Here is a 111724-nt window from a genome sequence, read left to right as displayed (position 1 = left end):
GCTGACGAACGCCATGTAGCGGATTAGTGCATGCGCCTTGGGGTCCTCCGCTTCGAGCAGCTGCACAAGACGTTGGAGCACCGTCAACAGATCTGCATCGTGTTGGGTAGAGATTCGTTGAGTGATACCGGCCGCATCCCACCTCAGATCTTGAGTGAACTGGGCCACCGAGAGATCTCGCTTAGCGATGAGAGTGCAGGCGTGGGTAAGGGCGAGTGGATAGTTACCCAAAGCCTCAGCCAGAGATCTGGTGTCTTCTTCGCTTAGCGTCGGGAGGCGCAAGGCAATGAGTGCCGCCGCTTCTTCATCGCTCATCGCGCCGACAGAGATAAACTCGCAATCCTCTGGTGGAGTGTCACCCCTTCGACGGCTAGTCGCTACGAGGCGCGATCTGAAAGTATTCGGAAGAAGCTGGCGCAGCTCATCAGTGCTATCCAAGTTGTCGAGCACAACAAGGTGTGGTGCATCTTCATGGCTTAGAAGCAAAGCCAGGTGGGCGCGGGGGTCACTGATTACTGGTCCACGTATCTCGATTTGTTGAGCGAGCAATGCAGCTTGAATATCTGGTTCGTGAGGCTTGCCAGACGTTATGAGTATTCTCGGGGCCGACTCGCCTGCTGAAGAAGCGGTGAGTTGTCGCGCAAGCCACGTCTTTCCCATACCAGGCAGACCGACGAGGATGATTACCTTAGCTTCAGAGTCCCAGGCTTCCCGAAATTGAGCCTGTAATTCAGGGCGGGGGACGTATTCGTGCCATGCGCCAACTTTGGCAGATCGCGAAGTAGGCAATGGTTGGCGCGATGCTTTTTGCTCCATCTTCAAGAGTTCGTCGGCGAGGTCTTCTCGGATTACACGCAGCATACGCTTTGCGGTGCTGTCGTCTGAGTTGGGATCAAATCCAGCAAGCTCCAGAACCGTAGAGTGATAATGCTCGTCGTACGTCGGCTGTGTGACATGGAGCCCACGCTTTTCGAACCGCTGCCGAATCTCGCCATCCCGAAAGCCGTACAAGATTTCTGCAAAATGGCGCTCTGGCTGACCTCGCCAAGAACTATTGCCGACCGTACCGGGTTCAGACTCTGGTCCCCGTCCAGTCATTTCCTCTGGAAGCTTGTCGATTGCCTGGCGCAGAGCGTCAATTAGGGCCTGATTTGAGCTTGCACGCCAACTGTCCGCACCCATCACCTTCTGGATGACCCGGGCAAGCGTGGGGTGCTTTAGTTCGTCATTGTCCTCAGCCTGCCTGTAGCAGTTGCGAAGGAGACGGCTCGCAGCCCAAGCAAGATCGCTTCGTAGTTCCGACCTGTCGCCAGCGATGCTCACAGCGACCAGTATGCCTCTACAGCGTGGAGTGCTCCAGTGGCTCAGTAGCCGCGTTGCTCCTTCAGGTGCGTACGCCTTGCTTTGAGATCAGAAGCTTGTTCGGCGGGAAGCTGTGTGGCGAGCCGATGTGTCACCATCGATGCCGCTTCGGCGGCTTCGGGCATCACTTCATCGAACTCCAGTACAAGTAGGATATCTCTTGCCAGCGGATAGTTGTATTTAGCCACCGTACCGGCAAGCCATGCGCCCATCTCACGTGCATAGTCATTCTTGTGTGTGGCAAGAGAGCTTAAGACTCGTTCAGCCTTGTCAGGCACAGTTTCAGCTAAATCAGTCAGATCGTTGACGAGCGGCCCATAAAGATTACCTCCTTTGCCGCTGTCATAGCTTGCCGTATTAACGATCTCGCACAGATCCACCACCTCATCGTCAGTCATCTCCGGAAAGTTAAATAAGCCACGCCTTGCAACCAGCTCTTTGGCCTCTCTTTGTTCCGGTTGTAATCCTTCATCTGTCATATACGGCCGTTATTAAGAAGCAAACGAGAGAGTTTGTCAACATCTTGTTGGCCGTCTAGCTAGGGCTACGGCCAGATGATGGCCGTCAACTTGGCCGCGTACGTACTCCTACGGCCAGGGGTCATTGGGCTGAAATCGACATCACAACCCCTACCAAGGGAGGTCGATTCAGTGTCCCTGATTGAAATCCTCGCCACCACCACAACCGCCCTGCTTGTGGGTTGGGTGCTCACTGGGGTGGTCAGTAGCGCGGTAACCAACATCCTCATCAGGCGACTGCGGCGGAAGCTGCATCGTCTTGAGGCGGAGCTGTTCCGTCTCCGTCGCGGCAACCACCCGAGCGATGAGGACGACTGATGCCACGTTCCTCGCTTTGGAGCATCCTGACGCGGGTGATTGGCGTCATCGCCGGCTTGGTGCTTGTGGGCATCGTGCTTCGGCTCATTGGGGCGATTCTGTCCCCAGTGTTGCCACCTCAATTCATGCAGAGTCTTCGGGATGGTTGGCAGCTGCTGTACGGCACTGTCGGGCCCGCGATTCCGGCGGCTATGGCCCTCCTGATTCTGGTCATCGTCTGCTATCTCGTCATCGGAAGGCGGTAGGAAGATGTTTACCAATCCGCTCGACGCCATGTTTCAGCAAGGCATGTGGGGCTGCGGCTTCATCGTCGTCGGCCTGGCGGTGTTGGCTGTCGTCGTCAAGCTCATTGTGGAGCTGCTGCCCTGGTTGGTGGTCGGGGTGGCGCTGTACGTGGCTTACCGCGTAGTGCGGTTCGTCCTCAAGCGGCGACAGCGGGAGGCGCGGTGACGGTGCCCAGAAAAACGCGCATTCAGCTGGTCGGCAGCACGGATGAACTCATTCGCCGCCAGACCGAAGAGAAGCTGCGGAAGATTCGCCGCCTAGTGGCGGCCGTTCAGCGCAACAGCGATCGACGCAAGGTCACTGGTTCCCAGTAGTTGCCTGGCTGCCCACTCGTCGACCACTGGCGGGTGGGCAGCCAGCCCTCAGCGTAAAACTTCTGACTTTTGGCTGGCACCTGCACAGAGGTCAGGACCAACTAATCGGTGTTGTCAGTTTGTAATTTTTACTTCATTTTCCCAGGTTCTGCCTTCATAGTTAGGGACAGGTAGTTGACTACCTCAACTAAAGCGCGGGTCGGGCGCACATGGGCCGGTTGGCTACCGACACTCTCACGGGTGGAAGCAGACCACAGAGATACGCCACCGATGACACTCGGTAGGTGTGTTTTGTGGTGCTCCGCATATGGAGAAATGTTACTAACTATGGAAGCAAAAGGAGGGCTTGCGTATGAATAGTAATGAGAAACACTCACCAATCAAGGTGACGGCCAAGGAGCGGCGGCACTTGGCATACAAGCTTTTGGCCCGCGCGGCTATCGCACTTGCACGCGTCGAGCTGGCGAGTAAGAAGCCAGCAAATCAGGCTGAACCGAAGGGTAACGAAGTCAAGGAGAAGAACCAATGAGCGAGTTCATATGGTACGACCTGCACCCGCCCCGCAATCTCACCCTTGCCTCCATCACGGGCCTTATGCGAGCGCTTGCGCAACGGTCGCCCCGGGGAATGATGCGGATCACCCCACCGATTGTAGTTGAATCCTGGTCGCACCAGGGAGAAATGCGGTGGCTGCTTGGGATTGCCTCGTCCCTTGGAAGCGGATTTGTGCAGCAGCTTCGGGGCCAGTTGCCTGAACTAGCGATTGTCCTGCGGGAAACGCCAAGGCGGCCGGTGATGGAACTCGCAGTAGATGTTCGGCTCAGCAATATGTCGTTTCCCTTGCGTCTGGATGTCGCACCGTCGGTTAGTACGGGGGTGTTGACTGCGTTAGGCGGGCTGGCTGCCAGAGAATCAGCCGTGGTGCAATGGGTTATTGGCCCGTCGCACACTCGCCACCGGGAGCCGAAAGAATTTAGTGTGCGCGAAGCGCTTGGCATCACCAACCCAACGCCGCCAGATGCCACCACCCGGCAAGCATGGCGGGCCAAGATAGCCGAACCGCTCTTTGGGGTGCGTTGCCGGATTGCTGCTACAGCGCCCGCCAGCGAGCGGATGCACGTCATCGCCAGATCCTTGGTGCACGCTCTAAGCGTCGCCAACAGCGCCAGCTGTCAGCTAAGGGCCAGTGCGGCCACAACTTGGCGGGCTCGCAGTGTCACGACGGCCTACCGGCTGGGCAGTCTCTGGAGTTCGGTAGTGAACGCCGCTGAGCTGGCGGAGCTGCTGGGATGGCCTCTGGAAGGCGTTGAGATACCCGGACAGCCGTTGCAGCTGGCCCCAGCACCCCGACGGCTACTCATCCCACCCGATGACCCAAGGCTTCAGCAGGGCACGCGGGTGCTAGGAGTCGGCCTCCATCCGGCTGACGGGCGTCAGCTGGTTGCCGTACCCCTGGCAAGTAGTCACCACAACCTGGTGGTGAACGGGCCGACCGGCTCCGGCAAGAGCGCACTGTTGGCGCAGCTCATCCTTAGCCATGCCAAAGCTGGCCACGCAATCGTGACGATTGAACCGCGTGGTGATTTGGTGGCGGATGTGCTGAGGCGGATGCCTACCGTTCGGCATGGTGACGTCATTGTGATTGATCCTGCCGACGCGAACCAAGTCGGCTTTAATCCACTGGCGGGGCCGCCACAGGACGCAGAACGCAGGGCCGACGAGTTGGGTGGGTTGTTCCGCCAAATATTTGGTGCCGCGATTGGGCCGCGAAGTAGTGATGTGTTGCTGCATACGCTGCTCACCGCCGCAAGAATGCCAGATGGCACCCTGGCAGATGTGCCCATACTTTTGAGCAACGCGGCATTCCGGCGTGAAGCGCTCAGCAAGATAAACGATCCGCTCACTCTCGGCCCCTGGTGGGCCTGGTTTGAGTCTGTGTCCGAAGCTGAACGGCAACAGATTGCCGCCCCAATAATGAACAAGCTTCGGGCGTTTCTATCACGCCAGTCGATTCGCCGGATGCTTGGGCAGTCTCAGCCCAAGTTTTCGTTTGATGAAGTATTCACACAGCGCCCGCGTATCGTGCTCGTCAACCTCAATCGCGGCGTGAATGGGCCAGAGGCAAGCCGCTTGCTCGGTAGTTTGCTGTTCACTTCTGGGTGGCAGGCCATGCAGCGGCGAGCCAAACTTGCACCAGCCAACCGATTTCCGGTCGCCTGGTTCGTGGATGAGTTTCAGGATTACGTCGGCGCGCTTGACTTCGGTGAAGTGCTGGCGCAGATTCGCGGGCTTGGCGGCTTTGTCGTTGCCGCTCATCAGCATCAGGCGCAGCTCAGTACTAAATTGCAAGCTGCAACGACTGCCAATGCGCGGTCACGTATTTCATTCAGGCCGTCGCCAGCTGATGCTAAGACGCTCGCCGCCATCTACGGCGACCCCGCTACGCCTGACGAGCTGGCTCGGCTTGGGGCATTTGAAGTGTGTGCGCAGCTCTACGTTGGTAACACGATGTCCCAGCCTTTCGCGGTAAAGACACTACCGCTTTTGCCGCCGAGCGCAGATATGTCGGTACTGCGACAGGACAGCCAACAACGATATGCGTCGTCAGGCTCAGCCGTAGATGCCGCCTTGCGCGAGCGTTGGTATGGCGGCAACACGCCGCCTGGAAGTCCGATTGGTTTGCGCAGGAGGAACCACAAATGATGTGCTTTCACCCCAAGCCAAGCCCTACCGCTCGGCCTACCGTCCGCGTTGAGGATGCTTACGCCCTGGCCAGTGAAGACAGCACGCAAACACCAGTGACTCTCTGCCAGTCGCAGAGGATTCCTGTATGAGCGGGCGCAATGCGGGCGGGCGAATCGCCCGGCTGAAGGCTCGGCTGAGTGATCGGGATATGGCTGTACTCGGAACGCTTTTCCACCTGCGGTTGCTTCGGGCTGAGCACATCCAGCGGTTGCATGTGGCGGATGGGTCAGCGGCAACGCAAGCGCGTCGCACACGCAGTCTGTTGCAGCGATTGTACGAATTGAAAGTAGTGGTGCGATTCGCTCGCCGAATCGGTGGGGTGCGGGCAGGATCGAGCGGATTCATTTATGGATTGTCCGGCCTTGGCCTCGCAATTCTAGAAACGAGCGGCCCGTTTGGTGGCCGTCGCCGTACGATTTGGGAAACCAAGCCAGCGTTTCAAGACCACATACTGGCTGTGGCTGAGCTCTATGTCGAATTGGTTGAAGCGCATAGAGCGGGAAAGGCTGAACTCCTCAGCTTCGATGGGGAACCCGCATGTTGGCGGCGATTTACGGGTATCGGCGGAGCCGCGCTTACTTTGAAGTCTGATGCCTATGTGCGCCTTGGAGTTGGTGACTTCGAGCGCCATACCTTTATCGAGATGGATATGGGAAGCGAGCGAGCGCCTGCAGTCAGACGCAAACTGCAGGCGTTTGGCGCTTACTGGCGAACTGGCATTGAACAACAAATGAGCGGCATTTTTCCGCTGGTGCTGTGGCTCGTACCGGACGAAGATCGACGAATCAAGATTGCGGAGGTGATTCATCAGATGGCCCACGAGACTCAGCAGCTCTTTGCAGTAATGCCGCTAAGGGATGGCGTCACTTGGCTGACAGCCCCAACCGGAGAGGGGGAATGAGGCCACTTTCGCGCGGACTACCGCGCAACGAAGTGCTCATTGGGGATGCTCGGGTAGTGCTCGCCGGCTTGCCCGCAAGCAGTGTCGATTGCGTTATTACCTCGCCACCCTATTTCGCTCTGCGAGATTACGGCCAGCCTGAGCAACTCGGGCTAGAAGCGGATATTGATGCGTGGGTGCAAAATCTACTCACGATTGCGGCAGAAGTTCGTCGGGTACTGAAGGCGGGCGGCAGCTTTTGGCTCAACCTCGGCGACAGTTACGCCCACCATCCGCGAGAAGGCGCGGCCAAAAAGAGCCTGCTAATGGGCCCTGAACGCTTGGCGCTGGCCATGCTCCGCGCGGGTTGGATACTCCGCAACCGGGTGGTGTGGGCCAAAACCAATCCCATGCCCAGCAATGTCACCGATCGTTTGAGTGTCACACACGAAAGCGTGTTCTTCTTTACCAAGTCGGCTCGCTACTTCTTTGATCTCAACGCTATCCGCGTGCCGCATAAGGATGATCGCGCCCATGCTGGCCGTCACACGAAAAGTGATCGGTCATACCCGCCGAAAGGTGTGCTGCCTCGGCGGACTGATCGCGGACACAACATCAACAGTGGGCTCACCAAACTGGGTGCGGATGATACGCCGGGCCATCCCCTTGGCAAGAATCCGGGTGATGTATGGCCTATAGGAACAGCCAGCTACCATGGCAACCACTTCGCCACTTTTCCAAGCAAGCTTGTCGAGCGGCCGTTGCTGGCAACGTGTCCAGCGCGAATTTGTGAGCAGTGCGGACAAGCCTGGCAGCGAAGCAAACAGCGCCTTCATGGAAGATTGCTGGCAACTGGGGCGTGGCGGCCCGCTTGCGCCTGTAATGCAGGATGGCATCCGGGCATCGTGCTTGACCCGTTCTTTGGCGCGGGAACAGTGGCACTTGCTGCTGAGATGCATGAACGGGATTGGCTCGGCGTGGAGTTGAATCCCACCTATGCAGAACTGGCCCTTGGACGATTGGCGGCATGGCGAGCTACTAGGGATGCAGATTCCTGACTTGGCAGCCTTACGTAACAGCGAGAGAATGAGGGGTGACTTACACATCAGAAGGAGGCCAGCAAATGAGTGATGAACCTCCAATCTATGACGAGCATGAGCAAGGCCTTAGTGGAGATCGCCGCGAATGGGCACCTGGTCACGATGAACGGCAAGTGCGTCTCGCACGCGATAAAGATGCTCGTCAAAGGCTCATTTCCAAGCTTAGTGATGGAGGTGCTATTGGCGAAGTCGTCGGTCGCACCCACATCGCGGAAGCGGCATTGAGTGCCGCGAGCGAATCCAGCCATATTTTTCGTGTGGTGATCTATCTGCGGGTCAGTACCGAGGAACAAGCAAGCGTCGGCGGCGAAGCCGAGGGCTATTCGATTCCGGCGCAACGAGATGCGTGCCTCGGAAAAGCTCAGGCTATGCACGCGATTGTGGTTGAGCAGTATATTGATGCAGGCGAATCGGCTAAATCTGCTCGTCGCCCAGATTTGCAGCGGATGCTACATGAATTGAAAGGGCGGCGCATCGACTATGTGATCGTCCACAAGATTGACCGATTGGCGCGTAACCGAGCCGACGACGTTGAGATTAACGCGGCGATCGCCAAAGCTGGAGCCAAGCTTGTTTCAGTGTCTGAGCCCGTTGACGACACGCCCGCTGGTCGGTTGCTCTATAACATGATGGCTGATGTTGCCCAGTACCACTCCGACAACCTCGGGGTTGAAGTATTGAAGGGCATGAACAAGAAGGCCGAAACAGGCGGCACGCCGTACCGCTCCCCGTTGGGATATCTCAATGTGCAGGAGGTGAAGAACGGGGAAATCATCCGGGATATCATTGTTGACCCGCAACGCGGATCGCTGATTCGCTGGATGCTTCTGGAGTATGCGACCGGCGAGTGGACAGTTATTCAGCTTGCGGACGCTCTGAATGCGCAGGGACTCAGGACTCGCGGTGGCAAGAAGACGGTAGGGAAGCCCATTTCTCCGCAGACCATTCACCGTCTACTCACCAATCCCTATTTCTTTGGGGTTGTGCCCTACCGGGGAGTGTTCCACGAAGGGAAGCACGAGGCGCTTATCTCCCCGGAAACTTGGCTGCGTATCCAAGAGGTCCTCCGCTCACACAACTACGTGGGCGAAAAGACGCGCCAGCATCCGCACTACCTTAAGTCGTCGATCTTCTGTGGCGAGTGCGGTAGCCGACTGGTTTACAGTCGCAACAAGGGGCGCAACGACTACTATGAATACTTCATTTGTATCAACCGTCGCACCAAGCGGAATCCCTGCAGCCGTACCAGTGTGCGACTTGAAAAGATCGAAGTGGGCATCGCTCGTTTCTACGCTGGCTTCCGTATCGCCCCACACCATGTGAAAGCCATTCAGGAAGCGGTTCGCCAAGAGTTAGCCTCTGAGCGCCAGGCGAGGGAATCGGCAGTCATCCGGGCGCGAAAGCAACTGGAGGGGCTTGGCCGCGAACGCGAGAAGTTGCTCCAAGCGCATTATGCCGATGCCGTCCCGCTTGACCTGATGAAGCGCGAAATGGTGCGTATCACCCGAGAGACCGTCGAAGCTGAGCAAGCCATCCAGGGAGCCACTCAAGCGCTGGGTGAGCTGGATGACACGTTGGCTAGGGCGTTGGTCGTGGCTGTTCACTGTGAACGGCAGTACGTGACTGCCCCGCCGAAGGTGAGACGGCAGATCAATCAGGGCTTGTTCCAGAAGCTGTACATCGGGCGGGACGGTGAGGTGGAGCGCTGTGACCTGACAGAGCCGTTCGTCCAGATGCTCGACCCGCCATCAGCGATGGCAGACGCCCAGATGCTCCCTGACGAGGCGGCAGCGTCAGGGGTAGGAGTGGACTCATCTGACGGCGTGAGGCCAGCCAGCCTGTTCAGGGCGCTGTACGGGGGTGGGGGCAACAACGAAGAAGATCGCCCAGGGGCGATCTTCAACGGTTTGCACAAGATTCATTTGGTACCCCCTACCGTATTCGAACCGGGGCGAGGGCCAAGACAGGATGAGACTTGACCCCATCGGGCTCTGGCAGCCCCGACCAATGACGGTGATGTTGAGCCCGGACGCAGGCCGCACGCATCGACGTGCGGGCAATTTAATCCGACGGGTTGACAGCAGACCACGCCCGGTATCCGGCAGGGAGCCAAACGCCAGGCGACGAATTGGCCGACCATGCGCTGGCCGGGTCTGTGTCGCCACCGACATGACCTGGCATCCGGCGATTTTTGCGGCCGTACGCCTGATCATGCGCACGGGTCCCGGAGAGCCAGCGGCCATGAGAGCGCCACTCTAGCCTGCGCCCGATTTCTGTGGCGGCGAACGATGTTGCGTTATAGCCGCCACTGACGGCAAGAATCACGTTCTTCCGGGTGGGAATCTCACGAACCGGTGGTCTCCTTCGCGTTTGATCAGGTGCATGGAGGACCGCTTAGTGCTCAGCGGCCCGCTCTGCTTGCCCCGGCACGCGCCGCGGCGTGTGCGGCTATCGCCTGACCTTGGCGATGTCACGGGACCGCCGACTCCGCCTACTAACTCCTGAAACCCGGGCCCGTAGCGGACCCGGCGGCGACACGAGTAGACCTCGAGAGGCGGAGCCGGATGGAACCGACGTGGCTCAGCGAAGCGGTGGTGATCGGCTGCTCGGCGGTCGGCCTCACAGGGCTGTGGCTTCGGCTGCGGGCACACGTCCAGCTTGACCGGACACGGCAAAGGACGAGATCGGAAATGTTGCGGACGCTCCCGCCTGGAAGCCGGATGAGCGACCATGGAGCGGACGGCTCTTTGGTCCAAGTCGACGTCGGCCCGACACCACGTGGAGAACGCGGATGAGTGATGCGGCACCCGAACGCGTAGCGACACGGGCAGCGCGGCCCCGACCGGGTGTCCAGGAGTTCAGCACGCTGTACGAGAATGAAATGGCCAAGCTCATGCGATTCGTCATGAAGCACGGGGCCTCGACGACGGAAGCCACCGACGCGGCGCAGTCGGCGTTCAGCTTGGCTTGGGGGTCATGGGACCGGATCCGCGAACCGAAGGCGTGGCTTCGTACGGTTGCGGTCCGCGAGTACTTGCGCCGCCCCCCGGTTGAAACACCGATCGACGCGGTGCCCGACCGAGCTGCGTTCCCGCTGCTCGACTCGGTGGAGCTCGGTGAGCAGGAACAACGGGTTATGGACGCGCTGCACACTCTGCCGATGAAGCAGCGGCAAGTGATGGCCTGGCACTACGACGGGTTCCCTAACGCCCAGATCGCGAAAGAGATGGGCATCAACGAGGCCGCCGTGCGGCAGAACCTGCATAGGGCGAGAGAGCGGCTTAAGGAACTGCTGCTCCGCACGGCTGGAGAGGCAGGCGACGAATGACCGGCCACCACGACGACACCCCAATCGATCCCCTGGACATGCTGCTCCAGGTGGCCGATGTCCGCACGGAACAGGCTCTGCAGGATTCGTTGGCCCTGCACGCCGGGCTGGCTGCCATTACGGCACAGCGGGACGAGGAGTTTGCGCCGACCGCCCCCTTGTGCGGCGATGATGTTGGCGGCAGTCTTGGCGTCGGTATGTTCACCGGTCCCAAGGACGCGGACCTCCTCTCGGCTACCAAGTCGGCCACACTGACCCTCACGCCTAGTAAGGGTGAGGAAGAGTTCGAGCTGACTGAAGCTGAGATCAGGCTTCTCGCGCTGATCGCCGCCGGGGTGACGGCTGACGTCGCTGCTCGCAAGTTGGAGTTGAGCGTCCGGACACTCCGCAGCCGACTCCGAACAATCTGCGATCGCTTGAAGGTCAACACGCCCATCGAAGCAGTGATCTGGGCCGCCCGAAGGCAATTGATCTGACGGACTACGCTTCCCCGGCCCCGGTCCCCATCCTGCCGATGGGGGCCGGGTTGGAGTCTACCGGTCCAACAACCCCCAGGAGCGGCTCAACAAGGAGATCCGGCAGCGCACCGACCCGGATCTGGGGCGTCATCCGAGCACTGCCGCTACCGGCCTGCTCGTGCTGGCCGACAGGGCTTACCACAGCGCCAGCGCGCACATCCTCACGCCCTTCAAGGGATGAGACAAGCCCGAACCGCAAAAGGACGCCAACCGGGCGCACGCCAAGCTCCGCGGACCCGGAGAACGCGCGAACGCCCAGCTCGAGTCATGGCAAACCCTGCGGAAGCTCCGCTGCTTCCCCCGCCACCGCGCCGAACGTCTCGCCAAGGGCATCCACATTGCAACTCCGCGAGACCGCATCACGCTAAGGGTCTCACCCTAGGAAGGCCGGAGCCCCTCATTCGGGACCTCAAAAGCGGACTTTCTATGGCGGGACTCTCGCTCCGCGGAGGCGCCGTCTCACCCGTCAGGGCACAGATCCCGGACCTTGGAGATCACGTCGCTGAGCCACGCCGGCGGATCCAAGACCGCCTCAACGGCGGCCTGCCGGTAGGTGGCCCAGTTCTTACCGTCCACTCCACGCCCGTCGGTGATGAGCGATCGCCGCGCGTCCTCCCAGTCGGACCATTCACTGCGCAGATACGTTTCCAGGTCCTCGTGGGCGACTGCATAGGCGTCGTGCACCTTCGTCACCGGAAAGTCCTCTGGCACCCCACCGAGGTAACCGATCAGCAAGCGGTTCTTGCGTTTGTTCTCCTCGACCTTATCCGCTCTGCAGTTGGCATCACCGTCGAAGACGGCGTAGCAGGGCACGCCCAACTCGGTGAGGACCGCATGCGCCAACGCGATGTTGTCCTTGCCCCCGACGTTGGCCACCACGACGCTGTGTCTCTTCAGCGGGTCCAAGCGTTGACCACAACCTTCCCAAACACCCTTATCGGTGCTGCCCTCCACCAGGAGTACGGCGTGACCGAAGAGCGCCTCGGGGAGGTTCAGGAGGTACACGTTGGTCAGCCGCCGGTCGATCTGGTCCCGGCCCAGCACTGTGCTGAGTCGGGCCGCGACGTGGTCGGCGGTTGTCGAATGGATCCGCACGGACGGTGCACCTTGAGCAAACTCGCGCGTCATCCGGCGGATCTGCGCGAAGCCCTCGGTCTCCAAGAAATACGGGCTGTGCGTCCCGTACGCGATCTGGACCCCGTGGCCGGTGTCGGCGGCCAGCTTGCGCAGGATGGCTGCGAATGCGCGGGCCTGCACCGGGTGCTGAAAAAGCTCCGGCTCCTCGATCGCGAGTAGGATCGTGCGATCGCTTGCCGTGACGGCGCTCTGCGCGAGGACACGCAGGGCGGTGACGAGCAGGGCGCGCTGGAAGCCGTGTCCCTGCTGGTCGATCCGGGTGCGCGCGGTGCCGTCTTGGATGGAGACTTGGAACTGCGCCTGCGGCAACAGCAGCTCGGGTACAAGCGAGTCGACCTGAACGCGCCGACCCATGGTCAGCTGCTCGATCTCCGTGGTCAGCTGATCCGAGAGAGATTCCAGCTGCTTGCCGAAGTGTTTACTCTGGATGCTCTCCCGGTTCGCGTTGACCAGTATTTGCAGCTCGGCCATCTCCTCCTCCGCCTCACTGCGGTCGATGGCCTGGTTCAGGATCCGCCCGATGACGGAGCCCTTAACATCCCGCCCCTCCTCGCCGGCCCGCAGATCGGCGCTGACGAATACGTAGTCGAACAGGCCAGTCATCTTGGCCTGGCCAGCGAACCCGAAGAAGTGAGTGTCGGAATCGAGCTCCGTCCCCTCAAGCAGCTCTGGGTGCTCGCGCTCCCACCTGGCCATCGCGTCGTCCAGCTCCTGAGCATTCTTGACAGGCGGCAGGCCCAGCCCGGGGCCTTCGTCGCTCAGCGTCTTGTACCGCTTGCGGCGATCCATCGCACCCTTGATGGCCCTGATCTCGTCGAAGGGCGGGTAGGTGAGAGCGCGTCCCGACAGCTTGTCGGAACCGTCCTCCCAACGGCGCCACAACCACACGGTCTGGACGTCACCGGCCGCGTACTTGCCCAGCGCGTGCCGGTCCGTGTCGGTGAGGTCGGAGAATTCCACCCCGACACTGATCTGCTTCCGCTCGGCCCCTGCCCACACGTCGTCTTCGGTAAGCCCACGGCCCCCCGGCGGGCCATTGAAGAACCACTCCAGGGCCCGCAGCACCGCGGACTTGCCCACCCCGTTCGGCCCGATGAAGGTCGTGATGTCGTCGAAGCGGATGTCCACGTCTCGCAGACACCGATAGTTCCTGATCGCCACCCGCTGTATCCGCACACACCAACCTCACTGCTCACAGGCGTCCCACCGCAACCCAATTCGGTGACTGACCGCAGTGCGCCGTTACGATAAGGCATGTAAACCGGAGGGAGTCGCCGGACGTCCGCATGGCCCGACTGATCAGAGATTCAACCTGCTCGCCAGGCCGATGCGGGCGTCGTCGGCGTGCTGGTGTGCCCGGGCGATCGAAGAATCCACGCCCACCTCCCGCTAGAGGCACCGGCTCGGACCCGCCGCCGGGCTCGGTCGATGAGTTGCCGCCTTGCCCACTCGGGCCGCCGATCCCGGCGACTACCGCGACCGCCATGCCGTGGAGTGCGGCATCGACCGGCTCAAACGCCAGCTGCATAAGTTGCTGGCGCGGGTGTCATGTTCGCTCGTTGTTTGCTCGTCTGTCGCGGAACGGGTCGGGCCTGAGCGGCACAAGACATTACTCAACAGCGCCGCCGGGCAGACGGAACGGTGCATAGTGACACAGCGCGGCGGCCTGCGCGTTCTAATCCGACGGTCGCGGGTTCGAATCCTGCCGCGCACGCCACCCCTGACCAGCCTAAACACCATGCTCCGGACGAGCCAGCTCTGGCGCGTGGGGCCGGCCTGAGGCCGACCTGGTGCCCCGGGGCACTTCCGCCCATAACAGCAAGGCCACGTACTTCGCTTCACAGTGTTCCGCGACGACAACCACCCGGTGGGGCAGCCCAGGGTCGCGGCCAAGCGTCGCAGGACGAACCGGGCGGTTCAGCGTGGGAGACTCCGAGTTCCTCGGACCCATCCCCCTTGAACGCGTCCCTGAACTCCTGCGCTCGCCGATACTTCGCCTGCGCGCCACACTACGAACCCTTCGGCACCGTCGTGCTCGAAGCCGCCGCCTGCGGCTCCCGTCATCGCGCCCGCGGTCGGCCGCCTTCAGCATCATGTCCAGGACGGAAAGACCGGGTCTGGAACCCCGATAAGGCGACGATCCCAGGTCTCGGGGGCCATCCGATCTGCGCGAACCGGAGCGACCCGCTCCGTCGGAGCGAGGCGCTGACCTGGGCGGATCGGCGTCGCTCTCATGGCCACTTCCGGCGAGGTGACTGGGTTTACCGAGAATTGTCATAGCCGACCGTCACACTTGTCCGCGGAGGGTGACGAGGAAAGGCGACCTTCGGGAGGTGGCGGGTGGAGCAGCCTCGACGGTGGTGGCAGTCGGTCCTCCCAGCCGACTGGCTCGTGTTCGCCCTGCCGGATGACCTGGTGAGAGAGCGATACACGGCCCTCCTGGCCGCGCTGGAGGAGCTGTCCACCCGGGGTCCGATGGCCGGCCTCGACGAGATCGTCGTGCAGGCGCGGAGTGTGGGCTTTCATGATCCGCTGCCAGAGCCGGAGCTGCGCGGCGCGCTCGACCAACTTGCGAAATGATGTACCCCGGCTTTTGTGGGGTCGTGTTACTGGGATCCTCGTGTCTTCGATCATGAGGAGTGCCCCCAGGTGCCCAGAAGTTATCCCCCTGAGTTCCGTCGCAAGGTGCTGGATCTGGTCAAGGCCGGCCGCCCCGTGAGGCAGGTTGCTGCGGACTTGCAGATGCCCAGCCAGACCATCTACGTCTGGCTGCGCCAAGACCGCATCGACTCTGGGCTGGAGCCGGGACTGACCTCGAACGACCACGCCGAGTTGGTCGCCGCCCGGCGCCGGATCGCCCAACTGGAGACCGAACTGGCCGTCACTCGCCGAGCGGTCGAGCTGGTGAAGCGGGCGGTGCCCCCAAAAGACGCTTCGAAGCCATCGCGGTGATGGCCGGCGAGGGGCTGCCCATCAAGGTCTGCTGCCGTGTCCTGGGCGTCTCTGAATCCGGATTCCACATGTGGCGCAAGCGGCCACCCTCGATGCGAGCGATCCGGCACGCCTGGCTGACCGAGCAGATCCTTCGGGTGCACGCCGAGTCCCGCGGTACCTACGGCGGTCAGCGCGTGCACGCCGAACTCACCCTCGGGCGGGGCATCGCGGTCGGACACGGTGCTGTGGAAATGCTGATGCGCCGCGCCGGCCTTCGTGGTCTACCCGGCTCCCGGCGGCGCCGTCCGATCCACCAGACCCCGACCGCGGCCGACCTGGTCGATCGCCAGTTCACCCGCAGCCGAACCGATCAGTTGTGGGTCACCGACATCGAGCGCCACGAGGCGCTGACGAACCGTGCGGTGGTGAAAGGACACCGTCCCTGGCCTGTCGCAGCGGGCCGGGTGAAGCAGAGGGCAGTCTGAACCGGGAGGTGCCGGGGAGGGCGGGAAGCAGCCCTGTCAACGACGAGGCGGGTCAGTACTGCCAGATGGCCCGTGCTCGGCAAGCGAGACGGAAGGGCGCACGTGAGGAACCAGCGGCTGAACGCTCCTCAAGAGAGCCACCAGCTCGAACCTGGCGGATCGGGGCTGGGTAGCAGCGCGCACCCGCACGGCAATGTGGTGCGGGCAACTTCTGGGCCGGTTGATGTCGCCGGTCGGGAGGCCGCGGTGAAGGTCTGCGGCGTAGCCGCGGCGATGCTGCAGGGGCATAGCTGGGCGCCGACCCCGTCGAACGGTTCGACAGTGAACGTGGGAACCATCCCGGTGGCCCCCGGCCTCGATCGCAGCCGGCGATCTGGTGGGAAGGCCCGCCGTCGGCTGATGCCGCCGGGGTGGGGCGGAGGACCCGTAGTAGTCCGGGACCGGGAAAGCCGGTCACATGGCCAAGGGGTCCAGCGTGTTCGCGGCATGGGTGCTGATCCCGGAGGCCGCTGGTGAATACCGGCGCGTCGTGGCCCGGCCTTGATGAGGCCGAGTGGCGAGTACGGGCGATGCAACGCAAGCTGCACCGATGGGCGAGGGCCGATCCTGGCCGTCGCTTCGATGATCTGCGCAACCTTGTCTATGACCCGGCGTTCCTGGCGGTGGCCTGGAGCCGGGTGCGGGGCAACAAGGGCGCACGAACGGCCGGAGTCGATGGCATCGCGCCCCGCGATATCGGCCCGGCCGCGGCGGACCTGCTGGGGGGCTGCGAGACGACCTCAAGGCCAACCGGTTCCTTCCGCATCCGGTGCGGGAGAAGGCGATCCCGAAAGGGTCGGGCAAGGTCCGGCGCCTGGGGATCCCCACAACCCGCGACCGGGTCGTGCAGGCCGCGTTGAAACTGGTGCTTGAGCCGATCTTCGAGGCGGACTTCCAGCCGTGTTCCTACGGCTTCCGCCCGAGACGCCGGGCCCAGGACGCGATCGCCGAGATCCATTACCTGGCCTCGCCCAATCGGAACTACGAGTGGGTGTTCGAGGGTGATATCACGGCGTGTTTCGATGAGATCTCGCACCCGGCCCTGATGGGGCGGGTGCGGGCACGCATTGCAGACAAACGTGTCCTGGCCTGGATCGCGGCGTTCTTGCGCGCGGGCGTCCTGTCCGAGGACGGCCTGAACCGCGAGACGATCACCGGCACACCCCAGGGCGGGATCCTGTCACCGCTGCTGGCCAATATCGCCCTGTCGGTTCTGGACGAGCACTTCGCCGCCAAATGGGAGGCGCTCGGCCCGGAATGGACACGCGCCAAGCACCGACGCGCCGGAGGCGCGGTCATGAAGCTCGTCCGCTATGCCGACGACTTCGTGGTCATGCTCGCCGGGCAACGCGCCGACGCCGAAGCGCTCTGGGACGAGGTCGGCACGGTCCTGGCACCGATGGGCCTGCGCCTGTCGGCCGAGAAGACCAGGATCTGCCACATCGACGAGGGCTTTGATTTCCTCGGCTGGCGCATCCAGCGCCGAGCCTGGCGAAACCGAAGCGGCAAACGAGCTGTCTACACCTACCCCTCGAAGAAGGCGCTGGCCTCGATCGTGGACAAGATACGGGCACTCACCCGCCGCCGGAGCCATCGAACACTGGGCGACCTGCTGCGCCGTCTCAACCCGGTGCTGCGGGGATGGTGCAACTACTTCCGTCACGGGGTCTCGTCCCGGACGTTCGGCTATATCGACCACTACGCCTTCTGGCGAGTGGTCGGCTGGCTCCGGAAACGTCACCTCGGGCTGAACATGCACACCCTCATCCGGCGCTTCGCGCCGGGCTGGCAGATCCAAGCCGAAGGGATCGAGATGTTCCGCCCCGCAACGGTGGTCATCGAACGCTACCGATACCGGGGCACTCGCATCCCCACCCCATGGTCGCCAGCCCAGACGCCAGGAACACCCGCACCAACGGCATGAACACGTGGAGAGCCGGATGCGGCGACGAGTCGCACGTCCGGTTCGGAGGGCGGGCCGCAGAAACCCACCGGCCGAAAGACCGGCAGGGCGCTGCGGTCCGACCCCTACACCGAACACCCCACCCGCGAGGGCAAGGTCTACTGCTGTGTGGTGCTGGACGCCTGCTCCCGCAAAGTGGTCGGCTGGTCCATCGATTCGGCACAGACCGCCACGCTGGTCACCAACGCACTCGGCATGGCCATCCAGAACCGCAAACCCCAGCCCGGCACCCTGATCCACTCCGACCACGGAGTGCAATTCACCTCCTGGGTCTTCACCCAGCGCGCCAAGGCATCCGGCCTGGTGGCCTCGATGGGCTCGGTCGGCGACTGCTTCGATAACGCGGTCATCGAGTCGTTCTGGGGCCGGATGCAGGTCGAACTACTCAACCGGCAACGCTGGCACACCCGCATCGAACTGGCCAACGCGATCTTCGAATACCTGGAGATCTTCCACAACCGCCGACGCCGCCACAGCGCGCTCGGGATGCTCAGCCCCATCGAGTACGAAAGACTCCACTCAGCCCAACTACTCGCATGAGATTCCAGTATCCCGACACCACGAAACTCGGGGTACATCAAGGACTTCACCAAACCCGGGGCATCTCATTCCCGCTGGCCGCCCGGGCGGCCATACCCGGACAGCCATGGGGACGCCACCTCATGGTGCGTCCCTCGCCCGGCGCCCATGTCGCCGTGCCCGGCTGGGTCGCGTCCTCGATCGTCCCTCTGGAACGTGGCCAGTACGTCCTCGTGGCCGTTGCCTCAAGCCTGCGGTGACGACCGGGCTAGCCCAGCAGATTGGGCGGCGACTCAAGGTCGGTTAGCTCGATCCCAGGGGCGGCGAGAACCACATCGCCCGCCAGGTGGACGGATTCGACTTCCCCTGTGGAGAGGTCCGTGACCTCGTACTGCGAGACCGGCAGCGGTTCCGTTCCGGTTTCGTGGACGGACGTTCCCGCTCGCCGCCAGCGCCAGAGGGTCGTGAGCGGCGAGAGGGACGGACCGCCCAACTGGACGAGACGGACGTCGGCCTCCGCGTTCTCCTCCAGACCCAACGAGCGGGCGACCGCGATGAGGAACCCGGGCGAGTCGGCTATGAAGCCGGCCGCCCGTTCGGCGTGTTCGGTGCCTGTCTCCTCCGCCGCGCGCACCCAGGCGACCTCCGGCCCCGTGACACCGCCCCGCACCCACCACGTAGGGGTGACGAGTTCGACGCGGATCTGGCGCCACCGTGCGTCCACGACCAGATCCGTACGGAGGCCGTCCGGCCGCTGGGACGTGTAACGCCAGCCTCCAGGGCCCGGCGCGGTCATTGCGGGCGGCGGTCGCGCAATAGGACACCGCGGTGAGGACCTCGTTGTCGGTTTGGGCGTCGCGGGCGAAGCCGTACACGGCCTCCGGAGCACGCTGGCGCAGCCGGTCTCGGTCCAGTACCCGTGCTAGTGTCGCGGCCCCGACGTGCCGGTGGTCCTTGGCCTTGTCGAGGTAGAACACCCCCTCTGCCGGCGACTGGTTCGCGCAACCACCCTGCACCTGACCGCCGCTGGGAGCACCGCTGGCCAGCGGAGAAGCCCAACGCCTCAGCGGGTGGCTGTTCAGCCGCGTCGAGCTCGTCTTTTCCGCCCCTAGAAGACCTCCGGTCGCCGTGCTCTGGCGGTCAGGGCAGCGGCGAGCGGACGCCAACGTTCATCTTCAGGTTGAGGTTGTCGTGCAGCCGCATCAGCACCTCAGACCCAGGCGCCCCTGGTGAGGACGACCCGTTCGCCGTCGCCGCCGGCGGCCGGCCGGGGACGTCGGCGGGGCCGGGCCCGTGGAGCCCGGGACGTCCCGCCGCGGCGCCACGGGGACGACGCTCCCGGTCGCTACGTCCCTTGGATGGGATTCTGTGCGAGGTCCTGGATGAGGGTAATGCGGCTCACGTCGTTGATCGCCGCAGCCGGCCCGGCAGGTCGAGGATCTGGGTCGCTGGCACGAGAAGTCACGGACACAACTCTCTGATCTTGGGGAACGCGGCGCCGCCAGGGACTGGAGCGGGTGCTACGCCCGACACGAACCCGGTTCGGGATCATGTGGAACAGAGGCGAGGTGAACAGCTCCGCCCACGCGCTCCGTTGCTCGCGCGCGTCGGCCCGCATGCCACTCCTGCAGGAGTGGCATGCGCCGCCCTCGTGTTCCTGTCCCGGTTCCTCTCCTCAAGGGTCCATGGCGGGTGCTCGTCCCGCTCGGCGGGTTCGTCCGGCGGTCAGCAGATGCGTGGGAGTTGCTCGCCCACGAGCATGTCGACGACGCGGACGCCGCCGAGCATGGTGCGCATGTGGACGCGGCCGGGATGCTCGTTGGTGAGGCTGCCGATCGCGCGGGCCTCGGCGCCCTCGGGGCGGGTGCGCATCGCTTCCAGGACGGCGTCGGCCGCGGCCGGTGCGACGAAGGCGACCAGGCAGCCTTCGTTGGCCACGTGCAGCGGGTCCAGCCCGAGCAGTTCGCAGGCGGCGGCCACGGGGCGCGGTACGGGGACGGCTTCCTCGGTGATGTCGACACCGACCGATGAGGTCTCCGCGAGTTCGTTGAGGGCGCTGGCGAGCCCGCCTCGGGTGGGGTCGCGGAGCGTGTGCACGTCCGGTCCGCCCGCGTCGAGCATGGCGGCCACCAACGCGTGGAGCGACCGGCTGTCCGAGGCGATCTCGGACTCGAAGCCGAGGCTCTCCCGGGCGCTGAGGATCGCGGTGCCGTGCAGCGCGATCGGTCCCGACAGCAGGACGAGGTCGCCCGGACGGCCCTGGGTAGCCGACGGCGCCGCGCGCAGATGGCGGACGCCCAGGCCGGTGGTGGTGACGTACACGCCGTCGGCGGCGCCGCGTTGGACGACCTTGGTGTCCCCGGTGACGATCGGGGCGCCGGCCGAGGCCGCGGCGCGCGCCGCCGACGCGGTGATCGCGCGGAGCTCGTCCAGCGGCAGGCCCTCCTCGATGATGTAGGCGAGGGTGAGCGCGATCGGCCGCGCTCCGCGCATGGCCAGGTCGTTGATGGTGCCGTGCACGGCCAGGGAGCCGATGTCGCCGCCGGGGAAGAACCGGGGCGTGACGACGAAGGAGTCGGTGCTGGTCACGACCTGCGCGGTGCCGGTGTCGACGACGGCGGCGTCCTCGGCGATCGGGCCGGTGCCCAGTTCGGCCGCGATCACCTCGCGCAGCAGCTCGGCCATCAGGCGGCCGCCGGAGCCGTGGCCGAGCAGGACCCGTTCGGTCTCGGCCGCCGGTGCGGGGCAGCTCAGGGTCGTCGGGTCGGTCATCGTGTCCTCCCGGCGTTGTGGAAGGCGGCGCAGGTGCCCTCGCTGGACACCATCGGCGCGCCCAGCGGGTGGCGGGGCGTGCACCGGGTGCCGTACGCGGCGCAGTCGGTGGGCAGGCTGATCCCCCGGAGGATCGCTCCGGCGATGCAGTCGGCGTTCTCGGCGGAGCCGGGCCCGTCCGCGCCGAGCCCGTCGATGCTGAAGCGGCGTTCGGCGTCGTATTCCGCGAACTCGGGGGCGAGCGTCAGGCCGCCGGCGGTGATGGGGCCGATGCCGCGCCATGTCCGGGTGGTCACCTGGAAGACGCGGCGCACCGCGTCCTGGGCGGCGGTGTTGCCGGAGCGGCGCACGGCGCGAGCGTACTGGTTCTCGACCTCGTGGCGGCCGTCCTCCAACTGCCGGACGGCCATCAGGATCCCTTCGAGCAGGTCGAGCGGCTCGAATCCGGTGACCACGATGGGGACCCGGTAGCGGGCGGCGATGGGCTCGTACTCGGTCCAGCCCATCACGGCGCAGACGTGTCCTGCGGCCAGGAACGCTTGGACCTGGTTGTCGGGCGAGTCGAGGATGGCGGTGATCGCGGGTGGCACCAGCACGTGGCTGACGAGCATGGAGAAGTTGTCCAGGCCCAGGGCGTGGGCGCGCAGCACGGCCATCGCGTTGGCCGGGGCGGTAGTCTCGAATCCGACCGCGAAGAAGACCACGTGCCGGTCACGGTCGGCGGCCGCCAGGCGGACGGCGTCGAGCGGCGAGTAGACCACGCGCACGTCCGCGCCTCTGGCCCGTAGTCCCAGCAGGTCGCCGCAGGTGCCGGGGACGCGGAGCATGTCGCCGAAGCTGGTGAAGGTCACCTCTGGGCGGGCGGCGATGGCCAGCGCGTGGTCGAGGGTCTCCAGCGGTGTGACGCAGACCGGGCAGCCCGGGCCGTGGATCATGCGCACGTTCTCGGGCAGCAGTTCGTCGATGCCCTGCCGGACGATGGTATGCGTCTGCCCACCGCACACCTCCATGATCGTCCAGGGGCGGGTGGCGGTGGCGTGGACGTCGGCGAGCAGCCGCCGGGCCAGGACCGGGTCCCGGTACTCGTCGAGGTACCTCATCGGGCGCTCCCGTCCCACACGGGGTCACCGCCGTCGGCCAACTCGGCGGCCAGGACGTCGGGGATGGCGGCGAGCACGGCGAGGGTGCGGGCGGCCTCCTCCTCGTCCACCGTGCTGATCGCGAAGCCGACATGGACGATGACGTAGTCGCCGACGGCCGCCTCCGGGGTGTAGGCGAGGCAGACCTCCCGGCGGACGCCGTCGAAGTCGATCACGCCCATGCGCGGTTCGGCGTCGTCGGTCTCGACGATCCGTCCGGGAATGCCCAGGCACATGCCGTTCAGCCCCTCTCCATGGCGCCCGCCAGCCGTGCTGACGCGATCGCTGCCTGCCCGTAGCTGATGCCCCCGTCGTTCACCGGTACCCGTTCGCCGAGGAAGGCCTCGAACCCCGCCTCGTCCAGCGCGCCCAGGACGGCGGTGGCGAGCGTGCGGTTCTGGAACACGCCTCCGGACAGGCAGACGGTGCCCACCCCGACGTCGGCGGCTACGCGGTTGCACAGTTCGGCGGTGACGGCGGCGAGGGTCTGGTGGAAGGCGGCGGCGATCCGTGCGGGCGGCTCGCCGTCGGCGCGGGCCGTGAGCGCGTCGCGCAGCGTGGCCGCGCCGTCGTACACCCACAGACCGCCGCGCCGTACCAGGCGCCAGAAGAGCGGATCCACGGTGTCTTGCTGCCGGGCGGCGGCTTCCAGTTGCATGGCGGCTTCGCCCTCGTAGCGGTTGTCGTCGCAGATGCCCAGCAGGGCGGCGAGGGCGTCGAAGAGCCGCCCCGCGCTGGATGAAAGGGGCGAGTTCACTCCTCGGTCGATCATGCGGCGGGCGACGGCGACCTCCCGTTCGGGGAGCCGTGCCAGCAGGTCCGCGGCCAGTTTGGTGTCCGGGCCGCGCTGGTCCAGGGGTTCGGCGCCGAAGAGGTAGCCGAGCGCCATGCGCGCCGGACGTCGCACTGCCGTGGCACCGCCGCACAGCGGCGCGTGGGAGAAGCGGCCGAGCCGGCGGTATCCCGTGTAGGTGGCCAGCAGGATCTCTCCACCCCAGAGGGTGCCGTCGTCGCCCAGCCCGAGCCCGTCGTAGGCGACGCCGAGGAACGGGCCGGTGACACCGTGTTCGGCGGCGGTGGCGGCGACGTGGGCGTGGTGATGCTGGACCGGGATCCGGCGGTCCGCGGGCCACCGGGCCGCGTGCTTGCTGGACAGGTACTCCGGATGCAGGTCGTGCGCCACGTACGCCGGTTCGACGTCCTCCACGCGCAGGCAGCGTTCCAGGGAATGCTCGAAGGCCGCTAACGTCTCGGCGTCCGCCAGGTCCCCGGTGTGCGGTCCGATGATCGCCCGCCGTCCGTTGGCGACGGTGAAGGTGTGCTTGAGCTGGCCGCCCAGCGCCAGGACCGGTTCCGGCGCGGCGGCCGGCAACGGCAGCGGAGCGGGGGCGAGGCCACGGGCCCGGCGCACGGTGGACGGCCGCCCCGCCACCACGCGGACGACCGAGTCGTCGTACCGGGCCAGGATCGGCCGATCATGGGACAGGACGCCGTCGACATCCGGGCCGAGCCGGCGGCGGACCGCGTCGTCCTCGATCATCATCGGCCCGCCGGCGTGGTTTCCACTGGTCACCACCAGCGGCCGGGCGAGGTCGCGCAGCAGCAGGTGGTGCAGCGGGCTGTAGGGCAGGAACACGCCCACGTCCGGCAGGCCGTCGCAGACCTGCGGGGCCAGCGAGCCTTGCGGCCGGCGTCCCCTCGGCGCCAGCACGATGGGACGAGCGGGCGAGGTCAGCGCGTCGAGGTCGGCGGTGGTCACGTCGGCGAGGGCGCACGCCGCCGCCTTGTCGGGCACCATGACGGCGAGGGGTTTGGCCGCCCTGCCCTTGGCGGCGCGGAGCCGCTCGACCGCTCGGGGATCGGTCCCGTCACAGATCAGCTGGTAGCCGCCGATGCCCTTGACCGCGACCACGCCACCTTCGCGGATCGCCGCCGCGGCGGCCGTCAGCGCTTCCTCGTCCCGCTGCCCGCCGGGATACCAGGCGAGCCGGGGCCCGCACTCCGGGCACGCGATCGGCTCGGCGTGGAAACGGCGGTCGGCCGGGTCGCGGTAGTCGGCCTCGCAGGCCGGGCACATCGCGAAGCCGCGCATCGTCGTGCGCGCTCGGTCGTAGGGCAGCGCCGCGATGATCGTCGCGCGCGGGCCGCACGCGGTGCAGTTCACGAACGGGTACCGGTACCTGCGGTCCCCCGGGTCGAACAACTCCCGCAGACATGGCTCACAGGTGGCCAGGTCGGGCGGTATGTCGCGGGTGGCCGCTCCCTCGGCGGCGCTGCGGAGGACCGCGAACCCCGCCGGGACAGGCGAGTCGCCCAGCCGCGTCGCCGTCACCCCGGTCACCGACGCCGCGGCCGGTGCCTCGACGACGAGACGAGCCGCGAAGTCGTCCAGCACCGGGCCCTCACCCACGGCGGTGATCACCACGACGCCGCCGCTGTTGCGCACGTCGCCGCGCACCCCGCAGGCCGAGGCCAGCCGGTACACGAACGGCCGGAACCCGACCCCTTGCACGGTTCCGTGGACCTCGAACCGCCACGCCTCCGTCTGCCCGCTCTTCTCTCGGGTCCGCGCACCGGTCATACGGCCAGCCTCCCCAGCCGGCCCCGCTCCAGTCATGGTCATTTGACCTTGAAGGCCAGGACGAAGGTCCCGATCCGGACCCGGGCCGACGACCGCGGTAGGTGATCATGCACTATTCGCGGCGCCATCAGTGCCCTGCTCGTCTGGCGTCGTTCACGGCGATCACGAGTTTCGCCAAGAGGAGCAGCACGGGCAGGGCGATCACGCCGAGCAGCACGAGGCGGGGCGTGACGCCGAGCCGTAAGGCGCCGGACGTCACCGCCACCGCGACCGCCACGAGCACGAGGTATTGAAGGCGCGGCGACCCGGTCGAGACGGCCGCCCGGCCCTGAGAACCGGAGCCGTCCCGGCCGGTGTTCACGCCGGACCCGCGAGCTGGGCGATGTCTTCACTGGCGGCGTGGTGGAGCCGGTCGGCGAGGTCGGCCAGCGCCCGGCTCGCCGCGAGCTCCTCGCCGATCTCCGGGACTTCGCGGTCGGCCGGGTTGCGCCGTGCGCGGCCGCGACCGGTGGTCTTCTTCTCGCTGCCGCTGAAGAGGACGGCGTGCGCGGCGGTGTCCGTGCCGTCTTCGGTGATGTAGAGCTCCACGCTCCATTCCTTGGCCTTCATGACGGACCTCCTTCGATCGGTGCCTCACTCGTAGGGTCTGATTCCTGCGAAGGCCTCGGTAGGGCCGGAGGTCCCGCGGCTGAAGAGCCGACGACCTGCGATGGACGTTCGTCCCACATGCCACTGCCGGTCGCACTCGGGACCTTCGGGCCTTTCCGCCGGGGACATCGGACCATTGCCGTGGGCGTCACCCGGAGAAACGCTGAATTCCAATGGCGTTCCGGTGACTTCCGAAGCCGTCCGGGACAGATCATGACGCGCAGTGGAAAGGCAGGGGGACGCGACCATGAAATCGCGCACAACGTGGTCACGAGTGAATCGCTGGCGCCGTCGCTCCGGTTTCGACCGCAATGACCTGCGCCGCCCCGTCGATCGGATCCAATGGCTTTCCGGGCTGTTCCTGCTCGTGGTCTTTCTGGTCGCCGCCCCGTTGATCTGCGTCCGCGCCGTCCAGCACGCGCATGACGTCGGGGTGCGGGCCGAACGGTACGAGGCCGTGACGCGGCACCGGGTCGACGCCACGGTGGTGAAAGTCAAGACGCGGCGCCACGGGCGCGAGATCACCGTGGTCTGGAACGACCGGGACGGAACGCCGCGAACCGGACGCTACATCGGCTGGCGCGGCGCCGAGGTCGGCGCTAACCCCGAGGTCTGGGCCGGGCCACGGAACCAGGTGAGCGACATGCCACCGCGCACGCACGCGCGGACCGTCGGCGACATGGCCGCGACCGGCGCAGCCGCGGGGTTCGCGACCGGGCTGGTGCCGCTAGGCCTGTACCTGCTGCTTCGCCGCCGACTGGACCGCGTCCGCCGCCTCAACTGGGACAAGGACTGGGCCGGCTTCGACCGCCTCCGCCACCGCCGCGCCTGACCCGAGCGTCATGAACGCGGTACGGAGAGCACAAGGGACGAAGGTCCATCACGGGGCGGACCTTCGGCGCGCCGCGCACCCGTGTTGACCTTTGGGTTCACCGCACGCTCGGAGGCCCGCCCCGAAGTGGGCGTCGCGCGGGCGTCGCGGACCGGGACCTTGGGCCATTCTGGAGCCGACCTCCGGCCCCTGCGGGGCGGGCCCCGGCGAGGCTGAACTGGTGGTGAAACCCCCGGACCACGGCGTGCCCGCCGGACGGCGGCGCGCAGGAGGTGCACCATGTTGACACTCGGTCCCCTGGCTCTCGCGCCCCTACTCGCGGCGACGCTGGGCTTCAGCCCCCTCGCACCGTCCCCGACCCCCACGACGACCGGCCCCACCACTCCGCCGCCCACGGCCAGCGTCACCGTCACGCCGCCGTCCGTCGCCGTCGGAGGCTCGACGGTGACCGTCGCCGCCGTCTGTAAGGACGGGACCGCCAAGTCCATCGTCAAGTCCGAGGCCTTCGCCGCCGACGGCGTGTTCAACGGCGCCACCAAGATCACGGTGAAGACCGCCGCCACCGCCAAGCCCGGAAAGTACACCGTCAACCTGCTGTGCGACGGCACCACAGTCAGCGCCTCGACCTCGCTGCAGATCACCCAGGGCGCGCCGACCACGCCCCCGGTGAGCCCGTCGCCGACCAACGCGATCCCGTCCGGTCCGCCGCAGACCGGTGAGGGCTCGACCTCGGGTCCCGGCCCGCTGCTGCTCGGCGGGGTGGTCCTGATCGCGGCGGGTGCCGCGGCCGGGGCGGTCACGCTGCGCCGGCGCCGCGAGGGCGGTGTCTGAAATGCGCCGACGGGACGGCGTGTGGCTGCCGATCGCGGCCGCCGCCGTCATCATCGGGGTCGTCCTGGTCGTCTTCGGGCTGCAACGCCGCGACGGACCACCGGACGTCCCCGGACAGGGCCGCAACGGCCCCTCCGCGACCACGCCGGGGGCCGCGGCCCCGATGAGCCGGTCGGCGCCCGTCCGGATCCGGATCCCGGCCATCGGCGTGGACGCGCCGGTGCTGTCCCTCGGGCTGAACGCCGACGGCACCGTCCGGGAACCCTCGCTGGCCCAGCCGTGGCTCACCAGCTGGTACAACGGCGGCGCCGCCCCCGGCGAGCGCGGCCCGGCCGCCTTCTACGGCCACGTCGACACCCGCGCCTCCGGCCCCGCGGTGTTCTACGACCTCGCACGCCTCAAGCCCGGCGCACACGTCAGGGTCCTGCGCGAGGACGGCCGCACCGCGATCTTCCAGATCACCTCGATCGAACAGGTCCCCAAGTCCCGGTTCCCCACCCAGAAGGTGTACGGCCCCACGTCCGAGCCGACCATCCGGGTCATGACCTGCGGTGGCGACTTCGACCCGGGCACCCGCCACTACAAGGACAACGTCATCGCCTACGGCGTCCTCATCCACGCCGTCGGCTGAGGTCCCGTTCAACGCGCGGCCGTCGCCCCGGCCCCGGCCGCCGCGGACGGACGCTTAGGACGGTCGAAGGCGGCTAGAAGGACTTTGGTCCCTTGGTGCCGATGGCGCAGCGGGTTCTCATGTGATTGCCGGCCGGTGCGGTCGCCGTTGGACCGCGTGCGCCGGGAGCAGACAGGCGAGCCCTTTCCGAGAGGAGATCAGGTCAGGTGAAGACAACCGACGGCGTCACGGCCGCCGATCTGGCGGAGCAGCGCTTCTTCTCCGGCGTGCCCGAGCCGCACCTGGCCGCGCTGGGGGCGGTCGCCGAAGCCGTGGACTTCCCGGCCGGCCATCGGTTCTTCGACGAGGGCGAACCCGCCCAGCGCTTCTGGCTGCTGCGGTCCGGAAAGGTGGCGCTCGACCTGCAGGTTCCCGGCCGGGGCGCGGTGGTGGTGGAGACCTTGCCCGCCTCGGCGGTGCTGGGCTGGTCGTGGCTGTTCCCGCCGCACCGGTGGAGGTTCGGCGCCGTCGCGCTGGAGCCGGTGACGGCCTTCGCGTTCGACGGGCCGGGTGTGCGCGAGTTGTGCGCCGCCGACCCCGGGCTCGGCCGGGATCTGGCCTTACGGTTCGGGGCGGTGATGGGTGACCGGCTCGAGGCCACCCGGGTGCGGATGCTGGACCTGTACGCGCATCCCGAGGAACTCCGATGACGGCGGACGCGGCCCCGGCGCCCATGGCGCCGGTCCCGTACCGGGTGACGGGGTGGCGTGCCGAGACGGCCGACACGGTCACGCTGACCTTGGAGCCGGTCGGGGCATCGATCGCCGAGCCGGTCCCGGGCCAGTTCACCATGATGTACGCGTTCGGCATCGGCGAGGTGCCGATCTCCGTCAGCCGCATCGGGCCGGGGCCGGTGCTGGAGCAGACCGTCCGGGCGGTCGGCGCCGTGACCCGGGCCGTGTGCGGGACGAAGCCGGGCCAGGTCATCGGGCTCCGCGGGCCGTTCGGCGCCGGCTGGGGACCGGAGACCGCACGCGGCCGCGACCTGGTCATCGCCGCCGGCGGGATCGGGCTGGCCCCGCTGCGGCCGGTGGTGCTGCGCGCGCTGTCCGAGCGGGACGCCTTCGGCCGGGTCACGGTCTTGATCGGCATCCGCACGCCCGCCGATCTCCTGTTCGCTGGCGAGCTGGACGCGTGGCGTTCCCGCGGCGCGCGGGTCGAGGTCACGGTGGACCGGCCGGCCCCGGGCTGGACCGGTCACGTCGGCCTGATCACCACGCTGGTCGGCTCCGTGGACGTCGATCCGGCGCGGGCGACGGCGTTCGTCTGCGGACCTGAGGTGATGATGCGCGTCACCGCCGAGGCGCTCATCGGGCTGGGGATGGGCGCCGCCGACGTCCGGGTGTCGCTGGAGCGCAACATGCGCTGCGGCCTCGGGTGGTGCGGGCACTGCCAGCTCGGGCCGCTGCTGATCTGCCGGGACGGGCCCGTCGTGCCGTACGGGCACGCCGTCCCCCTCATGACCGTCAGGGAGCTGTAGCGATGGGACGACCAACGCTGGCCGTGTGGAAGTTCGCCTCCTGCGACGGCTGCCAGCTGACCCTCCTCGACTGCGAGGATGAGCTGCTCGCCCTCACCGGGCGGATCGAGATCGCGCACTTCCTGGAGGCGACCAGCGCCGCCGGGGACGGCCCGTACGACGTGTCGCTGGTGGAGGGGTCGATCACGACGCCCGCCGACCTCGAGCGCATCCGGCACGTGCGGGCCGTGTCCCGGAAGCTGATCACGATCGGGGCGTGCGCGACGGCCGGGGGCGTCCAGGCGCTGCGGAACTTCGGCGACGTCGAGGAGTTCGCTTCCGTCGTCTACGCGCGTCCCGACTACATCGCCACCCTCGACCGGTCCACCCCCATCGCGGCGCACGTGCCAGTGGACTTCGAGCTGCGCGGCTGCCCGATCGACCGCCGCCAGCTCTTGGAGGTGCTGATGGCCCACCTCACCGGGCGCAGGCCGGACGTCCCCGGACACAGCGTGTGCTTCGAGTGCAAGTGCCGCGGAAACGTGTGCGTCATGGTCGCCCATGGCACGCCATGCCTGGGCCCGATCACCCACGCGGGCTGCGGCGCGATCTGCCCCGCCTACGGGCGGGGCTGCTACGGCTGCTTCGGCCCCTCCCCCAACTGGAGCGGCGCCCGGCCCAACACCCGCGGGCTGCTGCCGTGGCTCGATATGACCGAGGACGAGACGCACCGGGTGCTGTCCACATTCAACGTCTCCGCGTTCCGCGAGGAGCCACAGCCGGAGCCGACGGCGGAGGAGGCCCGCGATGACGCATCGCAATGACCGGACGCTGAAGGTCGGGGCGCTCGCCCGGGTCGAGGGCGAGGGCGCGATGTACGTCCGGGTGCGCGGCACCGACGTCGAGGAGGTGCGGCTCGACATCTACGAGCCGCCCCGGTTCTTCGAGGCCTTCCTGCGCGGCCGCGCCCACACCGAGCCGCCCGACATCACGGCCAGGATCTGCGGGATCTGCCCGGTCGCGTACCAGATGAGCGCGTGCCAGGCGATCGAGGCGGCCTGCCGCGTGACCGTGGACGGCGTCCTGCGCGACCTGCGGCGGCTGCTGTACTGCGGCGAGTGGATCGAGAGCCACGCGCTGCACATCTACCTGCTGCACGCGCCCGACTTCCTCGGCTACCCGGGGGCGGTCGAGCTCGCCCGCGACCACCGCGACCTCGTCGAGCGGGGCCTGCGGCTGAAGAAGGCGGGAAACACGCTGCTGGAGGTGCTCGGCGGCCGGGCGATCCATCCGGTGAACGTCCGGGTCGGCGGCTTCTACCGGACGCCGTCGCGCACCGAGCTGGCCCCGCTCGCCGAGACCCTGCGGGAGGCATTGGACGACGCGCTGGCCACCGTGGAATGGGCGGCGGGGTTTGAGTTCCCCGACTTCGTTCACCACCACGAATACCTCGCGCTGTCGGCCGACCGGTACCCGCTGGAGGAAGGCACCCTCCGCAGCAGCGCGGGACGCGCCTTCCCCGCCGCCGATTTCGAGGAGAACATCGTCGAGGAGCAGGTGCCCCACTCGACCGCGCTGCACGCCCGCTTCACCGACGGCGGCATGTATCTGGCCGGGCCGCTGGCGCGCTACTCCCTCAACCACGACCGGCTGTCGCCGCTGGCGCTGGAGGCCGCCGACCGGGCCGGGCTCGGCGCCGAATGCCGCAACCCGTTCCGCAGCATCCTGGTCCGCGCCGTCGAGATCGTCTACGCGGTGGACGAGGCGCTGCGGATCATCGACGGCTACGAGCCGCCGCCCCGCCCGTCGGTGCCCGTGCCGCCGCGGGAGGGCACCGGGCACGGCGTCACCGAAGCGCCGCGCGGCCTGCTGTACCACCGCTACGACCTCGGCCCGGACGGCCTGATCCGGGCGGCGCGGATCGTCCCGCCGACGTCGCAGAACCAGGCCGCCATCGAGGACGACCTGCGCCGCTTCGTCACGGCCCGCCTGCACCTGAACGACCACGCCCTGACCCACCACTGCGAGCAGGCGATCCGCAACTACGACCCCTGCATCTCCTGCTCCACCCACTTCCTCGACCTCACCGTGGACCGGTCATGACCATCGTCATCGGCGTCGGCAACGACTTCCGCCGCGACGACGGCGCGGGTCCGGCCGTGGTGGAGGCCCTGCGCGGCCGTGTCGCGGCGGTGCTCGCGGTGACCGACGGCGAACCGGCCCGGCTCATCGGGCTGTGGGCCGGGGCCGACCTGGCGATCGTCGTGGACGCGGTCCGCGCCGAGCCGCCCGCCCCCGGCCGGATCCACGACCTCGGCGCCGAGACCGCGGCGCTCGCCCGGCGGCCCGTCACCGGCCACGCCCTCGGGCTCGGCGAGGCCGTCGCGCTCGGGCTCGCCGTCGGGCAGATGCCCGCCCGGCTGCGCGTCCTGGCGATCGAAGGGCTCGACTTCAGCCTCGGCCGCGGGCTGACACCCGAGGTCGCCGCCGCCGTCACCGCCGTCACCGACCGGATCGCCGCCTCACTCACATCGAACATCTCACCGAATCCGCCGCCTGTGAGAGAAAGCCGACCGTCATGAACACCTTGGAACTGACCGGGCTCGGTCCCCTGTACGACGCGCTGCGCCGCGCCGGATACACCGTCATCGGCCCTACCGTCCGGGATGACGCCATCGTCCTGGCCGAGCTGGACTCGATCGATCACCTGCCGTACGGCTGGGGCGTGCGGCTCGCCCCAGGCGGGTACCGGCTGCGCCGCAGGGAGGACGGCGCGGCGTTCGCCCACGCGGCCGGGCCACAGTCCTGGAAACCCTTCCTGCACCGCCCACGCGTCAAGCTCTGGGAGGCCGACCGGACCGGCGACGGCTTCGAGGTCCAGGACCACACCCCCGCCCCCGCCCGGCTGGCGCTGCTCGGCGTCCGCCCGTGCGACCTGCGCGCCATCGCCATCCAGGACCGCGTGCTGACCGGCGGACGCCACATCGACCCGTCCTACGCGGCACGGCGCGACGGCGCCTTCATCGTCGCCGTCAACTGCACCGAGCCCGGGGAGACCTGCTTCTGCGTCTCCATGGGCACCGGCCCGCAGGCAGGCCCGGGATACGACCTCGCCCTCACCGAACTGACCGGCGACAACGGCCCCCGTTACGTCGTGGACGTGGGCACCGAGACGGGCGGTCTCGTCATGGACGACATCCAGGCCGGACTGGCCGAGCCCGCCGACGTGGACCGGGCCCGCGCCGAGGTGACGGCGGCGGCTGACCGGATGGGCCGCGAGATGCCCGCGCTCGACCTGCGCGACCTGATGGCGGGCAGCCTGGAGGCCGAACGCTGGGACGAAGTCGCCGAACGCTGCCTGAGCTGCGGCAACTGCACCATGGTGTGCCCGACCTGCTTCTGCACCCGGGTCACCGACACCACCGACCTCACCGGCGACCACGCCGAACGCTGGCAGCTCTGGGACTCCTGCTTCGACCTGGACCACTCCCACCTGCACGGCGGCGACGTCCGGTCCTCACCCAAGAGCCGGTACCGGCAATGGCTCACCCACAAGCTCGGCACCTGGCACGACCAGTTCGGCTCGTCCGGCTGCGTGGGCTGCGGCCGGTGCATCGTGTGGTGCCCCGTCGGCATCGACCTCACCGTCGAGGTCGCCGCCCTGAACGCCGAAACCGTCCAGGACGGCGCAGGCTGAGTCGTCCACGGCCGAAAGACCCGCCCGGATGGGGCTGATCGGCCCTGCTCCCGCACGGCGCGCCGCGTGAGCATGAAGGCAGGCGCGGGAGGTGCGCGATGAAGCAGACCTTCAAGCTCGGGACGATCCTCGGCATCCCCGTCGGGATGCACTGGTCGGTGCTGGTGATCATGGCTCTGATCACCGACATCCTCGCCAGGGCGGTACTGCCCGCGGCCGATCCGGCGGCGTCCGCCGGGACACGCTGGACGGCGGCCGTCATCGGCGCGGTGCTGTTCCTGGCGTCGCTGGCCGCGCACGAGTTCGCGCACGCGCTCGTCGCCCGCCGGCACGGCGTCCGGGTCGGCTCGGTCACGCTGTGGATGCTGGGCGGCATCGCGGAGCTGGATGGCGACCCGCCCGACGCCCGCGCCGACCTGCGCATCGCCGGTGCTGGCCCGCTCACCAGCGCGGCAGCCGCCGCCGTCTTCACCGGGACCGCGGCGGCCGGCACCGCGCTGGGCGTCGCGCCGGTCGCCACCGCGCCACTGGGCTGGCTGGGCGCGGCCAACGCGCTCATCGCCGTGTTCAACCTGCTGCCGGGCGCCCCACTGGACGGCGGCCGTATCCTGCGCGCGGTGCTGTGGCGCCGGCGCGGGGCCCGGTTGAGCGCGAGCCGCGCCGCCGACCGCGCCGGGGCGACGCTGGGCCACGCCATGATCGGCGGCGGGCTGGTCGTCATGCTGCTGGTGAGCTGGTTCGACGGACTCTGGCTCGCCCTCGTCGGCTGGTTCATCGCCGGTTCCGCGCGGGCCGAGGAACGCTGGACGGACCTGCGCGCCGCCGCCGACGGTCTGCGCGCCGCCGACATCATGACGCCGTACCCCGATCACGGCTGGTCCTGGCAACCTGCGGGAGTGTTCATCGAGAGCGTCGCTGTGCGGTCGCGGCAGTCGGTCTTCCCCGTCCTGGACGTGACCGGGGATCCGGTCGGCGCCGTCACGGCGGACCGGTTGTCCCGCGTCCCGTCCCGGGACGTCGGAGCCACCCTCGGTGACCTCGGCGTCCCGTTGCCTTCCGACCGCGTCGCCGGGCCCGGCATCCCCGCGGTCACACTGCTTCAGATGAAGCCGATCGCGGGCGACCTCCTCGCGGTCGTGGCCGCCGACCACCGGCTGCTCGGCATGGTCACCACCGCCGACGTCCAGCGGCTGCTCCGGCACCACCGGCTCCGGCAAAGCCGTCCCGCCACCGCCTGAACGGTGGCCCCCACTGCGAGGCTTCTACGATGCGCCCTGCGCATCCTTGGCCGAGGCCCGGACCGGCCTCGTGATGCGGCGCCGGCGGCGAAGCTCGTCGGCGGCCCAGACGATGACGGCGAACGTGGCGATGATGGCCAGGACGTCCCAGGGCAGCGCAGCGGTGCCGAACAGGTCCCGCAGGGGCGGCAGGTAGATCAGGCCGCGGAGAAGCTGGGCCGACAGCAGCCGGGACAGCGACCGCTTCTCCCGGCGCCGGACCTGGTTCGGCCCGTACACGGCCAGCCGCCGGGCAGCCTCGCGTCCCGACGGTCCCCCGGTCACCGGTGCGCGGCTCCTTGCGGAGCAGCGGCAACGGCTCGCGCGGGTCAGCGGCCGTCGTCCCCGCCCCCTCGACCGGCCCGGCGCCTGGACGATGTCGCACGATCACCCTCCCATCAGCGGAGGCGGCGCCCGCCGGTAGTGACGGCGTACCTGCCCGTTACCTCCAGCCCGGCCTGCCGAACCGCCCTCCTATGAGCGCATCGGTCCGCAGGCCGGAGGGCGGTGCTGCGGCGGTCACGTACGGTCATCCGGCAGAGGTGGGGACGATGGCGACCGTGCATGGTGCGTGCTTCAGCAGCGCGTCACTGGTGGCACCCACGGTCAGCATGTCGACGGCGCCGGCCCCACGAGCGCCGGCCACCGTCAGGGTCGCGTCCTCCGCCGCCTCCAGCAGCGCCTCCCGCGGCGATTTCAGCTCCAGCGACGTCGTGGCCTGGACGTACGGGTACTTCACCCGCCAGGGCGCCACCGCCCGCTCCAGCACGGCGCCGCACACCCGCCGCAGCTTGTCCTCGTCGTCGAACAGCGACAGGTCCCCTCCGGGCGCCGCGCCGGGCTCCCAGCAGCCGTACACCGCGCGCAGCCGCCAGCCGCGCAGCGCCGCCTCCTCGAACCCGAAGGCCAGCGCCGCGTCCGCACCCGCCGAACCGTCCACGCCGACGACCACCAGGCCGTCGCGGGGAGCCGCCGACCGCACGACCACGACCGGGCAGTCGGCGTGCGCCGGCACCCGCAGCGCCGTCGAGCCGACGGGCATCTCGCCCGGCTCGTGCGAGCCGATCACGATCAGTTCGGCGTCGTGGCCTTCGTGGACCAGCGCCGGACCGGCGCTGCCGTCGTGCAGCCGCTTGTGCACCTTCAGGTTCGGGCCGAGATCCCGCGCCAGCGTCACGCCGCCGTCGAGCAGGTGCTCGCCCATCCTGCGGATGATGGCCACACCCTCGTAGTCGATGTAGTCGATCGGATAGGGCCAGCGCCAGACATGGCAGACCGTCAGCGGCAGGTGCCGCAGCCGCGCCTCCCCCACCGCCCACCGCAGGGCCCGCTCGCTGTTGCTGGTTCCGTCGTAGCCGACGATCACGTGGCTCATGACGTCCTCCCTGTTTCGTCCACTTCCATCCCATCGCCGGGCCACCGGCGGTGACAGGGCTGAACGTCCCTGCCTGGCGGGACGTCCGGGTCAGGCCGCCGTGCGCCACGGGCGGGTGCGGGTGACGTCGGAGCTCATGGTTCCTGCGTGATGACCTCTTCGACGGGGCGGCGGACGGTGGTCAGTTCCTCCCCGTCCGGCACGCCGAGGCGCAGCAGCATCTGCGGATGCGCGTCATCGCAGAAATGAGCGCGGATGAACGCGCGCAGCTCCGGAACCTGAAGCGCCTGGGTGTGGTAGGCGGCGGCCAGGTCATGCTCGGCCGCACACAGCAGCACGCGCTGCAGCGCCTGTCCCGCCTCCAGCCAGGCGGCGGGCGTGTCGCTCCCGGTGACCAGCAGGAGCACGATTCCGGCGCGGACCGTCCCGTCGTCGGTGGACGGCTCGACACCCCAGCCCTGGCCGCGCGCGAAGTCGCGTGCCGGGAAGTGCGGCTCGGTCCGCGGGGTCTGCCTGGGATAGGCGGCCTGCTGCACGCCGTCCTTGCGGGCCGTGGCCGGCGCGGGCGCCCAGCGGGCGATCTCCGCCGCGTACGAGGGCGTGCGCTGCTGGATGTGCTCGGCGGCCTCGGTCAACGCGGCCAAGGCCCCGGTCACGTGCGCGTCGGCGGCCTGGATGAGCCGGGCTCCCTCCCGCTCGGCCGCGTGCCGCAGGGCGGTCAGCACCTCCGCAGCGACCGGGTCGGGCCGGAACGCGCCGCGATGGCTGTGGCGGCGCCGGATCTGCGCGTGTTCGCGCTCCACCTCATCGCCCGCCCGCACTCTCTCCGGCTCCATATCGACGTCGGCGAGCAGATGCGGGCGATCGGGATCGGGCAGCAGCCGCACCACCGGCTCGAACCTTTGGGCGCGCATCGACAGCCGCAGGTTGTACAGCGCGGCACCACAGCTGATCAGCATCTCCCGACCGTCCGGGTCGGCGACGTCCAGCCGGCGGTCCGAGTCGGCGCTCAGGCTGATCCGCGATCCGCGCACGGCGAACCGCCACGGCTGGGTGTTGTGCACCGACGGCGCCTGGACCGCGTCCTCGACAGCACGACGGACGGCTTCGGCCGTGACATCCCTGCTCGGTGAAGACATGTCCCCCCCTTTTGCCTCTTCCAGCCCACCATCCGCGACTGACCTGCGGGAGGACCGAACGTCCCCGATGGCGGTGCCGTCCGGTATGTACCCGCCCTGCCCGAGGTACGGGTCGTCCGTCCCTGTGCTCAGGCGGGCGCGGCTAGGGCGTTATGCGGCCTGCAGCGCCGCAGGGCGAGGCACCGGGACGACCGCGACCGTGCACGGGGCATGGTGCAGCATCGCCGAGCTGGTCGCACCCAGCAGCAGGGGATCCAGTCCCCCGGTACCGCGATCACCCACCACCAGCAGATCGGCACCCGCGGCCGCCTCCAGCAGCGCCTCACGCGGACGTTCCAACTGCAGCGACACCTGTACACGGACCTCCGGATAACGCCGCGTCCACGCATGGACGGCACCGTCCAGCATCTCCGCGCGCGTGCGGAACAATCTGTTCCGGTCGGTGAACAGCGCCAGCTCCGCCTCCGGCACCGCGCCAGGTTCCCATGCCGCGTGGACCACCCGCAGATCGCAGTCACGCAACGCGGCCTCCTCGATGGCGAACCCGAGCACCGCATCAGCCCCCGCCGACCCGTCGACCCCGGCCACCACGAGCCCCCGTGCCTCGCCGGCACGGCGGACGACGACCACCGGACGATGCGTGAACGCGGGCAGTTGCACCGCCGCCGAACCGGCCGGCAGCCGATACCGCTCAGGCGAACCCACCACGATCAGCTCCGCGTCATCGGACTCATGAACAAGCGTCTCCGTGACCGGCTCAGGCCGCAGCAACGTGCGCACCCTTCCCACGCGCCCCCAGCTCACGGGCCCGGCACGCGCCCTCGCGCAGCAGGTTCTCGCCCGCCCGCTGGAAGATCGCCTCGACGGCGGCGTCCACATGCCCCCGCGGATAGGGCCAGTGCCAGCAGTAACACATTTCCAGATCAAGACCCCGCAACCGGGCTTCCTCGACCGCCCACCGCAACGCGGGCTCGTTCTCATCGGTCCCGTCATAGCCGAGCAGGACGTTCGGCCTCTGGGCCCGGGTCAGCGCAGCCATCCGGTCCCCCTTCCACCGGCACAGGAGTCACTTTCAGTCTCTCCAGGCCACAGCACCCCTGACAGGGGCCGAAGGTCCCGGTCTGGCCGGGCCGTCCAGCACTGCCCGGCACTGGTGGCCGGTGAGACCGTGACGGTTCGGGGAAGGCCTCACGAACGGCCACGAACGGGTCCGGACGGCTGACCCCGGCGGCCTCCGGCAAGACCTGGCGACAGCGGCGGAAGGGAACACCATGAACCGGTGGATCCTGTCCTACGACGACTACGACCCAAGCGCCGAAAGGCTGCGCGAGGCTCTGTGCACCCTCGGCAACGGCCATTTCGCCACCCGGGGCGCCGCTCCCGAGTCGTCGGCCGACGGCGTCCACTATCCGGGGACCTACATCGCGGGCTGCTATGACCGGCTTTCGGCTGAGGTGGCCGGGCGGCAGGTCGACAACGCCGACCTGGTCAACATGCCGAACTGGCTCTCCCTGACGTTCCGCGCCGCCGGCGGTGAGTGGCTGGATCTCGACCGCGCACGGGCGGAAGGACGGCTGCTGTCCTACCGCCAGGAGCTGGATCTGCGGCGCGGCGTCCTGACCCGTCTCGTGCGCGTGCGCGACGCGGAGGGGCGGACGTCGCGGGTGGCCCAGCGCCGATTCGTGTCCATGCACGACCCGCACCTGGCCGCACTGGAGACCACGATCGTGGCCGAGGACTGGAGCGGCCCGGCGCAGATCGTGTCGGCATTGGACGGGCGCGTCGTCAACGCCGGAGTGGAGCGATATCGAGGCCTCCCGCAAAGGCACCTGAGCAGTGAGAAGACATCCGAGCAATCCGCCCCCGACACGCTCCTCCTGCGTACCCGGACGTCCTCGTCGAGGATCGGGATCGCGCTGGCAGCCCGCACCCGGGTGTCGATCCCGGCCGAGCGCACCCACCGCGGCGAGGGCGGATGGACGGGCCACGACCTGAGCCTCGACGTCCGCGAAGGCGCGCCGGTCACGATCGAGAAGGTCGCGGCCGTGTTCACCTCCCGCGACCGCGCCGTCGAGGAGTACGGAGGGGCCGCGCTGGACGCCGCCGCGACCGCCGCCGACTTCGACGCCTTGCTGGAGCGGCACACTCTCGCGTGGACGCGGTTGTGGCGGCGGTGCCAGCTCAGCGTCGACCACGTCGAGGTGCAGCGGATCCTGAACCTGCACATCTTCCACCTGCTGCAGACGGTGTCGGAGCACAGCGTCGACCTGGACGTCGGCGTCCCCGCCCGCGGCCTGCACGGCGAGGCCTACCGCGGCCACGTCTTCTGGGACGAGCTGTTCATCCTGCCGTTCCTGACCATGCGGTTCCCCGAGATCGCCCGCGCGCTGCTGCTGTACCGGTGGCGGCGGCTGCCCGCCGCCCGCCGCGCCGCGGCCGACGCCGGGCGCCGCGGGGCGATGTACCCGTGGCAAAGCGCGGCCGACGGGCGCGAGGAGACCCAGCGCGTGCACCTCAACCCGCGTTCGGGACGGTGGCTGCCCGACCACACGCACCTGCAGCGGCACGTCGGGCTCACGATCGCCCACAACGTGTGGCGCTTCTACGAGGCGACCGGCGATGTCGAGTTCCTCGCCGAGTACGGCGCCGAGATCATGCTGGAGGTCGCCCGGTTCTTCGCGGACCTGGCCGGCTACGAACGCTCCACCGACCGGTACCGGATCCGCGGCGTCATGGGCCCCGACGAGTACCACGACGCCTATCCGGGGCGGGACGAGCCGGGCCTGGACGACAACGCCTACACCAACGTCCTGGCCGTGTGGGTGCTGCGCCGGGCGCTGGACGCGCTCGCCGCGCTGCCCGAGGAGCGCCGCGCCGAACTGCGGGAACGGCTCGCGCTGACCCGCGAGGAGATCACCCGGTTCGAGGATGTGGCCCGCAAGATGTACGTCCCGTTCCACGACGGCGTGATCAGCCAGTTCGACGGCTACGCCGACCTGGAGGAGTTCGACTGGACCGGCTACCGGGCCCGCTACGGCGACATCCGCAGGCTGGACCGGATCCTGGAAGCCGAGGGCGATTCGCCCAACCGCTACAAGGCGTCCAAGCAGGCCGACGTGCTCATGCTCTTCTACGTACTGTCACCCGAAGAGCTCGACGATGTCCTGCGGCGCCTCGCCTACGAGCACGGCCCCGCACTGGCGGCCAGGACCATCGGCTATTACCTGCCGCGCACCTGCGACGGGTCGACGCTCAGCTCGCTGGTGCACGCCTGGATCCTCGCCCGGACAGACGGCGACGAGGCCTGGAATCTCTTTCTGGAGACGCTGTTCAGCGACTTCGCCGACGCCCAGCACGGCACCACGGCCGAGGGCGTCCATCTGGGCGCGATGGCAGGCACTGTCGACCTCGTCCAACGCTGCCATGCCGGCGTCAGCACCCGCGGCGGCGTCCTTCAACTCGATCCGCGGCTGCCCAGCGCGATCGGGGAGCTGCGCCTCGGGCTCCGCTACCGGGGCAACTGGGGCGTCGACGTGACCTGCCGCCGGAACCTGATCCGTATCGGGCTCCGCCCCGGCGCCACCTCCCCCATCCGTATCTCCTACCGGGCCGAGGAGATCCAGATCCAGCCCGGCACATCCTGGGAGAGCCCGCACGGCTGGACGTCTCCGCCCGCCGGCTGATCCCGCCCATACCCGTCGCGAAACACCATGCCCACCGCGCAACACGAAGGACGAGGCCCGGCGAGTGCCGGGCCTCTGGCGTGCGACCTTTCGCTCAACTCCCGGACCGTCCGGGAGCGGCCATGACGGGGACGACCGCGACGGGGCAGTGCGCGTGGTGCACGAGCCCGTGCGTCACGGCCCGGCTGCGCGGGGCGCTCAGCCCGTTGTGGGGATGTGAGCCCACGACCACCAGCTCGACGTCGCGGGACGCTTTGACCAGCGCGGCCGCAGGGTTGTCCTGGACGATGTCCTCCACGACGTCCACGCCGGGGAAGCGTTTGCGCAGCGGCGCGTGGGCCTTGATGACACGCCAGCGGGCCCGCTCTTCGATCCGCTGCAGATCGGCTCCCGCTCCGGGCCCGTCCAGTGCCTCAGGGAACGGCCAGGCGTGCACCACGCGGAGCCGGGCATGTCGTGCTTCCGCGGCGTTGAACGCGTATTCCAGAGTCGTGGAGTCGTCGTCCAGGCCCACTCCCACGGCGATTTCGCCGCGCTCGCCGGCAGGTCCGGCCGCCGGCTCGCCGCGTACCACCACGACCGGGCAGGTGGCGTGCCGGACGACGCCGAGCCCGACCGACCCCAGCAGGAGCCCAGCGAAACCGCCGAGCCCCCGGTGCCCGACCACCAGCTCGAACGCGCCCTCCGACGCCTCGGCCAGGACCCGGACGGTCCGCCCGGGTACGAGCTCCACGCTCACCGGCACCTCGGGACGGCGCCCGTGCGCGATGCGCTCGGCGCCCGCGATCACCTCACCGCCGACCCGGGACACCGGGCCCGCCTCTCCGGGCGCGACGTTCAGCGGGACGTCGTACGGCCATCGCTCCACCGCATGGACGATCTTCAGGGCACGCCGGCGCCGCGCGGCGTCATCGGCGGCCCAGGCCACGGCTCGTCCGGACGGGACCGAGCCGTCGGCCCCCACGATGATCGGATCGGACATGGTCGACTCCTTTCCTGGTCCTCCGGCTGCTGTCGCGCGGAGACCGGTTCAGTCGCCGGCGGGAACGATCACCACCGGCGCATGCGCATGGTGCAGAACCGCGTGGTTCACCCGGCCCAGCGCCATCCCGGCCGGCCCCCGCCTGCGGCGGGCACCGACCACGACAAGGGCGGCGTTCTCCGACGCCTCCACCAGCGCCTGCGCGGGCGACCGATCCGAGACCAGCCGTCCGACCGGGACATCCGGGAACGACTCCCGCATCCCCGCCAGCGCCTCCGCGAGTTCCATGTCCTCGATCACCCGCCGCCGCGGCGACCCGAACTCTCCGCCCACCGCATGCAGCGCCAAGATCCGGGCGCCCCGCGCAGCGGCCTCGGCAAATGCCCATTGGACGGCCGTGTCCTCACCGGGTGCGCCCTCGACACCGATCACGATCTCCGCCGGCGCATCGGCGGGGAACGGCGCCGAACGCGGCACCACCAGCACCGGACAGCGGGCACGCGCCGCCACGTGCAGCCCGACCGACCCGAACAGCAGGCCCTCGAAACCACCCAGCCCACGCGACCCCACCGCCACCAGGTCCGCGCGCTCGCTCTCCTCCACCAGCGCATGCCCCGGGTCCTCCGGCACCAGCCGCGTCTCGACCTCCAAGTCCGGATGGACCTTGAGCGCATATTGCCGGGCCTCGGCGAGCAGATCCTCCCGCTCCGCGATCAGCCGGCGCAGCGCGTCCGGCGCAATCGCCCCGTCGGGTACCAATGCACGGGACCCGTGGACGAGCAGCAACGACAGGCGATGGCGGACGGCACGATCGCTCGCCCAATCCAACGCCCGCCAGGCATGCGCGGAACCATCGATCCCCACCACGACCGAAGCCGACATCACTCCTCCTGGACTGTTCTTGGCGCTTTCACCTTCGACGCTAGGCCGCGGGACGCCTGCCATCCCGCGGCCGAAGGTCCCTCCTCATAGGGACGACGGTCACCGGCCTCGGCCCCCTGGCTGCGGCCTCCTACGTCTTCGACGCCCTGCTGACCCAGTGCAGCGGCGAGCCGGTGACTCCTGGCCGTCTCGACACCCAGCGGCTGGACACCGCATTTCCGCAGGCCACCCAAATAATGACCATTTTACGGCCGACAAAAAGCCGAATTTCAGGGCGACAATAATGCCTGTCATTTCTATCGCCCATCATCACGGACCGCGGATATCCTACGGCCGAAAGAAGCTAAACCAAGGACCTTTGCCCCTCTCGAATAATAGTTCTCGGAGCGAATATGGCCTGGGGTGATAAAGATAAATGAACCTGCAGAGATCAGCAATACCGAACGTCAGGTCCCACCGTGGCCTTTCAAGGCTCCCATACTCGCCGCCTGCGCGGCGGCGGGCCTTGCCGGGCTCACCGCCCCGGCGGCCGCCACTCCGTCCGACGCGCCGCCGAACCAAGCCGCGCGCTCGGCGGTCGGCCTCACCTTCGACCGGGAAGGTACCGGCTTCGCCTTCTACCGGGGTGAGGGCGACGCCGTCTACATGCGCACCTTCACCGGCTGGGGCACGTGGTCGGCGCAGACCGGTGTCGGCGGCGCCATCACCGGCGCCCCGTCCGCCGCCGCCGCGGGCACCAAGATCGTCACAGCCGCCCGCGGCAAGGATGGCGCACTGTGGCTGCGGACGATGGCCGGCGGCGCCTGGGGCCCCTGGACCACCTGGGGCGGCGCGCTGTCCTCCGCTCCTGCCGTCACCGGCGGCGGCGACGGGCGCGTCGACGCGTTCGCCCGCGGCACCGACGGCGCGCTGTGGACGCGCACCCTCCGCGCCGACGGAACCAAGTCGGCATGGCGAAGCCTCGGCGGCCGGCTGGCCACCGCGCCCGCGGCCGTGACGATCCAAAACGACTCCTTCGACCTCGCCGCAGCCGGAACCGACCACCGGGTCTGGCGAGCCACGACCGCCACCGGATGGAAGTGGACATCGATCGGCGGCCGCACCTACAGCGCACCCGCCATCGGATACATCCCGCAGAGCAACGGCCTGTTCGTCCTGGTCCGCGGGACCGATGACGCGCTGTGGGCCAACGGCCTGGGCGGTGGCGGCTCCACCGGATGGAGGAGCCTGAAGGGCAGGCTGATCGACGGCCCCACCGCCGCAGGCACCCGCCAGCCCGCGCCGCACATCACCGCCGCGATCCGCAGCGTCGACACGGCCGTGTGGACCACCATCTACCCCACCGCCGAGGGCTCCTGGTCCCCCTTCGCCCGCGCCTGGATCCCCGACGACGGCAGGTGAAACGGCGATCATCGGGGCGGACCGGCACCGGTACCGGTCCGCCCCGATGTGACGTCGCTGGGACGGCCCGCGTCCGCCAAGGGCCCCGTTCTGCGGGCACAACCAGGACGGGCCGCTCGGCGGCGCGCGCGCCACCGCGCCGTTCCAGGACTCATGCCGCGGCGACGAGAACACGGCCGCGACGCTGTTGGCCGTAATGGCGGTCTCCGCCGTGGTCTACGCGATCAGCTTCCTGCTCATCCGGGCGCTGTCGCGCTACCGCGTACTGGCCGGCGACCGTGCCGCGGCTCAGCTCACCGGCTGGCTGGCCGCCCTGGCCTCCACACTGGTCAAGATCACCCATGACGTCGCCGCATCCCGACACGGGACCCGCGCACCGCTCAGGCGTTCAACGTCTTCCTCTTCACCCCCGCCGCAGGCCCCGGCACCGCCCTGGCCAACCTGTTCTCCACCCCCACTCTGCGGCAGCGTCTGGACCAGATGACCGAGATCTCGGCAGACCTCACCGCCGACCATCCCTACCACGATCGGTGATCCGGCCTGAAACGGGCGGGGCGGCATCCGGGGCCGACCGGCCAGACGGCCTGAACCGCCGTGCTCAAGGGCACCGCTCCCCCGTGGTCTCTAGCCCTAACGGACGCGATCAAGATAGCCAGTGCGGTGACCACGAACGTTCAACGTGTTGGGTGACACGCCGGATCGGGTCCGGGATGTGGGAGTTGATCGGCTTCACCCTCGATGGCGACAGGTCGTTGTCGAGGAGGGTGGGCTGGTGACAGAACCGGTCAGAGCACGGCGGTTGACCGAAGACGAGGGCCGGCGGCTGCAGCAGATCGTGCGGCGGGGCAAGCACGAATCGATCCGGGTCCGCAGGGCGATGATCATCATGGCGTCGGCGTCAGGAATACCGGCCCCGGCGATCACCCGCCTGGTCGCCGCAGACCCCGACACCGTCCCGGAGGTGATCCATGCCTTCAACGAACGGGACTGGCCTGCCTGGACCCTAACTGGGCGGGCGGCCGTCCCCGCCTGATCAGCGATGAGGACATCGCGTTCATCATCGAGACGGCCCAAACGCGCCCGACCAAGCTCGGGCGGCCGTTCACCCGCTGGAGCGTCCGCAAACTCGCCAGCCACCTGGCCGACCACGCCGAGCGGAAGATCCGGATCGGACGGGAACGGCTGCGGCAGGTCCTGCACGCCCACCAGATCACCTTCCAGCGCGCCCGCACCTGGAAGACCTCCACCGACCCCGATTTCGACGCCGAACTGGACCGCATCGAGGAGGTCACGACCCGGTTCGCGGACCGATGTTGCAGTCGCCGCGCCCACCACCCGGCGTCCGGCCCGAGCAGGGTGAGCCGCTCGGCGAACGGCAGCATCGCGAGGGCGGGCTGAAGATCCCGATCCGACACGACGGCGATGCCGTGGTCGCGCGTCATGAACGGGTGGTCCGAGTCCTGGGCGTCCAGGCGGGCCTCCACCCTCTCGAACCAGGCGAAGGCCACCTGCGCCAGGCGGTCGGGCTGCCTCGCCGCCGCGGCGAGGCGGGAAGGACCGTCCGTCGCCGCCGGGCGCCGGCAACCCATGGTGGTCATCCAAGCGGCGTCGACCGGGCGAATACCCGGTTGTTCGATATGCCGGATCAAACCCTCCGAGGTGTCCTTGTGCGAACATCGCTGATTCGTTCACCCGCCCCCGCCGTGCTGGCGGCGGTGTGCATGCTGCTGGCCGCGCTGGTCGCGGCCGGGCCGCCGACCCGCGCGGCGACCGCCGATCCGCCCCCCGCCCCCCGCCCGGGGACGGGGCCGGTCCTGCTGGAGCCGACCCCCGGCGTGGGCGAGAAGGTGGCAACGTCGTCGCCGAAGTTGCTCGAGGCCGTCCAGCGGGACATGCGCCTGAGCCGCGCTCAGGCGATCACCCGGCTGGGCCGCCAGGACGCCGCCGGCGCCGTCGAGTCCCGGGCCCGCCGCGCGGCCGGCCGGTCCTTCGCGGGCGCCTGGCTGAACGGGGACGGCTCGTCGCTGATGGTCGCCGTCACCGACCAGCGTGTCGCGCCGGCCGTACGGGCGGCGGGCGGCAATCCCAAGCTGGTGGCTCACCGTCGCGGCGAGTTGGAGATCGCCCGGCTCAAGCTGCGCGCCCACAACGACAAGACCTCCGGCAAGACGTCCGGCAAGGCGACCGGCACCGTGGTACGCGGATGGCACATCGACCTCGCACGCAACCGTGTGGTGGTCCAGGCCGCGCCCGGCAAGCAGGCCGCGGCCGCCCGCTGGGTCGCCGCCGCCGGCGTACCCGCCGGCCTGGTGGCCTACGACACCGGCCAGGCACCGCTGAAGGCGGCCGCCGACGTACGCGGCGGCGACTCCTTCACCAACAGTTTCAGCAAGCGCAAGTGCACCGCGGGCTTCACCGTCAAACCGCTGCTGAACGTCGACGTGCTGGGCACCGACGGCTTCATCACCGCCGGGCACTGCGTCGACAAGGGGAACTTCGTCGACTTGGACGACAGCTTCATTCCCGGGGCCGGCCGCACCAACCAGTCCCCCTTCCCGCTGCCCGGCACGCCCCCGGTCAATTCGCAGACGCAACTCCGCGACCGGGCGTTCGTCCAGTTCAACCCCGGCCTGGGCACCCAGGCGCTGCCGACGGCGCGGTCCGGCCTGTTCTCCACCATCCCGATCGTGGGCTCCCAGGCGGCGGGCGTCGGTTCCGTGGTCTGCTCCTACGGCAGGTCCAGCGGATACCGCTGCGGGCCCCTGCTCTCCACCTTCCAGGACGTGATCGTGGACCTTAGAGACGACATCGACAACCGGGGCTCCCCGACGATCTTGGACGTCCACACGGCGCGCTTCTGCAGCAGCCCCGGCGACTCCGGCGGCCCGGTCATCACCCCCGAAGGTCAGGCACAGGGCACCGTGGTGGGCAGCAACTGCACGGGCGTCGGCCTCACCTCCGTCTACCAGCCCATCAACCGGTCCATGAACGACCTCCAGGTCCGGCTGAAGCTCGCCGGCGCGCGCCCGCCCACCCCGGGGCCGGTCATCACCTCCTTCAACTGTTACTCCGACGGCGACGCCGAGAACGCCCTCTTCACCTGCGAGCTGTACTGGACCGGCGGCACCGATCCCAAGCAGGTCCAGGTCAGCTCGAACGGACGATGGCTCAGGAAGATCGACAACTCCGACTACAACTACTACATCTTCGCCGGCAACTGCGCCCCCTTCGGCTCCACCTATGCGCGGGTCACGGTCATCGACGACGACGGACGTCGCGACGAGGACAGCAACCCCTCCATCTGCAATCTCAGCTGAGTCACCGGGCCCGCCACCGCGATCGGTGGCGGGCCCGTTCCCGGCGTTATCTCGGAGATTCCCTCCTCGACAACGACCTGCCGCCATCGAGGGTGAAGCCGATCAACTCCCACATCCCGGACCCGATCCGGCCTGTCACCCAACACGGTGAACGTTCGTGGTCACCGCACTAGGTCCGCGTCCGAGGGTTAGGAACGAAGGTTCCGTTGGCGAGACCGGGCTCGACCGGCCGCTGGGTATCGGCCGCAACGGCCACCTGCGGATGCCGGTACACCGCGAACAGCACCTTCCACATGGCCGTCGTCAGCACGCGGAACCGCACTACGCCGCGGTTCAGGGCAGCCGGATCGCAGGCCGCGGCCGCCTCCCTGATCTGGTCGGCGGCGATCGCCAGCCGTTCCAGCCGGCAGGCCAGAAATCGCGTCGCGGGCGTCTTCCGTCCGGTTCCATCCAGCGACCCGAGCACCAAGCGAGCCGCCTCCCGCGCCTGCACGAGCACTTCCCTGGCCGTCTCGCCGACGACCATCGGCCGTGGCGCCGCCGATCCCGTGTCGATCGCCGTGCTCAACCGCGCCAGCCCCACCGCGCACCGCCGGTACTGCGGCCTCAACGGCACGGGAACCTCGATCACTTCTCTCACGGCCTGTCCCCTCGCTCGGTGGATGTGCCGCTCGGATGAGGCCAGGATGTCGGCGAGCCCGCGCGCACCGGCAGGGGCGAAGGTCCCGAAGGGGCCTTCGCCCCTGCCGGCTGTTCCAGCGGTCGAGGGCCGGAGGCGACCGTGAGCGCGCCCGTTGTCGAGCGGAGACGCCGGTTCAGGCCGTCAGCACGGTCTGGACGACCGTCGCCGCCGTTCCGATGAGCGTGAGGGCGATCGTCAGCAGAGTGAGCGCCTGCTGCCTGCTTTCCACCGTTGCCGGAGGTGAGGCGGTGTCGTCCGGCTCCGTCGACGCACGTGGAGTCCGCGCATGCGATGCGGGCGCGGTGATCGGCCGTCCTCCTCGCTGGAAGCCGAGCAGCCGCAGGAAGGCGTCTCGCTTGTAGACGTCGTGCGACGGCTCGTTCTTGCACGCCATCAACCTGCCGTACGCGCGGTTCTTGCAGGGATGCCCCCTGGTCGTCTCCACTCCGCACAGCTTAGGTGCCGAGAACAACTGATAATAGGACCAGGCCAGAATCGGCAGGAGCACTAACTCCGGACTCTCCGACTGCCAGCCGAGAACGGCGAGCAGAATGATGAGGATCCACCACGTCAGGACCCTATTCCGGTCTCTCTCGGCTCGAGTCGATCGCCGCGCCATAACACCGCCCTTCGTCACGATTCGTCGTTAGGCTAGCCAGCCGCGCAGCCTCGGTCTGTGAAGTTATGCATACCGGCCCGGAGCTCGAAGATCGCAATTTCGGTCGCGTTGAGGAAGTGCGACGAACCAGCATCTATTGGATCTTCATTCGCTTGAGCTCTCACGCGAGAGTTCGCGATCACCGGTGACGCCGCGTTCCAATGGCCCGTCCTGTTCGGCCGAGTGGGCAAAGTGGCCCGGCGTGGGCGAGGCCATCGGTCGGCTTGTGGCTCTCCTTTTCCGCTGAAGGAGGGACGAAAGGCCCTTCCTGCCGTGGGCGCGCACCTCGGATAGTCGAGACCGGGAACGCCCTCCAGCCGGGACGGCGCCTTACGTCCGGCCATACCGCCGGGCGATCGGAGACGACCATGAGCGACATCGGTGAGCAGGTCCGTGACGGCGCGGTGCGGGACGTTCCCGCGGCGCGGGCGGTGGGGGTCAGCAAGGTCTACGGCCATGGGGACAATGCGGTGCGCGCCCTGGACGATGTCACGGTCGAGTTCGCTTCCGGGCAGTTCACCGCAGTAATGGGACCGAGCGGTTCGGGCAAGTCGACGCTGCTGCACTGCCTTGCGGGCCTGGACCGGGTGACCTCCGGCCAGATCTGGATCGCGGACACCGAGTTGAGCGAGCTGTCCGACCGGCGGCTCACGCTACTGCGGCGCGAGCGGGTCGGCTTCGTGTTCCAGGCGTTCAACCTGATACCGACCCTGACCGCCGCCGAGAACGTCGAGCTGCCGCTGGCCATCGCGGGCCGGCGGCCCGAGCGGGCCTGGTACGACCGGGTGATCGACGCGGTCGGGCTGCGGACCCGGCTGGGGCACCGTCCGGCACAGATGTCCGGCGGCGAGCAGCAGCGCGTCGCTGGCGCCCGCGCACTGGTCTCCAGGCCGACGATCATTTTCGCCGACGAGCCCACCGGCAACCTCGATTCCAGATCGAGCGCGGAGATGCTGCGCTTCATGCGCCGTTCCGTGGACGAGTTCGGACAGACGATCGTGATGGTGACCCACGACCCGAACGCCGCCGCCTACGCGGATCGGGTGCTGTTCCTCGCCGACGGCCGCGTCGTCGACGAGATGGCCGACCCGACCGCCGAGAAGGTGCTCGATCTGATGAAGCGGCTGGGTGGCTGATCCCGATGTGGAAACTGACGTTGCGGGGGCTGCTGTCCCACAAGCTGCGGCTCATGCTGACGGCGCTGGCGATCGTGCTCGGGGTGGGGTTCGTCACCGGCACCTACGTGCTCACCGACACGATCAACAAGACCTTCACCGAGCTGTTCACCCAGGTCACCAAGGGCGTCGACGTCGCCGTGCGCACCAAGGCATCCTTCACCGGCCAGGCCGGCGAGCAGCGGGCGCCGATGCCGGCGGCGCTGCGCGACCGGATCGCCGGGATACCGGGGGTCAAGGCCGCCGAGGGGTCGGTGAGCGGCTACGCCCAGTTCGTCGGCAAGGACGGCAAGCCGGTGACCACGGGCGGCGCGCCGACCTTCGGAACCTCGCTCGGCGCGGTCCCGGAGTTCCAGACCGCCGGGACGATCCGTGCGGGACACCGGCCGAACGGTCCAGGCGAGGTCGCCGTGGACGCGCGCACCGCCGAGAAGGAGGGCTTCCGCATCGGCGACCGCGTGACGATCCTCTTCCAGGGACGCCCGGGCGAGTTCACCGTGGCGGCGATCATCGGCTACGGCGAGGCCGACAATCTGGCCGGCGCCACCATGGCCGGTTTCGATCTGGCCACCGCGCAGAAGGTGCTCAACCGTCCGGGCGTCTACGACGAGATCGACGTGGTCGCCGCCCCGGGGATCAGCGACGAGGCGCTGCGCGACCGGATCCAGGCCGCGGTGGGCGGGACGTACCAGGTGCTCACCGGCGAGCAGCTCGCCGAGGAGTACAGCGCGCTCATCGCCCAGTTCACCAAGTTCATCAACTACGCCCTGCTGGCGTTCGCGTTCACGGCGCTGTTCGTCGGCTCGTTCATCATCGTCAACACCTTCTCCATCATTCTCGCCCAGCGGACACGGGAGCTGGCGCTGCTGCGCTGCCTCGGTGCCTCACGACGTCAGCTGCTGGCCTCTGTGCTCGGCGAGGCGTCCATCGTCGGGTTCCTGGCCTCGGTCGTCGGCCTGGGGGTCGGCGTGCTGATCGCCGTCGCGCTGAACGCCGCCTTCACGGCGCTCGGCGTCGACCTGCCCTCGACCACGCTGGAGGTCCGGCCGCGGACGATCCTGGTGTCGCTGCTTCTCGGCCTGGTCGTGACCGTGGCCGCGTCCGTGCTGCCGGCGGTCCGGGCCACGCGGGTGCCGCCGATGGCGGCCCTCCAGCAGCACATCGTGACGGCGCGCCCCCACAGCGTCCGTCGCCGCGCCCTCGCGGGCGGCCTGCTCACCGTGACCGGCGTGGCGCTGCTGCTGAGCGGGCTCTTCGCCGAGCAGGGCAATCGGCTGCTGAACGTCTCCATCGGCGCGCTGGTGGTGTTCCTCGGCATTGCGGTGCTCAGCCCGCTCATCGTCCGGCCGCTGGCCAGGCTGCTCGGCTGGCCGTTCGCCCGCTGGGCGGGCGAACCGGGCAGGCTCGCCCGCCAGAACGCGATACGCAGCCCGCGCCGGACCGCGTCCACCGCCGCCGCGCTGATGATCGGCCTCGCGCTGGTCAGCTTCGTCGCCATCTTCGCCTCGTCGATCAAGGCGTCGGTCAACGGCGCCCTGGACGAGTCGGTGAGCGCGGACTACATCCTCACCGCCCCGTCCGGCGGGCTCGGCTTCAGTCCTGAGGTGGTGAAGCGGCTGGAGGAGCAGCCCGAGATCGAGTCCGCCAGCGGCCTGCGCCTCGGCATGTTCAAACTCGACGGCCGCACGCAGCAGCTCGCGGGCGTGGATCCGATCGCCTACGGCAGGACCGTCCGGACCGAGACGACCTCCGGTGACCTCGCGGACATGGCCGGCGGCGGCATCGCGGTGCGCGAGAACACCGCCGACGAGCACGGCTGGAAAGTGGGCGACACCGTCGCGATGGAGTTCCCGGTCGGCGGCCTCCAGCGCAAGCAGATCAAGGCGATCTTCAAGGACAACCGGCTCAACGACGCCTACCTGCTGGCGATGACCGACTTCACCCGGCACTACGCCGACCAGCTCGACTTCCTGGCGTTCGTCAAGGCCAGGGAGGGCGTCCCGCCGGTCGCCTCCCGCGCCGCGGTCGAGCGCGCCGTCCGCGACTTCCCCGTCGTCCAGGTCAAGGACCAGGCCGAATACAAGCAGGATCAGGGACGGCAGGTGGACCAAATCCTGACGCTGTTCTACGTCCTGCTCACCCTGGCCGTGGTCATCGCCTTCATCGGGATCGTCAACACGCTGGCGCTGTCGGTGCTGGAGCGGATCCGCGAGCTGGGCCTGCTGCGCGCGGTCGGCATGACCAGGGGCCAGCTCCGCGCGATGGTCCGCTGGGAAGCCATGATCATCGCCGTGTTCGGCGCGGTCCTCGGGCTGGCCGTCGGCGTCGCCTTCGGCTGGACGCTGGTGCGCGCGTTGCACGGGCAGGGCATCACGGAGTTCGCTGTCCCGGTGGGGACGCTGCTCGGCTTCTTGGCCGCCGCTGCCCTGGCCAGCGTCTTGGCCGCGGTGTTCCCCGGTCGTCGCGCCGCCAGGATCGACATCCTCCGCGCCGTCGCCACCGAATGACCCGTCCGCGCGGCGCCGGTGGCATTAAGGCGTGACAGCGAGAGCATGGACACTGGCGTGGAGAACTCCACGGCAAGGCCCGTCCCCTATGGAGGTCCGGTGGTGGATCGGCGTGTGCGACCGCTCAAGCAGCGGCCCCTCTGGCCCGGAGAACCGGGACACGACGAGCAGATTGCCCCCGAGCACCTGATGCATCCCCACCCGGTGAAACCGTACTGGTCCGACACCGACGGCCCGGTCGACAGCGGCATCTACGTGGAGGGCGTCCGCCGCCGGTCCCCGGCGAGCCTGACCGACACCTACCGCGAACTGGCGGCGATGGGCGACGGGGCCATGGCCTGGATCGGGCTCGACCGCCCGTCACAGGCGCAGCTGTGGTCGCTGGCCGAGCGGTTCGGCCTCCACGGGCTGGCGATCGAGGACGCGATCGTGGCGCACCAGCGCCCCAAGCTGGAACGGTACGGCGACACCCTGTTCGTGGTGCTGCGCACCGCCCGCTACCTGGAGGAGACCGAGGAGGTCGACTTCGGGGAAGTGCACGCGTTCATCGGCGGGAACTTCGTGCTGACGGTGCGGCACAGCGAGTCGCCCGACCTGGTCGCGCTGCGCAGGGAGCTGGAAGGGGAGCCCCGACTGCTGGCCCTGGGCCCGCAGGCCGTGCTGTACGCGCTCCTCGACGCGGCCGTGGACGGCTACGCACCCGTCATCGCCGGGCTGCAGAACGCCATCGACGAGATCGAGACCCAGGTGTTCGACGGCGACCCCGCCGTGTCCTGGCGCATCTACGAGCTCTCCCGCGAGGTCATCGAGTTCCAGCGCGCCGCCCGGCCGCTGATCCCGATACTGGCCGAGGTGTCGGCCGAGTTCGACAAGCGCAGCATCGACCAGGAGATACACCGGTACCTGCGCGACGTCGACGACCACGCAAAGATCGTGGTGGAACGCGTGGACGGCTTCCGGCAGAACCTCCAGAACATCCTCACGGTCAACGCCACCCTCGTCGGCCAGGCGCAGAACGAGGAGATGAGGCGCCTGTCCGAGGCGGGCTACGCGCAGAACGAGCAGGTCAAGAGGATCTCGGCGTGGGCGGCCATCCTGTTCGCGCCGACTCTGGTCGGCACCATCTACGGGATGAACTTCCGCCACATGCCCGAACTGCACTGGCTGCTCGGCTACCCGCTCGCGCTGGCCCTCATGGCCGCCGTCTGCGGCGTCCTGTACGCGGTCTTCAAGCACCGCGACTGGCTCTGACGGCATCGACCGCCACCATCACCGCCCTGATCCGAGCGGCGCGGACGGCTTGGCTCACCGCGCACAGCGCCAACGTGCGCGGACCCTTCGTTCTGGCCGACCTCGACGTCCTGTCCATACGTGACCTTCAGCGCGCCGCGGGGGACCTTCGTCCGCTGCCCGGACGAGCGCGGCGGCGGACGCTGGAAGCCCGACGAAGGACGGTGAATCACGATGCGACGCATCACAGCGCTTTCGGCGGCGGTGCTCCTCCCGGCGACCCTGGTGACGGCACCCGCGCTGGCGGCTCCCCTCCCCGTGTCCGTGACCCGCGCGGCGGCCGCGGACGTCCCCACCTACACTCCCGGCGTGGCCGGGTGGCCCGACGGCAAGGGCTTCGACGTGGCCTACCGGGCCGGCGGCGGCCGGGCACCCTGACGGGCGTGTCGAGGTGTTCGCCCGCGACGCCGCCGACCGGCTTCACGGCAAGACCTACACCCCCGGATCCGGCTGGAACGCCTGGACGGCCCTGGACCTGACCGTCGACAGCGCACCCGCCGTGGCGGTGACCGGGCCCGACACCGTCCGCATCGCCGTCACCGGCCGCGACCACGCCGTCTGGACGCGGACTCGCACCGGCGGCACCTGGTCGGGCTGGACTTCCCTGGGCGGCACCACCTACAGCGCCCCCGGCATCGCCGCCGACGCCGCCACCGGCCGCACCTGGGTGTTCGCCCGCGACGCAGGCACCCACCGGCTGCACGTACGGGCCTACACCGGCGGCGCCTGGGGCGACTGGCAGATCATGGGCGGCCTGTACGTCGACGGGCCCGGCGCGTCCTTCGCCGGAGGCAAGACCGTCGCCGCCGGACGGGGCCGCGACGGCGCGCTGTGGAGCCGCACCACCACCGGTACGACGTGGACCACCGACCAGCGCGCCTGGGCCCCCGGCCCGCCTCCGGGGGTACCGTCCACGCTGCGCGGCAAGAACGTCACCCGGATCACGACCACCGCGAAGGTCGTCGCGCTGACCTTCGACGGCGCCTGGGACGCCTCCGGCGTCGCCTCGATCCGCGCGACCCTCCAGCGCGAGAACGTGCCCGCCACGTTCTTCCTGGTCGGCGACTTCACCCGGCGCTTCCCGATCTACTCGAACCTGCTGGCCGGGTCCGGCTTCCGGATCGGCAACCACAGCAACACCCACCCCGACTTCACCAAGATCAGCGACGCGACGGCCCGCACGCAGGTCACCGCCGCCCGCACCGCGATCGTCAACACCAACGGCGCCGAGCCGCGCGCGCTGTTCCGCTTCCCCTATGGCGCCTACACCGCCTCCGACGTCACCCTCCTGAACGGCCTGGGCTACGTCCCGGTCGGCTGGACGGTCGACTCCCTCGGCTGCCCCTGATCCTCCGGCCGTCCCCCTCCTATACCCCCGGGGGTAATATGGGAGCGAGTCCGCAGTGAACGGAGGCGACCATGGGTATGAGCGTGGACGAGGAATCGATGGGCGCGGTACTCAACCGTCTGCGCCGCGCCCAGGGCCAACTGGCCGGGGTCATCGCGATGATCGAGGCCGGACGGGACTGCAAGGACGTGGTGACCCAGCTCGCCGCGGTCTCCCGCGCCCTGGACCGCGCCGGGTTCAAGATCGTCGCCAGTGGCATGCGGCAGTGCATGTCCGCCGCCGACGGCGAGGCGCCCCCGATGACCGAGGAAGAACTGGAAAAGCTGTTCCTGGCGCTCGCCTGACCGGAGGCGGCGGCCACCGCACAGCCCTACCGAGGGACGACACTATGGATTACGCCTTCACCATCAGCCTGGACATGCCCTACGAGGACGCCGTGCTCCGAGTGAAGGAGGCGTTCAAGGCCCAGGGGTTCGGCACGCTGACCGAGATCGACGTCAAGGCGACCCTTAAGGAGAAGATCGGCGCCGAGATGGAGGAGTACGTCATCCTCGGCACCTGCAACCCCGTCCTCGCCCACACGGCCCTCGACGTCGAGCGCGAGATCGGCCTGCTGCTGCCGTGCAACGTCGTCGTCCGGGCCGCCGACGACGGCCGGACCCTGGTCCAGGCCCTCAACCCGCAGGTCATGGTCACCGTCCCGGAACGCGACGAACTCCGCAGCGTCGCCGAGGACGCGGGCACGCGCATCCAAACCGCACTGCACTCCCTCACCTCGCAACCCTTCTGATCCGACGGTCGCGGGTTCGAATCCCGCCGGGCGCACCACCCGTACCAGCCCGAACCCCACCCTGGACGAGCCACCCCGGGCACCGGGCCTTGACTTCAAAGCGATACCTCAATGAGGATTGACTCAATCATGGTTGAGGTGAATGAGCGGAAGCGGCGGGCCGCCGTCCACGCCGCGCTTGGTGAGCCCGCCCGGTTGGCGATCGTGGACGCACTGCTGCTGGGGGACGCCTCGCCCGGGGAACTGGGTGCCGAATTGGGCGCCCCGTCAAATCTCGTGGCGCACCATCTGCGGGTGCTGGCCGAGGCGGGGGTCGTGCGGCGGGTGCGCTCGGAGGCCGACCGGCGCCGCTGGTATGTGCGGCTGGTCCCGCAGGCGCTGGCGGCGTTGTCGCCCGCGGCGTGGACGCAGCCGGTGACGGCACCGCGGGTGGTGTTCGTGTGCACGCGCAATTCGGCGCGTTCGCAGCTGGCGGCCGTGTTGTGGGCGCATCGCAGCCGTATCCCGGCGGTGTCGGCGGGGACCCGTCCCGGCCCTGGGGTGCACCGGCGGGCGGTCGCGGTGGCGCGCCGTCACGGCCTCACCTTGAACAAGCGGCTGACCCGCCATGTCGGCGACGTGGTCGCCGACGACGACCTGATGGTGGCCGTCTGCGACAACGCCTACGAGGAACTCGGAACCGAACGCCGGCATCGGAGTGCTTCGATACTGCACTGGTCGGTGCCCGACCCGGTCCGCGTCGACACTGACGCCGCGTTCGAGGACGCCTTCACCGAGATCGCCGCCCGCGTCGACCGGCTCAGCGCGGCCGTCGACGTCCCAATCGGAGATTCGACCACGGAATCGTCCCGAACCGATCCCGCCGACTCGCCCGGCTGACCTTGGGTCGGACGACCGGCCCGCAAACCGCCTTGGAGCACCCGATGACCGAGACCTACCGTCGCGAGGACCTGAGCGTCGACCAGCAGCACGCGCTGTTCACCGCCGCCCGCAACCTGGCCGAGGAGTTCTCCGGCACCTTCGGCACCGAGACCATCGACCGGTACCTGCACACCAGCTACGACCAGTTCGCCGGACGCGCCAGCGTCCCGCACTTCCTGCCGCTGCTGGCCGAGCGGTTCGCCCGCCAGCGGCTGCAGGCCCTGGCCCGTGTCGAGGGCAAGGACGCGACCGGCACCCCGATCGTGCTGTTCATGTGCGTCCACAACGCCGGGCGGTCGCAGATGGCGCTGGGCTTCTTCACCCACCTGGCCGAGGACAGGGCCATCGGCTGGTCGGGCGGATCCGAGCCCGGCGACCAGATCAACCCCGCCGCGGTGGAGGCGATGCGCGAGCGCGGCATCGACATCACCGGAGAGTTCCCCAAACCCTGGACCACCGAGATCGCCCAGGCCGCCGACGTCATCGTCACCATGGGCTGCGGCGACGCCTGCCCGGTCTTCCCCGGCAAGCGCTACCTGGACTGGACCCTCGACGACCCCGCCGGCCAAGACCTGGCCGCCGTCCGGCCCATCCGCGACGAGATCGAACAGCGCGTCCGCGGCCTGCTCACCGACCTGGACGTCCCCCTTCGCGCCTGACCTGCCATGCGCCGTGGACCGCCCTGATGCTGTCCTCTGCTCGTCCACCAGCCCTTCTCACCAGCAAAGGCTGCCGTCCGTGACCGCTTCACCCGACCCGGCCACCTCACCGACGCCCCCGGCGTCACGCACCGCTTCCTCAGCCAAGACCACCTCCGTGACCGGCACCCAGTCCGCCGAAGAACCCGTCCTGCCACTCGCTGGGAGGAACGATTCGGTGTCGTTGCCGCGGCGGGCCCTGGCCGAGGCGGTGGGCACCGCGTTGCTGGTCACCGTGGTGGTCGGGTCGGGCATCATGGCCGCTCGGTTGTCCCCGGACGACGTCGGGATGCAGCTACTGGAGAACTCCACCGCCACCGCCTTCGGACTGGCCGCCCTGATCCTGATGTTCGGGTCGGTATCGGGGGCGCACTTCAACCCGGTCGTCACCGCCGTCGACTGCCTGCTCCAAGGCCGGCCCCTGCGGGACGCGGCTGCCTACGTCCCGGCGCAGGTGCTCGGCGCGATCGGCGGCGCGACGCTGGCGAACCTGATGTTCGACCTACCGGCCATTACCGCCTCCGAGCGGGACCGCTCCCAGCCCCATCTGTGGCTGGGCGAGACCGTCGCCACCCTCGGCCTGGTCCTGCTCATCTTCGCGCTTGTCCGAACCGAGCGGGCCGCGCTGGCCGCCGCCCCGGCCGTCGGTGCCTACATCGGCGCCGCCTACTGGTTCACCTCCTCGACCTCCTTCGCCAATCCCGCGGTCACCGTCGGCCGCGCATTCAGCGACACCTTCGCCGGGATCGCCCCATCCTCGGTGCCCGGCTTCGTCGCCGCTCAACTCCTCGGCGCCGCCATCGGCGCAGCCCTGATCGTGGCCTTCTATCCGCTGTCCGCTACCGGCGAGGCCACAAGTCCCGCAGCGGACGGCAGGGTAGGGCGATGATCCCGACCAGGTACTGGCCAGGAGAAGTGGCCCCCGACTCCGGTGCGGCGGAACTCAGGTACCGACGGTTGGGCTGCGGCGCTCTAGAAGGACGACGTCGCGCCACTGGCCGTGCAACTGGCCGAGATGTTGCCGGGTGCCGACGGTGCGAAATCCGGCCTTGGCGTGCAGCCGCAGGCTTGGGGTGTTCTCCGGAAGGACGCCGCCCTGGATGGTCCAGATACCGCCGGCCTCGGTGGCGGCGATGAAGGTGGTCAGCAGCAGGGCGCCGACTCCCCCGGCCACGGGCGTGCGAGCTGATGTAGATGCTGTGCTCGATGACGCCGGCATAACAGCAGCGGTCGGAGACCCGGGTGGCCGCGATCCAGCCCAGCACATCGGTGCCGGGGCCGCGGTGGGATCGGCGGCGACGCAGCGGTACCGGTCGAGCTTGGTGGCGGCCGGGCGAATCGAAGCCCACCCCAACTACAAGCGGCGCGGCCCACACCACAGCGAGGAGCGCCTGGATTTCGTGCTGCACGCCGGTGCCCCCGGGCCAGACAGTGTGCTATCGACGCGGCATCGACTCGCGCAACCGAGTCAGGACGTGCCGGGCGTCGGCACCGACGCCGCGCAGCGTTGCCGAGGCGAAGCAGCGCTGCCACTCCAGCCCCACGTATCCCAGCCCGGGGTGAGTGGTGGAAACGCCGCCGTGGTGCAGAGGCTGATCGCCTTCGGCCAGCGCCCCCAACTCCTCCAGAAATCCCACGCTCGGCCGGAACCCGGTGGCCAGCAGGACCACGTCGACGGGCTCTTGCGTGCCGTCCTGCCACACCACGCAGTCGCCGTCCAGGCGGGTGAACATCGGGCGCCGGTCGGGGTTGCCGGTGGCGATCTGAGCCCGGTAGGTGCCGGTGTCGAACACCGGCGTGCCCTTCCCGCCGGTGAGCAGCCGACGAGCCCACCCGGCGGTGTCCAGGCCGGTGCGCCGCAGCCACAGATGCATGTCGACGCCGAGCACCCGCTGCGGCATGAACCGCAAGCGATGCCGTGTGGCGAGCGTGACACGGGCGTGCCCGGCCAGCTCAATGCCGATCTGCACCGCCGAGTTCCCGCCGCCCACGATCACTACCCGCCGCCCGGCGAACTCCTCCGGGCGCCGAAAGTCCGAGGAATGCAGGACGGTGCCGGTGAACGAATCCAGGCCCGCGAGGTCGGGACGGTACGGGCGGCTGAACGCACCGGTCGCGGCGATCACGATCGGCGCGGTGAAACTCTCCCCGCTCTCGACGGCAACCTCGAATCGCCGTCCCGGCCTCGGGTTTGAGTCGGTGGCGACCTTCACCGCGCGATACCCGGTGCGGATGTCAGCGTCGAGGCCTCCGGCGTAGTCGGTCAGGTAGGCGACGACCTCGTCCCGTGTGGGGTAGCCGTCCGGATCGCCGGGAAACGGGGCCCCGGGCAGAGCGCTGCGACGTGCTGGGGAGAACAAGGTCAGGCTGTCGTAGTAGTACGGCCACGATCCGGCTGTGGACTGCGAGGCTTCCAGCAGCACCGGTGTGAAGCCGAGCCCGCGGGAGACGTGGGCGGTGGCCAGCCCGGCCTGACCGCCCCCAATGATTACGAGGTCGGAGTCCATGCACCCCAACATATTGTTATTTTGTTAAATGTCAATATGACTATGGGTGCTCTAGGATCCGATACGGACCGTGGAGGTGAGGTGAGCGAACCGATGGTCGACCATGCGGCGAGCACGCCACCCGAGCCTGCACCGGACGCCCCCGGCTGCGGCACTGGTGGGCCCGCCCAACTCGGCGGGCAGGCGCGAGAGTTCCTCCGGGCGCTGGCCAGCGAGCAGCGGCAGCAGATGCTGGAGCTGTTCACCGGCGGGATCGAGCTCACCGTCGGCACCGTCGCCGAACGTCTGGGCATTGCCCAGCCCACCGCGTCCCAGCAACTCGCGCTTTTGCGCCGCGGTGGCCTGCTCATCTCCCGCAAGCAGGGCAAGCAAGTGCACTACCGCATCGACACCGCCGCCGTGGAACGCTCGCTCACCGAACTGCAGACCTACCTGCGCACCTGCTGCCCACCAACCGACCAGCCCGATCCCTGACCCCCGCTGGCGCCACCTATCAGAAGCCGAAGAACCTCGAAACCGGCGGGCTGAGGCGTCCTGTACGCGGTGTTCAAGCACTGTGGCTGGCGCTGACGGCGTCGGTGGGTGTTAGCGGCTTTTGACGCCGTGGGCGCGGAATCGGGTGTGGACGTGTTCGAGGAGTTCCGCGGAGGGCGGCGCGGTGTCGGCGAGCGGGAAGGGGATACCGAGGCGTTCGTACTTGGGGGCGCCGAGGCGGTGGAAGGGCAGGACGTCGACGTGTTCGACGTTGGGCAGCGTGGCGACGAAGGCTGCGACGGCGTCGACTTCGTCGTCGCCATCGTTGTGGCCGGGGACGAGTACGTACCGCACCCAGGTGGGACGTCCCAGGTCGGCCAGGCGCCGGGCGAACCGCAGGGTCGGGGCCACGTCGCCGCCGGTCAGGGTGCGGTAGGTGCGGGGATGCCAGGCCTTGATGTCCAGGAGGACGAGGTCGGTGTCGGCGAGCAGGGCCTCGGTGGCACGGTCGCCGAGGTTCCCGGAGGTGTCGAGTGCGGTGTGCAGGCCGAGGCTGTGGCAGCGGCGCAGCAGCTCGCCGGTGAAGGCGGGCTGGAGCAGCGGCTCGCCGCCGCTGATCGTGACCCCACCGCCCGCGACTTCGATGAAGCGGCGGTACTTGCCGATCTCGGTCATCAGCTCTGCCACGGAGACGCGGCGGCTGTCGCGCATCCGCCAAGTTTCGGGGTTCTGGCAGTACAGGCAGCGGAGCGGGCAGCCGCCGGTGAAGACGACGAACCGGGTTCCAGGGCCGTCCACCCCGGTGGAGATGTCCCAGGAGTGCACTGAGCCGGTGCTGTTGTCCGTCTCGCAGGGACGGGCGTGGGTCTGTGCGGTCATCGGGGTCTCACAGTGCTGCGTGAAAGGTGCGGTTGACGACGTCGCGCTGCTGCTCGGGCGTCAGGCGGACGAAGTTCACCGCGTAGCCGGACACCCGGATGGTCAGCTGCGGGTACCGCTCGGGGTGCTCCATGGCGTCCAGGAGCGTGGCGCGGTCGAGGACGTTGACGTTCATGTGGTAGCCGCCGGCGTCCGTGTATCCGTCGAGGATCCCGGTGAGGTTGCCGATCCGCTCCTCGGGCGTGCGGCCGAGGCCCGCCGGGGTGATGGTCTCGGTGAGGGAGATGCCGTCGCGGGACTGGTCGTAGGGGATCTTCGCGACCGACAGTGCGGCGGCGACCATGCCGTGCTGGTCCCGGCCGTTCATGGGGTTGGCGCCGGGCGCGAACGGCTCGCCGGTCCGGCGGCCGTCCGGGGTGTTGCCGGTGTGCTTGCCGTACACGACATTGGAGGTGATGGTGAGCACCGAGAGCGTGTGCTCGGCGTCCCGGTAGGCCGGACGGGCGCGCACCTTGGCCATGAACGTGGTGACCAGGTCCACGGCGATGCTGTCGGCGCGGTCGTCGTTGTTGCCGTAGGCGGGGAAGTCGCCGTCGATGGCGTAGTCGGTCGCGAGCCCGGTCGCGTCCCGGATCACGCGGACCCGCGCGTACCTGATGGCCGACAGGCTGTCGGCGGCCACTGACAGGCCGGCGATCCCGCAGGCGAGCGTGCGCATGACCGGGTGGTCGTGCAGAGCCATCTCGACGCGCTCGTAGGCGTACTTGTCGTGCATGTAGTGGATGACGTTGAGCGCGTCGACGTAGGTGGCGGCCAGCCAGTCCAGCATCCGGTCGTAGGCCGCGCGCACCTGCTCGTAGTCGAGGACGTCGCCGTCCAGCGGCGGGAACGCGGGGGCGACCTGCTCGCCGGTGATCTCGTCGCGGCCGCCGTTGATCGCGTACAGCAGCGCCTTGGCGAGGTTGACGCGGGCGCCGAAGAACTGCATCTTCTTGCCGACCTCCATGGCCGACACGCAGCAGGCGATCGCGGCGTCGTCGCCGAGGCGCGGCCGGATCAGGTCGTCGCTCTCGTACTGCACCGAGCTGGTGTCGATGGAGACCTTGGCGCAGAACCGCTTGAACGGCTCCGGCAGGCGGGGCGACCACAGAACGGTCAGGTTCGGCTCCGGCGCGGGGCCGAGGTTGTAGAGGGTCTGGAGGAGACGGTAGGAGGTGCGGGTGACGAGCGTGCGCCCGTCGGTGCCCATGCCGCCGATGGCCTCGGTCACCCAGGTGGGGTCGCCGGAGAACAGCTCGTCGTACTCGGGTGTGCGCAGGAACCGGACGATCCGCAGTTTGACCACGAAGTCGTCGATCAGCTCCTGGGCGGCCGTCTCGTCCAGGCGGTCTTCGGCGAGGTCGCGCTGGAGGTAGATGTCGCAGAACGTGGACGTGCGGCCGAGCGACATGGCGGCGCCGTTCTGCTCCTTGATGGCGGCCAGGTAGCCGAAGTACAGCCATTGGAGCGCCTCGCGCCCGGTGCGGGCGGGGCCTGAGATGTCGTATCCGTAGGAGGCGGCCATGTGTTTGAGCTCGTCCAGCGCGCGGATCTGCTCGGCGAGCTCCTCGCGGTCGCGGATCACGTCGGCGCTGGAGGGCAGGTCGTCCAGGGTGCGCCGATCGGCGCGCTTGGCCTCGATCAGGCGGTCCACGCCGTAGAGCGCGACCCGGCGGTAGTCGCCGATGATGCGCCCGCGTCCGTAGGCGTCCGGCAGGCCGGTGATGATGTGCGAGCGCCGGGCCCGCATGATCTCGGGCGTGTAGGCGTCGAACACGCCGTCGTTGTGGGTCTTGCGGTAGGCGGTGAAGATCGTCCGCACGGACGGGTCCAGGTCGTAACCGTAGGCCTCCAGGCCCTTCTCCACCATGCGCAAGCCGCCGTTGGGCATGATGGCGCGCTTGAGCGGCGCGTCGGTCTGCAGGCCCACGATCAGCTCGCGGTCACGATCGATGTAGCCGGGCGCGTGCGAGGTGATCGAGGACGGTGTCGAGGCGTCCACGTCGAGGATGCCGCGGCGGAGCTCCTCCCCGAACATGGCGGCGATCCGTCCCCAGACCTCGCGCGTGCGCTCCGTGGAGCCTTGAAGGAATGAGGCGTCGCCTTCGTACGGCGTGTAGTTCGCTTGGACGAAATCGCGTACGTCGATGTGCTCCCGCCAAGTCCTACCGTGGAACCCGCGCCATGCGGATTGGTCGTGCTGGACGTCGTCTAGCCCGATCGCCGTCATCCCTGCCTCCGATGGTCTCGCTCACTTCGACTATCGCCGGGAGAGGTATAGACCACCCAGGGGCGGAGGTCCCTGATCGGGTGACCAACGGCCCTATGAAGGGACCGACGGCCGAAGGCCGGAGGGAGCGGCCTCCCGCGACGCGATCCCGTGTGCGCTCGGGCGGCGGTCGGCGGGCCGTTGACCGGTCAGTTCTGCTTGAGAGGTACCTGCCATGTCAGCGTGGTCCCGCCGCCAGGTCGTGGCTCGGTCGTACTCGTGCCGCCCAGTGTCTTGGCTCGCTCGTCGATGTTGCGGAGTCCGCTGCGGCGGCCGCCTTCGGGGATGCCGACGCCGTTGTCCTCGACTCGCACCGTGACATCGTCGCCGACGTCGATGTTCACCGCCGTCTCGGTGGCCTGGGCGTGCCGGGCCACGTTGGACAGCGCCTCCTGGACGACGGCCAGCAGATGCTCGCCGGTCTCCTCGTCGACCACCGTGTCCAGGAGCCCGTCCAGCCGCACCGACGGCGCGAACTGCAGTTGCTCGGCGGCCATGTCGACCAGCGCGTGGACGCGGCTGCGCAGCGACTCCTCCTCGTCGGCGACCTGCAAGGCGAAGATGGACGAGCGGATCTGGCGGATGGTGTCGTCCAGGTCGTCCACCGCGCGCTGCACCCGCACCGCCACTTCCTTCCGCTGCACCAGCTTCATCGTCGCCATCAACGCCATCGCGGTGGCGAACAGCCGCTGGATCACCGTGTCGTGCAGGTCCCGGGCGATCCGGTCGCGATCTTCCAGCAGGGTCAGCCGCTCGGCGTCGCGGCGCCGCTCGGCCAGTTCCAGCGCCACGGCCGCCTGCCCGGCGAACGCCTCCAGCAGCCGCTGCGTCCCGTCGGAGAACACCGTGCCGCCCGGCGGGTTGATCACCGAGATCACCCCGCGCGCCGAGGCGCCCACACCCAGCGGCACCACGATCAACGGCCCGATGGGCACCCGCTCCGGGACGTTCGCCTCACGCGCCGCCGCGTTCCCGTCGGCCAGCCGCAACGCCACACCGTCGGCGAAGACCGGACCGGCCACCGAATGGTCCAGGGGCACCCGCAGTCCTACGAGATCCTCGGCGCCCTCGCCGTGCGCGCACTCCACGACGAAATCGGTCTCTCCCTCTTCGACCAGTGCCACCGTCGCCAGATGGGCGTCGGCGATCTCCCGAGCGCGCTGGGCCACCAGCGTGGTCACCTCGTGCGGGTCCGTGCCCGACAGCAGCGCCGTGGAAATTTCCTGTGAAGCCTCCAGCCAGCGCTCCCGCCGCCGTGTCTCCTGGTACAGCCGGGCGTTCTCGATCGCGACCCCGGCTGCGGTGGCGAGCGCGGTAACGACGACCTCGTCCTCTTGATCGAACTCCTCGCCGCCCGCCTTCTCGGTCAGGTACAGGTTGCCGAACACCTCGTCGCGCACCCGGATCGGGACGCCCAGGAACGTCCGCATCGGCGGATGGTTCGCCGGGAAGCCGTAAGAGTCGGGATGTCCCCCGAGATCGGGCAGGCGAATCGAATGCGGCTCACGGATCAGCAGCCCCAAGATCCCATGACCGTGCGGCCAGTGCCCGATCGCCTCGATCTCCTTGTCACCGACACCGACCGTGACGAACTGGACCAGCCGTTCGCCCTCCTCGTCGATCACGCCGAGAGCGCCGTAGCGGGCGTCGACCAGGGTGGTGGCCGCCTCGGTGATCCGCCGCAGCACCGACTCAAGGTCCAGCTCGCTGCCGACCGACACCACGGCCTCCAGCAGCGCGTGCACACGATCCCGCGTCGACCGCGCCGCCTCCAGCCGCGCCTGGAGCTCGGTCAGCAGATCGTCCAGCTGCAGCTGCGGCAGGATCAGCCGCGCCCGGTTCCTGCCGACGTCAGACTCCTCAGACACATAGCCAGTATTCCCCACAAAGGCCACTGAATCGGTGCCGAGGGGGTGAATGATCGTCCCGATCGAAGGAACGAAGATCTGCCCCGTCTTCCCGGCCTGAACGGGTTGTGGTCAGGCGATGGTGACGGTGTCGTCGAGGTAGACGTCCTGGACGGCGTGCAGGAGCGCGACGCCCTCGCCCCGGGGGCGCTGGAACGACTTGCGTCCGACGATCAGGCCCATGCCCCCCGCGCGCTTGTTGATGACGGCGGTGCGGACGGCCTTGGCCAGGTCGCCGCCTCCGGCCGAGGCGCCGCCGGAGTTGATCAGCCCGACCCGTCCCATGTAGCAATTGGCGACCTGCCAGCGGGTGAGATCGATCGGATGCTCGGTGGTCAGCTCGCCGTACACCCGCTCATCCGTCCTGCCGAAGTCGAGCGCACGGAACCCGCCGTTGCTCTGCGGCTGCTTCTGCTTGACGATGTCGGCCTCGACGGTGGCCGCCAGGTGGTTGGCCTGCCCGGTCAGGTCGGCGCTGACGTGGTAGTCGACGCCGTCCTTGGTGAAGGCGCCATTGCGCAGGTAGGCCCACAGGACGGTGAACATCCCCAGCTCGTGCGCGTGGGCGAACGCCTCCCGCACCTCCTGCAGCTGCCGCATGCTCTCGGGGGCGCCGAAGTAGACCGTGGCTCCGACGGCGACGGCGCCCAGGTCGAACGCCTGCCGGACGGAGGCGAACATCACCTGGTCGTAGGTGTTGGGGTAGCTGAGCAGCTGGTTGTGGTTGAGCTTGGCGATGAACGGGATCCGGTGCGCGTACCGCCGGGAGGTCATGCCCAGCACGCCGACGGTGCTGGCGATGGCGTTGCATTCCGCCTCGACGGCCAGCTCGCACAGCGCGGCCGGGTCGAAGTAGGCCGGGTTCGGGGCGAACGACGCGGCCGCGGAATGCTCGACCCCTTGGTCGACGGGAAGGATCGACAGGTATCCGGTGCCGGCCAGCCGGCCGGTGTCGAACACGTGCTGCAGGTTGCGGAGCACGGCCGGCGGGCGGTCACCGGCCGCGAGCACCCGGTCGACGAAGTCGGGTCCCGGGAGCTGCAGCCGGTTGCGTGAGATCGTTTCGCATTCGTGGGTGAGGAGGGACTGTGCCTCGTCGCCCAGCATCTCCTTGAGTTCCATGTGTCCAGCCGTTTCCGTGTGTGTGGCTTTCCTCGGGGCGAGGTGCCGCTCTCTGTCGATGGCCGTCAGGCGGTGTACTCGGCCGCGCGTCCGATCAGGCGGGTGATGTCGGCCTCGGAGACCGGCCTGAAGTCCAGGTAGAAGTCGCTCGCCGTCGTGAAGAAGGCCGGGGCCAGAAGGCACACCACCTCATCGGCGACCATCCGCAGATGGTCGACGTCGGCCGGTGACGCGGCGGGCACGGCGACGACGACCCGTGCCGCGCCTTCCGCCCGGGCGTCGCGGCACGCCACGTCCAGGGCGGGCCGGGACGCCGCGCCGTCGTCGACGACGATGGCGGCGCGACCGGTCAGTGGACGGCGCGGGCGGCCCGAGCGGAGCCGGAGGCCGAGCGTTCGCGCGTCGGCGCGCACACGCCGCTCAAGCCCGCGGATCTCCTCGTCACCGGCCTTCGCCTGCCGGACGGCGTCCTCGTCCAGAACGCGTGCCCGGCCCTCCGAGATCGCGCCCACACGAGCACCGTCCGGGAGGGTGATCTCGCGCACGACGAGCGCGTCCAGCGGAGCGCCGAGCGACGCGGCCGTCTCGGCCGCCACGCCGAGCCCGCCCCCGGCGAGCCCGAGTACCAGCACGTTCGTGCCGCTGTATCGGTGCAGCCTGGCGGCGAGCCGCCGTCCCGCGTCCCGCCGATCGGAGAACATCGTCCCTCCCGCTCGTGGCCGTTTCCGGAGTGGCGCGCATCCCTCAGGTCGGCCGGCCGGTCGCCGGGTGCGCCTCGATGACGGCGTCCGCGGCCGGGAAGTAGGTGCTGATGTGCCCGTCGTCCCATTCCACGACGTAAGGAGGCGCGCCGTCGGTGCCGTGAATTTCACGGATCAGCGCCTTGCGGGCCGGTTCTCCCACCTGGTGGCCTCGCACGATCACCCAATCGCCGATGTTCGCCTTCATCGAATTCCTCCTGACATTTCGCGCCGTTTGCCGAACGATCGTGCGGCACTTCTCAAGCGCTGGGCCGAAGGCCCGCGCCCACCTCCGTCTCCGCTGACACGACGGCGGAGGTTGCGGAATTGCCGGTGCTGCATGATGAAATGCGCGGGCTCGCCGAACAGCCGGGCGACGAGGCGGTCGGCCATGGCGGGGCTCCCCCGCCCGCGCGTGCGGACGACCAGCCGTGTCCCGCCGTCGGGCAGCGGCCGTAGGTGGAACGCCCAGATCCCGTCGGTGTAGGCCTTGGGCCTGGGGCCGCGCGGGTCGAACGGCTTACCGGACGGCAATTCCAAGTCGGCCCGCAGTATCAGGGTCCGGGGCTTATCGAGCATCTCGACCAGGAAGTAGGATCCGCCGCCGGGCACCGTGGGCAGGTGGTCGCCGACCGCCGTTTCCTGCCATTCGAGGTGAATGCGGTCGGCGCTCGGCCGCCCGCCGTGGTCGAGCAGGTCCCAGCTGTACCATCCGCCTCGCCCGCAGCCCATCTGGACCAGCCACGGCCAGACCTCCTCCGGCGGCGCGGGCAACGAGACGGCCATGGTCGACTGTGCCGTCGCGTCCTGAACGAGGTCGTCGCCCGGATACACGGCCGCCGACTCTTCGGCGGTCGCGCCCCAGCGCAGCAGGCGAGGACGGACCAGAGCGGCGTAGGCGCCGGCGGCGAGAACGGGTAGCGCGGCTCTGCGGACGACGGTGCTCATCATCTTCTCCTTCGCGGAAGTTCAGGCGGGCGGGACGATGGCGACCGGGCACGGAGCGTGGTGGATGACGCCGTGGCAGACCGAACCGAGTTGCGGGGCGTTCCAGCGGCGGTCGTGGGCTCCGACCACCAGCAGGCGGGCGTTGCGCGAGGCGGTGGACAGCGCGGTCACCGGGTGCTTCAGGACGATCTCGTCCACGACGTCGACCTGCGGGTACTTGGCCCGGAAGGGTTCGTACGCGGCGATGACCGCGTTGCGCAGGTCCAGTTCGATCTGCTCGTAGTCGAAGGCGTAGCCGGCCTCGACGAGGGTCGCGAACGTCTGCCAGGCGTGGACCACCCGGAGACGGGCGCCGTGGACCCTCGCGGCGTCGAAGGCGTAGTCCAGCACCGCGTCGGCGTCGCGGATCAGGTCGATGCCCACGACGATCTCGCCGTGGTCGGTGGCGTCCCCGCGCACGATCACCACCGGGACGGCGGAATGCCCGGCCATCCGCAGGCTCACCGAGCCCAGCAGCAGGCTGGCGAACCCGCCCCGCCCGCGGCTGCCCAGCACGAGCTCGAACCCCTTCTCCGACTCCTCCTGCAGAGCTCGCGGTGCCTCTCCGGTGACCAGGGTGGTCGTCGTCACCAGGCCCGGCCACCGCTTCTGGACGCGTTCCCGGGCGGCGGCCAGGATCTCGTGCCCGGCACGGTTCAGGTACTCGGGGGTCTCGGGCGGCACGAACACGGGCGCCCTGTACTGCCGGATCTCCACGGCGTGCACGATGTGCAGCGGGCGGTCGCGCAGGACGGCTTCGCCGGCGGCCCAGTCGAGGGCGCGGCCGGCTTCGTCGGATCCGTCGGCGCCGACGACGATCGGCTCGGTCATCGGGTCCTCCTCTTCACGGCGGTGGGCCGCGGTTCCGTACGGCCCAGCAGGTCAGGTGCAGGGGCCGGTGAGCACGGCCATCGGTTCCACGCTTCATCGCGGGGGCGCCGCCGTCGTAGGGCCGAAAGTCCCCCCGGCGGGTGCCCACCGGCCCTCCCGGGACGGGCCGATCGGCACGCCCGCGGCCACCCGTCGGCCCCTGGGCGGCCTGGACCTTCACCGGCGAGCGTGGAGGCGACACCCGGAGGGCGGCGAGATGGACGCACGGAGCACGCTCATGCGGCACGGTCACGACGTGCTCTTCGCCGTGACCGGCGGAGGTCTGGCGACCGGTGCCTTGGTGCGCTGGGCCGCAGGCGCGGACGCCGGTGACATCGTCTGGCTGACGGTGACGGTGCTCGCGCTCGGTCCGGCGGTGTGGTGGGTCGTGGAGGGCCTGCTGCACCGCAGGTTCGGCAGCGACGTGATCGCGGTGCTGGCGCTGGCCGGGACCCTGGCCGTCGGCGAGGCGTTCGCGGGCGCCGTGATCGCCGTGATGCTCAGCGGCGGCCGGCTGCTGGAGGAACGTGCGGGGCGCCGCGCCCGCCGCGACCTCGGTGCCCTGCTGTCGCTCGCGCCCCGCGTCGCGCATCGCCGGACCGCCGCCGGTCTGGACACCGTCGGCGTCGGCGAGGTCAGGCCCGGCGACCGGCTGCTGGTCCGGGCCGGGGAGACCGTGCCGGTGGACGGGCAGGTGGAGTCCGGGACCGCCGTCCTGGACGAATCCACGCTGACCGGGGAGCCGCTGCCGGTGGAGCGTCCCGCAGGGGACGCGGTCCGCGCCGGGACGGTCAACGGCGGCCGGCCGTTCGCGCTGCGCGCCACCAGCGACGCCCGCTCCAGCACCTACGCGGGGATCGTCCGGCTGGCGGAGGAGGCCGCCGCCGAGAACGCGCCGTTCGTGCGGCTCGCCGACCGGTACTCGGCGGTCTTCCTGCCGCTCACGCTGCTGCTGGCCGGGGCGGCATGGCTCGCCTCCGGGGATCCGGTGCGGGCCGTCGCGGTGCTGGTGGTCGCCACCCCGTGCCCGCTGATCATCGCGGCACCGATCGCCTTCGTCTCCGGCCTGTCGCGCTGCGCGCGACGCGGTGTCGTGGTGAAGGGCGGCGGCACGCTGGAACGCCTCGCCCGCGCCCGGGTGCTGCTGTTCGACAAGACCGGGACCATCACCACCGGACGGCCCGCGCTCACCGAGATCATCCCCGCCCGGCACGCGACCGCCGCGGACCCGCTGCTGCTCGCCGCCTCCCTCGACCAGGTCTCCCCGCACGTGCTGGCCTCGGCGATCGTGCGCGCCGCCACCGAACGCGGGCTGCGGCTCGCCGAGCCGTCCGACGTCACCGAGACCCCCGGCCAGGGCGTGCGCGGCACCGTGAACGGGCACCGGGTCAGCGTCGGCAAGGCGGCCTGGGCCGGGCACGCCGACGCCGCCTGGCTGGACCGGGTGCGGAGCCGCGCCGCCGCCCGCGGCGCGATCACCGTGTTCGCCGGTGTGGACGGGCAGATCGCGGCCGCGCTGCTGCTGCGCGACCGCCTCCGTCCCGACGCGCCCCGCACCTTCCGGCTGCTCCGCCACGCCGGCATCGCCCGGACGGTCATGGTGACCGGCGACCGCGCGGACGTCGCCGGCCCGATCGCCGAACTGGTCGGCGCCGACAGCGTCCACTCCGGGCTGACACCCGCCGGGAAGGTCGGCGTCGCCCGTGCCGAGAGCGCCCGCGCGGCGACCGTGATGGTCGGCGACGGCGTCAACGACGCGCCCGCATTGGCCGCCGCCGGAGTCGGCGTCGCGCTCGGCGCCCGCGGCGCCACCGCCTCGTCGGAGGCGGCCGACGTCGTGATCACCGTGGACCGGCTGGAGCGGCTGGCCGAGACCCTGGCCATCGCACGGCGCACCCGGACGGTGGCGCGGCAGAGCGTCCTGACGGGCATGGGCCTGTCCCTGGCCGCGATGGTCGCGGCCGCGTTCGGGCTGCTGGCCCCGGCGGCGGGCGCGCTGCTCCAGGAGGGCATCGACGTCGCCGCGATCCTGTCCGCGCTGCGCGTCCTCGGCCCGGGACGCGACCGCGCCCCGCGCCTGCGCGGCGACGAGGCCGAACTCGTCCGCCGGCTGGACGAGGAGCATCGCGCACTGTGGCCCCGGATCGAACGGCTGCCCGCCCTGGCGGACGCGATCACCGCCTCCCCCGGCCGGGAACGCGACGCGGCGATCGACACCCTCACAGGGTTCCTGACCGACCTCGCCACCCACGAACGCAAGGACGAACGGCTGCTCTACCCCGCCGTCGCGCGGGCACTGGGCGGCTGCGACCCGACCGGCCCCATGAGCCGCGGGCACACCGAGATCGCCGAGCTGGCGCGGCGCATCGGCGCGCTCGTCACGGAGCTCCGAGCGAACCCCGCGGCACCGGAGACGGCGGGTGACCTGCGGCGGACCGTCCAGGAGCTGTACGCCGTCCTCCGGCTGCACTTCGCCCAGGAGGAGGAGAACTACTTCGTCCTGGCCGACGTCCACGCCCCGGCCACGCACTGACAGCCCTGAAGGAGACACCGGTGACGCGGATCGTCGAGCAGGACCACACCGGCTCACCGGCGTCCGAGGGACGCGACCCGGGCCGGGGACGTGCCCGGACGTGGTTCGGGCGTGCCCTCGCGCTGCTGGTCGTCGCCGCGATCTTCGGCAAGGTGCTGCCCGGCTTGGTGGACCTGGAGAGGGTCACCGAGATCCTGCGGACGCGGGTGAGCGCCCTCGAGCTCCTCCTGCTGTCAGGACTAACGGTCTTGTCGGTGCTGCTGTCGGCCGTCGGTCTCAGCGCGGCGCTCCCGGGCCTGAAGATCGTTCCCGCCTCCGTCATGAACGTGGTGACCACCGCGCTGTCGTACGCCCTGCCGGGCGGCGGGGCCGCCGGGGCGGCGTTGAACGTCACGATGTGCCGCGAGCTCGGTTTCCGGGCGGGCCCGATCGCGCTGCAGGTGCTGGTGACCGGCCTGTGGAACGTCCTCACCCGCTTGACCCTGCCGCTGCTCGCACTGGGCCTGCTCGCGCTGGCGTCGGACGTGCCGCCGCAGGTGCGCGGCGCGGGGGTGCTGGGGCTGGGCCTGGCCGCCGTGCTGGTCGCGCTGGCGGGCGTCATGCTCTGGCACGATCGCGCGGCGTCGGCCATCGTGGCCGCCGGTGTCCGCGCGGCGCGTCCGGTCGCGCGGCTGCTGCACCGCAGGGTGGACGGTCATGCCGGTGATGTGGCGCGGTTCCAGGCCGGGGCGCGTGAGCTGATCCGCGCCCGGTGGCCGGCGCTGACGCTGTCGTCCGTGGGCTACCACGTGTGCGTGTTCGCGGTGCTGTACGCCTCGTTGCAGGCGGCGGGCGCGGCCCGGGTGGGGGTGCTGGAGGCGTTCGCCGTCTACACGGTCGCGCGGCAGGTGACCGTCATCCCGCTCACGCCCGGCAGCGCGGGTGTGCTCGACCTGGCGCTGATCGGCGGGCTGGACCTCACCGGGGCCGACCTGCCCGCGGTGACGGCGGGCGTGCTGCTGTTCCGGTTCTTCACCTACCTGCTCTACCTGCCGATGGGCGGGCTGCTGTGGCCGTGGTGGCGGTGGGGCCGCCCGGCGGACGCCGGGCGGCCGCGCGAGGAGGTGTTCCGGCACCCGATGGACGCCGTCCGGCTGGTGCTCGCCCTGGCCTCGCTGGCGGTGCTGGTCGCGGCGAGCCGGGGCGTGCCCGGCTGGGACGCCGACCTGTTCCGGCTGGTGAACGACCTGCCCGATGCGATCGAGCCGCCGATGTGGCTGCTGATGCAGGCCGGCTGGCTCGGAGCCGTCGCCATCGCCGCGCTGGGCGCCGTCCTCCTGCGCAGGTTCCGTCTGGCCGTCACGCTGTGCGGGGGCGGGACGCTCGCGTGGATCGCGGCCAAGGCCGTCAAGGACGTGTCCGGACGGCCGCGCCCCGCGGCGTTGCTGGACGGTGTGGCGCTCCGGGCGGACGCGACCCCTTGGGGCACGGGCTTCGTCGCCGGGCACACGGCGGTGGCCGCGGCACTGGTCACGGTGGCGGGCGCCTACCTTCCCCGCCCGTACCGGCGCGTCCTGTGGCTGGTGGTCGCCGCCGTCGGCGCGGCGCGGGTCTACGTGGGAGCGCATTTCCCGCTGGACGCGCTCGGCGGTGCGGCGTTGGGCTGGGCGGCGGGCGCGGCGGCCCTGCTCGTCGTCGGGACGCCGGGGCACCGGCCCCGGCTCGCGGCGGTCCGGGAGACGCTCGCCAGGCACGGGCTGACGGTGACGGACGTCCACCGCGTGCCGGGCGATCTGCGGCACGCGGTCCCGATCGCCGCGGACACCTCGGCCGGACGGCTCTTCGTCAAGGTGATCGGACGCGACCAGCGCGACGCCGACACGCTGCACCGGCTGGGCCGGCTGTGGCGGCGCAGACCGGGCGAGCCGCCGTTCGCCACCGCCAAGCAGCTGGCCGAGCACGAGGGCTATCTGCTGATGCGCGCCCGGCGGGCCGGTGCGCGGGTGCCGGCCGTCAGGTTCGTGACCGAGGTCGGCCCGGGCACCTGGGCCCTGGTCATGGATCACGTCGACGGGCGACCGCTGGACGGGCCCGGCGAGCCGACGCGGGACACGCTGGACGACCTGTGGCGGCAGGGTGCGGCTCTGCGCCGCGACCGCATCGCCCACCGCGACCTCACCCCGGAGAACGTCCTGGTCGACGGGCATGGACGGCCCTGGATCGTCGGCTGGGGACGGGCGGAGACCGATACGGCACCGGCACTGCTCGACGAGGACACGGCCCGGCTCCTCACCATGACCGCCTCAGCCACGACGCCCGCGCCGGCGGCGGCGCGTCGCATCATCGACCCAGAGCACGAGCCTTCTGGGCCACTTCGCAAGCGACGGTTCCGCCCGCGCCTCCTCCCTAGACCCCGCCTCGGCCTGTTCCCGGTGGGGACGCCCGCCACGGCGCGGCATCCGTCCGACATGATCCGGGTCGTCGCCGGGCTCGGTCTGTGCCTCTCCCTCGCCCTCTTCGCCGCGGACGGTTTGCTGCTGGGCCCGGAGGCCGGCGTGTTCCGCCTGGTCAACGGCTTGCCGGGCTGGCTGTTCCGGCCGGTCCACGTCGTGATGCAGACGGGCGCGCTCGGCGCCGTCGCGGTGACCGCCGCGGCGGCGCTGGCCGTCCGCCGGGTCCGGCTGGCCGCCGACCTGGCTCTGGGCGGTTCGCTGGCCTGGCTGCTGGCCAAGCTGGTCAAGGACCTCGCCGACCGCGGACGGCCCGGTGCGCTGCTGTCGGAGGTCGTCCTGCGCGGCGCGCACGAGGGCGGGCTCGGATTCGTGTCCGGCCACGCCGCCGTGTCCGCCGCCCTGGCCACCGTCGCCTCGGCGCACGTCCGCCGCCCGGTCCGGTGGGTCCTGTGGACGGTCGCGATCGCCGTGCCGGTGAGCCGCGTCTACGTCGGCGCCCATTTCCCGCTCGACGTCGTCGCCGGGACGGCGCTCGGCTGGGCGGTCGGCGGCGCGGTCCACCTCGCACGCGGCACGCCGAACCACGTCCCGGCACCGGAACAGGTCGCCGCGGGACTCGCCCGCTGCGGCCTGACCGGCCCGGAGGTCGCTCCGCTCAAGGCCGACGCCCGCGGCTCGGTGCCCTTCACCGCTGTCACCGCCGACGGGCGCGCGGTCTTCGTCAAGGCGCTCGGCCGCGACCAGCGCGACGCGGACCTGCTGTTCAAGGCCGCCCGGTTCCTGCTCTACCGCGAGATCGAGGACGAGACACCGATGGCGACACCCAAGCGGCAGGTGGAGCACGAGGCGTACATGCTCCTGCGCGCGGCCGCCGCCGGCGCCCGCGTCCCCGCCGTCATCGGCGTGGCGCCCGCCGGTCCCGGCACCTGGATCCTCGCCGAGGAGGCGATCGAGACCGGCGGCCGTGCCCTCCCTGCGCCCGATGACGCCTGCCTCCGGCAGCTGTGGTCGGAGGTCGCGAAACTCCGCGCGGCGCGGATCGCCCATCGCGACCTGCGGCTGGCGAACGTCCTGGTGGACACCGGCGGGCGTCCCGTGCTCGTCGACTTCGGCTTCGCCGAGGACGCCGCCCGCGACGGACGGCTGGCGCAGGACGTGGCCGAACTCCTCGTCTCCACCGCACTGGTCACCGGGCCGCGGCGGGCCGTCCAGGCCGCGGTCGACGTGCTCGGGCTGCCCGCCGCCGAGGCCGCCGTGCCCTACCTGCAACCGCTCGCCCTCGCGGGATCCACCCGGACGGCGCTCCGGGACCACCCCCTCCTCCTGGACGAACTCCGCCGGGAGCTGACCGGTGCGGGCGCCACCGGCATCGCGCCCCGGCCGCTGTCACGGATCCCGTCCCGGCCCTGGTCCCTGCTGCTGCTCGTCGCCGCCGGATACGCCACCTACCATGCGCTCATCGGCATCACGGGCCTGCGCTCCCCCGTGCCGGTGCTCGCGGACGTCCACCTCCGATGGCTCCTGCTGGCCGCCCTGCTGGTCGCGGCCTCCTACGCGGGCGCCGCCCTCTCCTTGATGGGCGCCTCCCTGCGAGACCTGGCCTTCGGACGAACCTGCCTGCACCAGGCCGCCGCGTCCTACCTCTCCCGCCAGCATCCGACCGGCCGGGGCGGCGGCGCCGTCCTCGGCGTCTATCTCCGCGACCACGGGGCCGGACCGCACGAGGCCGCCACGACCATCGCACTCACCCGGCTGACCGGCGCGCTCGTCCACCTCACCGCCCTGTCTCTCGCGCTGGCCTCCGCCACTGCGCAAGGTTGGGGATCACCGCACGCGCCCGGCTGGGCCGAGCCGCTGATCCTGATCGTCGCCGTGGTCGCATCGCTCGGCACGGTCCTGGTGTGGCGCCGCCGGGCCGAACTCCTCCCGCCCCTGCGGGCCGCCGCGGCCGGTCTGCCCCAGCGACTGCGCCGTCCCAGGCGCCTCATCGCGCTGCTCGCGGGCAGCTCCGCGGTCACCACCTGCTCGGTGCTCGCCTTCCTGGCCGTCTGCCATGCCATGAACGCGCCGATCTCCCCCGCCGTCCTGGCGGCCGTCTACCTGCTGCTGATCCCCTTGAGGCTGCTCGGCCCCCTTCCGGGTGGCGTGGGGATCGTTGAACCTGTCCTCGTGCTGGCGCTGGTGACCTTCGGGACCGGGCCGACCGAGGCCGTCGTGACCGTCCTCGTCTACAGGGTCCTCAGCTTCTGGCTGCCGATCCTTCCCGGCGCCCTCGCCCTGCGCTCCCCGGCCGGGACCGGGCGGCGGTTCAGTCGCCGGTGAGGTCGCGGTGCTCGAAGAGCAGGCACCCGGCGGCGGCCAGCACGATCGCCGCGACGGTCATGACGAGCGCGGCGGCGAGCTCGAACGGTTCCGCCGGGACGGCCGCCAGGTGGTGGAACGGGGACACGGCCAGCACGAGGTCCGGCCAGTCCAGCGCGGGCCCGATCGTCTCGATCAGGTAAGCGGTGACGGCCCCGCGGCCGCCGACGCCGGGACGGTCAGCCGCGGCCGCGCGCCGAGCAGGACCACCGCCAGGCCCGTGGCCAGGGCTGCGACCGGCAGCGGGGGTGGCGGCGAGCGTGCCCGCCAATCCCACGCCCGCGCCCGTCACCGGGCCAGTGCCTGGAACACGGCCTCCTTCAGCGGATCCAGGCCGGACGTCGGCTCGTCCAGCAGCAGCACGTCGGGCCTGATCATCAGCGCGGCGATCAGGGCGAGCTTCTGGCGGTTCCTCCTGGAGTAGGAGCGGGCGCGCTTCCCGGGGTCGAACCGCAGCCGTTCGATCAGCTCGTCCCGGAACGGCACGTCGACGCTGCCGGACAGACGCCCGAGGTAGGTCAGCGTCTCCAGCCCGGTCAGCTCCGGCCAGAGCGCGACGTCACCGGCGACGTAGCCCACATGCCGGTGGGCCCATCCGACGTCCCCTACGGGCACGTCCATGATCCAGGCCCGGCCGGCCGTCGGCCTGGCGAGGCCGAGCAAGAGCCTGATCGTCGTTGACTTTCCCGCTCCGTTCGGCCCCAGAAAGCCGAAGATCTCCCCGCGGGCGACCTCTAGGTCCAGCCCGTCGACCGCCCCCGAAGCGCTTCGTCAGGCCCTCGGTCCGTATCGCCACGCGACCACAGCGCACCTCCTCCACCTTCCGCCATCGACGCTAGGCCGCTGATCAGCGCCTGCCAGCGGTCGAAGGTCCCTGAATCCCCCGCCGGCCGGCACGGCGCGAACCCCGGGACGTTGGTGGGCCGGCTGCCGGGACGTAGGTCCCTACTGGTGCCGCGAGCGACGGGAGAGTCTTGGAGTGACCAGAAGGCCCACGGGAGGAACCGTCATGGGCACGCACGTCACCCGGCAGGACGCGTCCGCACACCTCGCCACGTCGCTCAAGGGCGATGGTGCCGGTCCGCCACGCATGCTGATCACCGGCGAGCTGGACATGGCCTCGGCCCCCGCGTTCACCGCCCGCCTGGCCCGGGTGATCGGCGACCGGGGCCCGGACGTCGTCGTCGACGTCTCCTCCCTGACCTTCTGCGACGCGCGAGGGCTGGCGGCGTTCGTCGCCGCGGACGAGCTGGCCCACCGCCGCGGCGGCGCCGTCACGCTGGCCGGGATCCGGCCGCAGCTGGCGAAGATCCTGCGGATCACCGGCCTCGACCAGCGGTTCATGCGCGACCAAGCGTCAACCCGCGGCGGCGGGCCCGCATCCGCGCAGGGGGGCGAGCGGTGAAACGGATGAACGCGCTGGACGCGGGGATGTTCTTCGCCGAGAACGACACCAGGCCGCTCCAGATCGGGATCGTGACCGTGTTCGAGGGCCCGGCGCCCGAGTTCCCGGATCTGGTGCGGGAGATCTTCGCCCGGCTCCGGCTCGCGCCGCGCTGCCGGCAGCGCGTCCGGACCGTTCCACTCCACCTCGCCCACCCCGTCTGGGTGGACGATCAGCGCTTCACGATCAGCGATCACGTCCTCCATGCGACCGCTCCGGCCCCCGGCGGACCCGCTGAGCTGCACGAACTGGCGGGACACATCCTCGGCCGGCGGCTGGAGCTGTCCCGGTCCCCGTGGGAGGTGTGGCTGGTCGACGGCCTGGAGGACGGCCGCTGGGCGTTGATCTTCAAGGTGCACCACTGCATGGTCGACGGGCTGGCGGGCATCGACCTGCTCGCCGTGCTGCTGGACCCCGAGCCCGGCTGGTCCCCGGCCGATCCGCACGCATGGACGCCCGAGCCCGAACCGCCCGCGTGGTCCCTCATACGCGATGGGATCGCGGACGAGCTGAAGGGATTCGGGCGGCAGGCGTCCCAGCTGTTCCTGCCCGCGCTGCGGGATTCGGCCGCCGTCGCGGGCGCGCTGCCGGGGTACGCGGCGCGGCTATGGGGAACCGGTGCGCCGAGACTCAACGGTCCGACCGGTCCGGCCCGCCGATGGTCGCGGGTCGGCGTCGGGATGGACGAGGTGGACCAGATCCGGGGCGCGTTCGGCGGGTCGGTCAACGACGTCGCGCTGGCCGCGGCGGCGTCCGGGTTTCGGGATCTGCTGGCCGCGCGCGGCATGCTCATGGAGGATTCGGTCGTGCGTGCCGTGGTCCCGGTGTCCGTGCGGCCGGACGGCGAGCGCGGCGTGCTGTCGAACCGCGTGTCGGCGGTCCTGGTCGACCTGCCGTGCGGCGAGGCCGACCCGCTGCGCCGGTTCCGGCTGGTCCGGGAGCAGATGGACGCCTGGAAGGCCGGCGGGCAGGCCGCCGGTCCCGACGCCTTCGTCAACCTCCTCGGCGGCGTCCCCGGTGTCCTCGCCGTGGCCGCTCACACGGCCTTGCGGTTGCGGCAGCCGCTGGTCCACACGATCGTCACCAACGTCCCCGGTCCGCCGCTCCCCCTGTACGTGATGGGGCGCAGGATGCTGGAACTGGCCCCCTACATCCCGATCGCCGTCGGCCTGCGGATCTCGATCGGCGTCGTCTCCTACGACGGCGGCCTGTCGTTCGGGGTCACCGCCGACCACGACGCCGTCCCCGACCTGGGGACGCTGTGCGTGGGCATCCGCGACGGCATCGACGAACTCCTCAAGGAGACGGCGCGCGTCCCGGCCTGAGCCGGGCGACCGACCTCGTCCTGCTGGAAGGACCGAACGTCCTTGCCCGGAAGGGACCTTCGCGCGTACCGGAACGGCCCGCCCTGGCGCGAGCCTGGAGGTGGAGGCCCCTACCGGAGAAGGTGAGCGTGATGCGCAAGAAGGTCCTGGTCCTCGGCGGGAACTTCGGCGGGCTGACCGCGGCGATCAGCGTCAAGAACGCCCTGGACGGCGACGTGGACGTCACCGTGGTGTCGGCGTCCGACCGGTTCCTGTTCAACCCCTCGCTCATCTGGGTGCCGTTCGGCAAGCGCACCGGAGACGACATCACCTTCCCGCTCGCGCCGACCTTCGAGACGCACGGCATCGAGTTCGTCCACGCCGAGGCCAAGGCGATCGCACCCCTCGCCAAGCGGGTCAAGACGACCGCGGGGACCTACGCCTACGACTACCTGGTCATCGCCACCGGCTACCGCAACGACATGGCCGTGCTGCCCGGTCTGGAACCGGCCAACGGCGTCCACACCATCACCACGCTGCCCGATGCCGAGCAGGCGGGCGAGGGCTGGCGCCGGTTCCTGGACGACCCCGGCCCGATCGTGATCGGCGCCGTCCAGGGCACCGGCTGCTTCGGCGCGGCGTACGAGTTCCTGTTCAACACCGCCTACCAGCTCAGGAAGGGCGGGCTGAACAGGCGGGTGCCGCTGACCTACGTGACCGCCGAACCGTTCCTCGGCCACTTCGGCATCGGCGGCCTCCCCGGTGGGGAACGCCTCCTCAAGCTGTTCTGCAAGAAAGAGGGCATCCGGGCCATCACCGGCACGGCACTGGCCGAAGCCTCCCCCGGAAAACTCCTGCTCGACGACGGCGGCGCCCTCGACTTCACCTACTCGGTGATCATCCCGCCGTTCCTCGGCCAGCAGGTCATCGCCGCCACGCCAGGGCTCGCGGACGCCAAGGGCTTCGTCCCCGTGCACGACACCTACCAGGCGATCACCTACCCGAACATCTACGCCGTCGGCGTCGCCGCCGCCGTGACCGTCCCGTGGACGACGGCCATCCCGGTCGGCGTCCCCAAGACCGGCTTCCCCACCGAGGTCCAGGCGCGCGTGGCGGCCGCCAACATCGCCGCCCGGATCCGCGGCGAGGAGCAGACGCGCCACAAGAGCTTCGGCGACATCCCCGCCGTGTGCGTCATGGACGCCGGCAACAACGGCGTGATGATCCTCGCCGACCGCATGCTCCCACCGCGCAAGGCGGGCGTGCTGATCCCCGGCCCCCAGGCGCACGTGGCCAAGCTCGCCTTCGAGAGGTACTTCCTGTGGAAGGCCCGCAACGGCCACGTCCGCCTCCCCTGACCCAACCGACTGATCGGCTTCGAACACGAGGAGGCGAGACCGATGACCACCCGGCACCGGCCACCCGATCACGAGAAGCGGCCCGCGCAGGCGCCTCGGCCGGCGCGGATGACCATCCCGATCGGCGTCGGCCGCGAGGCGCGCGAAGGCTATGAGGTGACCGCGCCCGCCCGGCTGCTGCGCACCTGGCGGCTGCTGTCGGCCATGAACGCGGAACTGCACGCCGACGACGCCGACGAGGCGGGAGCCCACCGGGCCGCCATGATGTTCAACGTCCTGCTGGACGAAGTGGCCCGGTCGGTCTCCGCGCCGCTGGCCGCCGAGATGCGCGCGCTGTTCCCGCCGCTCGACGAACACTGCGGCGTCGCGGGCGCCCGTACGGCCTGCGCAGCCGCTCTCGGCTGGCTGGACGGCCTCATGACCTCCATGCTGCTGCGCTTCGCCCAGCAGGGCCAACGCCCGGCCGAACGGGCCCGGCCTGTGCGCTCCCGTTAGCGGAGGCGGCGCAGGTAGGGGTCCCACGACCTGCGGGGCGCGACACGGACGCGGGCGTCGACGGCAACCACCCCGTCCGGGCGGACGATGGTGGGGTTGAGGTCGAGCTCGGCGATCTCGGGATGGTCGGCGACCAGCCTGGACAGGCGCAGCAGCGTGTCGTGCAGCGCTTCGACGTCGCCGGCCGCGCGGGCGGGATGGCCCAGCAGGAGGGCGGACAGGCGAGGCTCGCGGATCAGGTCGTCGGCCTCCTGGGGGGTGAGCGGGGCCAGGCGGGCGGCGCGATCGGCCAGCGCGTCGGTGTCGATGCCACCGGCACCGAAGACGACCACGGGGCCGAACACCTCTTCCTGGACGGCGCCGCACAGCACCTCGACGCCCTCGTCCGCCATGGCCTGGACGACCACGCCTTCGAGGTCGCCGCCGAACCGGCCGGCCAGCCACCGGAAGGCGCCGCGAACGTCCTTGTCACCGTGCAGGTCGAGTTGCAGGGCGCCCGCCGCGGTCTTGTGCACGACCCCGGGCACGTGCGCCTTCAACGCCACCGGGCCGCCCAGCTCCCGGGCCGCCGCAGCAGCCTCGTCCTCCGACCGGGCCCAGCGCCAGGGCGCCAGCGGCAACCCGTAGGACTCCAGTAGCCGGAAGGTGTCGATGGGCGGCAGCCATCCGCCGTCCGGGGAGGCTTCGAGGAACCCGGCGGTGATGCCCGCCGCCTCGTCCGGCCGCAGTCCCGGGAGCGTCGGCGGCGTGCCGGGCGGGACGCCGAGCCGCCGGGCGTGCGACCACGCGTGCGCGAACGCGCGGACCGCGTTCTCCGGGTAGGCGTAGCACGGGACGCCGTCATCGGTGATCGTGACGGTCTCCGCCTGGCCCAGCACCACACCCGCCAGCGGCTTGCCGCCGCCGGCGAGCGCCTCTCGCAGGTCGCCGAGCGCCGTCGGCGCCACCAGCGCGAGAACGGCGTCGATCGATTCGTCTTCGGCGACGACATCGAGCGCGCGGCGGAACGTCTCGGCGGACACGGCGGCCGTAGTGTCGACGGGGTTGGCGACCGCCGCGCACACCGGAAGCAGGTCGGCGAGGCGGCGCTGCGTGGCCGGCCCCAGGACGGGGACGGCGAGCCCGGCATCGGCGCAGGCGTCGGCGGCCAGGACCCCGCCGCCGCCCGCGTTGGACACCACCGCCACCCGCGGCCCGTCCGGCAGCGGCTGGGTCGCCAGCAGCGCGGCGGCGTCGACCAGCTCCCCCAGGTCGTCGGTGGCCACGATCCCGGCCTGCGCGAACAGCGCCCGCCGAGTGATCTCCGGGGTCGCGGCTGCCGCCGTGTGCGACGCGGCCGCCCGGGTGCCGGGCAGCGACCGGCCCGCCAGCACGGTGAGCAGCGGCATCCGCGCGGCGACCCGGCGGGCCGTCCGCGCGAACTTGCGCGGGTTGCCGAACGACTCCACATGCAGGATTCCGAGCCGGGTCGTCTCGTCCGACTCCCACCACATGAGCATGTCGTTGGCGCTGACGTCGTATTTGTCGCCGACGGAGGCGAAGGTGGAGACGCCGATGCCGAGGCGGGACAGCCGCTCGGTCAGGGCGATCCCGACGCCGCCGGACTGCACCACCACGCCCGCGGCCCCGGCCAGGGGGCGGTGGGCGCCGAACGTCGCGTCCAGCCCGATCGCGGTGTTGGCGATTCCCAGGCAGTTCGGTCCGACCAGCCGCATGCCATGCTCGCGGCAGATCGCCAGGAGATCGCGTCCCTGGGCGGCGGAGAGCCCGGAGCTGATCACCACGAGGGCGGACGCCCCGGACCGCCCGCAGGCGGCGGCCACGCCCGGCACCGACCCCGCGGGCACGGTGATGACCGCCAGGTCGGGCGGCTCTGGGAGGTCGGCGAGTGCGGCCACGCACGGCACCCCGTGCAGATCGGCGCCCGCCGAATGTGGGTTGACCGCGTAGACGGTTCCCTTGAACCCGCCGTCGACGATGTTGTGCAGGATCTCGGCGCCGACCGTCCCCCGGCGGCGGGACGCGCCGACGACCACGACCGTCCGGGGCTGCAGCAGCCGCTGCAGGCTGGCCACGTCCGCGCGGCGTTCCCGCTCGGCCACCGCGTCGAGGTAGCGCTCGTCGGAGACGAGCGGAAGGGTCAGCTCCACCACGCCCCCGGAGGCCTCGCGGCGGGCCGGCATCCCCGCGTCGGCGAAGACCCGCAGCATCGGGGTGTTCTCGGCCAGGGTGTCCGCGCGGAACGCCACCACCCCGTTGGCGCGGGCCAGCGACCCGAGATGCTCCAGCAGCAACGTCCCGACGCCCCGGTGATGCATCCGGTCGGCCACCGCCATCGCGACCTCGGCCTCCCCGGGCACGCCGGTCGGCTCGTACTCGGCCACCCCGACCAGGTCACCGCCCAGCCATGCGCCGAGGGCCGCGTGATCGTCGCCGTCGGAGCGGCAGATCCGGTCGGCCACCTGTCCCGCCATCGCCTGGTTGAGGCCGAAGAACCGCAGGTACAGGCTCTGCTCGCTCAGGCCGCGGTGCAGGTCGCACACCGCGTCCCGATCCGCCGCGTCCAGCCGCTTGATCTCGACCTGCGTTCCATCGGTCAGCAGCGCGAACACCCGCGCGCTCATGAGGTCCTGTGCCATACCTCCAGCGTCGGACGGGAGCAGCCCGCGGATCATCGTCCCAAGGTCACCGGCCGGGGGGACCTTCGTCCCTGACGTCCCCCGCCTCACCGGGAGCGTGGACGACCGCCACCGGGCAGGGCGCGTGGTGGACCAGGGCGTGACTGACCGACCCGAGCAGCAGGCCCCGGAAGCCGCCCAGCCCTCGCGAGCCGACGACGAGCAGACGCGCCTCACCCGCCGCGTCGAGCAGGACATCCCTCGGAGACCCGGCCACGACCTCGGTCCGCACGTCCACCCCGGGATGGCGTTCGCGCAGCGGAATCATCAGCCGCGCAATAGCGGTCTCGGCCGCCTCGCGCAGGCCCGCCTCGTCCACCAGCGGCGGCAGGTCCTTCGCGGGCACCGGATCCCAGGCGACCACCGCGCTCAACGACAGCCCACGCGCGTCGGCCTCGGCGAAGCCCATCGCCAACGCCGCCCGCGAGGCCGCTGAACCGTCCACGCCGACGACGACACGCCCAGGCCCCGGCTCCTCCAGGTGGGGGTCCGGGGCGCCGCGGACGATGATGACCGGGCACGCGGCGTGCGCGGCCACCTGCGCACCGACCGAACCGAGCACCAGCCCGACGAATCCGCCGAGACCGCGCGGGCCCAGCACGATCAGATCCGCGCTCTCACCCGCCTCGATCAGGCTCCCGGGCGCAGGCCAGCGCCGGAGCACCGCCCGCACCGTCAGGTCGGGCGACACCTTCCGGACATGCTCCAGGGCGTCGTTCAGGGCGTCCTCCGCGATCCTCTTCACGTCGAGGACGGGCACGGCCATCGGGCCGCCGCGGTAGGCGCCCCATGCGTGCAGCACCGTCAGCGGCAAGCCGCGGGCCTGAGCCTCCTCAGCTGCCCAGTCCAAGGCCTGGACACTGCCCTCAGAGCCGTCATAGCCGACGACGACACCCGTGATCGACTCGGTGTTCATGCCCACTCCCCCTCGCGTCTCCGTCGTTCGGACACCTTCAGGCTGACCGGCGGAGACCGTCCCGGTGGAGGGGCTTCGGTCCACGGGACGAGGGACCATCGGCCCTCCTGGGCAGGTCACCGAGCCGGACCGCCGAGGAGCTCCGGCCGCGGCGACGCCGGGCCGTACGGCGCCGTGGCGCGGGACGTAGGTCCCTAGGGGCGGTGCACGCGCAAGGCCGACGCTGATTGCGCTGATCATTTCGCAAGAGGAGGCCGACGTTGCCTGACACAGCGCCGAACGAAGTCGACATTCAGGTCACCACCATCCAGGACGTCCCGCAGGAGGACGTCCAGCGCGCCCGGGACGTCGTCGCCCGCGTGCTGGCGCACGCCCCGCGCCCGGTCCTGCACGCCAAGATCACTCTCAATGTCCTCCAGGACCCCGCCGTGCCGCGGCCGAACCTGGTCTCGCTGCGGGTGGACCTCAACGGCGTCCCGGTCAACGCCTACGCCTCCGGCACCTCGATGCCCGAGGCCATCAGCACGGCGGGCACCCGGCTGCGCGCCCGGGTGGAGCACTTGACCCGGTCCTGGGACACGCGCCGCAAGGCACGCCGCGACACCGCGGCGACCGCCTGACCCGCTGTCCCACCCCCCGCGCCGGAAGAGCCCGCAGGGGCCGGACGGCGCAGGTCACGGGACGAAGGTCCCTACGCGCCGGAGCCGCACCCGGCAGACGCTGGAATCGGCACCGCAGCCGCCAGCCGGGCGGCGCGCCGACCCGGAAGGAGCTTCGCGATGGCGAGGCAGCTCTCCACCGGTTCCCCCGTCCTGGCCCTGGAACACCGTGTCGCGGTGCTGGAAAGGCAGGTCGCCGCGCTCACCGAAGCGACCCGCCTGCTGGCCTCCGCCCTGGAGGGCACTCCCCTGGACGCGCCGGACGACGGCGCCGCACCGGTAGCGCGGTGAGCGCACGAACTGCTCGTGCTACCGCCCGTGACGCACGCGAACCCGCACTGACACCCGGGAAGGAACGACATGTCCACGCAACGAACGACCATCCTCGTCGGAGCCGACGGTTCCGCACCATCCGACCACGCCATCACCTGGGCCGCCGACGAAGCCGCCCGCACCGGGAAATCCCTGCGCATCCTCCACATCGTGGAGACCACCACCCTGGACATCCCAGGGCACACCACCGACGGCATCTCCGAGGCCCTCGCCGAGCAGGGCGATCAGGTCCTGCGGAACGGCAGCGCCCTCGCCCTGCGGTGGCAGCCGGACCTCACCATCGAGACCATGCTCATCCACCAGCGCAGCGTGCAGGCCGGGCTGCGGCAGTACGCCGACGAGGCCACGGCGGTGGTGGTCGGCCATCGCGGCAGGGACGGCTTCACCGGGCTGCTGCTCGGTTCCACCAGCCTGCGCCTGGCCGGGCACTGCCCCGGACCGGTGATCGTGGTCCGCGAGCAGGCCGACGCCACCGCGGACGAGGTCGTGGTCGGCCTGGACCTGTCCGAGGATCCCGCGCCGGCACTCGACCACGCCTTCGCCGCCGCCGACGTCCGCGGAGCCCCGCTGCGCGCGCTGCACGCCTGGCGTCCCTCGCCCCTGGCCATCGAGACACGGGTGGAGTCGCGGATCGTCAACGACATCCTCCGCACCCGCCTGACCTCCACCCTGGCCCCCTGGCGGGACCGGCACCCGGACGTCAAGGTCACCGAGGACATCGTGATCGACCACCCGGTCGACGCGCTGGCCACCGCCTCCGCGCACGCCGCGCTGGTCGTCGTCGGCTCGCGGGGCCGGTCCATCCCGCTCGGATCGGTGAGCCACGGCCTGATCCACCACGCCCGCTGCCCGGTCGCCGTCGTCCGCCCCTACGAGTGACGAGCAAGGCCGCGCCGCGACAGGGCGACGCCGCTTGAGGAGAAGGAGACGCTGATGAGCGCGCAACCGGCCCGCCGGAGGCTGGGGCTGTGGATGGCCACCGCCCTGGTGGTGGGCAACATGATCGGATCGGGCGTGTTCCTGCTGCCCAGCTCGCTGGCCGCCTACGGGCCGATCAGCCTGGTCGCGTGGGGGTTCACCGCGGCCGGGGCGATCCTGCTGGCACTGGTCTTCGCCCGCCTCGCCCGCGCCTACCCGCGCACCGGCGGACCGTACGCCTACGCACGCAAGGCGTTCGGCGACTTCGTCGGGTTCCAGACCGCGTGGGGCTACTGGATCGCGGTCTGGGCCGGGAACGCCGCCATCGCGGTCGCATTCGTCGGATACCTGGCGCACTTCTGGCCCGAGCTGGCCGACAACAAGGCGTTGGCGGCAGGGGTCGGGCTGGCGGCGATCTGGCTGCTGACCGCCGTCAACTCCTACGGGATCCGGCAGGGTGGCGCCGTCCAGGTCGCCACCACCATCATCAAACTGGTCCCGTTGCTGCTGATCGCGGTCGGCGGGCTGTTCTTCATCGAGTCCGGCAACTTCGGCGAGTTCAACGCCAGCGGCGAGGGCGCGTTCGGCGCGGTGACCGGCGCGGCCGCGCTGACGCTGTGGGCGTTCATCGGGCTGGAGTCGGCGACCGTCCCCGCCGAGGACGTGCAGAACCCGGAGAAGACCATCCCGCGCGCCACCGTCGCCGGGACGGCCGTCACCGCGCTGATCTACATCCTCGGCACCGTCGCGGTCCTGGGCCTGGTGCCCGCCGCCGCGCTGGCGACCTCGACCGCGCCGTTCGCCGACGCCGCCGACGCCGCGTTCGGCGGCTGGGCCGCCGACCTGGTCGCGGCCGGTGCCGCGATCAGCGCGTTCGGCGCGCTCAACGGCTGGATCCTGCTGCAGGGCCAGATCCCCTACGCCGCCGCCCGCGACGGCCTGTTCCCCCGCGTGTTCGCCCGCACGGGACGCGGCGGCACCCCGATCGTCGGGCTGGTGGTCTCCAGCGTCCTGGTCACCGGGCTGATGGCGATGAACTACAACGCGAGCCTGGTCGACCAGTTCACCTTCATCATCCTGCTGGCCACCCTCACCACCGTCATCCCCTACGCCTACGCGGCCGCCGCCCAGCTGGTGCTGCTGGCCACCGACCGCGCCGCGTTCTCCGGCCGGCGCCTCGCCGGTTCCGCCGTCATCGCGCTGCTGGCGTTCGGGTACTCGGTGTGGGCGATCGCCGGGTCCGGCTACGAGGTCGTCTACAAGGGCACCCTGCTCATCTTCGCCGGGATGCCCGTCTACGCCTGGCTGAAGTACCGCGACCAGCGCGGCCCCGTCCAGGCCGTCCAGGAGCCCCCGGCCGGCGAACCCGAACCGCCCGCCCAAGCCGCCTGAAAGGACCACCTGTGTTCACCGTCTCCTCCGAGGTCGGGCGGCTGCGGCAGGTGCTGCTGCACCGCCCCGACCTGGAACTGCTCCGCCTCACCCCGGCCAACAAGGACGACCTGCTGTTCGACGAGGTGCTGTGGGCCAAGCGCGCCCGCCAGGAGCACGACGTGTTCGCCGACACCCTGCGCGAACGCGGCGTCCAGGTGCACTACCTCGCCGACCTGCTCGCCGAGACCCTCAAACTCGACGACGCCCGCGCCCGGATCCTCGACCACACCGCGTCGGAGACCGCGCTTGGGCCGACGCTGGCCGCGCCCGTCCGGGCCGCGCTAGAGGATTTCGACCCCGCAACGCTCGCCCGCCATCTGATCGGCGGGATCACCAAGGCAGAGCTCGGCCTGGCGGCGCACAGCCTGCTGCTGTCGTCCCTGGACGACGGCGACTTCGTGCTGCCACCGCTGCCCAACCACCTATTCACCCGCGACCCGTCCGCGTGGATCGGCCGCGGGATCACCCTGCACCCGATGGCCAAACCGGCGCGGCGCCGCGAGACCGTCCATCTGGACGCCATCTACAGGCACCACCCGCTGTTCACCGCTCAGGACATCCCCGTCTGGTACCCGGGAGCCGACTTCGCGCTTCCCAGCATCGAGGGCGGCGACATTCACGTCCTGGCCGAAGGGCTGGTCTTGGTCGGCATGAGCGAGCGCACCACTGCGCAGGCCGTCGAGCTGCTCGCCCAGCGGCTGTTCACCGCCGGCACGGTACGGCGTGTCATCGCCGCCCAACTGCCCCGGCGCCGCGCCTTCATGCACCTGGACACCGTCCTGACGATGGTCGACCACGACACCTTCACCGTCTACCCCGAACTGCCGCCACTGCGCTCCTACACCCTCACCCCGGGACACGACGGCGAGATCCGCGTGCACGAGAACGAGGCGCTGTTCCCCGCGATCGCCCGCGCCCTCGGCCTGCCCCGCGTCCACGTCCTGTCGGCCGAGCAGGACGTCCGCGCCGCCGAACGCGAGCAATGGGACGACGGCAACAACGTCCTGGCCGTCGAACCCGGCGTCGTCATCGCCTACGAGCGCAACGTCACCACCAACACCATGCTCCGCCACCACGGCATCGAGGTCATCACCATCCCCGGCGGCGAGCTCGGCCGCGGCCGCGGCGGTCCCCGCTGCATGACCTGCCCGCTCCAGCGCGACGAGGCGACCCCATGAAGGACCTGCTGCGCATCGCCGACCTGACCGCGGACGACCTGACCGTGCTGCTGGAGCTGGCGGCCCGCGTCGAGGAGAATCCCGCCTTCGCGCACGACCTCCTCAGCCACCGCATCGTGCCGATGTACTTCGCCAAGCCCTCCACCCGGACGCGCCTGTCGACCGCAGCCGCGGTGGCCCGCCTCGGCGGTACGCCCGTCACCGTCGGCCCGGACGAGCTGCAGCTGCGCCGCGGCGAGACCATCGCCGACACGGCCCGCGTGATGGGCTCCTACGCCGCGGCCATCGTGATCCGGACCTTCGCCGACACCGACGTGCAGGAGCTCGCCTCGGCGGCGCCGATCCCGGTCGTCAACGCGCTGACCGACGGGCACCATCCGCTCCAGGCCGTCGCCGACCTGCTCACCGTCGAGGAACGCTTCGGGACCCTGCGCGGCCACCGCATCGCCTATGTCGGCGACGGCGGCAACGTCGCCCGCAGCCTGATGGAGGCGGCGGCGCTCGCCGGCATGGACGTCGCCGTCGCGACGCCGCCCGGATACGAACCCCCGGACGAGGCCATCCGCTTCACCGCCACCGAAGCGGACCGCAACGGCGGCGGCTTCACTCTCACCACCGACCCCGCCGAGGCGGTCAAGAACGCCGGCGTCGTCTACACCGACGTCTGGCTGTCCATGGGCGACCCGAAGGAAGAACAGGCACGACGCCGGAAAGCGCTCGCGCCCTATCAGGTGGACGAGCAACTGATGACCTGCGCCCGCCGTGACGCCGTCTTCATGCACTGCCTGCCCGCGCACCGGGGCGAGGAGGTCACGGCCCGCGTCATCGACGGCGGCCGCTCGCTGGCCTTCCGGCAGGCCGCCAACCGGCTGACCGCCGCCCAGGCCGTCCTGTACGCCCTGCTCACAGACCGCTTGAGAGGGCGCCGATGAGGATCGTCGCAGCCCTGGGAGGTAACGCGCTGCTGCGCCGGGGCGAGCCGCTGGAGGCGTCCGTCCAAATCGGCCACGTGCGTGAGGCGGTCCGCGGCCTGGCCGCCGCAGCGACCGGCAACGAGCTGGTCATCACGCACGGCAACGGGCCCCAGGTAGGGCTGCTGGCCGTGGAGAGCGCGTCCGACCCGGCGCTCTCCACGCCTTACCCGCTGGACGCCCTCGGCGCCCAGACGCAGGGCATGATCGGATACTGGCTGGCCCGGGAACTGCGCCGGGCCCTGCCCGGCCGGGAGGTCGTCGCCGTCCTGACCGAGACGATCGTCGCTCCGGACGACCCGGCGTTCGCGAACCCGACCAAGTTCGTCGGACGTGCCTACCCGGCCCCCGAGGCCGCCCGGATGCGGGCCGAACACGGATGGGCGCTGCGCCGCGACGGGTCCGCCTGGCGCCGGGTCGTCCCGTCCCCTGAACCTCGCGACATCGTCGAACTCGCGACGATCACCCGGCTCGTCGACGACGGCTGCATGGTCATCGCCGCCGGGGGCGGCGGCGTGCCGGTCGGCCCGGACCATCAGGGCGTCGAGGCCGTGGTGGACAAGGACCTGACGGCTGCGCTGCTCGCGGCCCGCCTCAAGGCCGACACGCTGCTGCTCCTCACCGACGTCCCGGCCGTCATGCGTGACCATGGCACCGTGAACGCCAGTCCCATCGCGGAGATCACGCCACACCGGCTGCGGGACCTGGACCTGCCGGACGGGTCCATGGGCCCCAAGGCCGAGGCGGCCTGCCGCTTCGCCGAGCAGCGCCGCGGCGCCGTCGCGGTCATCGGCTCGCTCACCGACGTCCCCGCGCTCCTGTCCGGCACCGCGGGCACGCGAATCGAGGCCCCATGAGCACCGACCTGGAAACACTCGACCGAGCCACCTGCCTGGCGCTGCTCCGCGGTGTCCAGGTCGGCCGCATCGCCTGGGCCGAGGACGACGGAACCGTCAGCGTCCTGCCGGTCAACTTCATCCTGGACGGGGAAACGCTCGTCTTCGCCACCGCCCCCGGAGCCAAACTCGACGCCGTCCGCAGCGGCCGCCTGCTCACCTTCGAGGCGGACGACTTCGAGCCCGCCCTCCGGACCGCCTGGAGCGTCCTGGCCACCGGCCGACCGGAGATCGTCACCGATCCCGGCGAGGTGGAGCGCCTCCGGACGCTGCCCCTCATCACGTGGATCACCTGGCCCGACGCGTCCTTCGTTCGGCTGAGCCCCCGCAGCATCACCGGACGCCGGATCCCCTTGCATCCAGGCGGCGTCACCACGGAACGCATCGAACCCACGGACGAACCCACCTGACACCCTGACGTCCTGCCGGCCAGCAGTTCCCGGACCTACCTCGCCGGGGCATCCGCCGCCAGCCGGCTCCGGGTCGCCTCAAGCCGCTCTACGACCAGCTCGCCGAAGCGGCGCGTCAGCTCGTAGCCGAGCGACGGGTCTACGGCGCACAGCGTCCGGAGCAGCCGGCCGTCAACCTCGATCGCCCGGACCGGCGTGGCCGCCACGCCGCCGAACCTCCACCGGTGCGGGCGGAACAGCCACGACCAGCCCACCACCGAGCCCGGCCCCAGCGTCTCGATGACGACCCGCCCGTCGCCGGGCATGTCCAGGTCGACGGCCACCGTCCCCTCCCGGAGGAGCCAGAACCGCTCGGCAGGGGTGCCCTGCTCGAAGAGGCGGCGCCCCGCGGGGACGCTGGTGAACCGTGCCGCCGACGCCAGCCTGCCGAGATCGGCGGTCCTCATGCCGCTCAGAAACGGCTCGTGCGCGAGATCGGCCGCCATCACCATGCTCACTCGACTCACCCTCCCTCCGGCTTCTCAGACCGGGCGCCCACCACCGCAAGGGTGGCGTCCTCCGCCGCCGGAGTCAGGCGGCCTGGGCCTCGCTCTCCAGCCGCACGTCGATGCGCGGCGGATCGACGATCGAGTTGTGGACCGTGCAGCCCATGACGGCCGCCAGGAGTCCGCCGGTGTCCGCATCCGACAACCGGAGAGCAGGACGCACCCGCAGCTCGACCCTGGACACCCGGGCAGGCGCGCCCGCGCTCATGGTGAAGCCCGCAGTGACCTCCAGCCCGTCCGCGGGCAGGTGGCGCCGTACCAGGTACTGCCGCGCGTAATGCGCGGCGCAGGCCGCCAGGGACGCCACGAACAGCTCGACCGGTGTCGGACCGGCGTTCAGGCCACCCGCCGTGTACGGCTGGTCAACATGGATCACGTGATCCCGGACGAGCACGGCGAAGGCGTGGCCCTCGCGGTGTACGACCCTCATCTCGTTCATCGGTCCACCTCCCTTTCAAATCGGTTCCTGGCCTACCTTCAGTGTCGATCGCTCCGTTTCCGCAGGTAAGAGCCGAAAGTCCTGGGTACGGAGGAGGGACGTCACCACACCTGGGGACGCCTAAGGACGCCTACCTGCGTAGGCGTCCCTTGGTGTTCGGGATCTACTTGAGGACGGGCAGGCGCTTGACCAGGCGGGTGTCGCCCCACCAGCGGCCAAGGCCCAGGGTGTCGCCCGCGCTGACCAGGGCCAGGCCGATGAGCACGATCGCGTAGATCAGGTGGTCGTCCATGAAGGGGTTGTTCTCCGGAGGCAGGACCGCGGTCCACATCATCACCAGCAGGGCCGCGCCGGCCACGGCGGCGATCCGCAGGCCGATGCCCAGGATCAGCGCGGCGCCGATCGCGCCCAGGCCCAGCATGAACAGCCAGTCGGCCCAGGCCGCTCCGGCGATGTCGTGGTAGAGACCGGCGAACGGACCCTGCGGGGCGTTCTTCAGGAAGCCCTCGGTAGGGCTACCGCCATCGACCCACGCCTTGGCGGCGGGGGTCTCGTGGCCGAGCCCGAACATCTTGTCCAGGAACGCCCACCCGAACACCCAGCCCAGCGCCACCCGGGCGATCGCCCAGACATAGCGGGCGGCGGGCGACTCGGTCAGCGGCTTGGGGGTCACCACCTGGATCAGGGTGCTGCGCCCGGTACGGGCCTTGTGCTCAGAGAGCGCCATCGCCTCTCACCTTCCATCACATCGTCGTTCGCTTCACCTCCGAGTCAACTCCGTCGCTGACCTGCGCTGCAGGTCCGTTCGGTGCACCGATGGGGGGACCAACGTCCCCGCCTCCGGCACGTCCCGCCGGAGATCACCAAGCCGGGCCAGGGACGTTGGTCCCTACGAACCGCCGAAATCTTCCGTCACGCTGGGAGACATGCACTTCGACTGCGGGGAACGAAAGCTATGACGGGCCAATCGCCAGCGAACGCGGGAACGATCCGGGTGTTCCTGATGGACGATCACGAGGTCGTCCGGCGCGGGGTGGCCGCGCTGCTGTCCGCCGAGGACGACATCGAGATCGTCGGCGAGGCCGGCACCGCCGCCGAAGCCCTCGCCCGCATCCCCGCCGCCCGGCCCCACGTCGCCGTCCTGGACGTCCGCCTCCCCGACGGCGACGGCGTCACCGTCTGCCGCGACATCCGCTCCCAGATGCCCGAACTCGCCTGCCTCATGCTCACCTCCTTCGACGACGAGAACGCCCTGTTCGACGCCGTCATGGCCGGCGCGGCCGGCTACGTCCTCAAGCAGATCCACGGCTCCGACCTGGTCGGCGCCGTCCGCACCGTCGCCACCGGCCAATCCCTGCTCGACCCCCGCAGCACCGCCCGCATGCTCGAACGCATCCGCACCCGCCAAGAGAAGAAAGACCCCCTCCAAGGCCTCACCGAACAAGAACGGCACATCCTCGAACTGATCGGCGAAGGCCTCACCAACCGGCAAATCGGCGAACGACTCTTCCTCGCCGAAAAGACCGTCAAGAACTACATCTCCAACATCTTCGCCAAACTCGGCATGAGCCGCCGCACCCAAGCCGCCGCCCTCGCCGCCCAACTCAAAGCCGACTCGTCCGCTTCCAGGGAAAGGCTGGACTAGAAGCCGGTGCTGAGGGCGCCGCGGCACGCTGCCGAGGTGTCCCAGGGCGGCACCGGTCAGGGGTGTCCGTGGACGACGGCTACCGGGCATTGTGCGTGGTGCAGCATCGCGTGACTGACCGATCCCAGCAGCAGGCCGGTGAAGCCCCCGCGTCCCCGCGAGCCGACGACCAGCAGGTCCGCGTGAACGGACGCCTCGGCCAAGACCTTCACCGTCCTGCCATGGACGGTTTCCGACACTACCTCCACCTCCGGGTACTCGGCCCGCCCGCCGGCAAGGGACTCGGCGAGGACGCGCCGCTCTTCCTCGGCGACGATCTCCCGGTCGTAGACCAGGGGCTGCATGTCACCGGGCCCGGTGGAGACCGGATGCGACCAGGCCAGCAGGGCGCGCAGCCGCGCCCCGCGCAGGGACGCCTCCTCGAACGCGAACCCGACCGCGTCGGCCCCCGCCGGGGATCCGTCCACGCCGACCACGACCTCGCCCCGAGCGGAGGCGCCGGTGGCGCGGACGACCACGGCCGGGCAACGGGCATGGGAGGCGACCTGCATCGCGACCGACCCCAGCACCAGACCGGTGAGCTCACCGGTCCCGCGGGAACCGGTCACCACCATGAGCGCGTCCTCGGCCCGTTCGATGAGGACCTTGGCGGGCTGCCCGCCGGCGTGCTCCCCCGTCACCTCGAGGCCGGGGACTCGGTCGCGGGCGCGGGCCACGGCGAGGTCGACGACGTCGCGTCCGCCGTCGAGCAGCTGCTGACGGACCCGGGTCGCTCCCGGGTCGCCCGGAACGTCGAACAACCACGGCGTGACGACATGGACCACGTGCAGTGCCGCGCCGCGCCGGGACGCTTCGTCGGCGGCCCAGTCGATCGCGAGCAGGCTCGATTCCGATCCGTCGTCCCCGACGACGATCCTGTTCATACCGTGCCTGCTCATACAGCGGCTCCTCGCAGTTCCCGGGCGATGCCGGCGGCCCACCCGGTGACCTGGTCGCGGTCGCGGAAGTCGCCGCTCGACCGCTTGGCGATCTTGGAGGCCAGGAAGCCCTGGGCGTCCGGGGACAGGCGGCCGCCGAAGGTGGCGTGGCCGCGGGCGTTCAGCCGCCGGGCGACTTTGGCGACGCCGGGCGCGGGCGCGATCTGCTTCTCCTCGGCGGTGTGGTCCAGCGGCCCGCTGCTGAACAGCCACACCGGCCGGTGCGCCAGCGCATCGGCGTGATGGCGGACGAAATGCCGCGCCTCCCGGTGCCAGCGCCCCGCGTAGAGGGCGCCGCCCAGCACGGCGGCGTCATACCCGTCCAGCCCTGCGGTCTCGCCCGCCGGGCGGACGTCGGCGTCAACCCCGGCCTCGCGCAGCGCGGTGCCGATCCAGTCGGCGATCTCGGCGGTTCCTCCGCGTTCGGAGGCGTAAGCGACCAGTACTCGCGTCATGACGACTCCTGCGGTTTCGGGTCGCGTTCGTGGACGACCGCGACCGGGCTCGGCATCTCGTGCAGCACGGCCCGGGTGACGGCGCCGAGCAGGGTGGTGGGGGACGATCCGATTCCGCGGTCACCGACCACCAGCAGCATCGCGTCGCGGGCGTTGTCGGCCAGGACGCGTCCGGCGCGCTCTCTCACGAAGCGCTCCTCGACCGCGACATCGGGATAGTCGACCAGGCACGGCCCCACGGCGCTGGTGAAGCGCGCCTTGGCCTGCTCCTTGACGGCCTGCGGGTCGGTGAACGGGAGCCGGTCGGGGCCGGGAAGCGCGCCGGGGTCCCACCATGCGCACACCAACGTCACCACGGCGCCGCGCAGGCGCGCTTCGGCGAGCGCGAACCGCAGCGCGGTCTCGCTGGCCGGGGAGCCGTCGATCCCGACGACGATCCGTTTCGGGCGCTCGGGCCCGTCATGGGCGGGCACCACGACCACCGGACGGTCGGCATGCGCCGGGACGTGCACGGCCGCGGACCCGAGCGGAAGCCTGTCGAAACCGCCCGTCCCACGGGCGCCGAGCACGATGAGCGCCGCGTCCTTCGACGCGGCCAGCAGCGCTCCCGAGGGCGTGCCCTTCAGCAGCACCGGCCGCACGTCCAGGCCGGGGACGGTCTCGCTTGCGAGCCGCACACCGGCGTCCAACGTCAGCGCGCCCATCCTGCGGACGATCTGCATCGCGTCACGGTCTTGCGCATGTTGCGGATACGGCCAGTGCCACGCGTGGCAGACCCGCAAGGGCATGCCTCGCAGGGACGCTTCGACCGCCGCCCAGCGCAGCGCGCGTTCGGCGGCCGGTGAAGCGTCGAAACCGACCAGGACCTCTCGTCCGTCCATCTCGTCACCTCCTGACTTCCGAGCCTGGTCGCCCGTGGACGCGATGTTCAGAGGCGTGGGTCCACCGATGCCAGGGACCTTCGGCCCTAGAGCCCCTTACCGGAGACCGGGAGCCTGGAAACGTCAGGAGGTGTCACATGAACATCGGATACGCCCTGGCGATCGCCGACCCCGGCGACGGCTGGAGGCACATGGGGAACGGCGGCGGCTCCGGCTGGATGTGGCTTTGGGGGACGCTCATGCTGCTGTCCTGCATCGTCGTGATCGGTGTGGTGGCCTGGCTGGCCGTCCGCGCCGCCGCGGCAGGACGCGTCGGCACACCGAGTCCCCCGGCCACGGGACGGGGTCGCGCCCGAGAGATCCTCGCCGAGCGGTACGCGCGCGGTGAGATCGGCACCGAGGAGTACGACGAGCGACTGGCCAAGCTGCGGTGATGACCGCGCCAAACGGCCTGGAAGGGGGAGCCATGACCACCCCGCTGGAGCAACGCACCGTTGCCGAGCTGATGACCCGTGACCTGCTCACCATCGCCGAGGACGAGTCCGTGCTCATGGCCTGGGAGCTGATGTGCAAGGCCGAGGTCCACCACCTGCCGGTCACCGACGTGGAGGGCGGCTTCCTGGGCGTCGTCGACGCCCAGACGCTCACCGCCGCCTGGAACGCCACCACCCCGCGTAATGCCCGGCGGCGCGTGACGACCCTCCTGCCCTCCCGGCGTCCGGCGGCGGTGCGTCCGGGAGCCACGGTCGCCGAGGCGGCCCGGGTCATGCTGGAGGCGGGCATGGACTACGCACCGGTGACCGACGAACACGGCGCCCTGGTCGGGCTGATCACCGCTCACGACCTGATCGCGGCGCTGGCCGGCGCCCACCGTGAGATCCCTCCGCGCGCGGGAGGCATGCCGTCCCTCTACCGGGTCGAGCCCGTGGTCCCTCAACCCGCCGCGCACCCGGGCCAGGGCCGTCTAGGCCCTGACTGACCGCCGCAGGCGCGCCCACGCCGGGTCTGCGTCGGCCGAAGGGGCATCGGACCGCGTGCCCGGTCCGATGCCCCCGTCTTCCGTTCACACCTGGATCGAGATGAGAACGATGACACCTTTCCCCAGCACATGCCGGATCGTCGTCGGCGTTGACGGATCCCCGGCCTCGCTGCGCGCCCTACGCTGGGCCGCCGCCGAGGCCGCGCTGCGGCACGCCGAGCTGGTGGCCGTCCGGGCGTGGCGGGCCAGGCGGGAATGGGTGCCGCCGTACGCGGCGGCGAACCGCCGGCCCTCCCCCGAACGGGAACGGGAGCGGACGCGGCACGCACTCGCGGCCGACGTCCGGGCCGTCCTCGGGCCCGATCCCACGGTGCGGGTGCGCCAGGAGCTGGCCTTCGGAGAAGCGGCAACGGCCCTCCTCGACCGTGCCGCGACGGCGGACCTCCTCGTCCTCGGGGGCCACCGCTCAGGCTCCGCGTCGACGGCGGCCGTCGGTCCGGTCCGGACGGCATGCCTGCGGCGCTCGGTGTGCCCTGTCGTGCTCGTCCCGCCCGGCGTCGTGCGCGGCGGCGGCGCTCCCGACGGCGGGCGCGAACGTCCGGCCGGGGAGGGACGGAGGGCATCCGCGCCTGTGACGTTGGCCCCTGCCGCCCACACCGGCGACGACGGACCATGGAGACATGAAGGACGTAAGGAACACGCCACAGGGCCTTACCCGAGGCGAGTGCCTTGGCCTGCTGAGCACGGTGAAGGTCGGCAGGGTCATCTTCACTGAGCAGGCACTCCCGGCCGTGATGCCGGTCGGATTCGTCCTCGACCTCGGTGACGTGGTCATGTGCGTCCCATCCGGCTCGGGCCGTCTGGCCGCCGCGACCCGCGACACGATCGTGGCGTTCCAGGCCGACGACCTGGACGCCGCCGGCCCCACCGGCTGGTCGGTCACCATCGTCGGGCGGGCACGGGTCGTCCAGGATCCGGGAGACCGCGCCCGCGAGGCGCTCCGGGCATGGACGGCCGGTTCGTCCCCGGAGTTCGTCCGGATCTCCTGCCAGCGCGTCTCAGGAGTGCGAGTAGGGCCGAACCCGCCTGTCAACGGCTACGGAACCGCCGCCTGAACCACCCACCCCGACGAAACCGAAAGGCCCGGCCTTGGCCGGGCCTATAGCCGGGACGACGTCCGGGCGCGAGGTCCTAACGGCCCCGCCCGGTCACCGCAGCGTCATCCGGTGCGGCGGGCTCGGGCCCGCCCATGTCCAGCCGGAACGGCGGATAGCGGTCGGTCATCAGGAACGCGTAGCCAGCCACCCGCAGCACCCAGCGGTTCATCCCCATGACGAGGTCGAAGACGCCGCGCAGGTAGCGGGTCGTGAACAGCAGCGCGACGGCGGTGATGAACACCAGCACTGCGACCAGCCCAGGCGCGTTCCAGGTCCCATCGCCCCCGCCGAGGCCGCCGCCGGTGAACAGCGCGATCACCAGGTAGTGCGGGATGGCCAGCAGCCACCACTTCACCAGCACCAGCCACCGCGACAGCTGCTCGGGGTAGTCGACGCGCAGGCGGGCGGGGTAACCGGGGTCGTCCTTGAGCGTGAACGGCGGATACCGGTCGGTGCCCAGCGCGCCGTATCCGTAGAAGGCCACACGCCACGCCCAGCGCAGCACCCCGACGTTGAACTCGAAGATCGACCTCGGGTAGACCCCGGTGAGCAGGATCGCGAAGAACGCGACCACGGTGAGCACCGCGAACGCGATCCCCAGGAAGAACAACACGACATAGTGCGGGATCAGCAACAGCCACTTCACCAGCCACAGCCATCGCGACAGCGGCTCGTCCAGCCGGCCGTCCACCCGGACAGGCATCTCGCTACCGTTCATCGGGCTCTCCTCTCAGGCCGTACACCCGGCGACCTGCCGTCAGGCGGGCCGGCTCGCTTGGGCCGCCACCATCAGCTCCGAGCGCCGTGGCGCAGGGGGCGGGTAGTGCCGGGGTCATGTTCTGTTGATGGGTTCTGTTCGCCGCTGAGCACATCGGTGACCGGGCGACGCCGGCTGCGCAGGCGGTGTGCCGGGCGGCCGAGGCGGAGCACCATCTGGGCGTGTCCGCACAGGTCGCGGTGCATCGCAGCCCGCAGGTAGGGCAGTTCCAGCGGCTGGGTGTGGAAGGCCGCGCTCACCCCGGCGGTCTCCGCATGCAGCAGCACGTGCTGGAGCGCCTGACCGGCGAGCAGCCAGTCCAGGCGCCTGTCCTCGCGGGTGACCAGCACCGCCACCGTCCCGACGGCGGCCGGATGGGCGGTGTCGGGATCAGCGTTCTGCCGTCCTTGACGCCGACGGCCCCATCGCGTCGCGGCGGCAAAGTCGCGGGAGGCGAACTCCAGGCCGTCGGGCTGGATCGGGTACGAGCCCGGCGAGAGACCGTCGCGCCGTTCACCGGTCGGGGACGCGACCCAGGCGAGCAGCTCACCGGAGATGCGGGGATCACGGCGCTGGGCCGCCTCGGCGACCTCAATGTGCTCGGCCAGCCGCCGGCGCTGCGCGAGGTCGGACACGACGCGCAGGCCCGCGCCCTCGTGCCGCGCGATGCCGGCCAGCACGGTCGTCAGCATCGGCGGAAGCGGGGTCGTCAGGAAGGCACCGCGGTGCGTGTGGCGGCGCGGGATCGTCCGGTACAGCAGGTCCTCGTACGGGCGGGGCGCCGTGCCGCTCCCCCAGCCGATCCGGGCGAGCAGGTCCGGGTACGCCGGGTCGGGCAGCAGCCGCACCAGCGGGGTGAAGCCGAGGCTCCGGACCGCCAGCCGCGCGTTGAACAACGCCGCGCCGCAGCTGATCACCATCTCGCGTCCTGTCGGGTCGGCCATCGTCAGGAGCCGGGCCCGGTCGGCCCACAGCTCCAGCCCGCCGGGCCGGTCGACGAACCGCCACGGCTGGGTGTTGTGGACCGACGGCGCCAGGATCGCCGCTCGCACGACGAACCGCGCCGCCAGATCAGGCCCTTCGCGTCCGGGAGGCCCCGCGTGAACCTCTCTGCTCTTCGCTGCGGACCGTGTTGCGCCGATCATGATGACCTCCAGCCGTGAGTGCCCGGCACCTCCAGGCTGCCGGGCCGCACGGCGGGCGGTACGGTGCCCAAAGTCCCTCATGCCGGGACCTTCGGCCCGGAGCGGAGGTGACGATGTTCCCTGACCCGCCGAGCCCCGCACGCCGGCGATGGGCCGGAGTGTTCGGCCGGTCGTTTCCCGGGATCGGGGTCCTGCGCGGCTACCGGCGTTCGTGGCTGGCGGGGGACGCGGCGGCCGGGATCACGGTCGCCGCGTACCTGGTGCCGCAGGTGATGGCGTACGCGGTGCTGGCCGGGCTGCCGCCGATCGCCGGTCTGTGGGCGATGGTCCCCGCCATCGTGCTGTACGCCGTCCTCGGCTCCTCACGGCGGCTGTCGGTGGGACCGGAGTCGACGACGGCGCTGATGACGGCCACGATCGTCGGGCCGCTGGCCGCCGGTGACCCGGGCGAGTACGCCGCGCTGGCCGCCGCGCTCGCCGTGATCGTCGGTCTGCTGGCGCTGGCGGCGTGGTGCCTGCGGCTGGGTTTCGTGAACGATCTGCTGTCCCAGCCCGTCCTGATCGGCTACATGGCGGGCGTCGCCGTGATCATGATCATCGGTCAGCTGCCGGGCACGACCGGGGTCGCCACCGACGGCGACGGCGCGCTCCGCGAGCTGGCCTCGTTCGCCGGGGGCCTGGGCCAGGCCCATGCCGGGACGGTGCTGCTCACGTCGGTGAGCCTGGTGTTCCTGTTCGGCCTGCAATGGCTGTTCCCTCGCGCGCCGGGACCGCTGCTGGCCGTCCTGCTCGCCACCGCCGCGGTGGTGACCTTCGATCTCGAGCGGCGGGGCATCAAGGTGGTCGGTGACGTGCCCGCGGGGCTGCCGCAGCCCGCCCTACCTTCTCTCACGGACGTGACCGCACTGTTCGTCCCGGCCCTGGGTGTGCTGCTGGTGGGCTACACCGACAACGTCCTGACCGCACGCGCGTTCGCCGTCCGAGGCGAGAGGGAGGTGGATGGCAACCAGGAACTGCTGGCGCTGGGCGCGTCGAACATCGGCGCCGGGTTCTTCCAGGGTTTCCCGGTCAGCAGCAGCGGCAGCCGCACCGCCCTCGCCGCGGCCGCGGGCGCCCGCACCCAGCTGTACTCCTTCTCCGCGCTCGGCGCCCTCTTCGGCGTGTTGCTCTTCCTGCATCCCCTGCTCGCCCGGTTCCCCTCGGCGGCGCTGGGCGCGATCGTGATCTACGCGGCGGTGCGCCTGGTCGACCTGGCCGGGTTCCGCGGGCTCGCCGCGTTCCGGCGCAGCGAACTGCTGCTCGCCGTCGCGGCGCTGGCCGGGGTGCTCGTCTTCGGCATCCTGTACGGCATCCTCGTGGCCGTCGCCCTGTCGGTCATGGTGCTGCTGTCACGCGTCGCGCGGCCCCATGACGCGATCCTCGGACAGGTGCCGGGCATCGCCGGGATGCACGACGTCGACGACTTCCCCACTGCGCGGACGATCCCGGGCCTGGTGGTGTACCGGTACGACTCGCCACTGTTCTTCGCCAACGCCACCGACTTCAAGCGCCGCGCCCTGGCAGCGGTGGATTCGAGCGGGGACGCCGTTCGCTGGTTCGTCCTCAACACCGAGGCCAACGTCGAGGTCGACTTCACCGGGCTGAAGGCGGTGGACGAGCTACGAGCCGAACTCACCGGCAGAGGGATCGTCTTCGCGCTGGCCCGAGTCAAGCAGGACCTCCTCGACGACCTGACGGCCTTCGGGCTGGTCGACGCGATCGGCGCCGACCGGCTGTACCCCACCCTGCCCACGGCCGTCACCGCATACGAACGCTGGAAAGACGAGCACCCGCCCTCGGACGGTCCCGCCGAGATCGGCCCGCCGGAGCCGGAGCAGCGCTAGAAGCCGTGCCGTTGGTCCCGAAGCCGCACGACCAACGGGGGGTGGAGTCACGGCCCGGCACCAGAGACCCTTGATCGGGAAGTATCCGTCCTGGCGAACCGGAATGGCGGACTCGATGAGAACCGAGCGTGACACCAGGCCATGGAACGAACCCGGCCTGCTCGTGGGCTACGACGACTCCGACGACGCCCGGTTCGCGCTCGGGTGGGCGCTCGCCGAGGCCCGGCTGCGGCACAGCGCCGTCACCGTGTGCGAGGTGTGGAGTCCGCCCTGGGACGCGGGCATGGACGAGCTCACCGCCGAGGTGTTCCGCAGCGGAGCGAGCCGGACGCTGCGTGAAGCGATCGCCCTCGCCCGTCGCTGGGAGCACGGCGTCCCGGTGCACCCGCAGCTCCTGCGCGGCTTCCCGGTGACCGAGCTGAGGCAGGCGAGCGCGCAGGCCGACCTGCTCGTCGTCGGCTCGCGCGGACGAGGCGCGATAGGCAGCCTGCTGGGCTCGGTGAGCTCCGGTGTCGCGGCACACGCCCGGTGCCCCGTCGTGATCGCGCGGCCTCCCCTGGATCGGCGACCGGACATGCCCATCGTGGCCGGGTTCGACGGCTCCGGCCCTGCACGCGAAGCGCTCGGGGCGGCCTTTCTGGAGGCCGAACTGCACGGCGCCCCGCTCATCGTCCTGCGTGCCGTGCCGGCGGAGACCGAGCACGGCGGAGAGTCCCCCGGGCTCGCCGACCTCGACCGCGAGATCGAACGGCTCACCGCCAAGTACCCGTCGGTTCGGCATCGGACGGTGACGAGCTCCGGCAAGCCTCGCAACGTGCTGCTGGACGCGGCCACCGACGCCAGGATGCTGGTGGTCGGCTCGCGCGGCGCCGGCGGAGTCCGCGGTCTGGTGCTGGGGTCGGTCAGCCAGTACCTCGTCCGCCACGCGCCCTGCACGACGATCATCGCCCACGGCGACCGCACGGACTGACGTCCGGCCAGCGCTCGGCTGGGCGGATCGGGGTCCTGCTCCAGGCGAGTGGGGGAAGTCCTGCGCCGCTTAGGCGGCGTCACATGATGCACGGTGCGCGGTTCGCCCGCTTCTCCGTGCCGTTCAACCAGGCTTCCCCCACTCGCTTCCAGTGAACGTCAGTGCCCCGGACGTTCCTAGGGGCGAAGGTCCCCACTCGCTGCGCGACCCCGGGCGGGTGCTCACGACGAAGGTCCCTGGTGCCGTCCCACCGGTACGACGAAGCCTGGAGGAGTCGGCATCACACCGCCATTAGGAGAAGAGATGACCACCCCGATCGGGATCAACGGATTCGGCCGCATCGGCCGCAACTACCTGCGCCTGGCCCTGGAACGCGGCCAGGAGATCGCAGCGATCAACGACATCACCGACACCGCCACCCTCGCGCACCTGCTGAGGTACGACTCCACCTACGGCCGCCTCGGCCGCACGGTCGAACACGACGACGCCGCCCTGATCGTCGACGGCCGGCGCATCCCGGTCACCGCGCACCGCGACCCCGCCGACCTGGACTGGGGCGCGGCCGGAGCCGAGATCGTCATCGAGTCGACCGGCAGGTTCCGGCGGCGCGAGGACGCGGCCGTCCACCTGAAGTCCGGCGCCCGCAAGGTGATCCTGTCTGCGCCCGGCAAGGACGTGGACGCCACGATCGTGATGGGCGTCAACCAGCACGTCTACGACCCCGGCCGCCACACCGTCGTGTCCAACGCCTCCTGCACCACCAACTGCGTCGCGCCCATGGCCAAGGTCCTGCACGACACCTTCGGCGTGATCAAGGGCTACATGACCACCGTGCACGGCTACACCAACGACCAGAACCTGCTCGACTCCCCGCACAAGGACCTGCACCGCGCCCGCTCCGCCGCCGTGAACCTCATCCCGACCAGCACCGGCGCCGCCCGCTCCGTCGGGCTCGTGGTCCCCGAGCTGACGGGCCGGTTCGACGGCATGGCGCTGCGCGTCCCTATCGAGGACGGCTCCCTGGTCGACCTGGCCTGCCTGCTGGAGCGCCCGGCGAGCGCCGACGAGATCAACGCCGCCTTCGCCGAGGCCGCGGGCGGGCCGCTCGCCGGGATCGTCCGCTACAACACCGACCCCATCGTCTCCCGCGACGTGATCGGCGACCCGGCCTCCTGCGTCTTCGACGCCCCGCTCACCCAGTCCAGCGGCGAGTTGGTGAAGGTGTTCGGCTGGTACGACAACGAATGGGGCTACACCTGCCGGCTCGCCGACCTCGTCGACCACATCGCCGCCCACCTGTGACCGCGCGGAGCCAAGCCGGTCCCGACCGGCTTGGCTTCCCAGCGAACCCACCACCTGGTCGGGGCCCGGTGTGGCCTCCGCATGACGCCGGGACGACCGATACCGAGCAGACACCAAGTTCAGGACTTTGGTCCCTACGCTTCGCATCGCGCCCGTGTCACCGTGGAGGCATGCAGCTCGACCAGAGCGGCCTGGAGATCCTGGATGGGGACGAGTGCCGCGCCCTCCTCAGCGGTTCCACGATCGGACGGATCGTCTTCACCCACCAGGCGCTGCCCGCCGTCCAGCCGGTCAACTTCGTCCTCGACCGGGGTGACATCCTGATCAAGGCCTCACAGACGTCCAGGCTCGCCACGGCCGCCGCCGACACCATCGTCGCCTTCGAGGTCGACGAGTTCGACACCGAGGACCGGACCGGCTGGTCGGTGGTCACGGTCGGACATGCCCGGCGCGTGACCGATCCCGCCGAGATCGCCTCCCTGGAGGCCCTCCCTTTGGAGAGCTGGGCCCCGGGACGACGCGACACCTACATCCGCATCCGCCCCCAGCTCATCACTGGCCGCCGCATCGGCGCCTCCTCCAGGCCGGACATCGCGCCCTGACGCTCGGCATGCAGACGGCATCACGGTCCACTGACGACTCCGGCTCCGATCGCCGTCAGGGCCCAGAGCGTTCACCATTGAACTGAGCCCTCGCGTTGTTCGCGACCTGGCCCGTCCAGCATCTCGGGACCGCGAATGCCCGGTCCGCCGGCGGACGAGCGGCTCCAACAGTGGAGAGCGAGCGGCTATAGCGGGATGCCGCGATCGGGGTGCGGTTGCCGCAGCTGCCGGACACCGTGAGGCTGGGTACCGCCGGAGCGAGCGGAAGCGAAACCGGATCTCCTCATCAAGCCGCCGCCCCGTGTTCCACCACCGCGCGCCGCACCACGATGGCGGTGAAGGCCGCGGTCGCCGCGGCCACGATCGCCAGCAGCGCCAAGCCCAGCGCGTAAGAGCCCAGGCTTCCGTAGATGGAGCCCATCACCAGTGGCGGGACGAACCCGCCCAGGCCGCCCGCGGCACCGACCACGCCGGTGACCGCCCCTACCTTGCCGGCCGGAGCCAGCCGCGCCACCAGCGCGAACGTCGCACCGCTGGCGGCGCCGAGCGCGGCGGCCATTGCCAGGAACGCGATCGTCCCGAGTGGCATCAGCGGCGGCGTGAACGCCTGCACGGCTGCTCCCACGACCGTCACCACCAGGGAGGCGCTCAGCACCCGAACTGCCCCTGCCCTGTCCGACAGCCACCCGCCGACCGGGCGCATCACCACCGCCAGCAGCACGAACCCCGCCATCCGGTTCGCCGCGTCCGACTGCGACAACCCGTACTCCGTCTTCAGGTACGTCGGCAGGTACACCGAGAACGCCACGTAACCGCCGAACGCCACCGCGTACAGCGCCGACGCCTGCCAGGTGACGGCCATCCGGCCGGTGTCCGCCAGCCGCCTGGCGAGCGGTTCGCGCGGCGGCATCCGTCCCGGCGCCTCCCGCAGCACCAGCCACGCCGCCACAGCGTAGGTCGCGAGCAAGATCGCTGTCAGCGTGAACGGGGCGGCCGAGCCTAGTCCGTCGACGAGCTTCACCGTGGTCAGCGCGCTGATCGCGGTGCCGCCCATCCCGGCGCCGAACACGCCGATCGCGAAGCCGCGCCGCTCCGCCGGGAACCACGCGCTCACGAACGGGACGCCCACCGCGAACGCCGTCCCGCCGACGCCGAGAAAGAACCCGCCCACCAGCAATGCCGCCAGCGACGAATGGCCCAGCAGCCCCAGATACAGGACGGGGACGATCGTGATGAGCGACACCACCGGGAACATCACCCGCCCACCGAACCGGTCGGTCAAGGCACCCACCGGGATCCGTCCTACCGACCCGACCACCACCGGAACCGCGACCAATAGCGCCTGCTCGAACGACGACAGGGCCAGCGAGTCCTTGAACCGCGGACCCAGCGGGCTCAGCAGCGCCCACGCCCAGAAGTTCACCGCGAACCCGACCGTGGCCGTCACGAGCATCACCATCGGACGCCGACCGCTGCGAGCCGGCCCCGCCGGACCTGAGTCTCTCTGCTGTCCGGGCTCAGTCATCGTGCCGCACCGCTTCCATCGCCAGGCCCCGTATGAACCCGGGAGGCCGTGATCGGCTCCCGCAGGTTCACGCTCGTGGACGTCCGTGATCGTCGTTAGGGACCTTCGTCCCAAGGAGAGTCCCTGATGGCCGCGGCGGAGCATGGGCCATGACGTCCTCCCGGAGCTCGGCCCGTCTCCATCCGACCGCCGGGCCTCGTCGCCAAGCCAGGGCCGAAAGGCTCCTTGGCCGGGGACCTCCGCCGGAGGGACGCAACGAACAGGTCGTCCGGGGGATGGATCGTCGTCCTTGCGTCGACCCGCGCTCGCCGCCCGCATCACGAATGGTCGGCCCGATTGGGCCGAAAGTCCCGCCCGGTGAGGACGCCTGGCACTGACCCAGGGCCCGGCCCGGCTGCGACGGTGGAGGTGACCAAGGGAGGTCACCGATGTGGATCATGCCCGAGCCGCGTTCCGTCGTCGTCGGGGTGGACGGTTCACCCAACTCCATGGCCGCGTTGCGGCGCGCCGCGCGGGAGGCCCTTGAACGGCACGCACGGCTGGATGTCGTCCGCGTTCTGGAACCGGAGGGTGCGCGCGCGCCGCGGCCGCTGCGGACCGTCCGTGAATGGCTGCGGCTGCGGCGCACGGTGGCGCATGCGCTTCCCCGCGTCCAGCACCTGACCACCCGGCTCCGCGTCGTCCCCGGCGCGCCAGGCGAAACGCTGGCCCGCGCGGCGGAACACGCCGAGCTGCTGGTCATCGGCGCCCGGGCGCACTCGGAGTACGGCAACCCGCTCGGCGGCGACACCGTCCCGGTCGTGCGCGAGCGCGCCCGGTGCGAGGTCGTGGTCTGCGCCGACCACACCGCCACGTCCACGGCCCCTTGATCAGGCTGGCGAGAACCTCTGGAGGAGACGATGAAACGCCGCACCGTCGCCGACGTCATGACCACGAACGTCATCACTGCGAGCGAGGACACCACGTTCGCCGAGATCGCCGACGCGATCGCCGAACACCGCATCAGCGCGGTGCCCATCCTGGACACCGACCGCCGCCCGATCGGCATCGTCACCGAAGCCGACCTGCTCCACAAACAGGAGTACAAGGACGGCACCGCACACCGCCGAGGCGTGCTGCGGCGGCGCTCCACAGCAGAGGACGAGGCCAAGGCCGCAGCCGTCGACGCCCGCGGCCTGATGAGCGCCCCGGCCGTGTCAGTCGCGCCGCACACCACCGTCGCCGAGGCCGCGCGGCTGCTGAACGCCCACGGTTTCAAGGCCATGCCCGTCGTCGGCAAGGACGGACGGCTCGCTGGCATCGTGGCCCGCCGCGACCTGCTGCGGGTGTTCCACCGGTCCGACTCCGACATCCGCGACGAGATCATCCAGGACGTCCTGATCCACCGGCTCTGGCAGGACCCCGCGCAGGTGCATATCCGCGTCCAGGAGGGAATCGTCCACCTCACCGGCCGCGTCGAGCAGAAGACCCTAATCCCGGTCATCGTGCGCATGAGCGCGGCCACCGAAGGCGTCGTCGACGTCGTCGACACCCTCGGCTACGACATCGACGACACCCACCCGACGCCGTATCCAAGAGCGTGAGGCGCATGCGTAACACCTGGGACGGCGCCGCCGTCAGCGAGACCCACATCGGGATCGTATTCTTCGCCGGCGACCGCGCCTACAAGCTCAAGAAGCCGGTGAACCTGGGCTTCCTCGACTTCAGCACCCGCGAGCTGCGCGAACAGGCCTGCCACGAGGAGGTACGGCTCAACCGCCGCTTCGCCCCCGACGTCTACCTCGGTGTCGCCGACGTGCACGATCCCGGCGGCGAGGTCTGCGACCATCTGGTCGTCATGCGGCGGATGCCCGCCGACCGGCGCCTGACCACCCTCGTCCGGGCCGGGGAACCGGTCACCGGCGCGCTGCGCGACATCGCGCGCGCCCTCGCGGCCTGGCATGCCCGCGCGCCCCGCGGACCCGGGATCTCCGCCCAGGGCACCCGCGACGCCCTACAGGCCCGCTGGAACGACAGCTTCGACCAGGTCCGCCCCTTCCACGGCGAGGTAATCGACGCCGCAACGGCCACCGAGATCGAAGAAGTGGCCACCGAGTTCCTCGCCGGCCGCCAGGCCCTGTTCGACGCCCGCATCGCCGACGGCCGCATCGTCGACGGCCACGGCGACCTGCTCGCCGGTGACATCTTCTGCCTGGACGACGGCCCGCGCATCCTGGACTGCCTGGAGTTCGACGAGAAGCTGCGCAGCCTGGACGGTATCGACGACGCCTCGTTCCTGGCCATGGACCTGGAACGACTCGGCGCCCCCGACCTCGCCGAACGCTTCATCACCTGGTACGCCGAGTTCGCCGCCGACCCCGCGCCGCCTTCACTGCGGCACCACTACGTCGCCTACCGGGCGTTCGTCCGCGCCAAGGTCGCCTGCCTGCGTCACGCACAGGGCGACCCTGACGCGGCCGCCGACGCACGCGCCTACAGCGCCATAGCGCTTCGTCATCTGCGCGCCGGACGGGTCGAGGTGATCCTGGTGGGCGGCCTGCCCGGCACCGGCAAGACCTCGCTGGCCGGCGCGCTGGCCGACCGGCTCGGCTGCTCGCTGCTCAGCAGCGACCGCGTCCGCAAGGAACTCGCCGGACTCGCGCCGCTCGACTCCGCGGCGGCCCCTTACGGCACCGGCATCTACAGCCCGGACTGGGACCGCCGCACCTACCGCGAACTCGCCGACCGCGCCGGGAAACTGCTTCGCCAAGGCGAGACGGTCATCCTGGACGCCTCGTGGACCTCCAAGGAACACCGAGACCTCCTCACCACGATCGCCGCACGCGAACACGCACACCTGTCGTCCCTGCGCTGCGAGGCCTCCGAGACGCTCACCACCGAGCGGATCCGCACCCGCACGCGTGGCCCCTCCGACGCCGACGCCGAGATCGCCGCCGCCATGCGCGCCGATGCGGCACCGTGGCCCGAGGCAACGACGATCGACACGGGCGCAGCCGTGACCGACGCCGTCGAACAGGCCCTTGCCGCTCTTCGCCCGCACGGCACCGAACACCTCTGGCCCCGCCGCCCGCTCCTCTCCCCCGGCTGACCAGGAACCGAGCGGATTCCCGCCTTTCGACGCTCGCGTCACGCTTCTAGCGAGCATCGTTCCAACAGCTGCTAAGCATCCAGAGTCAACTGGTCGACAGCGGCCCTTCTGGGCTGGGCTTGGATGTACGGAAGCAGGACGGGAGGGAGTTTGGGACGCTTCCCGTCAAAGATGTCCTGCACGCAAATAAGCTGGACCTTCGGATAGGAGCGTCCTTGTCGATTCGCATGGAAGATGCCTGAGTGGTTCGCTGCTTCCACCATTCCCGGCGTGGGTCTTTCAAGGGTGATGAGCAGGCCGCCTGCCGCGCGCTGCGTGCTTATCGCTCCTAGCAGGTCTCGCACCATCTGCGGACCGAGCCGGCGTCCGCCCTTGACGGATACCAGGACCTTCTCAACGTGCCCCTTCCCATCGGCGGGAAAACGGATCACTCCGTCGACCCCTCTGTCGCCGACCTGCCTTTCGTTGGGCTGCCCGTCAACCCGAGACACCGCCCACCGCTCGAACTCAAAGGGCGAGCGCTCGAACAAGGCACGAGCCGCCTCCACATCTCGCGGGATTCCCATCACCGAGAACGTGTCGACTATGGACTCTCCGTACACGGCTCGGAGGCGCTTTTCGATCAGGTCGATCGCCAGGTAGGTGACATCGATGCCGATCCAGCGGCGCCCTAGCCGCTGAGCTGCGTCGATGGCGGTGCCGCAGCCGCAGAACGGATCCAGCACCACGTCGTGAGGATCGGAGCTGGCGACGATGACACGCTCCAGCAGGCTGAGAGGCTTCTGAGTGGGATAGCCGAGGCGCTCTTTGTCAGCGGACGTCAGGCGGATATCGGTCCAGACGTCCTGCAGCGGTACGCCCGGCTGCTCGTCCAGGTAGCGCTTGTACACCGGCATCCCGGTACTGCGGAACTCGATTCGACCCTCTTCGAGCATCCGATCCAGCCGGTCCCGGGAATATGCCCAATGACGCCCCTTGTAGGGCCGGACGCCATGCCATTCGAAGTCGACATCCCCGCCCGGCTTGGCCGCGGTGAGGTCACCTCGCCGGTAACGTCTTCCCGTTTCCGGCTCGACATGCGTGTAGTTCTTCTCAATCGATTTTTGCTCGAAAGGAGTGTATTGCGTATTCCAGGTATAGGTCTTGCCCGCGGAATAAAATAGGACGACATCGTGAGATCTGCCGTATCGACGCGGGTCGTTCTTCGCCCCGGATCTCAGCCAGCTTATTTCGTTCTTGAAGTTGGCCGCGCCGAAGAGGGCGTCCAGGAGAATCTTCAGATAGTGCGAGGCCGTCGGATCGCAATGCAGGTAGAGGGACCCCGTAGGCCTCAGCGTGCGGCGAAGTTCGATCAGGCGTGCGGCCATCATCACCAGATACGCGACAACGTCATTCTGGCCGAGCAGGCGCCTCATGGCCTCCACGGCATCGGCGACTCTGACCGGCGAGCCGCCGCTGACGAGGAACTGATACAGCTCTTCGCTTTGCTGACTCCAGGTCCACGTGTCGTCGAAGGCCTCGATCTGGGCTTGGGACTCCTGGCCATCCTTGTGCCGATACAGGACGTTGTAGGAGCGGTTGGAGTTGAAAGGGGGATCGAGGTAGACCAAATCAACCGAGGCGTCGTCCATCTTCGACAGCATGTCGAGGTTATCGCCGTACAGAAGCTGGTTCTTCCACACTGCCCGCGCGCCTCCACGGTGTGATTTTCGTCCGGCACTCAACAAACGATCCTTGGCTGAGGATTACTGCGCTTGGCGCATTTCTCAATGCTCATGACCGCTCTCGGTCCGGCGACAACCAGGCGGCTTGATCAAACGTCTTTGAGGCAACCCCATGTGTCGCAAACAGGGCCTGAGGCGACTTTGGTGACCATGACTTTGCAAGATCGAAAAATGGCCCATGATGGCGACGTTGAGCGCGGGAACGGCAAGGGACGCCTACCTGCGTAGGCGTCCCTTGGTGTTCGGGATCTACTTGAGGACGGGCAGGCGCTTGACCAGGCGGGTGTCGCCCCACCAGCGGCCAAGGCCCAGGGTGTCGCCCGCGCTGACCAGGGCC

107 protein-coding genes and 3 pseudogenes (1 of these 110 cut by a window edge) are annotated in these 111724 nt (G+C 70.1%); 67 read left to right on the top strand and 43 right to left on the bottom strand.

The window, feature by feature from the left end; translation table 11 throughout:
* Both ACH34S_RS38470 and ACH34S_RS38465 read right to left on the bottom strand, forming a co-directional pair.
* Nucleotides 1-1323: the 5' portion of a hypothetical protein gene (locus ACH34S_RS38470; RefSeq protein ID WP_395957843.1), read on the bottom strand. The gene continues 573 nt to the left of window position 1, outside the view; the window shows 1323 of its 1896 coding nt (coding positions 1-1323); its start codon is at nt 1321-1323; its stop codon lies off the left edge, out of view.
* Between the two features lie 41 nt (nt 1324-1364).
* Nucleotides 1365-1841 carry a hypothetical protein gene (locus tag ACH34S_RS38465; RefSeq protein WP_395957842.1) on the bottom strand — a complete coding sequence of 159 codons (477 nt, stop codon included), beginning with the start codon at nt 1839-1841 and terminating at the stop codon, nt 1365-1367.
* A 171-nt stretch (nt 1842-2012) separates the two neighbouring features.
* Between ACH34S_RS38465 and ACH34S_RS38460 the strand changes: the two genes are divergently transcribed.
* The 11 genes and pseudogenes from ACH34S_RS38460 to ACH34S_RS38410 form a co-directional block, all read left to right on the top strand.
* Nucleotides 2013-2198, top strand: coding sequence for a hypothetical protein (locus tag ACH34S_RS38460; protein WP_395957841.1), 186 nt, complete (start codon nt 2013-2015; stop codon nt 2196-2198).
* A gap of 249 nt (nt 2199-2447) precedes the next feature.
* Nucleotides 2448-2648 carry a hypothetical protein gene (locus ACH34S_RS38455; RefSeq protein ID WP_395957840.1) on the top strand — a complete coding sequence of 67 codons (201 nt, stop codon included), beginning with the start codon at nt 2448-2450 and terminating at the stop codon, nt 2646-2648.
* Nucleotides 2645-2797 carry a hypothetical protein gene (locus ACH34S_RS38450; protein WP_395957839.1) on the top strand — a complete coding sequence of 51 codons (153 nt, stop codon included), beginning with the start codon at nt 2645-2647 and terminating at the stop codon, nt 2795-2797. Before ACH34S_RS38455 ends, ACH34S_RS38450 begins: the two co-directional genes overlap by 4 nt.
* Nucleotides 2798-3149: 352 nt before the next feature.
* Nucleotides 3150-3326, top strand: a complete 177-nt coding sequence (locus ACH34S_RS38445) for a hypothetical protein (protein ID WP_395957838.1) — start codon at nt 3150-3152, stop codon at nt 3324-3326.
* On the top strand, nt 3323-5500 hold the full coding sequence (locus ACH34S_RS38440) for a DEAD/DEAH box helicase (RefSeq protein WP_395957837.1): 2178 nt from the start codon (nt 3323-3325) through the stop codon (nt 5498-5500). The genes ACH34S_RS38445 and ACH34S_RS38440 overlap by 4 nt, the downstream gene beginning before the upstream one ends.
* A 127-nt stretch (nt 5501-5627) precedes the next feature.
* Nucleotides 5628-6443 (top strand): replication-relaxation family protein, encoded by an 816-nt coding sequence (locus ACH34S_RS38435; protein WP_395957836.1) that lies wholly within the window; start codon nt 5628-5630, stop codon nt 6441-6443.
* 56 nt (nt 6444-6499) lie between these two features.
* The gene (locus ACH34S_RS38430) at nt 6500-7480 is read left to right on the top strand and encodes a DNA-methyltransferase (protein ID WP_395957835.1); all 981 of its coding nucleotides are present in this window, start codon (nt 6500-6502) and stop codon (nt 7478-7480) included.
* A 65-nt stretch (nt 7481-7545) separates the two neighbouring features.
* Nucleotides 7546-9501, top strand: coding sequence for a recombinase family protein (locus ACH34S_RS38425; protein WP_395957834.1), 1956 nt, complete (start codon nt 7546-7548; stop codon nt 9499-9501).
* 812 nt (nt 9502-10313) lie between these two features.
* Nucleotides 10314-10850: an RNA polymerase sigma factor gene (locus ACH34S_RS38420; RefSeq protein ID WP_395957833.1), complete on the top strand. Its 537-nt coding sequence runs from the start codon at nt 10314-10316 to the stop codon at nt 10848-10850.
* Between the two features lie 302 nt (nt 10851-11152).
* Nucleotides 11153-11326: pseudogene (locus ACH34S_RS38415) on the top strand (LuxR family transcriptional regulator); the annotation flags it as partial.
* An 83-nt stretch (nt 11327-11409) separates the two neighbouring features.
* Nucleotides 11410-11750, top strand: a pseudogene (locus ACH34S_RS38410) (transposase family protein); the annotation flags it as partial.
* A 77-nt stretch (nt 11751-11827) separates the two neighbouring features.
* Here the strand turns inward: ACH34S_RS38410 and ACH34S_RS38405 are convergent.
* A complete protein-coding gene (locus ACH34S_RS38405) occupies nt 11828-13666 on the bottom strand; it encodes an ATP-dependent nuclease (RefSeq protein WP_395957832.1) in 1839 nt (612 codons plus the stop codon).
* Nucleotides 13667-14845: 1179 nt separating this feature from the next.
* Here ACH34S_RS38405 and ACH34S_RS38400 point away from each other — a divergent pair.
* The 5 genes and pseudogenes from ACH34S_RS38400 to ACH34S_RS38380 form a co-directional block, all read left to right on the top strand.
* Nucleotides 14846-15085 (top strand): hypothetical protein, encoded by a 240-nt coding sequence (locus ACH34S_RS38400; protein WP_395957831.1) that lies wholly within the window; start codon nt 14846-14848, stop codon nt 15083-15085.
* A 15-nt stretch (nt 15086-15100) separates the two neighbouring features.
* Complete coding sequence (locus tag ACH34S_RS38395; protein WP_395957830.1) at nt 15101-15457, top strand: transposase; 357 nt, start codon at nt 15101-15103, stop codon at nt 15455-15457.
* Nucleotides 15457-15924 (top strand): IS3 family transposase, encoded by a 468-nt coding sequence (locus tag ACH34S_RS38390; protein WP_395957829.1) that lies wholly within the window; start codon nt 15457-15459, stop codon nt 15922-15924. Before ACH34S_RS38395 ends, ACH34S_RS38390 begins: the two co-directional genes overlap by 1 nt.
* Before the next feature lie 667 nt (nt 15925-16591).
* The gene (gene ltrA / locus ACH34S_RS38385) at nt 16592-17887 is read left to right on the top strand and encodes a group II intron reverse transcriptase/maturase (RefSeq protein WP_395957887.1); all 1296 of its coding nucleotides are present in this window, start codon (nt 16592-16594) and stop codon (nt 17885-17887) included.
* Between the two features lie 108 nt (nt 17888-17995).
* Nucleotides 17996-18466, top strand: a pseudogene (locus tag ACH34S_RS38380) (IS3 family transposase); the annotation flags it as partial.
* A 247-nt stretch (nt 18467-18713) separates the two neighbouring features.
* Here ACH34S_RS38380 and ACH34S_RS38375 read toward each other — a convergent pair.
* From ACH34S_RS38375 to ACH34S_RS38345, 7 genes are all read right to left on the bottom strand, one after another.
* On the bottom strand, nt 18714-19169 hold the full coding sequence (locus ACH34S_RS38375) for a hypothetical protein (RefSeq protein WP_395957828.1): 456 nt from the start codon (nt 19167-19169) through the stop codon (nt 18714-18716).
* 1001 nt (nt 19170-20170) lie between these two features.
* Nucleotides 20171-21217: a hydrogenase expression/formation protein HypE gene (hypE, locus tag ACH34S_RS38370; protein ID WP_395957827.1), complete on the bottom strand. Its 1047-nt coding sequence runs from the start codon at nt 21215-21217 to the stop codon at nt 20171-20173.
* Complete coding sequence (gene hypD, locus ACH34S_RS38365) at nt 21214-22317, bottom strand: hydrogenase formation protein HypD (protein ID WP_395957826.1); 1104 nt, start codon at nt 22315-22317, stop codon at nt 21214-21216. The genes hypE and hypD overlap by 4 nt, the downstream gene beginning before the upstream one ends.
* The gene (locus ACH34S_RS38360) at nt 22314-22592 is read right to left on the bottom strand and encodes a HypC/HybG/HupF family hydrogenase formation chaperone (RefSeq protein WP_395957825.1); all 279 of its coding nucleotides are present in this window, start codon (nt 22590-22592) and stop codon (nt 22314-22316) included. Before ACH34S_RS38360 ends, hypD begins: the two co-directional genes overlap by 4 nt.
* Nucleotides 22593-22597: 5 nt before the next feature.
* Complete coding sequence (hypF, locus tag ACH34S_RS38355) at nt 22598-24937, bottom strand: carbamoyltransferase HypF (protein ID WP_395957824.1); 2340 nt, start codon at nt 24935-24937, stop codon at nt 22598-22600.
* Nucleotides 24938-25064: 127 nt separating this feature from the next.
* Nucleotides 25065-25298 (bottom strand): hypothetical protein, encoded by a 234-nt coding sequence (locus ACH34S_RS38350; protein ID WP_395957823.1) that lies wholly within the window; start codon nt 25296-25298, stop codon nt 25065-25067.
* Nucleotides 25295-25546, bottom strand: a complete 252-nt coding sequence (locus ACH34S_RS38345) for a DUF1876 domain-containing protein (protein WP_395957822.1) — start codon at nt 25544-25546, stop codon at nt 25295-25297. The genes ACH34S_RS38350 and ACH34S_RS38345 overlap by 4 nt, the downstream gene beginning before the upstream one ends.
* Nucleotides 25547-25859: 313 nt before the next feature.
* On the opposite strand from ACH34S_RS38345, the gene ACH34S_RS38340 reads away from it, so the two are divergent.
* The 10 genes from ACH34S_RS38340 to ACH34S_RS38295 all read left to right on the top strand — a co-directional run bounded on the left by ACH34S_RS38340 (nt 25860) and on the right by ACH34S_RS38295 (nt 34312).
* The gene (locus ACH34S_RS38340; RefSeq protein WP_395957821.1) at nt 25860-26417 is read left to right on the top strand and encodes a hypothetical protein; all 558 of its coding nucleotides are present in this window, start codon (nt 25860-25862) and stop codon (nt 26415-26417) included.
* Between the two features lie 279 nt (nt 26418-26696).
* The gene (locus tag ACH34S_RS38335; RefSeq protein ID WP_395957820.1) at nt 26697-27248 is read left to right on the top strand and encodes a hypothetical protein; all 552 of its coding nucleotides are present in this window, start codon (nt 26697-26699) and stop codon (nt 27246-27248) included.
* A gap of 1 nt (nt 27249) precedes the next feature.
* A complete protein-coding gene (locus ACH34S_RS38330; RefSeq protein ID WP_395957819.1) occupies nt 27250-27879 on the top strand; it encodes a class F sortase in 630 nt (209 codons plus the stop codon).
* 206 nt (nt 27880-28085) lie between these two features.
* Nucleotides 28086-28568, top strand: a complete 483-nt coding sequence (locus ACH34S_RS38325) for a Crp/Fnr family transcriptional regulator (protein ID WP_395957818.1) — start codon at nt 28086-28088, stop codon at nt 28566-28568.
* Nucleotides 28565-29398, top strand: coding sequence for an FAD/NAD(P)-binding protein (locus tag ACH34S_RS38320; RefSeq protein ID WP_395957817.1), 834 nt, complete (start codon nt 28565-28567; stop codon nt 29396-29398). Before ACH34S_RS38325 ends, ACH34S_RS38320 begins: the two co-directional genes overlap by 4 nt.
* A 2-nt stretch (nt 29399-29400) precedes the next feature.
* A complete protein-coding gene (locus tag ACH34S_RS38315; protein WP_395957816.1) occupies nt 29401-30201 on the top strand; it encodes an oxidoreductase in 801 nt (266 codons plus the stop codon).
* Complete coding sequence (locus tag ACH34S_RS38310; RefSeq protein ID WP_395957815.1) at nt 30185-31480, top strand: Ni/Fe hydrogenase subunit alpha; 1296 nt, start codon at nt 30185-30187, stop codon at nt 31478-31480. The genes ACH34S_RS38315 and ACH34S_RS38310 overlap by 17 nt, the downstream gene beginning before the upstream one ends.
* Nucleotides 31477-31959 carry a hydrogenase maturation protease gene (locus ACH34S_RS38305; protein ID WP_395957814.1) on the top strand — a complete coding sequence of 161 codons (483 nt, stop codon included), beginning with the start codon at nt 31477-31479 and terminating at the stop codon, nt 31957-31959. Before ACH34S_RS38310 ends, ACH34S_RS38305 begins: the two co-directional genes overlap by 4 nt.
* Nucleotides 31956-33074 carry a 4Fe-4S dicluster domain-containing protein gene (locus ACH34S_RS38300; RefSeq protein ID WP_395957813.1) on the top strand — a complete coding sequence of 373 codons (1119 nt, stop codon included), beginning with the start codon at nt 31956-31958 and terminating at the stop codon, nt 33072-33074. The genes ACH34S_RS38305 and ACH34S_RS38300 overlap by 4 nt, the downstream gene beginning before the upstream one ends.
* A 98-nt stretch (nt 33075-33172) precedes the next feature.
* Entirely contained in the window at nt 33173-34312 is a 1140-nt protein-coding gene (locus tag ACH34S_RS38295) for a site-2 protease family protein (RefSeq protein WP_395957812.1), read from the top strand.
* A 24-nt stretch (nt 34313-34336) separates the two neighbouring features.
* Here the strand turns inward: ACH34S_RS38295 and ACH34S_RS38290 are convergent, their stop codons facing one another.
* The 5 genes from ACH34S_RS38290 to ACH34S_RS38270 all read right to left on the bottom strand — a co-directional run bounded on the left by ACH34S_RS38290 (nt 34337) and on the right by ACH34S_RS38270 (nt 37904).
* Entirely contained in the window at nt 34337-34636 is a 300-nt protein-coding gene (locus tag ACH34S_RS38290) for a cation transporting ATPase C-terminal domain-containing protein (protein ID WP_395957811.1), read from the bottom strand.
* Between the two features lie 244 nt (nt 34637-34880).
* Entirely contained in the window at nt 34881-35726 is an 846-nt protein-coding gene (locus ACH34S_RS38285; RefSeq protein ID WP_395957810.1) for a universal stress protein, read from the bottom strand.
* Between the two features lie 134 nt (nt 35727-35860).
* Nucleotides 35861-36865, bottom strand: a complete 1005-nt coding sequence (locus tag ACH34S_RS38280; protein WP_395957809.1) for an Acg family FMN-binding oxidoreductase — start codon at nt 36863-36865, stop codon at nt 35861-35863.
* A 150-nt stretch (nt 36866-37015) separates the two neighbouring features.
* Entirely contained in the window at nt 37016-37645 is a 630-nt protein-coding gene (locus tag ACH34S_RS38275; RefSeq protein WP_395957808.1) for a universal stress protein, read from the bottom strand.
* Nucleotides 37623-37904: a universal stress protein gene (locus ACH34S_RS38270; RefSeq protein ID WP_395957807.1), complete on the bottom strand. Its 282-nt coding sequence runs from the start codon at nt 37902-37904 to the stop codon at nt 37623-37625. The genes ACH34S_RS38275 and ACH34S_RS38270 overlap by 23 nt, the downstream gene beginning before the upstream one ends.
* Nucleotides 37905-38136: 232 nt before the next feature.
* Here ACH34S_RS38270 and ACH34S_RS38265 point away from each other — a divergent pair, with 232 nt between their 5' ends.
* Nucleotides 38137-40548, top strand: a complete 2412-nt coding sequence (locus tag ACH34S_RS38265) for a glycoside hydrolase family 65 protein (RefSeq protein WP_395957806.1) — start codon at nt 38137-38139, stop codon at nt 40546-40548.
* A gap of 94 nt (nt 40549-40642) precedes the next feature.
* Here the strand turns inward: ACH34S_RS38265 and ACH34S_RS38260 are convergent, their stop codons facing one another.
* Together ACH34S_RS38260 and ACH34S_RS38255 are read right to left on the bottom strand one after the other, a co-directional pair.
* Nucleotides 40643-41530 (bottom strand): universal stress protein, encoded by an 888-nt coding sequence (locus ACH34S_RS38260; protein ID WP_395957805.1) that lies wholly within the window; start codon nt 41528-41530, stop codon nt 40643-40645.
* A 48-nt stretch (nt 41531-41578) separates the two neighbouring features.
* A complete protein-coding gene (locus ACH34S_RS38255; RefSeq protein WP_395957804.1) occupies nt 41579-42412 on the bottom strand; it encodes a universal stress protein in 834 nt (277 codons plus the stop codon).
* Between the two features lie 402 nt (nt 42413-42814).
* Between ACH34S_RS38255 and ACH34S_RS38250 the strand changes: the two genes are divergently transcribed.
* From ACH34S_RS38250 to ACH34S_RS38240, 3 genes are all read left to right on the top strand, one after another.
* Nucleotides 42815-43813 carry a hypothetical protein gene (locus ACH34S_RS38250; protein ID WP_395957803.1) on the top strand — a complete coding sequence of 333 codons (999 nt, stop codon included), beginning with the start codon at nt 42815-42817 and terminating at the stop codon, nt 43811-43813.
* A gap of 738 nt (nt 43814-44551) precedes the next feature.
* On the top strand, nt 44552-45211 hold the full coding sequence (locus tag ACH34S_RS38245) for a helix-turn-helix domain-containing protein (RefSeq protein ID WP_395957802.1): 660 nt from the start codon (nt 44552-44554) through the stop codon (nt 45209-45211).
* Nucleotides 45212-45480: 269 nt separating this feature from the next.
* Nucleotides 45481-47130, top strand: a complete 1650-nt coding sequence (locus tag ACH34S_RS38240; protein ID WP_395957801.1) for a S1 family peptidase — start codon at nt 45481-45483, stop codon at nt 47128-47130.
* Nucleotides 47131-47299: 169 nt separating this feature from the next.
* On the opposite strand, the gene ACH34S_RS38235 is transcribed toward ACH34S_RS38240, so the two are convergent.
* Entirely contained in the window at nt 47300-47761 is a 462-nt protein-coding gene (locus ACH34S_RS38235) for a hypothetical protein (protein WP_395957800.1), read from the bottom strand.
* Between the two features lie 184 nt (nt 47762-47945).
* Nucleotides 47946-48257, bottom strand: coding sequence for a hypothetical protein (locus ACH34S_RS38230; protein ID WP_395957799.1), 312 nt, complete (start codon nt 48255-48257; stop codon nt 47946-47948).
* A gap of 581 nt (nt 48258-48838) precedes the next feature.
* On the opposite strand from ACH34S_RS38230, the gene ACH34S_RS38225 reads away from it, so the two are divergent.
* The 10 genes from ACH34S_RS38225 (at nt 48839) to ACH34S_RS38180 (ending at nt 58088) form a co-directional block, all read left to right on the top strand.
* Nucleotides 48839-49606, top strand: a complete 768-nt coding sequence (locus tag ACH34S_RS38225; RefSeq protein WP_395957798.1) for an ABC transporter ATP-binding protein — start codon at nt 48839-48841, stop codon at nt 49604-49606.
* 5 nt (nt 49607-49611) lie between these two features.
* Nucleotides 49612-52152: an ABC transporter permease gene (locus tag ACH34S_RS38220; protein ID WP_395957797.1), complete on the top strand. Its 2541-nt coding sequence runs from the start codon at nt 49612-49614 to the stop codon at nt 52150-52152.
* A gap of 99 nt (nt 52153-52251) precedes the next feature.
* On the top strand, nt 52252-53403 hold the full coding sequence (locus ACH34S_RS38215; protein ID WP_395957796.1) for a magnesium and cobalt transport protein CorA: 1152 nt from the start codon (nt 52252-52254) through the stop codon (nt 53401-53403).
* A gap of 213 nt (nt 53404-53616) precedes the next feature.
* Nucleotides 53617-53820 (top strand): hypothetical protein, encoded by a 204-nt coding sequence (locus ACH34S_RS38210; RefSeq protein WP_395957795.1) that lies wholly within the window; start codon nt 53617-53619, stop codon nt 53818-53820.
* A 13-nt stretch (nt 53821-53833) separates the two neighbouring features.
* A complete protein-coding gene (locus tag ACH34S_RS38205; protein ID WP_395957794.1) occupies nt 53834-54790 on the top strand; it encodes a polysaccharide deacetylase family protein in 957 nt (318 codons plus the stop codon).
* 77 nt (nt 54791-54867) lie between these two features.
* Complete coding sequence (locus ACH34S_RS38200) at nt 54868-55134, top strand: metal-sensitive transcriptional regulator (RefSeq protein WP_395957886.1); 267 nt, start codon at nt 54868-54870, stop codon at nt 55132-55134.
* 44 nt (nt 55135-55178) lie between these two features.
* The gene (locus tag ACH34S_RS38195; RefSeq protein ID WP_395957793.1) at nt 55179-55580 is read left to right on the top strand and encodes a DUF302 domain-containing protein; all 402 of its coding nucleotides are present in this window, start codon (nt 55179-55181) and stop codon (nt 55578-55580) included.
* Between the two features lie 129 nt (nt 55581-55709).
* Entirely contained in the window at nt 55710-56459 is a 750-nt protein-coding gene (locus tag ACH34S_RS38190; protein WP_395957792.1) for a helix-turn-helix domain-containing protein, read from the top strand.
* Nucleotides 56460-56503: 44 nt separating this feature from the next.
* Nucleotides 56504-57160, top strand: a complete 657-nt coding sequence (locus ACH34S_RS38185) for an arsenate reductase ArsC (protein WP_395957791.1) — start codon at nt 56504-56506, stop codon at nt 57158-57160.
* A gap of 217 nt (nt 57161-57377) precedes the next feature.
* On the top strand, nt 57378-58088 hold the full coding sequence (locus ACH34S_RS38180) for an aquaporin (RefSeq protein WP_395957790.1): 711 nt from the start codon (nt 57378-57380) through the stop codon (nt 58086-58088).
* A gap of 54 nt (nt 58089-58142) precedes the next feature.
* On the opposite strand, the gene ACH34S_RS38175 is transcribed toward ACH34S_RS38180, so the two are convergent.
* A complete protein-coding gene (locus ACH34S_RS38175; RefSeq protein WP_395957789.1) occupies nt 58143-58373 on the bottom strand; it encodes a GNAT family N-acetyltransferase in 231 nt (76 codons plus the stop codon).
* 262 nt (nt 58374-58635) lie between these two features.
* The gene (locus ACH34S_RS38170) at nt 58636-59706 is read right to left on the bottom strand and encodes a flavin-containing monooxygenase (protein ID WP_395957788.1); all 1071 of its coding nucleotides are present in this window, start codon (nt 59704-59706) and stop codon (nt 58636-58638) included.
* An 81-nt stretch (nt 59707-59787) separates the two neighbouring features.
* Between ACH34S_RS38170 and ACH34S_RS38165 the strand changes: the two genes are divergently transcribed.
* Nucleotides 59788-60180, top strand: coding sequence for an ArsR/SmtB family transcription factor (locus ACH34S_RS38165; RefSeq protein WP_395957787.1), 393 nt, complete (start codon nt 59788-59790; stop codon nt 60178-60180).
* A 111-nt stretch (nt 60181-60291) separates the two neighbouring features.
* Here ACH34S_RS38165 and pflA read toward each other — a convergent pair whose 3' ends face one another.
* From pflA to ACH34S_RS38125, 8 genes are all read right to left on the bottom strand, one after another.
* Nucleotides 60292-61059, bottom strand: coding sequence for a pyruvate formate-lyase-activating protein (pflA, locus tag ACH34S_RS38160; RefSeq protein ID WP_395957786.1), 768 nt, complete (start codon nt 61057-61059; stop codon nt 60292-60294).
* Nucleotides 61060-61066: 7 nt separating this feature from the next.
* Nucleotides 61067-63328 (bottom strand): formate C-acetyltransferase, encoded by a 2262-nt coding sequence (gene pflB, locus ACH34S_RS38155; RefSeq protein WP_395957785.1) that lies wholly within the window; start codon nt 63326-63328, stop codon nt 61067-61069.
* A 188-nt stretch (nt 63329-63516) separates the two neighbouring features.
* Entirely contained in the window at nt 63517-65235 is a 1719-nt protein-coding gene (locus ACH34S_RS38150) for a GAF domain-containing protein (RefSeq protein WP_395957784.1), read from the bottom strand.
* Between the two features lie 111 nt (nt 65236-65346).
* Nucleotides 65347-66396 (bottom strand): class I fructose-bisphosphate aldolase, encoded by a 1050-nt coding sequence (locus ACH34S_RS38145; RefSeq protein WP_395957783.1) that lies wholly within the window; start codon nt 66394-66396, stop codon nt 65347-65349.
* A 65-nt stretch (nt 66397-66461) separates the two neighbouring features.
* The gene (locus ACH34S_RS38140; protein WP_395957782.1) at nt 66462-67097 is read right to left on the bottom strand and encodes a phosphoribosyltransferase family protein; all 636 of its coding nucleotides are present in this window, start codon (nt 67095-67097) and stop codon (nt 66462-66464) included.
* A 43-nt stretch (nt 67098-67140) separates the two neighbouring features.
* Nucleotides 67141-67344, bottom strand: coding sequence for a DUF1918 domain-containing protein (locus tag ACH34S_RS38135; RefSeq protein ID WP_395957781.1), 204 nt, complete (start codon nt 67342-67344; stop codon nt 67141-67143).
* Entirely contained in the window at nt 67341-68084 is a 744-nt protein-coding gene (locus tag ACH34S_RS38130; protein ID WP_395957780.1) for a hypothetical protein, read from the bottom strand. The genes ACH34S_RS38135 and ACH34S_RS38130 overlap by 4 nt, the downstream gene beginning before the upstream one ends.
* Before the next feature lie 21 nt (nt 68085-68105).
* Nucleotides 68106-68954, bottom strand: a complete 849-nt coding sequence (locus tag ACH34S_RS38125) for a universal stress protein (RefSeq protein ID WP_395957779.1) — start codon at nt 68952-68954, stop codon at nt 68106-68108.
* Nucleotides 68955-69210: 256 nt separating this feature from the next.
* Here ACH34S_RS38125 and ACH34S_RS38120 point away from each other — a divergent pair, with 256 nt between their 5' ends.
* Together ACH34S_RS38120 and ACH34S_RS38115 are read left to right on the top strand one after the other, a co-directional pair.
* The gene (locus ACH34S_RS38120) at nt 69211-71526 is read left to right on the top strand and encodes a heavy metal translocating P-type ATPase (protein ID WP_395957778.1); all 2316 of its coding nucleotides are present in this window, start codon (nt 69211-69213) and stop codon (nt 71524-71526) included.
* A 20-nt stretch (nt 71527-71546) separates the two neighbouring features.
* The gene (locus tag ACH34S_RS38115; protein WP_395957777.1) at nt 71547-76280 is read left to right on the top strand and encodes a lysylphosphatidylglycerol synthase domain-containing protein; all 4734 of its coding nucleotides are present in this window, start codon (nt 71547-71549) and stop codon (nt 76278-76280) included.
* Here the strand turns inward: ACH34S_RS38115 and ACH34S_RS38110 are convergent.
* Entirely contained in the window at nt 76267-76611 is a 345-nt protein-coding gene (locus tag ACH34S_RS38110; RefSeq protein ID WP_395957776.1) for a hypothetical protein, read from the bottom strand. The two genes, ACH34S_RS38115 and ACH34S_RS38110, sit on opposite strands and share 14 nt — an antisense overlap.
* Nucleotides 76608-77063, bottom strand: a complete 456-nt coding sequence (locus tag ACH34S_RS38105) for an ATP-binding cassette domain-containing protein (RefSeq protein WP_395957885.1) — start codon at nt 77061-77063, stop codon at nt 76608-76610. The genes ACH34S_RS38110 and ACH34S_RS38105 overlap by 4 nt, the downstream gene beginning before the upstream one ends.
* Nucleotides 77064-77328: 265 nt before the next feature.
* Here ACH34S_RS38105 and ACH34S_RS38100 point away from each other — a divergent pair, with 265 nt between their 5' ends.
* The 4 genes from ACH34S_RS38100 to ACH34S_RS38085 all read left to right on the top strand — a co-directional run bounded on the left by ACH34S_RS38100 (nt 77329) and on the right by ACH34S_RS38085 (nt 80920).
* Nucleotides 77329-77724, top strand: a complete 396-nt coding sequence (locus ACH34S_RS38100) for an STAS domain-containing protein (protein ID WP_395957775.1) — start codon at nt 77329-77331, stop codon at nt 77722-77724.
* Nucleotides 77725-77729: 5 nt separating this feature from the next.
* Complete coding sequence (locus tag ACH34S_RS38095) at nt 77730-79088, top strand: wax ester/triacylglycerol synthase family O-acyltransferase (RefSeq protein WP_395957884.1); 1359 nt, start codon at nt 77730-77732, stop codon at nt 79086-79088.
* A 131-nt stretch (nt 79089-79219) separates the two neighbouring features.
* Complete coding sequence (locus ACH34S_RS38090; RefSeq protein WP_395957774.1) at nt 79220-80425, top strand: NAD(P)/FAD-dependent oxidoreductase; 1206 nt, start codon at nt 79220-79222, stop codon at nt 80423-80425.
* 42 nt (nt 80426-80467) lie between these two features.
* Nucleotides 80468-80920 (top strand): hypothetical protein, encoded by a 453-nt coding sequence (locus ACH34S_RS38085; RefSeq protein ID WP_395957773.1) that lies wholly within the window; start codon nt 80468-80470, stop codon nt 80918-80920.
* Here the strand turns inward: ACH34S_RS38085 and ACH34S_RS38080 are convergent.
* Entirely contained in the window at nt 80917-83559 is a 2643-nt protein-coding gene (locus ACH34S_RS38080) for a GNAT family N-acetyltransferase (RefSeq protein ID WP_395957772.1), read from the bottom strand. The two genes, ACH34S_RS38085 and ACH34S_RS38080, sit on opposite strands and share 4 nt — an antisense overlap.
* Nucleotides 83560-83605: 46 nt before the next feature.
* Nucleotides 83606-84514 carry a universal stress protein gene (locus ACH34S_RS38075; protein WP_395957771.1) on the bottom strand — a complete coding sequence of 303 codons (909 nt, stop codon included), beginning with the start codon at nt 84512-84514 and terminating at the stop codon, nt 83606-83608.
* 260 nt (nt 84515-84774) lie between these two features.
* Between ACH34S_RS38075 and ACH34S_RS38070 the strand changes: the two genes are divergently transcribed.
* The 8 genes from ACH34S_RS38070 (at nt 84775) to ACH34S_RS38035 (ending at nt 91313) form a co-directional block, all read left to right on the top strand.
* Nucleotides 84775-85134, top strand: coding sequence for a hypothetical protein (locus ACH34S_RS38070; protein WP_395957770.1), 360 nt, complete (start codon nt 84775-84777; stop codon nt 85132-85134).
* A gap of 159 nt (nt 85135-85293) precedes the next feature.
* Entirely contained in the window at nt 85294-85464 is a 171-nt protein-coding gene (locus ACH34S_RS38065) for a hypothetical protein (protein ID WP_395957769.1), read from the top strand.
* Between the two features lie 69 nt (nt 85465-85533).
* Nucleotides 85534-86385: a universal stress protein gene (locus tag ACH34S_RS38060; RefSeq protein ID WP_395957768.1), complete on the top strand. Its 852-nt coding sequence runs from the start codon at nt 85534-85536 to the stop codon at nt 86383-86385.
* A 54-nt stretch (nt 86386-86439) separates the two neighbouring features.
* Nucleotides 86440-87816, top strand: a complete 1377-nt coding sequence (locus tag ACH34S_RS38055; RefSeq protein ID WP_395957767.1) for an amino acid permease — start codon at nt 86440-86442, stop codon at nt 87814-87816.
* 11 nt (nt 87817-87827) lie between these two features.
* A complete protein-coding gene (locus ACH34S_RS38050; protein ID WP_395957766.1) occupies nt 87828-89036 on the top strand; it encodes an arginine deiminase in 1209 nt (402 codons plus the stop codon).
* Nucleotides 89033-89968 (top strand): ornithine carbamoyltransferase, encoded by a 936-nt coding sequence (argF, locus tag ACH34S_RS38045; RefSeq protein ID WP_395957765.1) that lies wholly within the window; start codon nt 89033-89035, stop codon nt 89966-89968. Before ACH34S_RS38050 ends, argF begins: the two co-directional genes overlap by 4 nt.
* On the top strand, nt 89965-90864 hold the full coding sequence (locus ACH34S_RS38040) for a carbamate kinase (protein WP_395957764.1): 900 nt from the start codon (nt 89965-89967) through the stop codon (nt 90862-90864). The genes argF and ACH34S_RS38040 overlap by 4 nt, the downstream gene beginning before the upstream one ends.
* Nucleotides 90861-91313, top strand: coding sequence for a pyridoxamine 5'-phosphate oxidase family protein (locus tag ACH34S_RS38035; protein WP_395957763.1), 453 nt, complete (start codon nt 90861-90863; stop codon nt 91311-91313). Before ACH34S_RS38040 ends, ACH34S_RS38035 begins: the two co-directional genes overlap by 4 nt.
* A gap of 35 nt (nt 91314-91348) precedes the next feature.
* Here the strand turns inward: ACH34S_RS38035 and ACH34S_RS38030 are convergent, their stop codons facing one another.
* From ACH34S_RS38030 to ACH34S_RS38020, 3 genes are all read right to left on the bottom strand, one after another.
* A complete protein-coding gene (locus ACH34S_RS38030; protein WP_395957883.1) occupies nt 91349-91804 on the bottom strand; it encodes a cyclic nucleotide-binding domain-containing protein in 456 nt (151 codons plus the stop codon).
* A 79-nt stretch (nt 91805-91883) separates the two neighbouring features.
* A complete protein-coding gene (locus ACH34S_RS38025; RefSeq protein ID WP_395957762.1) occupies nt 91884-92297 on the bottom strand; it encodes an OsmC family protein in 414 nt (137 codons plus the stop codon).
* A gap of 163 nt (nt 92298-92460) precedes the next feature.
* The gene (locus ACH34S_RS38020) at nt 92461-93024 is read right to left on the bottom strand and encodes a hypothetical protein (protein WP_395957761.1); all 564 of its coding nucleotides are present in this window, start codon (nt 93022-93024) and stop codon (nt 92461-92463) included.
* Nucleotides 93025-93252: 228 nt separating this feature from the next.
* Here ACH34S_RS38020 and ACH34S_RS38015 point away from each other — a divergent pair, with 228 nt between their 5' ends.
* Nucleotides 93253-93942: a response regulator gene (locus ACH34S_RS38015; RefSeq protein WP_395957760.1), complete on the top strand. Its 690-nt coding sequence runs from the start codon at nt 93253-93255 to the stop codon at nt 93940-93942.
* 56 nt (nt 93943-93998) lie between these two features.
* Here the strand turns inward: ACH34S_RS38015 and ACH34S_RS38010 are convergent, their stop codons facing one another.
* From ACH34S_RS38010 to ACH34S_RS38000, 3 genes are read right to left on the bottom strand one after another with little or no spacing between them, the layout of a single operon-like run.
* Nucleotides 93999-94880, bottom strand: a complete 882-nt coding sequence (locus tag ACH34S_RS38010) for a universal stress protein (protein ID WP_395957759.1) — start codon at nt 94878-94880, stop codon at nt 93999-94001.
* Nucleotides 94877-95374: a flavodoxin domain-containing protein gene (locus ACH34S_RS38005; RefSeq protein ID WP_395957758.1), complete on the bottom strand. Its 498-nt coding sequence runs from the start codon at nt 95372-95374 to the stop codon at nt 94877-94879. Before ACH34S_RS38005 ends, ACH34S_RS38010 begins: the two co-directional genes overlap by 4 nt.
* Entirely contained in the window at nt 95371-96255 is an 885-nt protein-coding gene (locus ACH34S_RS38000; RefSeq protein WP_395957757.1) for a universal stress protein, read from the bottom strand. The genes ACH34S_RS38005 and ACH34S_RS38000 overlap by 4 nt, the downstream gene beginning before the upstream one ends.
* A gap of 137 nt (nt 96256-96392) precedes the next feature.
* Here ACH34S_RS38000 and ACH34S_RS37995 point away from each other — a divergent pair, with 137 nt between their 5' ends.
* From ACH34S_RS37995 to ACH34S_RS37980, 4 genes are all read left to right on the top strand, one after another.
* Nucleotides 96393-96689, top strand: coding sequence for an SHOCT domain-containing protein (locus ACH34S_RS37995; protein WP_395957756.1), 297 nt, complete (start codon nt 96393-96395; stop codon nt 96687-96689).
* 32 nt (nt 96690-96721) lie between these two features.
* On the top strand, nt 96722-97234 hold the full coding sequence (locus ACH34S_RS37990; RefSeq protein ID WP_395957755.1) for an HPP family protein: 513 nt from the start codon (nt 96722-96724) through the stop codon (nt 97232-97234).
* Nucleotides 97235-97301: 67 nt separating this feature from the next.
* The gene (locus ACH34S_RS37985) at nt 97302-98009 is read left to right on the top strand and encodes a universal stress protein (protein WP_395957754.1); all 708 of its coding nucleotides are present in this window, start codon (nt 97302-97304) and stop codon (nt 98007-98009) included.
* On the top strand, nt 97915-98349 hold the full coding sequence (locus ACH34S_RS37980) for a pyridoxamine 5'-phosphate oxidase family protein (RefSeq protein ID WP_395957753.1): 435 nt from the start codon (nt 97915-97917) through the stop codon (nt 98347-98349). Before ACH34S_RS37985 ends, ACH34S_RS37980 begins: the two co-directional genes overlap by 95 nt.
* Nucleotides 98350-98425: 76 nt before the next feature.
* On the opposite strand, the gene ACH34S_RS37975 is transcribed toward ACH34S_RS37980, so the two are convergent.
* Together ACH34S_RS37975 and ACH34S_RS37970 are read right to left on the bottom strand one after the other, a co-directional pair.
* Nucleotides 98426-99109: a DUF4389 domain-containing protein gene (locus ACH34S_RS37975; protein ID WP_395957752.1), complete on the bottom strand. Its 684-nt coding sequence runs from the start codon at nt 99107-99109 to the stop codon at nt 98426-98428.
* 71 nt (nt 99110-99180) lie between these two features.
* Nucleotides 99181-100293: an Acg family FMN-binding oxidoreductase gene (locus ACH34S_RS37970; RefSeq protein ID WP_395957751.1), complete on the bottom strand. Its 1113-nt coding sequence runs from the start codon at nt 100291-100293 to the stop codon at nt 99181-99183.
* 113 nt (nt 100294-100406) lie between these two features.
* On the opposite strand from ACH34S_RS37970, the gene ACH34S_RS37965 reads away from it, so the two are divergent.
* The 4 genes from ACH34S_RS37965 to ACH34S_RS37950 all read left to right on the top strand — a co-directional run bounded on the left by ACH34S_RS37965 (nt 100407) and on the right by ACH34S_RS37950 (nt 105050).
* Nucleotides 100407-102176 carry a SulP family inorganic anion transporter gene (locus ACH34S_RS37965; protein ID WP_395957882.1) on the top strand — a complete coding sequence of 590 codons (1770 nt, stop codon included), beginning with the start codon at nt 100407-100409 and terminating at the stop codon, nt 102174-102176.
* Between the two features lie 115 nt (nt 102177-102291).
* The gene (locus ACH34S_RS37960; protein WP_395957750.1) at nt 102292-103146 is read left to right on the top strand and encodes a universal stress protein; all 855 of its coding nucleotides are present in this window, start codon (nt 102292-102294) and stop codon (nt 103144-103146) included.
* Between the two features lie 303 nt (nt 103147-103449).
* Nucleotides 103450-104448 (top strand): type I glyceraldehyde-3-phosphate dehydrogenase, encoded by a 999-nt coding sequence (gene gap, locus ACH34S_RS37955; RefSeq protein ID WP_395957749.1) that lies wholly within the window; start codon nt 103450-103452, stop codon nt 104446-104448.
* Between the two features lie 170 nt (nt 104449-104618).
* Entirely contained in the window at nt 104619-105050 is a 432-nt protein-coding gene (locus tag ACH34S_RS37950) for a pyridoxamine 5'-phosphate oxidase family protein (RefSeq protein WP_395957748.1), read from the top strand.
* Nucleotides 105051-105336: 286 nt separating this feature from the next.
* Here the strand turns inward: ACH34S_RS37950 and ACH34S_RS37945 are convergent, their stop codons facing one another.
* Nucleotides 105337-106503, bottom strand: a complete 1167-nt coding sequence (locus ACH34S_RS37945; protein ID WP_395957881.1) for an MFS transporter — start codon at nt 106501-106503, stop codon at nt 105337-105339.
* A 500-nt stretch (nt 106504-107003) separates the two neighbouring features.
* On the opposite strand from ACH34S_RS37945, the gene ACH34S_RS37940 reads away from it, so the two are divergent.
* From ACH34S_RS37940 to ACH34S_RS37930, 3 genes are read left to right on the top strand one after another with little or no spacing between them, the layout of a single operon-like run.
* Nucleotides 107004-107444, top strand: a complete 441-nt coding sequence (locus ACH34S_RS37940) for a universal stress protein (RefSeq protein ID WP_395957747.1) — start codon at nt 107004-107006, stop codon at nt 107442-107444.
* Nucleotides 107445-107474: 30 nt separating this feature from the next.
* Nucleotides 107475-108158, top strand: coding sequence for a CBS domain-containing protein (locus ACH34S_RS37935; RefSeq protein ID WP_395957746.1), 684 nt, complete (start codon nt 107475-107477; stop codon nt 108156-108158).
* Nucleotides 108159-108163: 5 nt separating this feature from the next.
* Nucleotides 108164-109663 (top strand): AAA family ATPase, encoded by a 1500-nt coding sequence (locus tag ACH34S_RS37930; protein WP_395957745.1) that lies wholly within the window; start codon nt 108164-108166, stop codon nt 109661-109663.
* A 71-nt stretch (nt 109664-109734) separates the two neighbouring features.
* Here the strand turns inward: ACH34S_RS37930 and ACH34S_RS37925 are convergent, their stop codons facing one another.
* Nucleotides 109735-111345, bottom strand: coding sequence for a DNA methyltransferase (locus ACH34S_RS37925; RefSeq protein WP_395957744.1), 1611 nt, complete (start codon nt 111343-111345; stop codon nt 109735-109737).
* Between the last annotated feature and the right edge of the window lie 379 nt (nt 111346-111724).

The sequence above is a fragment of the Actinomadura sp. 3N508 genome (assembly GCF_044326375.1).
Lineage (GTDB): Bacteria > Actinomycetota > Actinomycetes > Streptosporangiales > Streptosporangiaceae > Spirillospora.
The sequence above is the reverse complement of the archived record's forward strand: the minus strand, read 5'-3'. Positions and strand labels throughout refer to the sequence as shown.

What these genes read in the sequence shown, in the direction of transcription:
- ACH34S_RS37945 (WP_395957881.1), bottom strand. Translation starts at nt 106,503, where the DNA reads ATGCTCGTGACGGCCACGGTCGGGTTCGCGGTGAACTTCTGGGCGTGG.
- ACH34S_RS38100 (WP_395957775.1), top strand. Translation starts at nt 77,329, where the DNA reads ATGGGCACGCACGTCACCCGGCAGGACGCGTCCGCACACCTCGCCACG.
- ACH34S_RS38445 (WP_395957838.1), top strand. Translation starts at nt 3,150, where the DNA reads ATGAATAGTAATGAGAAACACTCACCAATCAAGGTGACGGCCAAGGAG.
- ACH34S_RS38030 (WP_395957883.1), bottom strand. Translation starts at nt 91,804, where the DNA reads ATGGTGATGGCGGCCGATCTCGCGCACGAGCCGTTTCTGAGCGGCATG.
- hypD (WP_395957826.1), bottom strand. Translation starts at nt 22,317, where the DNA reads ATGAGGTACCTCGACGAGTACCGGGACCCGGTCCTGGCCCGGCGGCTG.
- ACH34S_RS38285 (WP_395957810.1), bottom strand. Translation starts at nt 35,726, where the DNA reads ATGAGCCACGTGATCGTCGGCTACGACGGAACCAGCAACAGCGAGCGG.
- ACH34S_RS38360 (WP_395957825.1), bottom strand. Translation starts at nt 22,592, where the DNA reads ATGTGCCTGGGCATTCCCGGACGGATCGTCGAGACCGACGACGCCGAA.
- ACH34S_RS38420 (WP_395957833.1), top strand. Translation starts at nt 10,314, where the DNA reads ATGAGTGATGCGGCACCCGAACGCGTAGCGACACGGGCAGCGCGGCCC.
- ACH34S_RS38330 (WP_395957819.1), top strand. Translation starts at nt 27,250, where the DNA reads ATGCGCCGACGGGACGGCGTGTGGCTGCCGATCGCGGCCGCCGCCGTC.
- ACH34S_RS38140 (WP_395957782.1), bottom strand. Translation starts at nt 67,097, where the DNA reads ATGTTCTCCGATCGGCGGGACGCGGGACGGCGGCTCGCCGCCAGGCTG.
- ACH34S_RS38315 (WP_395957816.1), top strand. Translation starts at nt 29,401, where the DNA reads ATGGGACGACCAACGCTGGCCGTGTGGAAGTTCGCCTCCTGCGACGGC.
- ACH34S_RS38310 (WP_395957815.1), top strand. Translation starts at nt 30,185, where the DNA reads ATGACGCATCGCAATGACCGGACGCTGAAGGTCGGGGCGCTCGCCCGG.
- ACH34S_RS38220 (WP_395957797.1), top strand. Translation starts at nt 49,612, where the DNA reads ATGTGGAAACTGACGTTGCGGGGGCTGCTGTCCCACAAGCTGCGGCTC.
- ACH34S_RS38060 (WP_395957768.1), top strand. Translation starts at nt 85,534, where the DNA reads ATGTCCACGCAACGAACGACCATCCTCGTCGGAGCCGACGGTTCCGCA.
- ACH34S_RS38005 (WP_395957758.1), bottom strand. Translation starts at nt 95,374, where the DNA reads ATGACGCGAGTACTGGTCGCTTACGCCTCCGAACGCGGAGGAACCGCC.
- ACH34S_RS38465 (WP_395957842.1), bottom strand. Translation starts at nt 1,841, where the DNA reads ATGACAGATGAAGGATTACAACCGGAACAAAGAGAGGCCAAAGAGCTG.
- ACH34S_RS38270 (WP_395957807.1), bottom strand. Translation starts at nt 37,904, where the DNA reads ATGGCTGCGCTGACCCGGGCCCAGAGGCCGAACGTCCTGCTCGGCTAT.
- ACH34S_RS37980 (WP_395957753.1), top strand. Translation starts at nt 97,915, where the DNA reads ATGAAGGACGTAAGGAACACGCCACAGGGCCTTACCCGAGGCGAGTGC.
- gap (WP_395957749.1), top strand. Translation starts at nt 103,450, where the DNA reads ATGACCACCCCGATCGGGATCAACGGATTCGGCCGCATCGGCCGCAAC.
- ACH34S_RS38095 (WP_395957884.1), top strand. Translation starts at nt 77,730, where the DNA reads ATGAACGCGCTGGACGCGGGGATGTTCTTCGCCGAGAACGACACCAGG.
- ACH34S_RS38145 (WP_395957783.1), bottom strand. Translation starts at nt 66,396, where the DNA reads ATGGAACTCAAGGAGATGCTGGGCGACGAGGCACAGTCCCTCCTCACC.
- ACH34S_RS37950 (WP_395957748.1), top strand. Translation starts at nt 104,619, where the DNA reads ATGCAGCTCGACCAGAGCGGCCTGGAGATCCTGGATGGGGACGAGTGC.
- ACH34S_RS38055 (WP_395957767.1), top strand. Translation starts at nt 86,440, where the DNA reads ATGAGCGCGCAACCGGCCCGCCGGAGGCTGGGGCTGTGGATGGCCACC.
- ACH34S_RS38295 (WP_395957812.1), top strand. Translation starts at nt 33,173, where the DNA reads ATGAAGCAGACCTTCAAGCTCGGGACGATCCTCGGCATCCCCGTCGGG.
- ACH34S_RS38040 (WP_395957764.1), top strand. Translation starts at nt 89,965, where the DNA reads ATGAGGATCGTCGCAGCCCTGGGAGGTAACGCGCTGCTGCGCCGGGGC.
- ACH34S_RS38130 (WP_395957780.1), bottom strand. Translation starts at nt 68,084, where the DNA reads ATGAGCACCGTCGTCCGCAGAGCCGCGCTACCCGTTCTCGCCGCCGGC.
- ACH34S_RS38135 (WP_395957781.1), bottom strand. Translation starts at nt 67,344, where the DNA reads ATGAAGGCGAACATCGGCGATTGGGTGATCGTGCGAGGCCACCAGGTG.
- ACH34S_RS38035 (WP_395957763.1), top strand. Translation starts at nt 90,861, where the DNA reads ATGAGCACCGACCTGGAAACACTCGACCGAGCCACCTGCCTGGCGCTG.
- ACH34S_RS37935 (WP_395957746.1), top strand. Translation starts at nt 107,475, where the DNA reads ATGAAACGCCGCACCGTCGCCGACGTCATGACCACGAACGTCATCACT.
- ACH34S_RS38345 (WP_395957822.1), bottom strand. Translation starts at nt 25,546, where the DNA reads ATGAAGGCCAAGGAATGGAGCGTGGAGCTCTACATCACCGAAGACGGC.
- ACH34S_RS38210 (WP_395957795.1), top strand. Translation starts at nt 53,617, where the DNA reads ATGCGACGCATCACAGCGCTTTCGGCGGCGGTGCTCCTCCCGGCGACC.
- ACH34S_RS38080 (WP_395957772.1), bottom strand. Translation starts at nt 83,559, where the DNA reads ATGGCACAGGACCTCATGAGCGCGCGGGTGTTCGCGCTGCTGACCGAT.
- ACH34S_RS38120 (WP_395957778.1), top strand. Translation starts at nt 69,211, where the DNA reads ATGGACGCACGGAGCACGCTCATGCGGCACGGTCACGACGTGCTCTTC.
- ACH34S_RS38090 (WP_395957774.1), top strand. Translation starts at nt 79,220, where the DNA reads ATGCGCAAGAAGGTCCTGGTCCTCGGCGGGAACTTCGGCGGGCTGACC.
- hypF (WP_395957824.1), bottom strand. Translation starts at nt 24,937, where the DNA reads ATGACCGGTGCGCGGACCCGAGAGAAGAGCGGGCAGACGGAGGCGTGG.
- ACH34S_RS37965 (WP_395957882.1), top strand. Translation starts at nt 100,407, where the DNA reads ATGTTCCCTGACCCGCCGAGCCCCGCACGCCGGCGATGGGCCGGAGTG.
- ACH34S_RS38435 (WP_395957836.1), top strand. Translation starts at nt 5,628, where the DNA reads ATGAGCGGGCGCAATGCGGGCGGGCGAATCGCCCGGCTGAAGGCTCGG.
- ACH34S_RS38065 (WP_395957769.1), top strand. Translation starts at nt 85,294, where the DNA reads ATGGCGAGGCAGCTCTCCACCGGTTCCCCCGTCCTGGCCCTGGAACAC.
- ACH34S_RS38085 (WP_395957773.1), top strand. Translation starts at nt 80,468, where the DNA reads ATGACCACCCGGCACCGGCCACCCGATCACGAGAAGCGGCCCGCGCAG.
- ACH34S_RS38305 (WP_395957814.1), top strand. Translation starts at nt 31,477, where the DNA reads ATGACCATCGTCATCGGCGTCGGCAACGACTTCCGCCGCGACGACGGC.
- pflB (WP_395957785.1), bottom strand. Translation starts at nt 63,328, where the DNA reads ATGACGGCGATCGGGCTAGACGACGTCCAGCACGACCAATCCGCATGG.
- ACH34S_RS37995 (WP_395957756.1), top strand. Translation starts at nt 96,393, where the DNA reads ATGAACATCGGATACGCCCTGGCGATCGCCGACCCCGGCGACGGCTGG.
- ACH34S_RS38255 (WP_395957804.1), bottom strand. Translation starts at nt 42,412, where the DNA reads ATGTCGGCTTCGGTCGTGGTGGGGATCGATGGTTCCGCGCATGCCTGG.
- ACH34S_RS38390 (WP_395957829.1), top strand. Translation starts at nt 15,457, where the DNA reads ATGGCCGGCGAGGGGCTGCCCATCAAGGTCTGCTGCCGTGTCCTGGGC.
- ACH34S_RS38170 (WP_395957788.1), bottom strand. Translation starts at nt 59,706, where the DNA reads ATGGACTCCGACCTCGTAATCATTGGGGGCGGTCAGGCCGGGCTGGCC.
- ACH34S_RS38015 (WP_395957760.1), top strand. Translation starts at nt 93,253, where the DNA reads ATGACGGGCCAATCGCCAGCGAACGCGGGAACGATCCGGGTGTTCCTG.
- argF (WP_395957765.1), top strand. Translation starts at nt 89,033, where the DNA reads ATGAAGGACCTGCTGCGCATCGCCGACCTGACCGCGGACGACCTGACC.
- ACH34S_RS37940 (WP_395957747.1), top strand. Translation starts at nt 107,004, where the DNA reads ATGTGGATCATGCCCGAGCCGCGTTCCGTCGTCGTCGGGGTGGACGGT.
- ACH34S_RS38335 (WP_395957820.1), top strand. Translation starts at nt 26,697, where the DNA reads ATGTTGACACTCGGTCCCCTGGCTCTCGCGCCCCTACTCGCGGCGACG.
- pflA (WP_395957786.1), bottom strand. Translation starts at nt 61,059, where the DNA reads ATGACCGCACAGACCCACGCCCGTCCCTGCGAGACGGACAACAGCACC.
- ACH34S_RS37970 (WP_395957751.1), bottom strand. Translation starts at nt 100,293, where the DNA reads ATGATCGGCGCAACACGGTCCGCAGCGAAGAGCAGAGAGGTTCACGCG.
- ACH34S_RS38200 (WP_395957886.1), top strand. Translation starts at nt 54,868, where the DNA reads ATGAGCGTGGACGAGGAATCGATGGGCGCGGTACTCAACCGTCTGCGC.
- ACH34S_RS38125 (WP_395957779.1), bottom strand. Translation starts at nt 68,954, where the DNA reads ATGACCGAGCCGATCGTCGTCGGCGCCGACGGATCCGACGAAGCCGGC.
- ACH34S_RS38260 (WP_395957805.1), bottom strand. Translation starts at nt 41,530, where the DNA reads ATGTCCGATCCGATCATCGTGGGGGCCGACGGCTCGGTCCCGTCCGGA.
- ACH34S_RS37990 (WP_395957755.1), top strand. Translation starts at nt 96,722, where the DNA reads ATGACCACCCCGCTGGAGCAACGCACCGTTGCCGAGCTGATGACCCGT.
- ACH34S_RS38075 (WP_395957771.1), bottom strand. Translation starts at nt 84,514, where the DNA reads ATGAACACCGAGTCGATCACGGGTGTCGTCGTCGGCTATGACGGCTCT.
- ACH34S_RS38025 (WP_395957762.1), bottom strand. Translation starts at nt 92,297, where the DNA reads ATGAACGAGATGAGGGTCGTACACCGCGAGGGCCACGCCTTCGCCGTG.
- ACH34S_RS38010 (WP_395957759.1), bottom strand. Translation starts at nt 94,880, where the DNA reads ATGAGCAGGCACGGTATGAACAGGATCGTCGTCGGGGACGACGGATCG.
- hypE (WP_395957827.1), bottom strand. Translation starts at nt 21,217, where the DNA reads ATGACCGACCCGACGACCCTGAGCTGCCCCGCACCGGCGGCCGAGACC.
- ACH34S_RS37960 (WP_395957750.1), top strand. Translation starts at nt 102,292, where the DNA reads ATGAGAACCGAGCGTGACACCAGGCCATGGAACGAACCCGGCCTGCTC.
- ACH34S_RS38280 (WP_395957809.1), bottom strand. Translation starts at nt 36,865, where the DNA reads ATGTCTTCACCGAGCAGGGATGTCACGGCCGAAGCCGTCCGTCGTGCT.
- ACH34S_RS37930 (WP_395957745.1), top strand. Translation starts at nt 108,164, where the DNA reads ATGCGTAACACCTGGGACGGCGCCGCCGTCAGCGAGACCCACATCGGG.
- ACH34S_RS38190 (WP_395957792.1), top strand. Translation starts at nt 55,710, where the DNA reads ATGGTTGAGGTGAATGAGCGGAAGCGGCGGGCCGCCGTCCACGCCGCG.
- ACH34S_RS37985 (WP_395957754.1), top strand. Translation starts at nt 97,302, where the DNA reads ATGCCCCCGTCTTCCGTTCACACCTGGATCGAGATGAGAACGATGACA.
- ACH34S_RS38020 (WP_395957761.1), bottom strand. Translation starts at nt 93,024, where the DNA reads ATGGCGCTCTCTGAGCACAAGGCCCGTACCGGGCGCAGCACCCTGATC.
- ACH34S_RS38245 (WP_395957802.1), top strand. Translation starts at nt 44,552, where the DNA reads ATGGCGACAGGTCGTTGTCGAGGAGGGTGGGCTGGTGACAGAACCGGT.
- ACH34S_RS38265 (WP_395957806.1), top strand. Translation starts at nt 38,137, where the DNA reads ATGAACCGGTGGATCCTGTCCTACGACGACTACGACCCAAGCGCCGAA.
- ACH34S_RS37975 (WP_395957752.1), bottom strand. Translation starts at nt 99,109, where the DNA reads ATGAACGGTAGCGAGATGCCTGTCCGGGTGGACGGCCGGCTGGACGAG.
- ACH34S_RS38425 (WP_395957834.1), top strand. Translation starts at nt 7,546, where the DNA reads ATGAGTGATGAACCTCCAATCTATGACGAGCATGAGCAAGGCCTTAGT.
- ACH34S_RS38000 (WP_395957757.1), bottom strand. Translation starts at nt 96,255, where the DNA reads ATGGACGGACGAGAGGTCCTGGTCGGTTTCGACGCTTCACCGGCCGCC.
- ACH34S_RS38320 (WP_395957817.1), top strand. Translation starts at nt 28,565, where the DNA reads ATGACGGCGGACGCGGCCCCGGCGCCCATGGCGCCGGTCCCGTACCGG.
- ACH34S_RS38195 (WP_395957793.1), top strand. Translation starts at nt 55,179, where the DNA reads ATGGATTACGCCTTCACCATCAGCCTGGACATGCCCTACGAGGACGCC.
- ACH34S_RS38455 (WP_395957840.1), top strand. Translation starts at nt 2,448, where the DNA reads ATGTTTACCAATCCGCTCGACGCCATGTTTCAGCAAGGCATGTGGGGC.
- ACH34S_RS38185 (WP_395957791.1), top strand. Translation starts at nt 56,504, where the DNA reads ATGACCGAGACCTACCGTCGCGAGGACCTGAGCGTCGACCAGCAGCAC.
- ACH34S_RS38440 (WP_395957837.1), top strand. Translation starts at nt 3,323, where the DNA reads ATGAGCGAGTTCATATGGTACGACCTGCACCCGCCCCGCAATCTCACC.
- ACH34S_RS38300 (WP_395957813.1), top strand. Translation starts at nt 31,956, where the DNA reads ATGAACACCTTGGAACTGACCGGGCTCGGTCCCCTGTACGACGCGCTG.
- ACH34S_RS38225 (WP_395957798.1), top strand. Translation starts at nt 48,839, where the DNA reads ATGAGCGACATCGGTGAGCAGGTCCGTGACGGCGCGGTGCGGGACGTT.